Here is a 115343-nt window from a genome sequence, read left to right on the forward strand (position 1 = left end):
CCCAACGTCGCGACCATCATCGCCGCGATGCCGAGACGCTCTTCGCCGTGCATCCGGTAGAGGCGCGTCAGCGGGCTGATCCTGAGTGGTTTGATGATTTTCATTCGATATCCCGATTTTATTCAGGAGTCTCGGTCAATAAACAATTTCGATTCCTTTGATGTTGGTTATCTTGCACTTCTTCGCTGTTGATATCGCGACACCGGTATCAGCGACGCTTACACCAGTCTCCGAGATGCTTGCGCCAGTCGCCGAAATACCGCAGCCCTTCGTGTCGACACTCGTTCCCGTATGACTCGTGCTGAATCCGGTGAGACCGACAGACAAGCCGTTCAACGAAACGCTGTTCGCGTTTTTCGAGAAGCTGATTCCGTTGACTTCCGAGCGTGTGTTTCCACTCGTGATCGCCGTGTTGTTCCCAACGACTACGTTGAGGCCGTCGCCGTACCGCACGGACGTTGCGGTGCCTTGCACGGTGCTGTTGGTCGCCGCCGTCTTGCTCGCGAGTGCAGCCGCGATGCTTTGAAGCACCTGCGCAACATTCGCGGCGAGCACCTGTCCCACGCTTTGTAACTGACGCTGCTGCTTCAACGGCTGATATTGCTGCTGTCGTTGTTGCTGTTGCTGTTGCTGTTGCTGTTGGCGCTGCTGCTGTTGCTGAGCCGGCCCTTGCCCGGGAACGGCAGAAGACGGCACGCTCCCCTGCCGAAACAGCGCAATCAACCGATCCAGCGGCGACCGCGTGGACGACACCGGCGGCAACTCCAGCCCCACCAGCGTCAGATGCTTGCCCCCGACCGCGGTCGTCGCATCCCTTTCCACCGACACGTCGAAATTGCGCTGCGCATGCAGCTTGACCTGCTCTTCACCGGGCTTGTCCTCGAAACGCAGCATGTTCGCCTGCTCGCCGCTGCCGGCGGGCGTGCGGCTCAGCATCCCGCTTTGCGTCGCGTGATCCGGCAGCGGCCACGGCGGCATGTGCAGCGCGTTGAACACCTGCCCGGTCACGATCGGCCGGTCCGGGTCGCCGTTCTCGAAATCGACGATCACCTCCGACCCCACCCGCGGGATATGGATGCCGCCGAAGCTGTTCCCCGCCCACGCATACGACACCCGCACCCAGCACGACGCGTTCTGGTCGCGCACCGGCGAGCGGTCCCAGTGGAACTTCAGCTTCACGCGCCCGTACTGGTCCGTCCAGATGTCCTGCCCCTGCGGCCCGGTCACGACCGCCGTCTGCGGCCCGCGCGTGCGCGGCCGCGGCACCGTGCGCGGCGGCCGGAACACCGTGGTCGCGGGCTGCACGACGAACGACGTGCCGATCCGGAATTCGCCCTGCCCCGTCGCGCCGACCGTTTCCACCGCTTCGAACGACGCGCCGAGCACCAGGTACTCACAGTTCGCGCCGCCATGCGGATAGCCCTCCAGCGTGAACGTCGTGCCGCACACGACGTCGCGCACGTTGCCGCCGCCCGACGCGCGCTCCCCTTGCGCACGCACTTCCTCCATCCGCACCCGCGCGAAATGATCGCCGTGCGCCGGGTCCGCATAGTCGCCCGGCCATTCGTAGCGCTCGAGCCCGTTGTGCGCGGTGTCCTGCGGCAGCGCATTCTCGACGCCGAGCCGCGCGTTCGGCTTCTCGAAATCGAAGTCGTTCGTGGTCCAGCGGCCGGACTGGATGCGCTCCGTCGTGTTGAACGCGTCGACATGCTCCATGTCGATCTTGTGCCCGGGCGGGTAGTACCGCAGCGTGCGGTACGCGGCGCTGTCGACGGGCTTGTGCGCGCCCAGGTGATCGACGAGCACCATCCGGTGCACCTTGTTCGAGTGCTCGAAGAACCAGTAGATGCCGTGCTCCTGCATCAGCCGCTGGATGAACGCGAAATCCGTCTCGCCGTACTGCACCTGGTAGACGAGCTTCGGATACCGGCCGCTCAGCCGCTTGTCATAGGAATACGAATACGCTTTCAGCACCTCGTCGATGATCTCGTCGACGGTCTTGTTCTGGAAGATCCGGTAGTCCGAGCGCTGGTCGGCGAGGTAGATCCACGGCTGCATCGTCAGGCGGTAACGGCACTGGCGGTTCAACTGCCCTTCGAAGCTCGCGCCGGTCACGATGCCGCTGATCTCGCGCTTGCCCTGCCCGATATGGGCAGCACCGGAGATTCCCGGCATCCCGGGCACGAACGAGCCCATGCCGTCGAGCTGCACGGTCACGGTCAGCGCCTTGCCGATCATCGCCTTCAGGTCGAGGTTGGCGGCCTGCTCTTCCGGCATCGTCAGGTCCGGCGGGGTCAGGCAGTCGAGCGTGTACGCGTAGATCTCCGACAACGCTTCGTTGCCGTGGATCGCGCCCAGCTGCAGCGCGGGTTCGCCGACGGGCGTCGTCGGCAGCGCGGGACCGCCGACCATCACGGTGCGTGCGGCAGGAACATTCGGCATGACGGAATCCCTCCAGAAACGGTATCAAGCGGTGAAGCGCGCCGAAATGCGCGCGGCGTATCCCAGTGCTGTCATGGCGCGTCGCCGGCCCATAGCGCGAGCAGTTCCGCGGGGATCGCATGCACCACTTCCGCATAGCGCTTCCCGACCAGATGTTCTGCACGCCTGAGCAGCACCGGAACCGGGCTGCTCGGCTCGTGCTGCTCGAACCACAGGCGCGCGTCGCGGATCAATTTGGCCGCGGCGACACGATCCGGCGGTGTCCCGCGCACGCTGGGACGCACGGCATCCGCAACGCCTTCGGCGGGCGCCGGCCACGTTTCGTCCGGCTGCGCGCCGCCGGCGTCCTGCAGCGGCGGCGCGTCGTCGAGCGCCGCGTCCAACGCCATGTCCGCCGCGCGTGCTTGTCGTCCCGCGACGAGCCGAAGCAGCGCTTCGAGCGCGGACAGGTCGGGCGCATATGCGTCGAGGTGGTCGCGACTCCATGCGTCGATCGCGGCAACGCTCGCGAGCGTATCGTCGAATCCGGCCAGCGCCGCCGGCTGCTGCGCGCGCAGCTCGTCGAGCTGGCGCAGCACCGACTCCGGCGCCAGCGCGTCGGCCGCGCGCGGCTGCGCGAACGCGCGTTCGACGTCGCGCATCTGCAGGCGGATCGCGGTCGACCGGGCGAGCGTGATCTCGCGCACGTCCGCGAGCAGGCCGTCGGGGTCGGTCAGCGCCTGCAGCGCATTCATCCGGATCTCCAGCGCGGCGTCGCGATCGGCGTCGACGCCGGGCTGCGGGTGAATCCCGTCCGCGAACGCGGCCAGCCAGCCGGCCAGCAGGCCCGCGCCTTCCGCGAGGCCCGCCGCGCCGCCGAGCCGGGTGCGGCAGCGGGTGAACAGGATCGCGAGGCGCATGTCCTTGCTGCGCATCATCAGCCGCCGGCAGTCGCGCTCGACGTCGTTCCAGTTCACCGGTTCCGGCGAGCCGACGAAGTCGCCGTACTGGGCTTCCGCGCGCGGCGCGACCTTCGCCGCCAGCACGACGAACTCGGGATCGTATTCAAGGTCCGCGCCGCAAGGCGCGGCGGGATCGACCGGCGCCATCCAGTCGTGCGTGTTCGGCGTGCGCGCGGCGGCGGAGCGGCCGGCGTGGGTTCGGTGGTGGCTCATCGTGTTTGTTCCTGCGCGGTGGAATCAGGCGGGCCGCCGTGTCGGGCGAACTGGTCGACATACCGCTCGGGCTCGAAGCGCATGCCCGTCACGGGCTCGCCGGAAGGCGAGCGCCCCAGCCACCCGGACCAGCCGAGCTGCTGCGGCCCGCCGATCACGGCCGGCGGCGCGCCGTTGGGCCGGATGTGCAACTCCAGTTCCCATTCGAATTCGTAGCCGACGAACGCCCGCACCCATTCGACGAGTTGCGGCAGGTCCTCGCCCTGCGGCGTGAAGCGCAGGTAATCGTCGATGTCGAGCGGCCCGACGACGAGGCGGAACTTGTGCTGACGGTCCGGCACCACCTCGCCGAGCAGCGCGCCTTCCGCCATCGTCGACGCGCTGCCCGGCCGGCCCAGGCGGCTGTGTTCGAGCGGGTCCACCGCGATCCAGTGCAGCACGTTTTCCTCGAGCGCGACCGGCACGCCGAAATACCGTTCGAGCGTCATGCGCAGGCCGTCCGGATTGCGCGCCTCGCGCACCAGGTGCGGCGACGCCGACAGCCGCGCATGCGCGGGCAACGGGCGGCGGCCGATCTCGCCGGTGTCCTGGCCGGTGAGGCACGCGACGTAGAACGAGAACCGTTCATCGTCGGGCCGGTCGAGGCCGGCCGCCGCCTGCGCCGACGCCCACGCGCGGTACAGCAGCGTCAGGTAGCGATGGTGGAAGATGTCGAGGAAGTTGCAGAGCGTCGGATCGCGGCGGCTCTCCTCGCGGTCGCGCGCGATCTCCGTCACATGGATCGGCAGCGGCCCGTTCGGCCCGAGCATGCCGAGGCCGAACAGGCGCACGCGGATGCGCCCGGCCGCGTCGCCGACGCTCGCGATCTCGCGCGGCGAGAACGCCAGGCTCGGCTGCTGGCCGAGCCGGAACGGCTCCGCCTGCGGGCGCTTCGCGGTGCCGACCGGATCGATGCGCGGGTCCGCGCCGACGCGCCGCAGCAGCGACAGGAAGCCGTAGCGCCACGGCTCGGCCTGCAGGTGCGCGCGCAACTGCGGCGACAGCGCGGCTTCGGGCACGGCAGGCACGTCGGTCTCGGGCATCGCGCGCATCGTCATGCCCCTCCCCGCGCGCCCATGCGCACCGGCCAGCGGGCGATGCGGCCGCGCTGCACCGAGTGCAGCTCGGTCTGCGTGAAGACGTTGATCGACACGTGTCGCGCCAGATAGTGTTCGAGCACCACGCCGAACAGGTACGGGCTCACGCCGGAAAACCCCGGCTCGTCGACGGTCAGCGCGCATTCGATCCCGCGCCCGAACACGAGCGGCCCCGCGCCGGGCAGCTTGCGGGTCACCGGCCGCGTCTTCACGCCGATCAGGCTCTCGATCTGCCGGCGGTTGTCGGCCTCGTCGCCGGCCGCGAACAGCCGCAGCAGGTCGCGCAGGCCCTGGCCGCCGGGCCGGTGGTCGAGTTCCTCGAGCGGCAGGTAATTGAAATTGAGCTGGCGGATCAGCCGCCACGCCATCTCGCGCTCCGCGAACGGCGGCTTCGGCACGCTCGGCGCGCGGATCAGCCCGACGCTTTTGAGCGGCGCGGATTCGGCCACCGTCAGGTCGTTCACGCCGTCGCGCGGCACGAGACTCGGCAGGTCGCGGTTCGTCACCAGCGCGTCGACCGACAGGTAGCGGATGTCCTCGCCATAAGGCGCCTCGTTCTGGTCGACGAGCGACACGAACATCTCGGTGCCGACGTAGGGCGTGCGCGTGCCGTAGCGGCGCGCCGAATCGGATGCGAGCCGGCTTTCGCGGCGCGTCGAGAAATAGCGGCCGTGATTGCGCTCGTCATCGTTCAGCGTCTGGTATAGCGGCCGGAACTCCAGCTCGGCCGAGGTCGCCGCGACCTGCCCGTACATCGCCTCGACCGAATACACCTCGTAGTCGAGCGGCGCGAGCCGCGCAGGCACCAGGTGAAATTCGGTCTGCCCGGACGACAGCTCGATGCGGTCCGTGTGGCGCGGAAACAGGTTGATCACCGGCGTGCAGAACAGCGCGAAGCGCGACGCATCGACGACGTTCGCGAGCCGCTCGGGCGACTGGTCGAGCAGCACGACGATCTCGACTTCCTGCCCGGTCACGCGGCGCAGGCCCGCTTCGAGCCCCGCCAGCGCGAAGAAATAGAACCGCGCCGGGCACGCGAAGTACTCGTGCAGCAGGTTGTGCCCGTGAAACTTCGACCACGTGAGCGGCAGCAGGCCCTGGTCGGCGCCGAGCCCCTCATGGACGACCGCATCGGCCGTCACCGCGGCAAGCGGCCGGCCCGGCGTCGCGAATTCGCCCGGCGCGCCGGTGATCGTCGCGATGCCGCCCGCGTGCAGCAGTTCGAACAGGTGCGACGCGACCTGGTCGTCGCCCGCCAGGTACAGCGGCAGGCGGTCGAGTCCCTTCAGGTCGGCGATGCGGACGTTGCCGGTCGTGCGCAGCCGCAGGCGCAGCGCGCCGCGCACCTGCGTGCCGGCCGGCACGTAGCGGTCGAGCGCCGGGATGTCGGGCGGAATCCCGGTCAGCCGCGCGTCGGCGATTTCCAGCGGATAGAGCACCACGTCCTGGCTGCTGCGGAACTGGCAGGCGGTCTTCTCGCCGGCCGGCACGCGCGCGGCGAACGCGGTGCCGCGCGCGATCGGAAAGCCGTCCGCGAGATTGCCTTCGGTGCGGCTCGGATACAGGCGCGCGACCGACATCGACGGCGTGGGCGCCACGTAGTTCGGATACAGCACTTCGAGCAGCCGGCCGGTGAAGCGCGGGAACTCCGCGTCGAGCTTGATCTGCATGCGCGCAGCCATGAAGCAGAACGACTCGATCAGCCGCTCGACATACGGGTCGGCCACGTCGCCCGCCTGCATGCCGAGCCGCCGCGCGATCTTCGGGTGCGCGTGCGCGAACTCGGTCGCGAGCTCGCGCATATAGATCAGTTCCTGGTTGTAGTAGTCGAGCAGTCGCGGATCCACTGGATAGCCCCGTTGGTCGTCTCGTTGATCGGGTCGCGCGTCAACGCGCGCGCATGCCGGTAATGCTCACCTGGCTCGTTTCCAGGTCGAGCGCGCTCTGCACCATGAATTCGATCGGATACGCGTCCATGCGGATCATCCCGCGCACCTCGAACGCCAGCACGTTGGCGAGGTTGCCCGCCTCGGCGTCCCGCGACGGTGCGACGACGAGCGTCTCCGGAATCAGCCGCGGCTCGAAGTCGAGAATCACGCGGCGGATCACCCGCTCGATCTCGGCCCATTTGCGCGACGCCATGAACGCGCCGGCGAGCGGCGGCATCCCGAAGTTGACGGTCGACGCCGCCGCTTCGGGATAGCGCTCCCGGTCGATGTGCGAATCGATGCTCATCGCGTTGAGCAGGAACGCGAGATCGCGCTGGACGATGCCGCGCATCTGCATGCGCGTCACCGCGTACTCGCCGGGGGCCTCGGTCTGGCGCCGCGGCGCGTCGTCGCGCAGGCGGTCGAGCAGCGTCGGGAGCAGGTACGCGTTCGCGCGGCGCGGCGACGCGACGCCGTCGCTGCCCGGGCGCGCAGCGCCGCCGCCGCGCGGTGCGCTCGTGCCGTTCTCGTGTGGGTTCATCGGCTTCTCCATTGCGTGCCGGTCGTCATTGCGCGTCGCAAGCCGGGGCCGGCACGGCTGCCGGCAGCGGGCTGTCGATCGCGAGCGTCTGGTGTTCCTGCCGCGTGAGCGCCGGCGGCAGGCTGGCCGCGCGGCGCGCGGCGCCCGCGTGGAATTCGGCCGGCGCAAACAGCCGCAGGATCTCCGGAACCGGCTCGGTGACGGCCGGATCCGGCCCGTCGCCCGGCGTCAGCGGGCCGAACGCGTCGTCGAGCACGCGCGCGCCCGACAGCAGCCCGGCGATCGAATCCGTTGCGTCGACGCCCTCGCGCGCGTCGCCCCCCAGGTCGGGCAGCGGCCGCCGGGCCGTCGTCATCTGCGCCGCCCAGCCGGCCGACAGCGAGGCCTGCGGATTTTCGAGCGCGCCGCAGTATTGTTCGTACAACGAATGCATCAGGTCGCGCGCCGGCGTCGAATCCGTGCTCGCATCGTCGGCCTGGCGGGACGCGAGCGCATCCGCCGCGATCACCGCGCCGATCAGGTCGAGCACCGCGTCGGCATCGCGCGGCATCGCGTCCGGCGAGCCGGCCAGCGGCACATCCAGCGTCGGCGCGTCGTCGGCGCTGGCGCGATGCGGCCGTGGCTCGGTGTAGTGCCAATCCGGCTCGATGCGGCGAACCGTTTTAAATGCGCGCATGCCTGCCTCCTCATACGCAATCCGTCAACGATGCAACCTGTTCCGGTCTCGATAACCGACCGGCGCGAATTACCTCAATCCAGCGTTTGCATATTTATCGATTCTAATTCATGAAATATGCACCCCGGAAATTCGATCAACCAAAAATCCAAATGCGGCGATTTTCAATATTTAACATTCTGACGCCCCGATTCTCATGCCAACCCGCCAATTCATTTAACAGAGTCTTGCAAATCTTCGTGATGCGAATCCTGTCACTTCATTTCTCGAAACAGTCGAACCGGGCATTGCGTGCCTCGCGTTGTCGCAGCCGGCGGTCCTGTGCGGCGCCTGCCTGCCCTCGCACCGCGCTCAACGCCAAGCCGAGGTTTCTGAAAGCAGATCATATCGATTGAATTTCGGATGCATCGCCAGCCCGAATGAAAATGAGACATACAACCGTGTTGAGCGAGACAAATTGCCCGATCTCCATTTTCATGAAATCGAGCCATATTTCTGAAAAACTCAAATGAGACACGCAGCTGCATCATGCGAGACAAATTGCTTGCCGCCCCTTTTTCAGACGATTGATCTTGCATTCCGTCGCTGGGTAGCATGTGTCAACGGATTCACGCAGCACATCGAATCACCCGCATATTCCGGCGATCAGGAAAATCCGGAATAAATCACCGCAAGGATCTGCTCATGGCGATTTCGCGTCTGGCGTTGTTCGGCAAGCTCGGGGGGACGCTCTTCAAGGGTGTCGAATCGGCGACGGCATTCTGCAAGCTGCGCGGCAACCCGTACGTCGAGCTGGTTCACTGGCTGCACCAGTTGCTGCAGCAGACCGACTCGGACCTGCACCGCATCGTCCGGCACGCCGGCATCGACCGCGACGCGCTGGATCGCGACGTGGCCCGGGCGCTCGCGGCGTTGCCGGCCGGCGCGAGCTCGATCAGCGACCTGTCGCATCACATCGAAGCGGCAATCGAACGCGCGTGGGTGCTGGCGACGCTGCGCTTCGGCGACCGGCGCATCCGCGGCGCGTGGCTCGTCGCGGCGCTCGTGAGCACGCCGGACCTGCGGCGCGTGCTGCTGTCCATTTCGTCGTCATTCGACAGGATTCCTCTGGATCAGATCGACGCGCTGCTGCCCGCGTGGATCGAAGGATCGCCGGAAGCGTCCGACGCGCCGCACGACAACAGCGATTTCGCCGCCGCGGTGCCCGGCGAGGCCTCCCAGGCGATGCCGGCCGCCGCGAAAGGCGCCGCGCTCGAACAGTACTGCACCGACCTGACCGCCCGCGCGCGCGACGGCGAGATCGACCCCGTGATCGGCCGGGAGCTGGAAATCCGCACGATGATCGACGTGCTGCTGCGGCGCCGGCAGAACAACCCGCTGCTCACGGGTGAAGCGGGCGTGGGCAAGACGGCCGTCGTCGAAGGGCTCGCGCTCGCGATCGCGCAACGCAACGTGCCGCCCAGGCTCGCCGACGTGCGGCTGATGAGCCTCGACGTCGGCGCGCTGCTCGCCGGCGCGAGCATGAAAGGCGAATTCGAGGCGCGCCTGAAAGGCACGCTCGAGGCCGCCGCGAAATCCGCCGTGCCCATCATCCTGTTCGTCGACGAGATCCACACGCTGATCGGCGCCGGCGGCCAGGCCGGCACCGGCGACGCGGCGAACCTGCTGAAGCCGGCGCTGGCGCGCGGCACGATCCGCACGATCGGCGCGACCACGTGGTCCGAGTACAAGCGGCACATCGAGAAGGACCCCGCGCTGACCCGCCGCTTTCAGGTGCTGCAGGTGCCGGAGCCGGAGGAGCCCGCCGCGATCCACATGGTGCGCGGCGTCGCGCAGACGTTCTCACGGCATCACGGCGTCGTGGTGCGCGACGAGGCGATCCGCGCGGCGGTGACGCTCTCGCATCGCTATATCCCGTCACGCCAGTTGCCGGACAAGGCGATCAGCCTGCTCGACACCGCCTGCGCGCGCGTCGCGCTGTCGCAGCAGGCCGCGCCGCGCGAGCTGCAGGACGTCCGCCAGCGCCTGCAGGCCGCGCATGCCGAACTCGTGCTGCTCGCGCAGGAAGCGCGCATCGGCCTCGCGGCCGACCAGGCGCTCGCCGCCGCCCGCGAACGCATCGCCGCGCTGTCGGCCGAGGAAGCGGCGGTCGAAACGCGCTGGAACGCGCAGGCCGACGCGGCGCAGGCGCTGCTCGCCGCGCGCGAGGCGGCGCTGTCCGATGCCGAGGCGCCGGACGCCATCTCCGCCGACACGCTGCGCGAACTCGAGCACGTGCTCGCCGAATCGCAGGGCGATGCGCCGCTCGTGTTCCCGGAAGTGAACGAGGCGATCGTCGCGGAGATCGTCGCCGACTGGACCGGCATTCCGGTCGGCCGGATGATGACCGACGAAATCGCGGCGGTGCGCGCGCTGCCCGCCACGCTCGGCGCGCGCGTGATCGGCCAGCCCGACGCGCTGCGCCAGATCGGCGAGCGCGTGCAGACCGCGCGCGCGGGGCTCGCCGATCCGAAGAAGCCACTCGGCGTGTTCCTGCTCGCCGGTCCGTCGGGCGTCGGCAAGACCGAGACGGCGCTCGCGCTCGCCGAGGCGCTGTACGGCGGCGAACAGAACCTGATCACGATCAACATGAGCGAGTATCAGGAAGCGCACACCGTCTCCGGCCTGAAAGGCGCGCCGCCCGGCTACGTCGGCTACGGCGAGGGCGGCGTGCTGACCGAGGCCGTGCGGCGCCGGCCGTACTCGGTGGTGCTGCTCGACGAGATCGAAAAGGCCCACCGCGACGTGCACGAGATGTTCTTCCAGGTGTTCGACAAGGGCTACATGGAAGACGGTGACGGCCGCTACATCGACTTCCGCAACACGACGATCCTGCTGACGAGCAACGTCGGCGCGGAGCTGAGCGCGAGCCTGTGCGCCGGCCCCGCGCGCGCGCCGGACGCCGCGTGCCTGCGCGACGCGCTCGCGCCCGAACTCCTGAAGGTGTTCCCCGCCGCGTTCCTGGGGCGCGTCGCCGTCGTGCCGTACCGGCCGCTCGAACCCGCCGCGCTCGCGCGCATCGTGCGCCTGCACCTGGAGCGCGTCGTGCGGCGCATGGCCGACAGCCACCGGATCGCGCTCGCCTACGAAGACGCGGTGGTCGACTACATCGTCGGGCGCTGCCTGGTGCAGGAAACCGGCGCGCGGCTGCTGATCGGCTTCATCGAGCAGCACGTGCTGCCGCGCCTGTCCGCGCTGTGGCTCGACGCGTACGGCGCGCCGGATGCGCTCGCGCGCATCGACGTCGGCGTCGCGGACCCGGCCGCGCCGGCCCCGGACGCGCTCGCGTTCCGCGCCGGCCTCGCCGGCGACGCGACGTCCGCGGCGGCGCCCGATTTCTGACCGGCAGGTCGACTGATCCTGCCCCCTTCCCTCGTTGATGGAGCCACGCATGTCCACATCCAGCAGCTCTCAGAAGTTCATTGCGCGCAACCGGGCGCCCCGTGTGCAGATCGAGTACGACGTCGAAGTCTACGGCTCGGAAAAGAAGGTCGAACTGCCGTTCGTCATGGGCGTGCTCGCCGACCTCTCCGGCAAGCCCGTGACGCCGCTGCCGGCCGTGGCCGACCGGCGCTTCCTCGATATCGACATCGACAATTTCGACGAACGCATGAAGGCGATCCAGCCGCGCGTCGCGTTCGGCGTCGACAACACGCTGTCCGGCGACGGGAAGCTGATGGTCGACATGACCTTCGAAAGCATCGAGGACTTTTCGCCGGCCGCGATCGCCCGCAAGGTCGAGCCGCTGCGGCAGCTGCTCGAGGCGCGCACCCAGCTCGCGAACCTGCAGACCTACATGGACGGCAAGTCGGGCGCCGAGGCGCTCGTGAACCAGCTGCTGCAGGACCCTGGCCTGCTGCGCTCGCTCGCGGCCGCCCCGAAGCCCCAGGCCGCCAACGAAGCGGATGCGGCCGACGCCGCGGGCCGCGAAGACAACGCCCTCTGAACGGCCGAACGGCGCAATCCGGAGAAACCCATCATGAAAAAACAACACACGCAGGCGGCCGTCGCCGAATACGAATCGCAATCCGACTTCGCGCAGCTGCTCACGCACGAGTTCCGGCCGAAGACCGAGCAGGCTCGCGAGGCCGTCGAGTTCGCAGTCCGCACGCTCGCCGAGCAAGCGCTCGCGCAATCGGCGACGATCAGCGACGACGCGTACAAGAGCATCGCCGCGATCATCGCGCAGATCGATCGCAAGCTGTCGGAGCAGATCAACCTGATCCTCCATCACGAGGATTTCCAGAAGACCGAATCGGCGTGGCGCGGCCTGCATCACATGGTGTCGAACACCGAGACCGACGAGCACCTGAAGATCCGCTTCATGGACATCTCGAAGGAAGAGCTGCGTCGCACGATGCGGCGCTACAAGGGGCAGGCGTGGGACCAGAGCCCGCTCTTCAAGCAGATCTACGAAGAGGAATACGGCCAGCTCGGCGGCGAGCCGTACGGCTGCCTGATGGCCGACTTCTACTTCGACCACACGCCGCCCGACGTCGACCTGCTCGGCTCGATCGCGAAGGTGGCCGCGGCCGCGCATACGCCGTTCATTTCCGGCGCAGCGCCCTCGGTACTGCAGATGGAATCGTGGCAGGAGCTTGCGAACCCGCGCGACCTCACGAAGATCTTCACGCAGAACCTCGAGTACGCGTCGTGGAACTCGCTGCGCAACACCGACGATGCGCGCTACATCGGCCTCGCGATGCCGCGCTTCCTGTCGCGGCTGCCGTACGGCATGCAGACCAATCCGGTCGACGAGTTCGATTTCGAGGAAGACACCAACGGCGCCGATCACCGCCACTACGCGTGGACCAATGCGGCCTATGCGATGGGCGTGAACATCAACCGGTCGTTCCGGCAGTACGGCTGGTGCTCGCTGATCCGCGGCGTCGAGTCGGGCGGCACGGTCGAGAGCCTGCCGTGCCACACGTTCCCGACCGACGACGGCGGCGTCGACATGAAGTGCCCGACCGAGATCGCGATCTCGGACCGGCGCGAAGCGGAGCTGTCGAAGAACGGCTTCATCCCGCTCGTGCACCGCAAGAACACCGACCACGCGACCTTCATCGGCGCGCAGTCGGTGCACAAGCCGGCCGAGTACGACGACATCGATGCGACCGCCAACGCGAACCTGTCCGCACGGCTGCCGTACCTGTTCGCGTGCTCGCGCTTTGCACACTACCTGAAGTGCATCGTGCGCGACAAGGTCGGCGCGTTCAAGGAGCGCGAGGACATGCAGCGCTGGCTGAACGAATGGATCATGAACTACGTCGATGCCGACCCGGCCAACTCGTCGCAGGACACCAAGGCGCGCCGGCCGCTCGCGGCCGCCGAGGTGGTGGTCGAGGAAGCGGAAGGCAACCCCGGCTACTACCAGGCGAAGTTCTTCCTGCGGCCGCACTTCCAGCTCGAAGGGCTGACCGTGTCGCTGCGGCTCGTCGCGAAGCTGCCGTCGATCAAGGAAGCCGCCTGAGCCCATGCAGGCCGGCATCCCCCCGCCGGCCGGGATCATGGCTCAGCCGCATCCGGCACACCGTGAGACCGGCCGTTTTTGATATCCACCTGAGAGAGCAAGCACATGGCACAGGACATTTTTCTGAAGATCGACGGCATCAACGGCGAATCGCTCGACGACCGGCACAAGGACGAAATCGAAGTCCTGAACTGGGACTGGGAGATCGAGCAGCAATCCACGATGCATTCGGGCAGCGGCGGCGGCGCCGGCAAGGCGAGCGTCCGGGACCTGACGTTCGAGCACGTGATCGACCGCGCGAGCCCGAACCTGATGAAGTACGCATTGACCGGCAAGCACGTCGACCAGGCCGTGCTGGTGATGCGCAAGGCCGGCGGCAATCCGCTCGAATACCTGAAGCTCACGATGAGCGACGTGATCGTCACGCGCGTGCGGCCGTCGGGCAGCCGCACCGATGCGGAAGGCAGCCGCGAGACGGTGTCGCTGTCGTTCGCGCGGGTCAAGCAGGAGTACGTCGTGCAGAACGCGCAGGGCGGCAGCGGCGGCGCCGTCACGACCAGCTTCGACATCAAGGGCAACAAGGAAGCCTGAGCGGCGGCCGTGCGACCCCGGCGAGCGTCGACGACGCCCGCCGGGCCGCGCCCGCCTTCGACCGACCTCCCCCGGCACCGTGCACCCGAATGCGCCCGATCACTCCCGTTACCGCCGCTACCGCCGCAACTGCCATTGCCTCCGCGCTGCTGTTCGCCGCCTGCGCGAGCGGCACGCCGAAGCCGAAGGAACCGCTGCTGCTCGACCTGGCCGTGAACGCTGCGCCCACGGTCAACCCGGACGACCGCAACCGCGCGGCGCCGATCGTGGTGCGCGTCTACGAACTGAAGACCGACGGCGCGTTCAACGCCGCCGACTTCTTCACGCTGCAGGACCAGGACAAGACCGTGCTGGCCGACGATCTCGTCACGCGCGAGCAGTTCCAGCTGCGCCCGGGCGAGCACCGCGCGATCAAGCGCAAGGCCGATCCCGCGACGACCGCGCTCGGCGTGGTCGCGGCCTATCGCGACCTGCCGCACGCGGTGTGGCGCGCGGTCTACCCGCTGCCGCCCGCGCACGACGCGGCGTGGTATCGCGTGGGCTCGTCGAAGCTGAAGCTGACCATCGATCTCGACAGCAACGCGGTCAAGATCACCGAAACCGCCAAATGACACGAACGCTGGAACACAACCATGAGCTGGCATAACAAGGTCGTCTGGAGCGAGGGGCTGTTCATGCGCCCGCAGCTGTTCCAGCAGCAGGAGCGCTACCTCGAACACTATGCGCACAAGCGCGCGGCGCCGCTCTCGCCGTTCTTCTTCGGCTTCAGCCACTACAGCCTCGATACCGAGGCGCCCGCGCTCGGCAAGATCGTCGTGAAATCGGCGAGCGGCGTGTTCGCCGACGGCACCCCGTTCGACGCGCCGGGCAGCACGCCGCCGCCCGCGCCGCTCACGATCCGCCCCGAGCACCTGGACCAGCTGATCTACCTGGCCGTGCCGATCCGCGTGCCGAACGGCGAGGAGACCGCGTTCGAGCAGGCCGCGGATTCGCTCGCGCGCTACGCCGTGTTCGACACCGACCTGCGCGACACGAACTCGATCGGCCAGGGGCCGAAGGCGGTCCAGCTGTCGAACCTGCGGCTGCGGCTGCTGCCGGAAAAGGAGCTGACGGACGCGTGGATCGGCCTCGCGCTGACGCGCGTGAAGGCGATCCGCGCCGACGCGAGCATCGAGCTCGACGACACGCTGGTGCCGCCGGTGGTCGGCTACGGCGCGAGCGACCTGCTCGCGAGCTGGCTCGCGAAGATCCACGACCTGACGCGGCTGCGCGCGAACGCGCTCGCCGAACGCCTGACCGGCGCGGACGGCAAGCCCGGCACCACCGCCGAAGTATCCGACTACCTGCTGCTGCAGGCGCTCAACCGCTACGAGCCGCTGCTGCAGCACCTGCAGCGGGTGCCGACCACGTCGCCCGCCGACCTGTACGCCCTGCTGATCGGCATGGCGGGCGAGCTGTCGACCTACGTGCGCACCGACACGCGCCGCCCGCTCGACTCGCATCCGCCGTACCAGCACGTCGCGCCGCACCTGTGCCTGAAGCCCGTGGTCGACGACACGCATCGGCTGCTCAACGCGGTGCTCGTGCGCAGCGCGCAGAGCATCGCGCTCGCCGACCAGGGCCACGGCATGCGCAACGCCGTCGTCGACCCGGCCGATATGCAGGGCTTCAGCGCGGTCGTGCTCGCGGTGCATGCGCAGATGCCGCCCGACCTGCTGCAGCAGCAGTTCGCCGCGCAGGCGAAGGCCGGGCCGTCCGAGCGCCTGCCCGACCTGGTGCGCAGCCATCTGTCCGGCATCGCGCTGCAGGCGCTGCCGGTGCCGCCTCGGCAGATCCCGTTCAACGCGGGCTACGTCTACTACGAGCTCGCGCGCACCGGGCCGCTGTGGGAGGAAGTGTCGCGGCACGGCGGGCTCGCGCTGCACGTCGCCGGCGAGTTTCCGTCGCTGAAGCTGGAGCTGTGGGGCATTCGCGGCTAGCCGCGCACGTCCTGACGAATCGAACGAACCGGGGGAAACCCAGTGACCTCAGAAGCCGTGTACCGTCCGGAGCCGTCCGGTCCGGAAACGCGTGGCCCCACCGCGACGCCGCTCGCGCCGCGCGGCGCCGCGCCCGTGCCGCCGGCGGAGCCGCCCGCCGCCCGCCTCGCCGCGATCCAGGCCGCCCGCAACCCACTGCTGGAAGCGAGCCGGCCGCTGCTGCGGGCGCTCGCCGACATGCCCGACCAGCTCGACCGCGAAGGCATCCGGCAATTGCGGCTGCTGCTCGAACAGGAAGTGCGCCTGTTCCAGCGCTTCTGCGAGCAGGCGAACCTGCGCCGCGATCACGTGCTCGGCGCGCGCTATTGCCTGTGCACCGCGCTCGACGAGGCCGCGATGCAGACCGCGTGGGCGCGCGCCGGCGACAGCAGCCTCGGCGCATGGATCAGCGAAGGGCTCGCGACCACGTTCCACGAGGACCGCCAGGGCGGCGACAAGGTGTACCTGCTGATCGGGCGGCTGATGAACGCGCCGCAGGAGCACCTCGACCTGCTCGAAGTCGTGTACCGGGTGCTGAGCCTCGGCTTCGAGGGCCGCTACCGCTACGAAGCCGACGGCCAGCGCAAGCACGAGGCCGTGCGCCAGCGGCTCCACAACGAGATCGCGGCGCAGCACGGGCCGGTGTCCGTCGCGCTGTCGCCGCACTGGCAATCCGGCGCGCGCGGCAGGCGCCTGTCGATCCACGATTTCCCCGTGTGGATCACGGCCACCGCGCTGTCGGTGCTCCTGCTCGGCGCGTTCGGCTACTTCAAGTACGCGCTGCTGACCCGCGGCGCCGACGTCGAGAAGCAGATCGCCGCGATCGGCCGCATGACGCCGCCGCCCCCGGCCGCGCCCGCGCTGCGTCTTGCCGCGCTGCTCAGGAACGAGATCGCCGCGGGCACGGTCAGCGTCGACGAGGACGCCCGCCACAGCGCGGTGACGTTCCGCGGCGACGCGATGTTCCCGCCGGGCAAGGCGGAGGTGAACGCATCGAGCGGGCCGCTGATCGCGAAGATCGCCGCCGAGATCGCCAGGGTGCCGGGCAAGGTGACGGTGCTCGGCTACACCGACAACGTACCGGTCAGGGGCAGTGCGTTCGCGTCGAACGAAGCGCTGTCCGACGCGCGCGCGACGCAGGTGATGCGGATGCTGCAGGCCGCCGGCGTGCCGGCGAACCGCCTGGCCGCGCTCGGCAAGGGCGCGGCGAACCCGATCGGCGACAACCGGACCGTGCCGGGCCGCGCGCTGAACCGCCGCGTCGAAATCACTGTCGCGCCCTAACTGCAATCGACTACCGACATGAACAAGGTCCTGTCCTTCCTGGCGTCGCGCCAGTTCCTCTCCTTCGCCGCGCTCGTCGTCGTCGCGCTGCTGATCTGGTTCATCGGCCCGTTCGTCGCGTTCGGCGGCCTCAAGCCGCTCGCGGGCGCCGGCATGCGCGTCGTCGTGATCGCGCTGCTGCTGGCCGGCGTGCTGCTCTGGCTCGCGGGCTGGTCGACCGGCGTCGTGTTCGTCGCGCTGCTGTGCCTGCTGATCTGGCACGCGTCGCCGCTGCTCGCGTTCGGCCCCGCCACGCCGTTCGCGCCGGAATCCGCGCGGGTGATCGCGATCGCGGTCGTGCTCGCGGTGTTCGTCGTCTACCTCGCGTTCCTGCTGCTGCGCAAGATGCGCAGCGACCCGGACTTCCTCAAGCATCTCGTCGAGTTCGGCAGCCGCAAGGCGGCGTCGCCCGCCGCCGGCCGGCTGCTTCGCGTGAACGCGGCGGTCGCCGGCGCGCTCGCGCGGCTGAAGGCGATGCGCACCGGCGCCCGCGGGCTCGGCCGTCTGTTCCAGGGCAAGCGCTACCTCTACGAGCTGCCGTGGTACATCACGCTCGGCTCGGCAGCGTCCGGCAAGACCAACGCGCTGCTCAACGCCGGCCTGTCGTTTCCGGTGGCGTCGCAGATGCAGCGCGCGGGGGGCATGCCCGCGCACCATGACGGCGCGGTCGACTGGTGGCTCACAAACGATGCAGTCCTGATCGATACGGCCGGCCATTACACGCGGCACGGCACGTCGCGGCATGCGCTGCCGCCGCGGCCGGCAGACCTGGCGGCCGGCACCGACACCGCTCGTCCGAACGCGCAGGCAGCCGGCAAGGACCGCGCCGCAACCGCCTCGACCAGCACCGGCGTCCCGCAGGAAGACGACCGCGCATGGCGGCAGACCGTCGACGAGGCCGAGTGGCTCGGCTTCCTGCGCGTGCTGCGCAAGCATCGCCCGCGCGCGCCGATCAACGGCGCGCTGCTCACCGTCGACGTCGCCGAACTGGCCGGCGCCGACGAGCATGCGCGCGACGCCGAAGCCGCCGCGTTGCGCGCGCGGCTCGCCGATCTGCGCACGGAGCTCGGCATCCGCTTCCCCGTCTACCTCGTGATCACGAAGATGGACCGGCTGCCCGGCTTCAGCGAGTACTTCAGCTCGCTGACCACGGAAGGCCGCGCGCAGACCTGGGGGTTCACGCTCCCGTACGGCACCGAGACCCTTGCGACCGACGGGTTCCGCGCACGCTGCGCGACCGAGCTGGACGCGCTGGCCGCGCGGCTCGCCGCCGGCGTCAATGCGCGTCTGCTCGAGGAGCACGACACGCTCAGGCGCCGCCGCCTCGCCGCGTTCGCCGAGGAATTCCTCGTGCTGATGCGCTCGCTCGACGCGTTGATCGACCGCGTGTTCGTCGATTCCCGCTACGACGACACGCAGCGCCACGCGACGCTGCGCGGCGTGTACCTCACGAGCGCCGCGCAGACCGGCGACGAGATCGTGGTGGAACGGCGCACCGTGGTGCAGCGTCTCGCGGCCGTCATCGGACGCATCCCGGCCAACGCCGCGCCCGCGCACGAAAGCAACCAGGGCTTCTTCCTGCACGACCTGCTCACGAAGATCGTGTTCCCGGACATGCACCTCGTGTCCCCCAACCTGCGCTGGGAGTACCGCTTCCGCACGCTGCGCCTGACCGGCCACGCGCTCGCGCTGCTGCTGTTCGCGTGGCTGGCGATCGGCCTGCGCGTCAGCATGGGCAACAACAGCGACTATCTCGACGCGATCGCACGCAAGACCGTCGCGCTCGGCGCCCGGGTCGGCCAGCTGTACAAGGCGCCGAAGCCCGAGGCCGTGCCCGACGTGCTGAGCGACGCGCGCTACCTGCCGACCTTCCCCGGGCTCGACCTGTCGGACCCGGCGGGCGGCTGGCGCTTCGGCCTGTACGCGCCTCCGGGCGTCGTCGCGGAAAGCCGCCGCACCTACGATGCGCTGGAAGACAACCTGCTGCTGCCGCAGATCGTCAAGCGCATCGAGGCCGAGCTCGCGCAGGCGATCGCGAACCGCGACCCGAAGGCCGCCTACGACGCGCTGCGCGTCTACCTGATGCTGTACGACAAGGCCCGCTTCAACGCCGCGCAGGTCGAGGCGTGGGTGCTCGACGACTGGGCCCGCACCGACAGCGCGGCGGTGTTCGGCGGCCGCGCGTCGATGGTCGCCCACGTCGAGCAGCTTTTCTCCGGCGAGCGCGTCGTGCAGTCCCCGCTGATCCGCAACGATGCGCTGATCCAGCAGGCGCGCGCGTTTCTCGACGGCAGCAACGCCACCGAGCGGCTCTACGAGCGCGCGAAGGCGGCGATGCAGAAGGAAGCGCCGGACGAGTTCACGCTGCTGCGGGCCGTCGGCCCGCAGGCCGGGCTGGTCTTCTCGCGCGCGAGCGACGCGCCGCTGTCGCGCGGCGTGCCGGGCCTCTTCACGTTCGACGGCTACCGGCGGCTGTTCGACAAGCGGTTGCCCGAGTTCGTGCAGGTCGCGCGCGACGACGACGCGTGGGTGATGGGCCGCGCCTATCTCGGCGAGGCTCAAAAAAAAACGGCGGCGCTCGCGCGTGACGTGACCGGCGCGGACGATCCGCTGACCGAAGCGATCCGCCGCCAGTACCTGATGGAATACGCGCGGCAGTGGGACGACTTTCTCGGCGACATCCGCACCGTGACCGGGACGAGCCTCGGGTTCAACCTGCTGGTGCTGCGCAGCTTCGCCGCGCCGGATTCGCCGCTCGCGCGCCTCGCGCGCGCGGCGGTTCGCGAAACCACCCTCGCGCAGCCGATCGCCGCGGCCGACCATTCGCTCCTGCAGCGGGCGGCCGACCAGCTCGGCCAGAAGGCGGACAAGGCGGAGAAGGTGGACAAGGCGCTCGGCATTCGCGCGGAGGAGCGCGTCGAGCGCGAGCTCGTCGACAGTCATTTCGCGGCGCTGCGCGAAGTGGTGACGGGCAGCGCGGACACGCAGGCGGGCGCGCCGCCCGCCGCCGCGCCTGCGGCCAGGACCGGCCTCGACGGCGTGACGAACCTGCTGAACGACTACTACACCGCGCTGACCGTGGCCGACGACGCGCTGTCCAACAACAGCATGCCGCCCGCCAACGACGCCGCGGCGAAGCTGAAGATGGCCGCGAACACGATGCCCGCGCCGTTTCGCGCGGTGCTGCTCGAACTGTCCGCGCAGGGCTCGCGCGAGGTGAACCGGGGCATCGGCCAGCTGCTGTCGCGGCAGCTCGCGGCCACCGTCGGCGACGCGTGCCGGCTCACGATCGAAGGCAATTACCCGTTCGTCGCCGCGAGCCGGCGCGACGTCGGCATCGACGACTTCACGCGGGTGTTCGCGCACGGCGGCATCATCGACGACTTCTTCACGAAGACGCTGGCGCCGTTCGTCGACACGTCGGCGAAACCGTGGCGCTACAAGACGCTGCCCGGCGCGACCGAGCCCGTGCAGGGCCCGGACCTCGAGCCGTTCCAGCATGCGAAGGCGATCCGCGAGATCTTCTTCGGCGATCCGGGCCGCAAGCAGCTCGCCTGGAAGGCCGACCTCCGGGTGCCCGAGCTGGACCCGTCGATCACGGGCCTGATGATCGACGTCGACGGGCAGACGACGCTCTACCAGCACGGCCCCGTCGCGCCGTTCACGGTCACGTGGCCGGGGCCGCGCGGCGGCGTCCACGCGGAGATCACCGCGCAGCCGCGTATCCGGCCCGACACGTCGACGGTGTCGACCGACGGGCCGTGGGCGCTGCTGCGCCTGCTGCAGAAGGGGCAGGTGATCGAGACGGCGACGCCCGGGCGCACGCGCGTCGCGCTCGATTTCGACGGCCGCAAGGCCGTGCTCGACATCGCGAACGCGGGCAGCGTCGCGAATCCGCTGACCAGCAACGTGCTGCAGAGCTTTCATTGTCCGGGGTCGATGCCGACGTTCAGCCTGACGGACACGGGACCGCCGCCGGGGTTGCCGCCGGGGAGTCCGGGTGGCAGCCCCGGTCAGGACGGCGGGCAGCGGAGGGTTCGGGCGGGGGGCGCCTGATTCGGCTCGAGGCCCTTGCGCAAGCCACGCCACTTGCCGAAAGCGTAGCGACCGTGACCCTGACCGCGCGTCGATCCACACGGCCGACTTGCCAAATCAATCAGATTCCATATACTTTACATGTCAAGTATATGGAATCTAACTTCATGGCGACCGTACACCTCATATTTGGTCCGCTCGGAGCGGGCAAGTCGACCCTGGCGAGCCGGATTACCGAAGAGACGCAGGCCGTATGCTTCTCGATCGACGCGTGGATGCAGCAGCTTTATGCCGCCGATCGCCCCGATCCGCTGAGTCTTGCCTGGGTGGTGCCGAGAGTTCAGCGATGTGAAGCGCTGATCTGGAAAACCTGCGTGCCGGTGCTGCGCGGCGGCATCGACGTCGTTCTGGATCTGGGATTCATGACATTCGAGAACCGTCAACGCTTCAGGGTCCTTGCCGATGAAACCGGGCACCGGGTTGCCAATCACTTCGTCGATGCCGACAGGTCGCTGCGCAAGGAACGGGTCATGCAAAGAAACGACGCAAAGGGCGAGACTTACGCGTTCGAAGTGTCCGCCGCCATGTTCGACGTGATGGACGCCCTGTTCGAGCGACCATCGGCCATCGAGCTGAAGGAGTGCGCCTGTGTCTGATGCCCATGGCAACCACGCGGAAGAACGGCCGGCCGCCGTGGCGCTTTGCGTTCAGCTCTCGCGCACCTATTCGGAAGCCGTGAGACGCATCGACGGCAAGCTGTCCAACGTTCACGGCCTGAGTTTCGGCGACTTCACGATCCTGTATCACCTGAAGCATGCGCACGAATCGCGACTGCGACGCACCGACCTTGCCGAGCTGATTGGCGTGACCGCGTCGGCAGTGACGCGCTCCCTTATCCCGCTCGAAAAAATCGGCGTTGTCGATCGGCAAAGCGACGCCCGCGATGCACGAGTCGGCTACGCCTGCCTCACTGCCGCCGGGCATGAGCTGTTTGCGAGTGCGTGCGTGACGGCCGAGACGGCCTGTCAGGATGCCATCCGGGGCGTGCCTGCGTCGCTCGTGCCGCTGCTCAGTCAAGCGGCCGGCAGGATCGACAACCCCTAGGGTCTGTTTACATACGGAACGCACATGCGAATGCCCGAAATCGCGCGTAGGGCAAGGAGCAAGGAGCGCCGTTTGGCCGAGCCAAACAAGCGACGCGCGACGCCGCCATACGGGCGATTTCGGGCATTCCCCTGGAATGAATTTCAAGTTTGGGGTTGCCACGAGAACGGCCGCTCGCCGCGTTGTACTCCTTGCGAATACGTCCAGTATTCGCGGCGTCGCACGCCTCGCGAGCGGCCGTTCTCGTGGCAACGCATGTGCGTTCCGTATGTAAACAGACCCTAGCCAAGCGCTCGACGAGGACGGCGGCCCAGCCAGGCCCGCGAACGTCGCGAGCCCGGCCGCGCGCCGCTCAGCGCGGCATCGTCCGCAGCGACGACGGGCCGCCCGTCAGCGCGATCCGCTTGCCCGTATCACGCAGCTTGCCGCCGTTGACCGCGTACAGCGCAAGCTGCCGCTCGACGTTGAACTGCACGATCACGTGACGGCTGTCGGCCGTGAACACGACGCCTTGCGCGGCCTCGCCGCCGGTGGCCTCGCCGGCCTTGACGGCCTGACCGTCGCGGATCGCGAACAGCAGCACCTTGCCGAGCTTGTGGCGGCCCGGATTGTCGGGCGTCAGGTTCGAGCCGTCCATCGTCTGCACGGCGATCCACTTGCCGTCCGGCGAGATCGCGACACCCTCCGGCAGCGACGGCACCGTCAGGTACTGGACCGTGCGGAACGGCGTGCGCGACACGTCGATCAGCGCGATCGAATCGGCGTCGCCCGCGAGCTTGCCGGCATAGCCCGGCAGGCCGGCAAGCCCGACGTCGCTGACCACGGCCCAGCGGCCGTCGCTCGAGACGTCGACCGTATACGGCGCGACGCCGCTGCTCAGGCGCGTGCCGCTGTCGGTGACCTTGCCGTCGTCGACGTTCAGCACCGCGACGCCCTGCTCGTCGCGCAGCGCGACGAGCGCATGCGCGCCGTCGTGCGTGAAGCTGACGCCGGCCAGCCGCTTCTTGCCGATCTTCAGGTTGCCGTCGAGCGTCACGCGCGTGCCGTCGATGCGCAGCACCGACACGCCGCCGTCGACGTCCGTGACGAGCGCGAGTCGGCCCGAGCGGTCGATCGCGATGCCCTGCGGATGCGCGCCGAGCTCGATGCGCGTGACGGCGGGCGGCGACGCGTTGAGATCCACGACCTGCAGGAACGTATCGAAGACGAGCCGCTTCTCGGCCTGATCGTAGCGGGTCGGCGCGGCGACGAGCGCGACGCGCGCGTCGGGCGTGACCGCCGCCGCCTGCGGCGGCCCCTGGATGCCGTTCTCGACGTCGACCTGCAACGCCACCTTCGGCGGGAACGCGCTGGCGTCGAGGAGCGTCAGCGTGTCGGACGGCGGCGCCGCCAGATAGGTGTCGCGGCCCTCGACCCGCTGGTACTTGCCGTCGTTGGCCGACACGATCCAGTCGGCGGCGTGCGTGGTCAGCGAGGCGGCCGCGAGCGTGAGCCCGGCGAGCAGGCGGACGTGCCGCACACGTGAATGATTCGATTGCATGTTCTCTCCGTTTTTCGTTGTTTGAATGAGGCCGGCGCGGCGTGGCCACGTCGCGCCGGCAATGGTACCCGGTCGTCGCATTTCCCGAATCGAAGCGCCCGCGGGCGAGCACGCGGCCGCGCGCCCCGCCCCGCCTTGTTCAGGCACTTTTTTGCAGTAAAAAATATCTGTCGCGGAATCGTTTGCGCATCGGTCGCCGGCGTTCAGTTTATTCATCACATGCCGATATCTTGAATGCGTTCCGGATCGAAGCGGCGTCGCCCCGCCGCTGCGATCCGGAACGGCATCAGCCGACGTGACGGATAGGGGAAGGAAGAGTTGTGGCGACAGTTTTCGGGTGCATCGTACATAGGCACAATCTCTGGCTGGTGTTGCTTGCCGCACTGCTGTGCGGGGCCGGCTCGTGGGTCACCGCGCGCCTGTACCAGCGCACGGTGAGCACGACCGGCACGCAGCGGCTCGGCTGGCATGTGCTGACGGCCATCTCGGCCGGCGTCGCGATCTGGTGCACGCACTTCGTCGCGATGCTCGGCTTCGAGGCGGGCGCGCCCGTGCACTTCAACCTGCCGCTCACGCTGCTGTCGCTGCTCATCGCGGTCGGCGGCAGCACGATCGGCTTCGCGCTGACGACCTGCCGCACCGTGCGGGCCGCGCCCGCGCTCGGCGGCGCGATCGTCGGCGTGGCGATCGTGCTGATGCACTACACCGGCATGCTCGCGTGGCGGGTCGAGGGCATCGTGTCGTGGGACGTCGGCTACCTGGTCGCGTCGGTGCTGCTGTCGATGACCCTCGCGGCGCTCGCGCTGCACCTCGCGATGCGGCCGTCGCCGCACGCGGTCAACCAGATGGCCGGCGTGCTGTCGCTCGCGATCCTCGCGCTGCACTTCACGGGCATGTCCGCGCTGCGCATCACGCCGCTCATGCTCGACGGCGCGTGGACCGACGTGAGCGCGCTGCGCCCGCTCGCGCTGGCGGTCGCGGGCATGTCGCTCGTGATCGTCTGCACGGGGCTCGTGAGCTACGTGATCGACAGCAACGTGCGGGCCGAATCGCTCGCGCACCTGCGCCGGATGGCGCTGAGCGACATGCTGACGGGCCTGCCGAACCGGGCCAGCTTCAACGAGCGGCTGGACCTGGAAATCGTGCTCGCGCACGAGCGCGGCACGAAGCTCGCGCTGATCGGCATCGACCTGAACCGCTTCAAGGAAATCAACGACCTGCGCGGCCACCACGCCGGCGACGAGGTGCTGCGCATCCTCGCGCGGCGCATGACGAACCTGCTGCGCGACGGCGAATTCGTCGCCCGCATCGGCGGCGACGAATTCGCCGCGCTCTGCCGGATGGACGACGGCGCGCGCCTGATGGATCTGCTCGGGCGGCTCGAGCCGGCGCTCTACAAGCCGGTCAGGGTGGACGACTACGAAGTCGCGCCGGGCGCGAGCTTCGGCGTCGCCGTCTACCCGGACGACGCAGCCACCAAGGCGGCCCTCATCAACAACGCGGACCTCGCGATGTACCGCGCCAAGGGCAGCATCGCGCAGCCGATCTGCTTCTACGAGCCGGCGATGGACCTGATCGTCCGCGCGCGCCGCAGCCTCGCGGCCGACCTGCGCCGCGCGGTGGCCGACAACCAGCTGAGCATCCACTACCAGGTGCAGACCTCGCTCGCGACCGGCGAGATTCGCGGCTACGAGGCGCTGCTGCGCTGGCACCATGCGACGCTCGGGACCATTCCTCCCGCCGAGTTCATTCCGCTCGCCGAGGAAAACGGCGTCATCCTGGACATCGGCGCGTGGGTGCTGCGCGAAGCGTGCACGCGGGCGGCCACGTGGGAGCCGCCCTATGCCGTCGCGGTGAACGTGTCGGCCATGCAGTTCATGCACGCCGACCTGACGGCGCTCGTGGCGCAGGTGCTCGAGGAAACCCGCCTGCCGGCGTCGCGCCTGCAGCTGGAGCTGACCGAATCGACGATCTTCGCCGGCCGCGAGCGCGCGCTCGACACGCTGCGGCAGATCAAGGCGCTGGGCGTGAGCATCGCGCTCGACGACTTCGGCACCGGGTATTCGTCGCTCGACACGCTGCGCTCGTTCCCGTTCGACCGCATCAAGCTCGACCAGTCGTTCGTCGCGGACGCGGAAGCGAAACCGCAGGATCGCGCGATCATCCGGGCCGTGCTCGCGCTCGGCAAGAGCCTGGGCATTCCGATCCTGGCCGAAGGCATCGAGACGGAGAACCAGCTTTCACTGCTGGCCGAGGAAGGCTGCGACGAAGCGCAGGGCTTCCTGCTCGGCCGGCCCGCACCACTCAACGAGATTGTCGGCAGCGGGCAGATTGCGCTGACCGGCAGCGACAGCGCCCGCGCGCCGGCCCCCGTGCTGGAAATGGCTGCCATTTCCGACATGGAACCGGACCCGTGCGGGTACCCGACGACGCCGGACACGTCAACCTGAACCCGGGTTGCAGCAGGCAGGCTCACATGAAAACCCACTACGCACGGATGGCAAGACTGGCAAGCATCGCGGCACCGGCCCGGAACCCGGACCTGCTCGCGGCGCAATTCCGGGTATTCGCCGGCCAGCTCCCGGTGATGTACCTGATCCTCATCTCGAGCACCTGGAGCCTCGCCGTCACGCACCTGGGCAGCGCGCCGCTGTGGCTGACGGTCGCGATGCCGTGCGCGATGACGCTCGCGTCGCTCGTGCGGCTGCTGCACTGGCGCCACGCCCGGCTCCTGGACCCGACGCCGGAAACCGTGCTGCGCGCGCTCACGTTCACGAACTGGCTGGTGATCCCGATCGCGGTGACGTTCACCACGTGGGCGCTGCTGCTGTTCCCGTACGGCGACGCGTGGCAGAAGGCCCAGGTCGCGTTCTACATGGCGATCACGCTGATCGGCTGCATCTTCAGCCTGATGTACCTGCGCTCGGCCGCGCTCACCGTGGCCGTGATCGTCAACGTCGCGTTCATCGCGTTCTTCCTCTCGACGCGCCAGCCGACGCTCGTCGCGACCGCGGTCAACATGGCCTTCGTGTCGGCGGCGCTGATCGCCGTCATCTCGGTCAACTACCGGGGTTTTCTGGGCACCATCGAAGCCCAGGCCGAATCGCGGATGCGCGAGCAGGCGCAAACGCGGCTGATGCAGATGATCGACGACATGCCGGTGGCCGTGATGACGGCCGACCCGGAGACGTTCCGCATCAACTACCTGAACGCGACGTCGCGGAACCTGCTGCGCTCGATCGAGCACCTGCTGCCGATCCGCGCGAACGACGCGCTCGGCGCGCCGATCGACTTCTTCCACCCGCAGCCGCAGCACCAGCGCCGGCTGCTCGCCGATCCGGCGAACCTGCCGCATCGCGCCCGCGTCCGGCTCGGGCCGGAAGTGCTCGACCTCCAGGTCTCGGCCGTGCGCGACGCCGAGGGGCGCTACGTCGGCCCGATGCTGTCGTGGTCGATCGTCACGCAGCAGGCCGAGGCTGAGGCGCGCATCCACCAGCTCGCCCATCACGATTCGCTCACCGGCCTGCCGAACCGCGCGACGTTCCTCGCCGAATTCGACGCGAGCCTGCGCCGCTCGGACAAGGTGCTCGCGCTGCTGTTCATCGACCTCGACGGCTTCAAGCTCATCAACGACGCGCGCGGGCATTCGGCGGGCGACGAGGTGCTGCGCCAGGTCGCGGAACGCCTGCGCGGGCAGTGCCCCGAACCGGGCATGATGCTCGGGCGCATCGGCGGCGACGAGTTCGCGGTGCTGCTGCGCGACACCGATGCGGACGGCGCGATGGGGACGGCCGCGCGGCTCGTGGACACCCTCGTCGCGCCCTATGCGCCATCGCCCGACCGGCAGTTCCGCATCGGCGCGTCGATCGGCTGCGTGCTGGCGCCGCATCACGGCAACGACGCCGGGGTGCTGCTGTCGCGCGCGGACATGGCGCTCTACGCGGCCAAGAAAGCCGGCAAGGGCACGTACCGGATGTTCTCGCCGGACATGGAAACGAGCGCCCAGGAGCGGATCGCGCTCGAATCGAAGCTGCGGCTCGCGCTGGACGAGAACCATGGGCTGTACGTGTTCTACCAGCCGATCGTCGATGTCCGCACGCGTCGGATCACGACGCGCGAGGCGCTGCTGCGCTGGCATCACCCGCGCTCCGGCTGGATCTCGCCGGGCCGCTTCATTCCGGTGGCCGAGCGCGGCGGCCTGATCGACCGGCTCGGCCGCTTCGTGCTCGACCAGGCGTGCCGACAGGCGGCGCGCTGGCCGGACGGCGCGCGCGTCGCCGTCAACGTATCGGCGGGGCAGCTCGGCCACGGCACGATCGCGCCGGCCGTCGCGGCGGCGCTGGCCGGCGCGGGCCTCACGCCCGACCGGCTGGAAATCGAGGTGACGGAAACCGCGCTGCTGCACGACGAGGGCAAGGCCGTCGCGGACCTGCGCGCGCTGCGCGCGATGGGCGTGCGCGTCGCCCTCGACGACTTCGGCACCGGCTTCTCGTCGCTCGCGCACCTGCGCGCATTCCCGTTCGACAAGATCAAGATCGACGGCAGCTTCGTGCGCGATGCGGTCACGCGCCCGGACTGCGCCGCCGTCGTGTGCGCGGTGGCCGATCTCGGCAAGCGCCTCGGCGTGACGACCGTCGCGGAAGGCGTCGAGACGGAGGAGCAGCTCGCGACCATCACGGAAGCCGGCTGCCGCGAGGTGCAGGGCTTCCTGCTCGGCCATCCCGAACCGGGCGAGCGCGATGCGCCGGCCATCCGGTGGATCGAGCGGGCCGCGCTGGCCGCGAAGAAGCGGGCCTGAGCGGCGGCAGCCGCGCGCCGGCGGCGCACGGCCCCGTCAACCGCTTACTGCACCTGGAACTTCGGCGACGTCTCCAGCAGGCCGGCCATCTTGCAATCCGGCGACAGCTCCGTGAGGTTGAACGACAGTTGCGATTTCGGATCGCTCCACGCCGCCACGACCTTGGCCGGGCCGCAGGTGCCGAACTCCCACACCGTGACCTGCACGTTGTTGATCGTCAGCTGCGTCGCGCTGTCCGCCTGCCCCGTCCATGGCGACGCGCTCGACGCGCTGCCGGTGATGACTCCGCACAGGCCGCCGCCCGTGAACTGCGTCGACGTGATCGTCAGGATGCCGGACGACGTGATCGTGCCGTTGAACCTCGTCGTGCAGTACGTGTTGTTCGACCCCTTGATGAAGACCGTGAGGCCCAAAGCGGAGAACGGTTCGCCGTTGGGATTCATCGGCTGGCCGTCCGCGCGCGTGACGGTGACGGCGAATGCGGGCGCGGCAAGCGCGGATGACAATGCAAGCGCAGCAACTGCAGAGACGACTTTGCGAATCTTCATGGTACTGGCCTCATTTGACGAATGGCGGCAAGCCGCCGAATGTGCGGCGCGCGGGTCTCGCCGGGCGAGCACGACGCGCCGGTCGTCGCAAGGATCGACCGGCGCGAGCGGTCCGCGACGGCGCGCGGCCCCATCGACCGCTTACTGCACGCGGAACTTCGGCGACGTCGTCAGCGTGCCCCTCACCTTGCAATCCGGCGCCAGCAACGCGTTGATGAACGTCAGCGACGAGTTCTGATCGCTCCACTCCGACACGACCTTGCTCGGGCCGCAGGTACCGAGCACCCACACCGAGACCTTCGCGTTGTTGATCGTCAGCTGCGTCGCGCTGTCCGCCTGCCCCGTCCACGGCGACGTGCCCGACGCGCTGCCCGAGACGAGCCCGCACAGGCCGCCGCCCGTGAACTGCGTCGACGTGATCGTCACGATGCCGGACGACGTGATCGTGCCGTTGAACGTCGCCGTGCAGTTCGTGTTGATCGATCCCTTGCTGAGGGCCGTGATGCCCGATGCGGAGAACGGTTCGCCATTGGGGTTCATCGGCTGGCCATCCGCGCGCGTGACGGTGACGGCGAATGCGGGCGCGGCGAGCGCGGACGACAATGCAAGCGCAGCAACGACAGACACGACTTTGCGAATCTTCATGGTACTGGCCTCATTTGACGAATGGCGGCGAGCCGCCGAACGTGCGGCGCGCGGGCCTGGCCGGCCGTTGCGCCGCGGGAATCCGGACCGGATGACGTGAGGTTCAGGGCTTCCTGTTCGACCTGCCCGGGCCGGACGAGCACGATGCGCCGGATCGACCGGCGCGAGCGGGCCGCGGCGGCGCGCGGCCCCGTCAACCGCTTACTGGACGTGGAACTTCGGCGACGTCGTCAACGTGCCGTTCACCTTGCAATCCGGCGTCAGCACCGCGTTGTTGAACGTCAGCGACGAGTTCGGATCGCTCCACGCCAGCACGACCTTGCTCGGGCCGCAGGTGCCGAGCAGCGTCACGTTGACCTTCGCGTTGTTCACCGACAGCTGCGTCGCGCTGTCCGCCTGCCCCGTCCACGGCGACGTGCTCGACGCGCTGCCCGAGATGAGCCCGCACGTGCCGCCGCCCGTGAACTGCGTCGACGTGATCGTCACGATGCCGGACGACGTGATCGTGCCGTTGAACGTCGCGGTGCAGTTCGCGTTGATCCCTCCCTTGCTGAGGCCCGTGATGCCCGATGCGGAGAACGGTTCGCCGTTGGGATTCATCGGCTGGCCGTCCGCGCGCGTGACGGTAACGGCGAACGCGGGCGCGGCGAGCGCGGATGACAATGCAAGCGCAGCAACTGCAGAGACGACTTTGCGAATCTTCATGGTACTGGCCTCACTTGACGAATGGCGGCAAGCCGCCGAACTTGCGGCGCGCGGACCGGGCCGGTCCTTGCGCCGCGGGAATCCGGCACGGCGCCCGGCGGGCGCCGGCCGGATCAGAACTTGTAAGAGATGCCGACGAACGTGATCAGCGGGTCCGCGCTCACCTTCGAGCGCGAAGTCGCGAGTATCGAGCCGTCGGCCGCCTTGATGGTCGTCGTCGCATAGGTCTTGAGCGGCATGTACGACAGCGTCGCGGTCAGCCCCAGGTGCTTGGTGAGCGCGTAGCTCGCGCCGATGTTGTAGATCGGCGTGAACGACGACGACGACTTCGCCTCGACCGAGGTCGGCCCCGGCTTGCCCGCGCCCGCGGCAAGCACGCTGCCGAGGTTCTCGTTCACGTCGCGCACGAAGTTGCCGTTCAGCTGGATGTTCGTGAACCAGCTGTACGAGACGCCGACCCCGACGAACGGCCGGAAGCGTGCGGTCGGCTTGTTGAAGTAGTACTGCAGGATCACGGCCGGGCTCCATTGCCGCGCGTTCTTCACGGCCGGCTGGTTCGCGGCGGCGCCGAGATTGACGTTGCCGAGCGAGCCGCTCGGGCCGAACGGCCGGATCTCGCCGTGCCCCGTCAGCTTGAACTCCGGCGGAACGCCGAGCACCGACGTGACCGCGATGTGGTCGGTGAAGAAATGCGTGAGCGTCAGGCCGACCGTGTCCGCGTTGTTGACGGTGAGGCTCGTGCCCGGCGACGTGAACGCGCTCGGCAGCCGCAGCGGCCCGTTCATCGGCGAATCCACGACGTGGGTGGTCAGCGGGCCGCCCGAGCCTTGCGGCATCACGTGCAGCCAGCCGAGCGTCGCGACGTTGTCGCCCGCCTGCTGCGCAAACGCGAGCAATGGCGCCGTCGCGGCAACGCCGGCGGCAAACAGCTTCTTCATGAGATCTCCTCGCACGTTGCGTCTGCCGGCGTCACTGCACGAATGCGCCGATCGTGAAATACGGGTTGCCCGCGGCGCTCGTGTCGAGGAAGCCGAACACGCCGCCCGTGAACACGAACTTGCCGGTCGGCGGCCCCGACGCCGCATCCGCATGCACCGTCGTGACCACCCCCGGCACCTGCTGCGTGTAGTCGAGATTCAGCGCGCGCGTGAGCGCCGCCTGCGACGCGTTGAACGGATCGAGCAGCGTCGCCTGCGCGCCGACGAGCGCGGTCGCCCGATAGTCGAGCCGGCTGTCGACGCCGGTGTACTCGCCGTTCTGCGAGCCCAGGACGATCGCGCTGCGCGGGCCCAGGATCGAAATGCCCGATTCGTCGTCGGCGGACGGCGCGCCCTGCGTCAGGTCCGCGTTCGCCGCGCCCGTGCGGATCAGGATCGGCACGAGCTGGTTGCGCAGCTTGCCGACGATCAGGTTCGCGCGCCCCGCCTTCGCCGGATCCACGGCGGCCAGCGTCGCCGGAACCTGCGGCAGGTAGTTGGCCGACTGGAAGGCCGGCACGTCCGCGCGCAGCGTGAAGTTCTGGTTGACCGCGGCGGACGACGCGAGCGGCGCGCCGTCGTTCTTCACGCCGAGGTTGTCGGTCTCGACGTAGCTGCCGTCGGCGTGGATCGTCACCGACTGGTCGATCGCGACCTGCGTGAAGTTCTGCGACGGCACCTGGTGATAGCCGAGCTGGTTGTACGTGCCCGCGATCTTCGACAGGTCCGTCTCGACCTGCGCGAAGCTGATGAACGGGTAGGTCGGGAACGTCGTCTTCGGAATCCGGCCGACGCCGATCACGCCGTCGAACTGGATCGTCGCGCCCGGAATCGCGCCGCCCAGCACGCCCTCGCCGAGGAACATGCGCGCCGGCCGCGCGGGATCGAGGCTCGCGTTGTTCAGGCGGAACGTGCACTGGTTCAGCTTCTGCGTCGGCAGCCCGGTCTCGTCGGACAGCGTGCCGGTCATCACGTTGTACGGCGCGACGGCGCGCGTCGGCTGCACGGTGCCCGTCGTCGCCGGCACCGGCGACGCGAGATAGGTGATCTGGTAGGTCATCTTCACCGTGTCGAGCTGCACCTTCACGAGCTCGCCGGAACCGGAGCCGCCGATGAACGCGGTGTTGTAGTCGATCTGCTGCGGGCACAGGCGCACGACCGGCGCCGGCGGCGGGTCGCCGTCGCCGCCGCATGCCGCGAGCACCGGCGCGCATGCGGCGGCCGCCATCCAATGGGAGATTTTCATAGGAATCCTGTTTATGTTGACGAAGGCGGCGGCCTGCGCCGCCTCGCCTGACGAACGATTACTGGACGAACGCGCCGACCGTGAAGAACGGGTTGACCTGGCTGTCGTTCATGACCATCGCGTAGACGTTGCCGATCTTCACCGCCCAGCCGGTATCGCCGTTGCGGATGATCGCGACGTTGCCGTCCGCGTTTCGCGCGTTGAAGTCGCGCGTCGCCGTCACCTTGATCTTGCCCGGCGTCGCCTGCGAATAGTCGAGCGCGAACTGGCCGGTCACCCCGGATGTCTGCGGATTGATGAACGCCGCCGTCGCGCCCTGGAACAGCGTCGACGTGTAGTTCGCGGCGATCGACGAGATGGCGGTGCCGTCCGAGCAGTTGCCGGCGGACGGTTCGAAGAACCCGGCGCTGTAGGCGCCCGGCAGGTTCGGGTGCGGCTGCGAGCTGTCGAATGCGGGGCCGCTCTGCGCGGGTCCGCCCGTCGCGCCGTTGTTGGTGACGACGCCGCATGCGGACGCGCTCGTCGCGCCGATGAAGCCGCCCTGCATCGCGTTCGCCGGCAACGCGGTCGCGGGCGCCAGCACCGAGATGCCGACCTCGGGGTCCGCGACCGAGCCGAACGGATTGCCGGGCGCCGCAAACGCGTAGCCGACGCGGATCACGACCGGCACGCGCACGCCGTTCAGCTTGCCGACGATCATGATGCCCTTCGCCTGCGTCGGCGTGAACGCCACGGTCGGCTGCGTCTGCCCGGCGCCCGGGTACGCGCCCCCCGCCGAGCGGCTGACGAACACGTTGTCGGGCGAGCCGTCCGCATTCGTGCGCAGCGTCCACGGCGTGCCCGTCGTCTGGCACGAGTAGTCGCTGCCGGCCGTGATCGTGCACGAGCCGTCCGCGTTCAGCGTCTGGTTCCAGTTCACGACGTCCGGCTGCCAGCCTTGCGGCTGCGTGCTCTGGAACGTGGTGCCGGACGGCTGCAGGTGGATGCCGAGCTCGTTGTAGTTGCCGGCGACCTTCGAGAAGTCGGTTTCGGTCTCAATGAAGCCGATGAACGGATAGAAGTCGAACGAGCGCGACGGCACGACGCCGATCGTCACGCCCGGGATCAGCTCGATGCCGGCGAACGCGATCGTCGCGCCGGGAATGCCGCCGCCCACGACGCCGTTGCCGACGAACAGCATCGGCGGATCGGTGCGATTGATCGTCACCGCATACGCGCCGTCGCTCGTCGCGCCGCTGTCGAGCACGAACGCGCAGCGGTTCTGCTCGGCCGTCGGCAGGTTGGTCGGACGGTGGAACGCGCCGCTGATCGTGAGGCCCGCGCGCGTCGAGTTGATCTGCCCGGCCGACGTCGGCACCGACGATTCGATGAACTGCATCTGATAGGTCTGCTTGGTCGTGTCGAAGCGCACCTTCACGTATTCGCCGCTGCCCGCGCCGCCGGTGTAGGTCGTCGTGTAGTCGAGCGCGTCCGGACAGAGCTTCGCGACGACGGGCGGCTGCGTCGCGGGCCCGCTCGGCGGGCAGGTGCTGCCCGAGCATTGCGAAACGTTGATCGGCGCCGGATCGTCGCCGCCACCGCAACCGGCGATGAACGGCGCGGCCAGCATCGCGCAGGACAACAAGGCAGACAGCCCAGGCTTGAAACGCATCAGCCCCTCCTAATGATGAATGTGTGTCTCGTCGGCGCGGGCTCGTCGGCCCGTCGCCATTGATGCCGGCCGCCGTCGACCGAGCGACGTGTCGGCGACTGCCGGATGGCGCCCCGGCCGCCAAGGGCCGTGAGCGTGCATGCGCGGCCCTCGCGCGCCGGTCATGCGGCGGCGCGCGAGAGCGGAAATCGTGGCGGTGGAATGCGCCGGCTAGAAACCGGTTGCGCGGGATGGCGGTGCGTTGCGTGCGCGGCCCTGTCGGGCGGTCCGCGCGGAATGGTGTTGCGTCGTCTGCCCCCAGCCTCGGTGTCTCATCTCGGTCTCCGTTGGTTCGCGGCGCTCGTGACGGCGCCGCGTTATTTGCGTGAAACTATGATCCGACGAATGCGGCATGTAAATTGATACCGAATTCCAAACATTGCATCACACGAGAGGCTACCGGCACAAAGGGCGTTCACGATTTTTCAAACAGCATACAGATGTGTATCGAACCGTCGGCAGAGGTGCATTTCCGCTATGAAGGATAATGCGGCGCTCGAACGCGCCCGCCGTTCTCCGTCGCACGACTTTGCATGTGATGGCAATTTCGAACACAGTCCGCCGGACTGTGCACACGAACGGTTTTTCGGTCGAAACCGCGCTGAGCCACGAAAAACCGTTCGATCGCATGGTTTTTTCGAATTTTGAAGCAGATCTCATCAAAACTCGCCGATCGAACAGTTTTGGCTTGATTTTCGCGGCTTGGATGCAATACTGTGTGATCGTACAGTTTCTTATTTTGCCGCGACGAAACGCACCGGCGCCGCGCCAACTGCCCGGCCCGCCGTTTCCATCGCTGGAGTCCGTCGACATGCGTTACACGATCGAACAAGCGTCCGACCTCGGCGGCGTGATCCGCGCCGCCCGGAAAGTGCAGAACCTGCGCCAGGACGATGCCGCCGGCAGCGTCGGCGTCAGCGAGTCGTTCATGGTCAAGGCCGAGCGCGGGGCGGACACCGTCCAGTGGGGCAAGGTGTTCCAGATCCTGCAGGGGCTCGGCGTGCGGGTCGTCGTCGACATTCCCGACGCGAACGACGAACTCCTCCGCAACCAGTCGGCCAAGGCGAGCCATCGCGCGAGCATCAGGGAACGCCGCGCCGCCGAGCAACTGTTGCTGCGCACCGATGCCGCTTCACCGGCCGAATCGGCCGACGCGGCGCGCCTGCTGAAAGCCGCCAGACTGCTCGTCGCCGACGCCGACGCGGAAACGGCGGCGGAATCCGCCGCCACGCCCCCGCGCGCGAGGCGTGGATCGCAACCGTCCGGCCCGAGCGCCGCGTCCCGCGCGCTGGACGTCGCCCGCCGCGTGCTGGCCGACGCGCACGCGCCCCGCCCGCCGCGCGGCAACCCCGCCGAACCAGGAGACGCGGAATGACGGGGCGCACACTCGTCGCGTCGATCGACGGCCAGCGCATCGGCACGCTGCACGAGCACCAGAACCTGTGGGCGTTCGAGTACGCGCGGTCGTGGCTCGACCATCCCGCCCGCTTCGCGCTGAGCCCTCACCTGCCGCTGCAGGCGGACGTGCTGCGCGACGGCGCGACCACGCGCCCGGTGCAGTGGTATTTCGACAACCTGCTGCCCGAGGAAACCGTGCGCGCGCTGCTCGCGAGCGATGCGGGACTGCCCGACATCGCCGACGCATTTGCATTGCTCGCGCACTACGGCCGCGAATCGGCCGGCTCGGTGACGCTGCGCGCGCCCGACGATCGCGCGGACCCTGACACGCGCCTGCGGCCGCTCGGCGACGCGGAACTCGACGCGCGCATCCGCGCGCTGCCGACGGTCCCGCTCACGCATGACGCGCCGAAGAAGATGTCGCTCGCAGGCGCGCAGCACAAGCTCCCGGTCGTGCTGCGCGACGGGCAGCTGTTCGAGCCGAGCGGCCAGGCGGTCTCGACCCACATCCTGAAGCCGAATCACCCGCACGCGCACGACTACCCGCATTCGGTCGTCAACGAATGGTTCGTGATGACGCTCGCGCGCCGCGTCGGCCTCGACGTGCCCGACATCGAGCGCCGCTACGTGCCGGCGCCCGTGTACGTGATCAGCCGCTTCGATCGCGACGTGACGGAAGACGCAGTCGAACGGCGTCACGCGATCGACGGCTGCCAGGTGCTCAACCTGGCCGCGACGATGAAGTACAGCGGCTGGTCGCTCGACGCGCTCGCGGCGCTGGCGAACGCATGCCGCGCGCCCGCACCCGCGCGGCTGCGCATCTTCCGCTGGCTCGTGTTCTGCATCGTGGTCGGCAACGGCGATTCGCACCTGAAGAACCTGAGCTTCCTCGTCGCCGACAGCGGCCTGGCGCTGTCGCCGCACTACGACCTGCTGTGCGACGGCGTGTACGAAACCGCGACCTACAGCCCGAAAAGCCGCTGGCCGGATCTCGCCGAATTCACGCGGCCGGTGGCCGGCGTGCGGCGCTACGCGGACTTCACGCGCGACGTGCTCGAGCAGGCCGGCGCCGCGCTCGGGCTGACGCGCGCGACCGCGCTGCGCCACGTCGATGAATTGCTGCAGCGCATTCCCGCCGAGGCCGATGCGCTGCTGCGCGAAGTCGGCCGGGACAACGACGCGATGATCGCGGCGCGTCCCGAACTGACGGCGACGCTCGGCGGCGAAGTCCACCTGTTGCGCGCGATCCGCCATATCGTCATCCACGAGATGGTCGCGCGGTTGCGGGCCCGCTGACGCACGTCACCGCCCGAACCGACGCACGGACCAATTGGGGCCGTTGACGGCAACGCGACCATACAAACGTGCCGCCGTCGCGCTCAATCGGTTCCGTACCTGATCGATCTCGGACCGTACAGCAGCCCGTTCGGCGGCCCCGCGGACAACAGCCGCTTGCTGGTCAGCCCGGCCACGTCATGCGCCTCGTCCGTCAGCGAATGCGCGACCTGCTTGACGGCCGCCTGCACGAGTGCCCCGACGATCCCGAGTCCGTTGACGCTCATGTTGTTGCCGACCTCCTTGCCGGTCGCCCGGCCCTCTCCCTGCCACAACACGTCACCGGTCTTCAGGTCGACGAGCTTCGCCGACGCCGCCACGATCGTTGTGCTGTCCACCACTTGGTACACGGATCCGTACTGCGTGACCTTCGAATACAGCGCGGCATCCGCGCCGAAGATCTCGCGCAGCTTGACCGGCGACGCACCCTGGATCTCGGCGGCGTTGGCCAGGCCGTTCTGCTTGAACGTCTCGGCCATCACCGCCACCGGCACCACGTAATAGCCGGCCTCGGCGAGCGGCAGCGTCATCTGCGACAGCATCCCGTAGGTCGCCGCGACGTCGTTGGTTTCGTTGACCGGCGGCAGCACGAGGATCGAACGCGGCTGGCTCTTCTTGAACGCCGTGTAGTCGGCGTGCTTCACCGGCTGCGCGCAGGCGCTCAGCAGCGCGACGATCGACAGCACGGACAGCAGCTTGAATGAAATGGTCTTGAACATGGCGTACGCGTCACTGTTGGGTGGTTTTCTGCGGAGCGGATTTCTTTTTCATCAGGAAATCCATGTAAGCGGACGATTCCGGAAACAGCTGCTTCTCCGCCTGCAGTTCCTGTTCGGCCTGCTGTTCGCTGCCGACGCTCGCGTACAGCATCCCGAGATGCGCGTGGAAGCCCGGCGGCGGCGTGTTGCCCTTCGCCCGGATCTGCTGCAGCGCCTTTTCGAGCGCGTCGATCTGCTCCTGCGGCGACGTCTTGCCCTTGAAGTACTCGTACACCTGCGGCTGGTAGCCGTTCCATTGATAGAGCGGCGGCGTGGTCGGCGCCGCGCAGCCCGCGAGCAGCAATGCGGCGGCCGTTGCCGGCAGCCAGATACCCCGTTTCATGGTCATTTCTCTTCTTGTTGATGTGGTGAATCGGTGAAGCCGTGACGCTTACTTCGCCGGCTTCAGCGCGCCGGCGTCGACGTGGTCGACGAGATGGTTGACGGCCTCCTGGATCGCGAGGTCGAGCACCTTGCCGTTGAGCGTCGAGTCGTAGCTCGCGGTGCCGCCGAAGCCGATGATTTCGCGGTTGGACAGGCTGAATTCGCCCGCGCCCTGGCTCGATGCGATCACTTCCGACGTCGTCGTGTCGACGATGTTCAGGTTGACCTTCGCGTACGCGACCTGCGTCTTGCCGTTGCCGAGGATGCCGAACAGCTGGTGATCGCCGACGTCCTTGCGGCCGAATTCGGTCACGTCGCCCGTCACCACGTAGTTCGCGCCCTTCACCGCCTGCGCCTTCTTCATGAAGCCGGCTTCCTGCTTGATCTCCTCGAGGTTCTCGCGATCGAGCACGTTGAAGCGGCGGCTCTGCTGCAGGCGCGTGACGAGGATCGTCTTCGCCTGGCCGCCGAGGCGGTCGATGCCGTCCGAGAAGATGCCGCGCATATAGCTCGAACGGTTGTCGAACTTGCCGACCGCGATCGCGACCGGCTTGCCCGTGTACGGGCGCTGCGCGCTGCTGACGACCGGCACGTCGAGCGTGCGCGACGATTCGGTCGCGCAGCCGCCCAACCCCACCACGGCCGCGGCCATGACAGCCGGGAAATATCGTTTATATCTCCACACTTCAAATCCTCCCTGACAAAAAATCCAAAAAAAGCCTTTGGGGTTTCAACGTCTTCAAACCATCAGAATTGCGCCGTCAACTGAAATCCGACCGTAACGCGCGCGGTCTCGAACTCCGACGGCTTGTAGACCGGCGTGCCGGCGAACATGTCGTACCCGTAAGCGCCGAAACGCGTCGCCATGCTCCCCTTCACGCCGATCACCGCGCCCGCGAGCTGCGTGCCGACCAGCGCGACCGGCTGCGGGCCCCACACGCGGCCGTAGTCCAGCCCCGCATAGATCGCCTGCCTCGTCCGCCCGACCGGCATCTGCAATTCATTGCGCCAGTAGAAGCCGCGCGCGGCCGCCAGCATCGTTTCGCCGTCGAAGCCGCGCACCGTGTAGCGGCTGCCGATCGTCAGGTCGTCGATGTAATACAGCGTGTTGCCCGTGTATTGCCCGTGGAAGGTCGTCACGTAGCGAAACGGTTGCCGTGCGATCGCGAACGGCATCGACAGGTTCGCGTCGAGGACCGCCATCTTGTAGCGATATGTCGGGCCGCCGCCCTGGGCAAGGGAGTCGTCCTGCGCGCCGAACCAGTCGACGCCCTGACGATAGGCGAGCGTGCCGTCGAGTTGCGCGCCGCCGAAGTAGTGGCGATCGGTCAGGCCGATTTCGACGAACGTGTTGTTGCGGCGTTGCTGCGGGATCTCGGTGTCTTCGATGAAGCTCCGGCCGAAGCGGCGCGACAGCCGGAGCTGCATGCCGAACACGTCGTTCTGGCTGCGCGCGAGCACGCGATGCAGCTTCAGGTCGACCGTTTTCGAATTGCCGCTCGCGACGAAGGTCTGGTTCACGCCGGCGATCTGCTGGTAGTAACTGTTCGTGTATGCGGACAGCGTGGCGGTCCAGTAGCCCCACGGGATCGAGTAGAAGCCGTTCCAGCCGTGCGAGCCGAGCCGCTTGTCGCCGAGTTCGAGATCCTGGCTCACGCCGAGGTTGAAGATGTCGTTCAGGCCGAGCGGATTGTCGATGCCGAGCGACAGGTTGCCTTGCAGCTTGCCGGTCGCGCGCGTGCCGGAGTTGTCGATCGACGCGACGACCGTCCACGGTTTCGCACGCTTGACGTCGAGGACGACGTCGCTTTCGCCCGGCACGTCGGCCGGGACGATCTGCATCGACACGTCCTGGCTCGATACGCGCTTCATCTGTTCGAGACCTTGCTCGAGGGCCCGCAGGTTAAGGAGGTCGCCATCGCGAGTCGGGAATGCGGATTTCCAGGTGCCGCGCGGTCTTTCGTCGGCGAAATGTACGCGGCGGATCACGCCGGGGATCAGGGCGAGGTTCAGCGTGCCGGTGGACAGATCCTGCTCGGGAAGCAACACGCGCGTCGTGATATAGCCGCGCGCCAGAATCGCTTGCGACAGCCCCTTGACGAGCACGTCGATCCCTTGCTTGCCCACGCATGCCCCAACGTAGTGTTCAAGCCATTCGCGGGCAAACGCGAAGCGATCCTGCGGCAGCGTCGACGCGCCTTGCGCCTTTACTGCATCGGACACTGCGCCGGGAACGTCGAGAGCAAAGCGATCGATACGGAAGCAAGACGATTCCTCGGGCAACACGGGGTACGCTTCGACGCGCGGCACCTCCGAGCGCAATGACGGAGCGTGTACCACTGCGTTGCGCTGCTGCGCTTCGTGTTGCTGCTGAACCTGTCGGTTTTGTTCAGCGTTGGCGCGGGCTGCCGCGGCTTCCTCGGCTGGGGTTGGCCGCTGCTGCTGCGCGTGGAGCGCGAGTGATACCAAGGCGAGCGGTAGTGCCACCAGCCTGAAAGAGGTCTTCATAATGATTTTTCGTCGCAATCTCTTAGCGGCGCATTCGAATACCAATCCTATTTCCGCGCCGGCCGATTTATTAATTTTCGAGGCACTTATTATCGATCGTTCTTTTCCCGAAGGTATCGCATGAGGCCAAACACGCAAAATACCAATCCCATGATCGAACCACGAAGCATCACAAAACGGATGTCTTCGCGGCTCCACTGGTAATTTCCGTGATAAAAGACCTCAGCCATGAGCACAACTACTATCTTGATAATCGCAACGCAAGCGATCGACACGACTAAGGAAAGCGCAAAGAATGAAAGTAGACGAATCATCTCCTTTGCTCCGTTTGGTTCTTTATCCCATTCGCCGCTGCACCTGCCGCTTCAGTTCCGAAGCTCCCGGCCATTGATGCACCTACGGCAGACCAGTTGTTAGGTCCAAATATATTCAACCCCGATGACCCAGCCCACTGTCCAACACTTGACCATGCCGAATTTCCGTTAAGTGTCGGTCGCGAAAGATTATTGAAGCTCGAACCAATAAACTTGCCCGCCCCATAACCGGCTACCGAAGCGATCGCACCGGCCACTGTACCGAACGCAACACTTTCATTTTTCCCGTTCAGGACATTATTGAGCGCAGTCATCGTCGCTCCGCCAATCGCATTCACGCCCACGTTCCACAGCAATCCCCCATACGAACCCGCTGCGCCCGTACCGAATGCTCCCGCCACGCCGATCGGATCAATACTGCCGTTCTGGATATACTGCGAGCCCGCGTTGATACCGGCCGTGATCGCCCCGGTCCCAACCGGCGACGCCAGCGCCCCCGAACCCAACACCCCGCCCGTACTAAATATCGGCGCTCCCGGCAACGCCGCTATCGGGCCACCTACCGCTATCGTCACCGCACCCGCCGCCGCACCCAACGTCCCCTTCGCATACGCGTCGCGATACGCCTGCTCCCGGCTCACCGAATCCGTGATGGCCTGCCCTCCCGGTACATTCATCCCTACGCCGTTTGGATAGTACTTCGCGTACATCTCCACATTCGCCTTCTGCTCCGGCGTCGCATAGAACATGTACCCCGGGCCGCTATTGCCATCGGCCGTCAGCATGCCGTGAGCCTGACTCAGGAAGTCACTCGCGCGTTGATTCCAGGTACCCGATGAGCCATTCTGCACTTGCAAATTCGCCTGCGTCGTGAGTTCGTTATGCGCCTGCTCGAGTGTCAAACCGTATTTCTTCGCGTACGCCGATTCACTTTCGTTGATCCATTTCTTCTCTTCCGGATGCAACTGCCGATTGAACCGATCGACGTCGTGTCCCGAGAACGCGCCAGCGTTGCCGCCCACGAGGCCACCTGCACCGGTCGCCAGCGCATTCGCCACGATGTTGCCCAGCGCCTGATTCATATTGGCGTTGCCGGTCGGATCACTACCCGCGATCGCACTGCTCAGTTCATTGAGCTTGCCCGCCGCGATCGACACAATCGCCGCGCCAGCCGCACCACCGACCGCATTCCCGCCAGCAAGCCCCGTCACCAGCGCCGCGCCCGCACCCTGCATCAGCGCACGATTCGCACCACCCTCCTTCCACGCGTCGACGCCTGTCTGGTCGCCATTGGCGACAGCCTCCTTCACCATCTTGTCGGCGTAGTCCCCAATCCGCCGCGACACCACCTCACCTGCCGCGCTCGCCGCCGACATCATGTCCGACTGCCTGTCCAGCAGGTTCTGCATGTCCGGCAGCTTCGATACGGTTCCGTTCGTGTTCGTCGTATCCCGGTTCAGGCTCGCCATGTCCTGCTTTTGATTCGCTGAATCCGTAATCTTGACCGTGCCCACGCTCACGCCGCTCTTCGTTGTCGCGCTATCGCTGCCGCTCTCGTGCTGCCCCAGCATCGGCGACGCACCGCCTGTGTTCTTGCCCGACGCGCTGCCATGCGTGCTGTAGTTCATCCCGCCGTCGCCGGTCGTCGCACCTGCGCTGAAGCCGCTCGAGCTCGCATCGTAGTGCGACTGATTCTGGATGTCCGAGAAGGAGAGTGAGCCCGTCGCCAGCGTGTTCTTCGACGCATCCGCATCGCTCGCGATCACCGCCCCCTTCAGATCGGTATTGCCCGTGACGTTGATGTTGAACCCGCCGTCTCCCGCCTGAATCCCCGCTTGCTCGTTCACGCCCGCATAGCTGCCCGTCGCGTTGCCCTTGCTCTGGCTGAAACTCCCGCTAGCGCCGCCTTGGCTGACGCTGACTCCGACGCCCGAACTCGACTGATGCGCGGCGCTCGTCAACGTATCCTGCACGCTGGCGATGTTCAGGTTCCCGCCCACATCGGCATTCACCTGATTCCCGCTGACGTTCGACCCGATGATGTTCGTGTCGCCGCCCGACAGGATCGTCACGCTGTTCGCGGCGTTCACATGGCTGTTGTTCTGCGTCGCGAGATCGCTGTTGCCGTCGCCGTTGGCCTTCGACATCGCCGCCGATACGCCGAAGCCACCCGTGCCGACCGACACGCCCACGCTCGCGCTCTTCGATTCGTTCGTGCTGCGTGTCGAATCGGTATCGGTCGTATTGATGATGTTGACCTGATGCTTCGCCGCCAGAATCACGTCGTTCGCGCTTACGTTCGAACCCGCGATCGTCACGTTGCCGCTGGCCAGCTGGCCGTTCCCGGTCGCCACGTACGCGGCCGTACCGCCCGCGCTCACGTTCGAGCCTCGGTTCGTCACGCTGCTCTCGGTGAACGCGCTTTTGCTGTGACTGCTGCCGAGACTGACCTCGACCTTGAATTGGGGCGTCTTGCCCATCGCCAGATCGTTGACAAGGCCGCCTGCGGCAAGGTTCGCATCCCATGCGGCGCTGGCCGCCGCCATTCCATGCAATGCCGAGGCCCGGCCGTCCTGACTCTTGCTCGCCGCGCGCGACTGGTCGACCGCATTCGACACCGCGTCGATCACCGGCGCCTTCAACGCCAGCGTCAGGCCGCTCTTCGAGATTTCCTGCGTCTGGCCGCGATGACTCACGTTCTGCGCCGCATCGATCGTCACGTTCGCGCCCGTGCCGCTGATGTTCTGCGCGGCGATCAGGTCGCTGCCGGTCACGTGCAGGTCGTTGCCCGCGTTGATGCTCAGGTTGCCGTTCAGCGAGCCGATCGTGCTGCCATTGTTCGTGATCTCATTCGACTGGCTGGTCGTCTTCAGCGAACTGCGGCCAACCGACACCGACAGCCCGCCGCCCGACATCAACCCCGATTCCTTCTTCTCGTAGTAGCTGGACGATTGCAGCGTATCCTGCGTCGTCGTGATCGTCGCGTTGCGCGCCGCGTTCAGCGTCACGTCGTTCGTCCCGACCACCGTGCTGCCCTGGATTTCGAGATCCTTGCCGCTCGCGATCGTCACGCCGTCGGCTGACACCAGGCTGCCCCGGCTCAGCGTCATCGTCTGGTCAATCCCGCTTGCAACCTTCGATCCGCTCACCACGCCGCTGCGACTATGCGTCTCGTGTGCGTTCAGTTCGTGCGTCTCGGTCGCCGCGCCGATATTCACGTCGCCGGCCGCCGCGAGCGTCGCGTTGCCTTTCTCCAGACTGATCGTGCTGCCGATCACGTTCAGATCCTTGCCCGCCACGATTGCGACGCTGTCACCACCGGTCAGCATCGTGCCCGTCAGCTTTTGATCCGACGTGTGGTAGGTCTCCGTATAGCTGCGGCTCCCCTCGTTGCCGGCGCTGCTGCTGTTCACCGTCGACGTTGCGCTCGCGGCCCCAAGCGTCACGGTGCCGCCTGCCGCGATCGCGCCGCCACCACCAAGATCGATCTGCGCGCCGTGTGCCGTCAGATCACTGCCGACCGCGATCGCCGACGCGCCGCCGACCTTCACACTGCTGCCCACCGCACTGCGGATGTCGGTATCCGACACACCGTTCGAACGCTGGACCACTTTCTTCTCGCCTACTTCCAGCGCGCCGAGCGTCCAGTCGCCGCTGATTTGCATCCCCAAGTTGCCGCCTACCGACAACGCACCGGCGTTCTGCCGGAAGTCGCCGCCTGTCCCGATTGCCGCGTCGCCCGCGACGTCGATGTGGGCTGTCGACCCGAGCGTCGTCGTCACGCGCGTGGCGCCATCAGCATTGACTTGTTTCTGCGTCTGCGTAGCAGTATCGAGAAGCAGATTGCCGCCAGTCTGTAATTGCAGGCTGCCCGCCTTCACGTTCGCCGACGTCAGATCGACGTCGCCCCGTGTCGTCAGCGCCATGTGGCCGCCGCTTTGCAGCATGCCGTGGCGGTTGTCGATCTGCTTGCCGTCGATCGACATGTTGCCCGAAGCCCTGATCGTGCCGCTGTTCGTGAACGACTGCACGTCCTTCAGGTCGATGTTGCCGGCCGAGATCAGCGGCCCGTTGCTCATGTCCTGCTGATCGGCCTTCGCCAGATAGACGACGGGCACGAGCACCGACTGCCCATCGACGACGCGCGTTTCCATCAGCACCACGTTGCCCGTCAGTTGCGACACCTGTTCGACGGACAATCCAATCCCGAGCGGCAAGTCGAGCGATTTCGCCAGTGCCGCGCCGGCTCCGAGCAGCGATTCATACAGCGCCTGCACGTCCGTGTACGGCCCGAGCACCGCCTTGCCTGTCAGCGCCGTGATCTGGTTGCGCACGAGCCACTGTTCGTAGAAGCCGTCGCCGAGCCGCCGTTCCGTTTGGTCCGGATTCAGTCCGAGCTGTTGCAGGTAGTAGTCGCTCGACATGAAACGCCGCTGGCTCGTGAACGCAGGATTCGTCTCGATCACGTAGCGAGCGTTCGGCGCCGGATTCGGATGGAACAACCCGCCCTGCGGAATCGTCAGGTGCTTCAGCACGTCAACTGCCGTTGCGCTCGCGATGACCTTGTCGATGCCGCCGCCCACCGCGCCAATGTCGACGCCCGGCGGCAACCCGATCGGTGGAATGGTCGCGTTCCCGGCCGGATTGTGGATGCTCACGCCCGGACCGCTCAGCGTGCCGTTCGATACGAAGCGCGATGCGTAGTCCGGCAGTCCATGGCGTTTCAGGTCCGCCGGCCCGTTGCATCCCGCATCGTTGCAGAACGAATAGCTCCAGAACTTGCTCCCGTCGTAATTGCGGTACCAGTAGCGTCCCGTGTAGGTCACCTCGACGCGCGGGGCGTCCTGGCCCCTCCAACTGTCGTTGTCGAGCGTGCCGGGCATCGCGATGTCGCCGGCCGCCGCCACCGCGCTCCAGTAGTTCTGCAGCGTGCCGACCGACGACGCGTCCAGCGTCCCGCCGGAAACGATCTGCGCCTGCGGGCTGAACCGCGCGATCACATTGGCCCGCGCCTTCCCCGTATAGGTCGTGTACTGGTACGTGCTGTTGTACTCGCCACCGTGCGGCGGTTCGATGTACACGCCGCCGATGCTGTCCGGGTCCTTCACCCCGACCTGTCCGGTCCGGCCGCTCAGGCTGATGCCCAGGCTTTCGAGCAGCGCCGGATCGACCTGATCGGTCCACGCCGTCTTCATCTCGCGCCGGGTGTTCGTCACGAGGTCCGCGTGCAGCGCCATGTCGCCGTCCGACTGGATCAGCCCCGACCGGTTGAAGATGCGCGCCGCGTTCGTGTAATGACCGCTCGCGTCCTTGCCGCCCGCCAGCACCATGCGGCCGAGGCCGTAAATTGCGGTCAGCGCGGGGGTATCGGTCGCCGTCGTGTCGTCGCGGTTCTCGATGTTCTGCGACAGCAATTCGAGCAGGCCGTTGCTGTCCGACGCGCCGATCAGCGCAGTCGGGCCGACATTCTCCAGCTTCGAAGCGGCTGCGAGCGACACGCTGCCGCCCACCAACGTGCCGGTGTTCGCGAGCGTGTTCGAGTTCGTGCGCAACAGGCCACCCGCCGCCATCGCGCCTTGGTTGACGATGCCCCGCGCGTCGACGCTCAGATTGTTCCCGCTCATCAACCCGCCGGTGTTGCTGAACGTGCCGGGCAGCGTGAATGCGAGGTCGTGCCCTGCGTCGAACCGGTAGTCGGGCGTATTCGCAAAGTCGCCTTGCAGGTGCATCGTCAGGTTGCTTGCCGCGCTATATGCGCCGCCTCCGGACAGCGTGCCGGCCGTTACCGAAAGATTGCGCGTGGCGCCAATCTGACCGTCTGCATTGGAGATCGCACCCGTCGTCGCGATGTCGACGTCGCCGCCAGTGCCGGCGATGCTGGCGACCCGGCCGCCATCGTTGTTGACGCCACCCGCACGAATCCGGACATTCGCTCCGCTCAGCCTGCCGTCTTGTGTGTTGGTCAGCGTGCCCGCGTCGAGCGTCATGTCTCCGTTGGCCGTCAACGTGCCCCGCGTGTTGTTCAGTTCACCTGCGATCCGAGCTGAAACCGAGCCCAGCGCCTCAAGCGTGCCGCCCGCATTGTCGAGCGCGTCGGCCGACAACGCGATCCCGCCGCGGCTTGCGATCGTCCCGCCCACGTTCGTCAGCGTGCCGGCTGCCAGCGCAAGCTTGAGCGTGCCGGTTCCGGCATGGACGATCTTGCCGCCTGCGTTGTTCAGCATCGAGGGCACCAACGTCAGGTCCACGCCGTTCGTCTGGATCGTGCCGCCGTTCGAGTTGTCCAGCGTGCCGCTCACGTCGAGCGCGGTGGCCTGATCGCCGTACTGGGTCAGCTTACCGTGCGCATTTTGCAGATTCGCGGCCTTCACGTTCAGCCGGTCGGCTGCGATCGCGCCTTCACGGTTGTCAAGCAACGCAGTCGCGACCTGCAACGTCTGCATCGCCGTCACGCTCCCGCGATTGACGACTGAGCCGGCTTGCACCGATACGTCGCCGTTGCCGCCGATCACGCCGCCTTGCGCGCCCGTCGCAGTTGTGCGGCCTGCATTCGTCAGTTGGCCGGTTGTCGTGAGCGACAGCCCGTCGCTGTTCAGTGACACGATGCGACCCGCGGTGTTGTCGAGCGATGTGCCTGATATCGACAGGGCACCGTCGCTCTGGATCGTGCCCTCGTTGTTCATGACGTCGCCCGCGGTCAATTCCAGTGCGCCGTTGGTCACGAGCATGCCGCCCTGATTCGCGACCTGCCCCGACGTGTCGATCGTCAGCGGCCCGCCGGCGGAAATCCGGCCGCGCCGATTCAACAGGCTGCCAGCGCGCATCGTCGTGCCGGCCTGACTCGACAGCGTGCCATGGTCGTTGCGCAGCGTACCGGATGCATCGGCATGAATCTCGCCTTGCGCGCTCGTTGTCGCGTCGCTGAGATCGACGTCGCCCGCTTCGGCGCGCAGTGTCACGCTTGCCATCGCGGCCGTTTTAGCGCCGGACAGATCGATGCTGCCGCCGGTCAACGCAACGTCGCCGCCGGCGACGTTCTGGCCCGTCGCCAGCAGTCGGCCGGAAGCACTGACACGCAGGTCGCCACGGCCACTGACCGCGCCATCCTGATTCACGCCGGCACCGAGCGAACCGCTCGATGCAACCGTTCCGGCCGACAGGCTCAGATTTCGCTGCGCGGTCAGCGCGCCGCTGTTCGACAACGTGCCGCCGGTCGTGACCGATACGTTCTGCTGACCGTAGGTCTTGCCGCTGTTCCGGATGCCGTCCTGCGCGGACAGGCTCAGATTGCCGCTCGCATTCGTCCTGCCCGTCAGCACGAGCTGGCCGTTCGCGTGCAGCGTCAGATCGCCTGCTTGCGCCGCGAGCACGCCGGCATTGCTCACGCCGACGCCGTGTTCCGTGCCGACCAAGTGGATTCTGTCCGCATACATCCCGCCCAGTTGGCTGACGTCGATCGATACGCCCGGCGCGGGACCATCGCCCTGAATCGCGGTCGCGTCGAGCGTGCGATGATCGACCCGATTCGCGCCGGTCAAGACGTTCAGGGTCGTGGCGTACATCGCAGCGTTCACCTGAACGGCGCGTGAGATCAAATCGACCTGATCGACGTTCGACGCGTTGAGACCGGCACCCTGAACCGCAATCAGGCCGCGGTTGACGTGGTAGCCCGCGAGCGAACCATCCGCGCCGTAGTACGGCAGGCCGGTCGTCAGGGTCGCGCGGCTCGTGTTGATGAAGCCCCCGCCGTCCACGACGATGCCGGCAGGGTTCGCCAGCACGACTTCGGCCCGGTTGCCGGCAATCTCGACATGGCCGCGCAACCGGGATGCCGCCGTGCTGTTAACCTGGTTGACGATGATCCGTGCCGCCTGCCCTGGCCCGAAGTTAGGATTGCCATTGATCATCCCGCCTTGCTGCGTCTGGACCATCGTCGGCGAGTTGTTCAGGATCGCGCCGGGTTTCTGGACATCGAACTGGTTATACGTATTGACCGAAACGCCCGCTCCGCTCGGCGCGGCAATGTTGACTTGCGGGAGACCGTTTGGCGTCTGGATCACGTGCGTCGGCGTACCGGGCGTCGGCGCGATTTGCGCGGGCGCGATCCCCGGCGCCGCGCCAAGCAGCGTCGCAGCCGCCGCCGCAATGCCGCGCAACCTGCCACGCCGACGTGCGCGCGTTGCGCCGCCGGCCGACTTCCCCGCAGCGATTGCCGTCTCCGCAACCGCCACCGCCATTCCCCGGAGTCCGGAGTACACCAGACGGTAGGTCTCTCTGTTCATCGCTCTTGTACTGCTGCTTGATCGAGCTGTGAACCGTAACCCCGGACACCGAACGGAATGCGCTATGAATTGAAGGGTGTTTCGTAAACTACACGGAAAAAGCAAAATCTAACTTGTCTGATTGACGATCCTCCAATACCAGGCGATGCATGAAGGCGAATGTGATGACCGACTTGTTTGCGCGGATTCTACGAGGATCAAAACCAGGCACTCGCAGAAAGTATGCACGGCGGAATCTAATTCGAACTTCAAGGCACGCGTTGACGAAATTGCTTTGTTGAAGTCGCCAATAAAGTTGTCACCGCCGCGGCGCCGCGCAGGTGTCAAATGAAGATCGCGCGCAATCGCCAGCTGAGCGAACGGCAGGGCGCGGCGCTCGCACGGATGGCGGCGAGTCCCGTCGAGGCGCCGCAGCCCGAGCACGCGCTCGATGGCCAAGTCGTACCCCAACTCGTTGCGCGGCTCGCGGCCACCGACGTCGCGACGTTTGCCGACCTGCTCGCGCTGCTCCGCGAGCGGCGTCGGCGCTGGTATCGCACGGTGCTGGGATATGAGCAAGGTAAGCGCAAATTCCTGTCATAAGCTTTGAAGTTGTGAAATCTCTCGCGCTTATGCTTCAAATGCCGTTAGCCGGCGACCTACTACTCAAAATCCAGTGAGCTAAACACCTGATCGAACTGCCGAGCTCGCTGCACCTCGTCGCTATGCAGATAGGTCGACGTCGTCGAGATCGATAAATGGCGCAGATTGTCGCGCACCATGATCAATTCGGCGCCCCGGGGCCAGCGCACGTGACGCGTGGGCGCGCAGCGCCGCCTTGGATACCGCCGCGCCAAACACGCACGGCGGCAACCGACCGCTCCCGGCACCCTGGCGGGGGAAAGCGCCGCCAGGGTGGCTCGCACGCACGCTCATGCGGTCTTCGTCGCCTCCGCCCCGCTATCGCCGCGCAGTTCCTTGCGATACCGGTCGAGATTGGCGATCTTGTTCCTTGCCGCTACTTCATACTCCTCAGCAATTACCCGCAACCTTGCAGCGGCGGTTTCGAGATAAGACCTGAGTTCGTCGCCCGTGATGTATCTCCCGGTCAATTTGTTCAGCTTCGTCCAGCCGGAGCTGAAACACGCGTTGAATTTCTCCGACACGACGTAGGTGGCGTGCCATTCACCGGCCTGCTTCAGGAAGAACGCATCCGTGAACTCGATCAAATTGGCGAGGCTGCTCGCGCCAATCTTTTTCTTCTCTGCCGCCGTTCCCAGCAATTCGATGCCCAGGTCAGCCTCCCTCGAGATCTGGTCCATGAAGTCCGCGAACGACTTGAAGAAGAAAGCGATCTCGACGACGATCTCCTTGGTACGCTTCAGCGCGCTCAGGCTGATGTTCAGCGACCTGATCGCAAGCTGGATGGTTTCCTCCTCCGTGCGCTTGCCCGTCAACAACGCATTGATCTTGACGAGTTCCGCCGCCTGCGTGCGTCGCTCCTTCTCATAAGACTCGGCTTTATCGAGCATCTTCATCTGGATCTCTCGCAGGCTGGCCGCACTGTCCTTCTGTTCCTGCGAGAGTTCACCCAGGCCCTGCGACAAGGCATCCAGCGATGCCTGCAGCGCAGCCAGGCTGGCGGCCAGCTTGTCGGACTTCGCCTGATTCTTCTCCAACTCGCTTTTCGCCTTCTTCAGCCGGCCCTTGATTTCCCTGACGGCCCCACTGTCACTTTCTTTGTCGACATCCTCTCCGGGTTGTGCTTCGTCCAGGTCGGTGTCACCGCTCTCGGCAACGCCCTCCGCCTCACGCAGCGATTTGCGCACGGCGACGATCTGAGTCTGCGCCTCCTTGACCTTCGCGTCGGCTTTCTCGCGATCCGCCTTTGCCCTGGATATGTCTTCCCGGGTCTTGATGGCTTCCTTCGTGTTATCCGCGACCTTGGGTCCAGTCGTCTCGCCAGACGTAATGCGCGCAGCGCTCCCGAGAGCCGATCCCATGGAACCGCCGGAGAAGGCCATCGCAACGGCCGGAATGACCGAGGAAACCATCTGAGCCCCGACTTTGACGATCTGCATGATGAATGCGCGTTCCTCCGCCGTATTGGCTCGCGCCTCGTAGTCCCGTGCCAGTTTGTCGAATCGAATGACATCCTCCTGCAGGTCTTTGACGAGGGAGTCCAGACGTTCCCGCTCCGCATTCGTCTCGCGAATCTCCTTTTCGATCTTGTCCTTATTCTTCAAGCGTCGACCGAGCACCACCTCGCTGTTCGACGTCGCTTCGGTCGTTTGGAGAATGATGTCGTCGTAGTCCTTCGCGATCAGATTGAGTTTCGCGTTGAGATCCAAGGCCTTCCCGCGGACCTTCTTGACCACGTCGAGCAAATCGCTGCCGGCAAATGCCTTCACCGCGGCGGCCACGTCACTGTCGTCCTTGGCGTCGCCCCAGTCCGGCAAGGTGTTCTTCAACAACAACAGAACGTGATCGGCCGTCCGCATCGCCTCGTCCATCGTGCGCTGGCTCTTCTGCTGTGCCTGGATCAGATTGTCCATGATTCCGCTGATCTTGACGCGGATGTCCCCCTCTTCCTGAGGCGTGGTGTTGTACGCGATATAGAGAAGATCAATCGCGTTGTCGGTGTCTCTTTTCGCGCGTTCGACGTCATACGCACCTTCTATCTTGTTGACGTAACACGAGACTATTCGAGCGTCGCGTGCCGGAAATTGCCAGGTGCCCGCCGCGCGAATAGCAGCAACCTCGTCTTCGATCGCCCTGTTGATCTGCTCGGCCCGGTTTGTGAAATTAGTCGGATTTGCCACAACGTTCTCCTTTCGAATTGACTGCAATGATTAACATCGTCTTCAATGTACGGCACAGCGATTCACTACATTCAATGGCAAGTCTGATTTAGCACCTGCAACGATTGCATTCAGCGTCGCATACGATGCATAAAATTTCCTCTCGATATCGTCTGCCATTCTTGCACTTCGAGCACGGCCATCACCCACATCGACTTCCATCGCCTCCTTGAGTTGATCTTTAAATTCATCAGCCATTTTCATCAGCTGCTGACTGACTTCGTTGAGGCGATAAATCATCTCCGCCACTCTGGAGATCCCGCGTTCGACTTCCTTCTTGGAAGCCAACGCAACCTCCTGCTTTTTCTGCTCCAGGTCCAGGGTCACCCTGCTCTGATCCATTCTTTGCCGGGCCGCATTCAGGTTCACTTCGGCAGCGCTGACTCTTTTTTCCGCCGCGGCAATATTGCCGCTTAATTTATTGTCTTCACCTATCTTATAAATCGCGCAACCCAGCCCCCCGCCACCCAACGTTGCCGCCAAACTCACACATGCCGAATATTTTTTTTGCGGCCTCCAGCCTATCGCGCTCTGCCTTATTCAATGCAGCCCTGGCATCGCCCAGCGCCGCGGATGCAGAATTATGTTCACCGACATAGCCGTCATATTCCGCCTTGTATCTTGCAATATCCGATTCCAAGGCCGATATTTTCCTAATGCTTTCGCCAAGATCAGCCTGCCACCCATCCCTGTCCTTGATCAAATCCATCTTGTAGCTCGACAGGCATGCCGCTTGGCTATCCACTTTCAAATGCGTGGCTTTTGCGCGGTCTATCATGACCTGGTAAGCAGCCACTTCGTTCTGCGTTGACGAATGGTTCGGTGCTGGCTCCACAGCCACGGATGACGTTGTAAAAAACCAAATCGCATAGCAAATCAATTTCGAAACGCGCTCGATCGACATGATGCCTCCAGCCATTTTAGATTCCCCATATCCCACCACAGGATTACGTAATCTCCATACGGAGATCGCGCGCCTCGGATCAGCATCACCCATGTCAAATTCAGGCAAAAGTGGTGCTCATCCACGAATCCGCGTCAGGTTCGTATCGTTGAAATTCAGCGAATTGGCCTAAGGGCGGCCACCCTCGTAAGGATTATCCGGCACTTTGGCACCACAGGATAAAATCGCCCTCTTCAATTGATTGATCAAATTTTTATGCGCATCGTTCGTCTTATCAAAGCAGTGTGACGTATATCGACGAGCATCAAGACAGCTCAGATTCATTTTTGCAAATTTTTGACGATCCACATTTCCTGTCTTTCCGGAACAATTGATCGGCACCAAGTTGTCCGAACACTCAATTACCTGTTTGGTATGCCTGTTATTGCACTCATCCACAGTACATCGACCAGTCACGGCCTTACTGCATTGCGCGTTCGCGCCTTCCACGCCAAGGAAAATTGCACCCACGAAAATAAAAACCGATATCGTCCTTATTTTTTTCATCACGATCTCCGATTTGATAAATCCATGACCATCAACACTTCGCATTTTTGTATCCAATGCCCAATAAATCGAGAGGAATAAGTCATTTTCTCGGCCTATAACGTTGGCACAATCCATCTCATGCATTTTTATTTTCAATAGGAAAATTGGTCACCGAAACCGAAACAATGCGCGGATGGTAGGGCAGGCACCTGAAACGCCGGGCAGGAAGTGATGGAAGTGTCGACGGGCCCGGAGCGTCGCCGACATTGGACATCGGATCAAAAGCTGGCGATGGTTCGCGAGAGTTTCGAACCGGGGAAATCCGTATCGATGGTCGCGCGCCAGCACGGCGTGAATCCGCATCAGTTCAACCTACCCCCAACGACTACGAAGTGCAGCGAGCCCGGCAATTCGTTCAGGCGTTTGCTACACGCGACCGCGAGCGGTAGCTCGCTTATGTCGATTCACGAACAAGTGCACGCATTCCCATAACTTCAGAGCTTATGACTGGAATTTGCGCGTACCTTATTCATGCCCCGTGCCGCACTTCTGCCCACCCGGCACGCACCCGGCAAACCACAGTCCGTGACGGCGCGACGAGGATGGAGTGGGATTAAATCCAATTGGAAGAGGAGGGTCGCCATGCGCACCACCCAGCAAATGAGCATCACGCTCCCGAACGAGATGGCCGACGGCGTGCGGCAGCGGGTCGCCAGCGGTGCCTATGCGACCGAGTCGGAAGTGATCCGCGACGCGTTGCGCGCGCTCGCTGCACGCGACCGGGCAGTCGATGCGTGGCTGCGCGAGACCGGCGTGCCGGCGGCCGACGCGCTCGACGCGGATCCGTCGCGCGCGCTGTTGGTGGCCGACGTCCGCGCGCCGCTCGCCAAACGGCGCGCGTCGTCGCGTTGAGCGCCCCGAGCTACCGCGTCGTCTTCTCCCCGGAGGCGCACGACCAACTGGCCGCGCTCGAGGACGCGATCGCCGCCGGCGCGCCGCGCACCCCGGCCGAGTACGTCGACGCGATTGTCACTTTCTGCGAGCAGCTCGCGCGCTTCCCCGCCCACGGCGTGCCGCGCGATGACCTGCTCAATGGCCTGCGCGTCACGCATTACCGCAGTCGCACCGTGATCGCGTATCGGATCAGCGGCGACCAGGTCGCGATCCTCGGCGTCTACTATGGCGGCCAGGATTACGTCGCGGATTTCCGCGCCAGTTTCGACGATTGATCCGCCGGCGCAAGCTCGCGAAGTACCTTACGCGGCTCGTGGGAGAAAAGTGAACTGCTTACGGTGATTGGTGGACCCGGTAAGACATCGACGGCTTCTTGCCAGCCGCGCCACTCCGTTCTCGCCCCCGGCCGATCGTCCACCTGGACTTTGCAAGTGCAAAGGTGACGGCGTTGGTCACACACGCAATGCGGACCTGTCAATCACGACGCGCCGGCGCGCGAGACTTCCTCAGCGGTCGACTCAATACAAATCCGACACCAGCAAAATTGCGCCAGATACAATTATGCGAAATTTAGGTCGCAAGCTCGTACGCGTTTGCACAGTGCCCGTGTCCGCATTTTGCGGAATTTTAATCCCAAGCCCTCGGCGGAAATCGTTGGTCGCGCGTGCTCCGCGACCCCTAGCTACGATCTACGACAGATACTCCCCAGAACCCTGTCGCGTGCCAATCCTCCGCGATCAGCCCTGATGCGCGCGTGACCTCGCGCATACACGGGCGCGATACGACAGGACTGCGACGGCCTCGCCGTCAATCAAACGCCAAAGAATGCCAACCCCGCCATCACGATGCCAATCGCGGCCACGCCGATCGACAGGCCCTGCATCCATGACCGCCGCGTGAGAATCGTGATCGCCGCAAGTGCGATCGAGATCTGGATGACGGTCGTCGCCTGCGACCATCGATGGTGCCGGTGCATCCGCTCCTCGCTCGCCGCGTTGTTCTTTTCGACTTCCTTTTCGAGCGCCTCGGCACGTGCCCGGATCGGTTCCTTGTCGGTGCGGTATCGCGCGGCGTCCGCCTCGAACCGCTTCCGCTGCGGCGACGTCTCCGGGCTCAACGCCGCACCGAGTTCGGCGAGGTTCTGCTTATTGCCCTTCGCCTGATAGTAGGCCCATTGGTTCGCAGCCTCGGTTTTCCGGATCGCAGCGTCATTCTTGTACAGCAGCGCGAGGCTCTCGTCGGCACCGCTCTGATAGGCAGATATCGCGCCGAAACAGGCAAGCACGGCCGTCAGCACCGCGATGCGCGACGTACCTTGATCGCCACCGTGAGCCGCGTGATGTTCCACCGCATGGTCGTGAGGGCCATGAACTTCGTATTCGTCAGACATCCGGGGTATCCGCGTGATACGCGTTTTGTCGGGATAATGCGGCGATTATCCGGCACTAGGGCGAATTCGAGCAACGCCCGAGCCCACTATCCGCTCGACATTCGATGCCCCAGGCACCGAACAAGCGTGCGTCACAGCGGTGCCCCCAATTTGCGCGCCACTCAGATAAAAGAAAACTCACTTGCCAAATTGGCTACAAGAAACGTCTTGTATGTTTAAACCAGATCAGCGCGATATCACCGGCCTCGGGCATGCCCGGCTCGAACCCGGATTGCATCGTCGTCGGGATCGCATCGCTTGACACCACCTTCAAATCCGCGTCGGCGCCCGAGCCGTCGAGACGGCCCGCCAGCGTCGAACGCATGCACTCGGCCGTCAGGATCAACGCCGGGTGGCAATCCGTCATCACGCCGGGCATCGGTGCGAAGCGCTTCGCGTTTTTTCCCGGTGGGTAGTTCGGGACCGCGATCATGCCCGCCCGCAAGCACGCATGAAAAGACGCAATGAATTCTAGCCCCGGCTGGAACACCAGCAGCACGCGGCTGCCACGACGGGCGATCGCCGCCCATCTGGCGGCGATCGCATCGACGCGGGAAGCCGGCTCGGCGAACGAAACCGTCGCTTCCTCGTTGTCGTTCACGAAACTGAACACTGGCCGATGCAGGGATCGGGATCAATGCAAATCGAGGCAGTCGATGATGGTCGATTGCAAGCCGACCCGGGGAATTTTCCCGTCCGCCGGATTCATATGCGACATGGCCTCGCTCGTTCGGTTGATGATTAATTTCGCAAACTTGATTAATTTCGGCGATCATGCTGCCCGTCGCCATTGACGTGCGCCGTCAGCGCGCACGGCCGCGCACCCCGTCCGCCAGATGGGCCGCGAGGCCTGCGATCGTCGGATAGTCCCAGACGATCGTCGCGTCGACGTCGATCCCGAGCCAGTCCTCCAGCTCCGCGCTCAGGCCGACCGCCATCACGGACGTCAGCCCATAGGCTTCCATCACCCTGTCCGGCTCGATCGCCGCGGCTTCGCAGCCCGTCGCCGCCGCGATCCGTGCGATCAGCCACCGTTCGATCGCGTCCGCCGCGGGAACGGGCGGCATGGTGGTCGTGCTCATGGTTCCTCCCGGCGGTCGCGTCCCGCCTCGATCGATACCGGCGCGCGCCGCAGCGCATCGGGCAGCGCGAGCATGCGCGCGCGCAGCTCGCCATAGCGCGTTTTCCCGCTCGTCGTCTTGACGATCGCACCCGGCAGGCTCAGCCGCACGTGGTCGATCGGCAACTCGCACGCCTGCGCGGCGAGCACCCGCGCGCTGCGGGCGATCGAGTGGAGCTCGGCGTCGGCGGCCACGCTTGGCCGCAGGATCAGCCGGCGCTGCGCGGTCGCGAGTTCGAGGATCGCGACGGTGCGCTCGCGCTCGCCCGGCTCGGCCAGCGCGAACACGGCGGCGTCGCGGATCTCGGCGAGCCCGCCGCGCAGCGTGTCCTCGACGTCGTGCGGATACAGGTTGCGTCCGTTGACGATCATCATCTCCTTCAGCCGGCCGGTGACGAACAGGCCGCCGTCCAGCAGAAAACCGAGGTCGCCCGTGCGCAGCCACGGGCCCGCGTCCGGCCCGGGGCCGGCGATCGCGGCGCCGAAGGTCGCGGCGGTCGCGTCGGGTGCGTCGTGGTAGCCGTCGGCGACGTGCGGGCCGGCGATCCAGATTTCGCCGACGATGCCGTCGGGACACCGCTGCCGCGTGGCCGGATCGACGACGGCGAGCCGCGCGCCGACGGGCGGCGCGCCGCAGCACACGGCCGCCGCGCTCGCCTCGCCCGGCCCCGGCGGCTCGGCGCGGCCGGCCGCCAGCCCGGCGGACGAGATCTGCCGGACTTGCGCGCCCCGGCCGGACTCGGCGCCCGCCGCGAGCAGCGTCGCTTCGGCCATCCCGTAGCACGGATAGGACGCGCGCGCGCGAAAGCCGGCGGGACCGAAGCGGTCGGCGAACGCGGCGAGCGTCGCGGCGCGCACGGGCTCAGCGCCGCTGAACGCGACGCGCCAGCTCGACAGATCGAGCCCCGCCATGTGTTCCGGCGCGATCCGCTCGACACACAGCCGGTAGGCGAAGTCCGGCCCGCCCGCCGACACGCCGCGCCATTGCGCGATCGCCCGCAGCCAGCGCAGCGGCCGCTTCAGAAACGTCGTCGGCGCCATCGCGACGCAGTCCGCGCCGTTGTGGAGCGGCTGCAGCATGCCGCCGATCAGCCCCATGTCGTGGTAGTGCGGCATCCAGGTCACGTTCGTCGACGCGCCGTCCAGCGACATCGCCTGCGCAATCATGCGCTCGTTCGCGAGCAGGTTCCGGTGACGCACGACGACGCCCTTCGGCCGGTTCGTCGAGCCCGACGTGTATTGCAGAAACGCGATGTCGTGCGCATCGGGCCGCGGCGGCGCGCCACGGCCGGCGCCGTCGGCCTGCGTGTCGTCGGCGAACAGCACGTCGAGCCGCGCGAGCCATGCGGATTCCGCAAGCACCTGGCCGATCGGCTCGGCCTGCGCCCGATCGGCGAGCACCAGCCCGACGCCCGCGTTCTGCGCGATGGCCTCGAGCGTCGCGGCCGAACGCCCTGGGCGCGGCAACGGCGCCGGAATCGCGATCACGCGCGCGGCCAGGCAGCCCAGGAACGCCGCGAGAAAATCCGGCCCCGGCGGAAACAGCAGCAGCGCCATCCTCGGCGCATGGCGCTCGCGCGCGAAGCGCCGGTCGAGGCCGGCCGCGATCGCGTCGGCGCGGTGGACGAGGCCCGCGTAGTCGAGCTGCACGGCGGGCGCGCCCTCCTGCTCCGGCAGGTAGGTAAAGGCGTTGCGGCACGGCTGCCGGTCCGCATGCCCGCGCACGACGTCGACCATCGTTTCCGCGCGGGGCGCCCCGACATGGATGCGGGCGGACGTCGTCATGCGCGCACCGCTTCGGCGGGCTGGCGGATCAGCGCCGCCATCGCCTCCACGGCGTCGACGCGGCGCGCGTGGTCATGCCACAGATGCAGCAGGATGACCTCGTCCGCGTGAAAGCGCTCGGCGAGCGCGCTTACCTGCTCGCGGCATGCGTCGTGGGTGCCGGACAGCACGACGCGCACGTCGTCCTTCAGCCAGCCTTCGACCAGACGGCGCTGGGCCGCGGCGGCGGCGGCCGTGTCCGCGCTGATGCAGCTCACAGCCACCGCGACGCGGCCGTCGGGCCGCCGCTCGCGATACGCGGCCGGCACCGCGGGATCCTGCCGGCTGCCCTTGTGGAACAGCGAATACGCGTAATGCGCGCCGCGGGCGGCGGCCGTCGCCGCGCTTCCCGGGCCGGAGCCCATGACCCATACGGGCGGCGCGTCGACGAACGGCGGCGTCGCGCCGCACGCGAATCGGTGCCCGTCGGGAAAACGGCCGTGCAGATAGTCGAGCAGCGCGCCGAGGCGCGCGTCGAAGCTCGCCATCAACGCGCCGACATCCGGGTCCGCCCGTTCGGCGAGCGCGGCCAGCGCGACGGGATCGAGCGGCACCGCCGCGCACACACCGAGATCGACGCGGCCGGGCGTCAGCGCCGCGAGCGCGCGAAAGCTCTCCGCGAGCAGCAGCGGATTGCGCACGGGGAGCAGCACGGCCGCCGTGCCCACGCGCAGCGCGCGCGTGCGCTGCGCAAGAGCCGCGACCATCACTTCCGGCGCGGCCCAGCAGAAATGGGCTTCGTGATGCTCGGACAGCCAGAGCCGATGGTAGCCGAGCCGGTCGAGCCGGTCCGCGAGATCGAGGCTGTCGGCCAGCACGGCAGGGCCGACGCGGCCGGGGGCCACGATCCCGAAATCGAGGACCGACTGAGCCGGCCGGGAAGGAACGAAGGTCGGCATCGTCAATTCGGCGTCTCCCACGGTGCGGTTGTGGTTGCGGCATGAGGAAAGGGCATCCCGTCGTCGAATTCGTCCGTGTCGGCGACCTCCCGCGACGGGTCGGGGTCGATCGCGCTGTAGGTGTTCCAGAACAGCACCCGCCGTCGCTGCAGGCCCCCGCCCGCGAGCAGCGCGAGCGTCTTCGCCGTGTAGGTCGCCTCGGTGCGGAACGCGCCGAGTTGCGCGACGTCGGCGCGCGCGCGTTCCGCAACGACGCCGGCCCGTCCGTAGCCCGGCGCCGCATGCGCGTTCACCCACAGCAGCTCGCCCCAGCGCGCGGGCGCCGACAGGCCATGGCGGCGCAGCAGCCGCTCGGTCTGCCTCGCCATGCGCAGCAGCTTCGCCGGGCCGGTGACGATCATCGGCACCATCCGCACGGCGACGACCCGCACCGCGATGCCGCCGAGCGCGAAGCCGAGATAGACGCCCGCCGCCGTCGCGCAGGTGCCGGTGGGCACGACCACGTCGTCCGGGGCCGGCATGCTGCCCGCCCGGATCGCCTGCACGACTTCGAGCGCGCCCTCGACTGCGCTCATCACGCCGAGCGGATGATTCGCGCCGGGCGGAATCCAGAACGGGCGGCCCGCGCCGAGCCGCGTGAGCCGCGCGCGCAGCAGCGTCGCCGGCACCGCGGCGAAGCTGCCGCAGCGCATCACTTCCATCCCGAACGCCGGCAGCAGCCGGCGGTTCAGCTCGACTTCGGGCACGTCGGGCTGCGGCGTCATGACGCCGCGCGTGAGAAAGCCCGTCTGCCGGCCGAACACGGCGGTCGCGAGCATCTGATGGCTGCCGTACGGCCCCATCGTGACGACGCCGTCCGCGCCCTCCATGCGCGCCTTGCCGAGCAGGAACTCGAGCGCGCGGACCTTGCTGCCGCCGTACAGCGGATTCGTGAGATCGTCGCGCTTGATCCACAGGCCGGCCTGCCCCCAGCGGCGCGCGAGCGCCGGCTCCTCGGTCACGGGCGTCGGCTGCATCAGCAGATCCAGCGGTCTCACCAGCGCGTCGAGCTCGGGGACCAGTTCGGGCAGCAGGCGCACGCGGCTCATCGATGTCCTCCCGACGCGTCGGCGCCAAGGACGAGCCGCGTCAATTCGTTCACGAGCGCGTCGGCGGCAGGCCGCGCGCCCAGGATGCCGGCGATCCGCGGATCGGCCCCGCCGAGCCGCTGCACGCGCGCGGCGAGGTCCGGCAGCAGCCGGTTGAGCACCATGACCATCGCGAGCGACGGATTCCGGTATTCCGCCTCGACGTCCGGCGTGTCGCCGAGCAGGAACTGCCGGCAGGTCTTCGCGAGATCCGCGATCGCCGCAAGCAGCGTCTCCAGGAGTCGCCGGTCGTCGGCGACGTCGGCCGCGCGGCACACCGAGCCCAGATCCACGAGCCCGCCGTCGATCACCGCGTTCTTCATCTCGAGGCAATGGCCGACGCCGATGCTCTCGACGCTCCCGGGCAGGAAGCCGAGCACGAGCATCCTCGCGAGCAGCTCGAGCCAGCCGTCGATCGCGGCGGCCGGATCGGTCAGCGCGGACAGCCGCGCGATCCAGCCGGCCTCCGTCCGGGCGGCGATCAGCTGCGGCAAATGGGCGACGCGATGCGGGACGCCCGGGTAGTGGTAGACGACCGCGCCCAGGCCGTCGGCGGCGACGCGCTCGACCGTGCGCTGCGCGCGCGCCGTCAGCAGCGGCAGCAGGCGCGCGAGATGCGCGTGCGCCGCCGCGTCGGGCCAGCGGATCGCGACGAGCGGCAACGGCACGCGCGCGATGCCGCCGAAGCGCGCGAGGTGCGCGCATTGCACGGCGGCGGCGGCCTGCACGTCTTCCAGTGCCTCGTCGACCGACATCGCGAGCGGAATCTTCTGCTCGTTCAACGGAAAATGCTCGAGCGCGGAGAACAGCGAGCGGCCGCGCCCAGGGAACTCGACCCGGTGCGCGCTCAGCATCTGCAAATGCGCGGCGGCGTCGGCCGCGAGAATCTCGCTGCCCTTGATCGCCAGCACGCCGTCGGCGCGGCGCAGGTAGAACGCGCGCAAATGCCGGTACGGGCGCACGGCGGCGGCGTCGTCGAACGGCGCGATCCGGTCGGCCACGGGCACGCCGGCGCGCAGCCCGGCGAGCGCGTCGGCGAGCGCAGGACGCCCGGCGAGCAGCGCCGGCGCGGCGTCGGCGGCATTCCAGAGGATCGCCGCCGGCGCATGGCGCGTCACGATCGCGGTGACGTCACTCATGGGCCGCTCCCCTCGCGCGCCCCAGTTGGCGCAAGCGCTCGAGCCCCGCGCGGCGCAGGCTCTGGCGCCCCACTTCCGCGCGCTGCGCCTCCCCCGCGTTCAGCAGCCGCGCGAGATCGGCGGCGCCGACGGCGGGATCCTGCGCGACGAGATCGAGCACGGCCTGCAGGTCGGCGGCGATGCCCGTCGCCGTCGCGGCGTCGAACAGGTCGGTCGCGTATTCGAGCGTGCCCGCGAGCCCGTCGGGCCGCTCGGCCAACGTCGCGAGCAGGTCGTACTTCGCGGTGCCCGTGTCGATCTCGAGCGGCTCGACGCGCAAGTGGCGACTCGACAGCGCCACGAACGGCGTGTTCTGCAGAACGAACTTCACCTGGAACAGCGGCATTCGCCCGGGCTCGCGCGGCGGGTTCAACGTGCGCACCAGCGTGTCGAACGGCACGTCCTGGTGGAAGAAGCCGTCGAGCACGCGCCGGCGCACCGCGCGCAGCACGTCGCGGAAACTGTCGCAGCCGGCCAGGTCGATTCGCAGCACGAGCTGATTCACGAAGAAGCCGATCAGCCGCTCCGCCGCCGGATGCGTGCGTCCCGCGAGATCGGTGCCGACCGCTAGGTCGTCCTGCCCGCTGCGGTGCCGCAGCACCGCAAGGAAGGCGGCGAGCCCGACCATGAACAACGTGCAGCTCTCGCGGCGCGCCAGATCCGCGAGCGCCAGCGAAGCCGCGGCCGGCATCCTGAAGCGCACCACCGCGCCGGCGAAGCGCTGCCGCGGCGAGCGCGGTCGGTCGGTCGGCAGGTTCAGGTGCGGCAGTCCGGCGAGGGTCGCGCGCCAGTAGTCCAGCTGCCGTTCGAGTTCGCCGCCCGCGAGCCGCGCCGCCTGCCACGCGCTCAGGTCCGCGTACTGCGCCTCCAGCGGCGGCAGCGCCGGCTCGGCGCCTTCGACGAGCGCGTCGTATGCGCCGAGCAGCTCCTGCGCGAAGATGCCGACCGACCAGCCGTCGGCCGCCGCGTGATCCATCAGGATCAGCGCCAGCGCGCAGTCCGCGCGCGTCTGCGCGAGCAGCACCCGGAACGGCAGCTCGCGCGCCAGATCGAACGGCTGCAGCGTCGCGGCGCGCGCCAGTGCGACCGCGTCGGCTTCCGGGTCGACGGAGCCGGTCAGGTCGGCGACCCGGATCGGCAACGGCAGCCCGGCGCCGACGGGCGCCTGCGCGGGCCGTCCGTCGACTTCGACGATGTGGCTGCGCAGGATCTCGTGGCGCTCGACCACTGTCGCGACGGCCCGCTCGAGCGCCGCGCGGTCGACGCGCCCGTTCAGCCAGGCCGCGAGCACGATCGTATAGAAGGGGCTGTCGGGCTCCAGCCGATGGAGAAACCACAGCCGCTCCTGCGCGGGCGACAGCGGCAGCGGGCCGTCGCGCGACAGCAACGGCAGCGCCGCGTCGCCGTCTCGTGCATCGTGCCGGCCGTCCGTGCGCGGGTCGCGCCCGACGATCGCCGCGCTCAGCTCGCGCACGGTCGGATGCCTGTACAGCAGCGCGAGCGGCACGTCCCGGTGCAGCGCCACGCGCAGCCGCGCGATGACCGACGTCGCGCGCAACGAATGCCCGCCGAGCGCGAAGAAGTCCTGATCGACCGGCACCGTGGTCAGGCCGAGCACGTCGGCCCAGATGCCGGCCACCAGCGCCTCGAGCTGGTGCGCCGCCGCGCCGGCCTGCGCGCGCGCGGCGGGCGGCGCGGGCAGCGCGCGCCGGTCGACCTTGCCGTTCGCGCTGACGGGCAGCGCGTCCAGCACCATCAGGTGCGCAGGCACCATCGGCGGCGGCAGCAAGCCGCGCAGATGCGCGATCAGGTCCGCGGGCTGCGCGCGCGCACCCGGCCGCGGCACCGCGTACGCGACGAGCGCCCGATCCTCGGGGCCGTCCGCCGGCCCGCCGCCACCGTCCGCGCGCAGCACGGCCACCGCGTCCAGCACGTCCGGATGGCGGGCCAGCGCCGCCTCGATCTCGCCCAGTTCGACGCGGAAGCCGCGAATCTTCACCTGATGATCGTCGCGGCCCAGGAATTCCATGGTGCCGTCGTCCCAGAAGCGCGCGCGGTCGCCGGTGCGGTACATGCGCGCGCCCGGGCGGTCGCAGTGCGGATCCGCGATGAAGCGCTCGGCCGTCAGCGCCGGCTGTCCGGCGTAGCCGTCGCACAGGCATTCGCCGCCGATGTACAGATCGCCCGGCATGCCGGGGGGCACGGGGCGCAGCCGCCGGTCGAGGATGTAGTAGCGCGCGTTCTGGATCGGCCGGCCGTACGGAATGCTTCGCCAGCCCGGCTCGACGCGGCCCACGACGTGATAGTTCGACCAGATCGTCGCCTCCGTCGCGCCGCCGAGCGCGACGACGGTCGCGCCGCGAAAGCTGCGGCGCATGCTGTCCGGCAGCGACAGCGGGATCCAGTCGCCGCTGCAAAACACGAGCCGCAGGCGGCTGCCCCGGACGCGCTCCGGCAGCAGCGGATGGAGCTGCCAGAGCGCCGCCGGCGCGCTGTCCCAGAAGGTCACGGGCTCGTCAACGAGGATCCGGGCGAGCCGCTCCGGGTCCTGCACATCGTCGTCGTCGGCCATTCGGATCGATCCGCCCGCCGCGAGCATGCCGAAGATGTCGTAGACGGAAAGATCGAACGCGGGCGACGTGACGAACAGCATCCGGTCCGACGGGCCGACCGCGAACGTGCGATTGACCCAGTCGATCAGGTTGACGGCCGGCCGGTGCCGGACCATCACGCCCTTCGGCTTGCCCGTCGATCCCGACGTGAAGATCACGTAGGCGAGATCGTCGGCGGCGCCGCGATCCTCGCGCGGCCCGTCCGCACCCGCGGTGCGGACGACGTCCTCCGCGACGAGCACCGCCGCCCGGCGTCCGTCCAGGTGATCCGCGGTCTCCCCGCTGATCGACGAAGACGTCACGATATGGCCGATCGACAGCGTATCCAGCATGTCGCCCACCCTGGCCGGCGGTAGATTGCGGGGCAGCGGCACGTATGCGCGGCCGGAGCGCAGGACGCCGAGCAGCGCCGCGACGAGGTGCCGGTCGCGCAGCATGCGCACCGCGACGGGCGCGCCCGAGGGGGCGCCCGCCGCATCCAGCGCGTCGGCGACGGCCCGGCTGAGCCGGTCCAGCTCGCGGTAGGAGACCGTGCCCGCGCGGTCCGTTAGCGCGGGCGCATCCGGCGCTTGCGCCGCCCGGCGCGCGAACAGCCCATGCAGCGTGGCCGTCCGGTCGTATGGCACGTCGGTCGCGTTCCAGTCGTGCAGGATGTGCCGCTGCGCATCGGCCGTCAGCAGCGCGAGACCCGCGAGATCCGCCCGCTCGTCGGCGCGCGCGATGCCGTCGAGCACGACCCGCAGCTGATCCAGCATGCGCCGGCCCTCTTCAATCGCGATCCGCGTGCGATCGACGATGAGCCGCAACGCCAGCCCGTCGGACCGCGGCTCCGCGATCAGCGTCAGCGGATAGTTCGCCCGCTCCTCGACGCGCGCGTGCACGAGTCGCAGCGGCGCGTCGGCGGGCGCGGGCGCGACCGGATAGTTCTCGTAGACGACGAGGCTGTCGAACAGCGGCACGCCGGCGGGCAGGCCCGACGCGCGCTGGATCTCGGAGAGGGACGCGTGCTCGTGCGGCTGCGTGCGCGCGAGCCGCTCCTGCACGTCGCGCAACCAGCCGCCGAGGTCGCCCTGCGCCGGCACGGGCACGCGCAGCGGGACCGTGTTGATGCAGAGCCCGACGAGCCGATCCGCGTCGTCGACGGTCGCCGAACGCCCGGCCACCGTGATCCCGTAGACGACTTCCGGCACGTCGGCGCGGCGCGCGAGCAGCCACGCCCACGCGGCGAACACCGGCGTGGCGGGCGACACGCGATGCCGCCGCGCCGCGTTGTCGAGCGCGCGGCGCGCGTGTGCGTCCAGCCGCAGGTCGCACGGCGCGTAGTCGCCGCTCGTCGCGGCGTCGCGCCGGACGTCGCCGACCAGCGGCGTCGGCTGCTCGAACCCGGCGAGCGTCGCGCGCCAGAACGCGTCGTCGCGCGGCCGGTCCGCGCGAGCCAGGCGCTCGACGAACGCCGCATAGCGCGGCGCGGCGGGCAGCGCCGCCGTTCGCCGCTGCACGCGCGCCGTGTAGAGCGCCAGCAATTCGTCCATCAGGACGCCCGTCGACCATCCGTCGAGAATCAGATGATGGTGGCTCACGATCATCAGATGGCGCGCCGCCGCCCGGCGCACGAGCGTCACGCGCAGGAGCGGCGCCTTCGCGAGGTCGAAGCGCCGCTCGCGGTCCGCGCGCAGATGAGCGTCCAGGCGCGCGTCGCAGGCCGCGTCGTCCAGCGCGGACCAGTCGAGCCATTCGAGCGGAACCTGCGCGCCGCGCAGCACGACCTGCCGCGGCGCGTCATGGCGCTCCCAGAGGAACGCGGTGCGCAGGCTCTGGTGCCGCTCGCCCAGGCCCGCCCACGCGGCGGCGAACGCGTCCGCGTCGAGCGTCCCGTCGAACCCGGCGACGAGCTGCTGGAAAAACACGGCCGACGCCGGGTCGAGCAGGCTGTGAAACAGCATGCCGTGCTGCATCGGCGTGAGCGGCAGCACGGCTTCGATCGCGGGCGCGGCGGATCGCGCGTCGGCCGCGGACGGCAAGAGGTGCGGCGAAGAAGCGCTCGTCGTCATCGTTCGGTTCGCCTCCATCAATGTCCCAGCAAGGTGAAGAAAACCTGCTCGCCGATCGCCTCGATGCGATCGGCCGCCTGCAGCGCGTGACGGATCTCCGCGCCGACGAGCGCCGCGGCCGGCTCGCCGACGATCGACAGGTGATGCGCGGGGATGTCGCGACAGCTGACGGCCGCGACGCGCGCCCAGCCCAGATCGGGCGAATCGCTGCGCTGCCGTGCGGCGGCGTCACGGACGGCCTCGGGCAGCGGCTGCGTCGCGCGCAGCAGCAGCACGCGGCGCGGATAGGGGCCGGGGCGATAGCGGCGCACGGCGGCGGTGTTGCGGCGGAACACGTCGAACAGCCGCCGGATCCGCTCGGGCGGCGCGTCGGGCGGCAGCGAGCCGGCCGCGACGGCCAGCTCGCGCAGCCGCTCCAGCGCGGCCGCCGTATCGAGGCTCGCCAGATCCGGCGTGTCGGCCCCCGCGGTGAACGCGAGCAGCCGGGCGATCGACTGGATCAGCGCGGCGTCGGTGCGCGGGCCGGTGTCGGCGTCCGTCGCCGCAATGCTGTCGATCAGCGCGAGCAGGCCGACCTCCTCCCGCTGCGCGAGCAGTTGCCGCGCCATCTCGAACGCGACGACGCCGCCCGACGACCAGCCCGCCAGGTAGTAAGGGCCGTCTCCCGCGAGCGGGCGGATGTGCGCGATATGGAGCGCGGCCAGTTCCTCGACGCTGTCGTAGTCCGCGACGCCTTCGAGGCCCGGGTCCTGCAGCGCGTAGACCGGCCGCGCCGGGCCAAGCCGCCGCGCGAGGTCGCGGTAGCAGAGCACGTTGCCGCCCGTCGGATGCACGAGAAACACCGGCCGCTCGCCTTCGATCCCGCGATTGACGCGCACGACCACCGGGTCCGACGGCGCGCGCTGCCGCACGAGCGCCGCCTGGGCCGCCACGGTCGGCGCCTCGAACAGCGACGCGAGCGGCAGGTCGCAGCCGAACTCGCGCTTGATTTCCGCCATCAGCCGCACGGCCAGCAGCGAATGGCCGCCGAGATCGAAGAACGTGCGATCGACGCCGATCGGCTGAACGTCGAGCACCCCTTCCCACACGCGTTCGAGCCTGAGCTCGACCGGATCGCGCGGCGCGCCTCCTTCGGGCGACGCGTCGGCGCATCCGGCCAGCGCCGCGCGGTCGATCTTGCCGCTGGCGTTCAGCGGCAGCGCATCGAGCCGCCGGCACTGGCCGGGAATCATGTAGTCCGGCAGCTGCGTGGCGAGCCAGTCGCGCAATTGCGCCGGCGCCACGTTGCGGCCCGCGCGGCAGTCGTACGCGCAGACCAGCCGGGCGATGCCGTTCGCATCCAGGTCGATGCGCGCCGCCGCATTTGCGACGTCCGGATGCCGCGCGATCGTCACTTCCACTTCGCCGAGCTCGACCCGGTAGCCGCGCAGTTTCACCTGGTCGTCCGCACGGCCGAAAAACTCGAGTCGTCCGTCCGGACGCCACGCGCCCTGGTCGCCGCTCCGGTAGACGCGCGGCGCGAGCGGATCGACAGGATCGGCGACGAAGCGCTCGGCGCTCAGCTCGGGGCGGTGCAGATAGCCGCGCGCGGGCGCGGCGCCGCCGATAAGAATCTCGCCGCGCATGCCGACGGGCACCGGACGTCCGCGCGGATCGACGACGTACAGCCGGACGTTGTCGATCGGGCGTCCGACCGGCACGGGGTCGTCGGCCGGATCGACCCGTTCCGCGCAGATCTGGATCGTCGTCTCGGTCGGGCCGTACAGGTTGACGAGCGCCGCGCGATGCACGGCGGCGAAGCGCCGCGCCAGCTCCGGCGTCAACGCTTCGCCGCCGCAGAACACGCGACGCAGGCCACCGCAGGCGGCGAAGCCCGGCTGGTCGACGAGCACGCGCAACAGGCTCGGAACCAGCTGCAGCACGGTGATGCGCGCCCGCGCGAGCGTTTCGACGAGCGCGGGCACGTCGCGCTCGAGGCCGGGCGGCGCCATCACGAGCCGCGCGCCTCGCATCAGCGGCAGGAAGAATTCCCAGACCGACGCGTCGAATCCGGCCGCGGTCTTTTGCAGCACCGCATCGTCCGCATCCAGCGGGAACGCGCGCGTCATCCACGCCATGTGGTTCGCGAGCGATCCGTGCGTCACCACCACGCCTTTCGGCCGCCCGGTCGACCCGGACGTGTACAGGATGTACGCGGCCTGCTTCGGGCCGGGGATCGGCAGTGCGCCGGCGGCGGCATCCGCATCGGCTCCGTCGGGCGCGTCCGGATCGATGCACTCGAGCGCGAGATCCTTCGGCAGACCATCCGCCGCGTCCGGCCGCGTCAGCACGATCCGCGCGCGGCTGTCTTCGAGCATGTAGCGCCGGCGCTCGGCGGGCAACTCGGGCGGCATCGGCAGGTACGCGCCGCCGGCGCGCAACACGGCGAGCATCGCTGTCACGAGCGCGAGGCCGCGCGGCAGATGGAGCACGACGGGCGTCTCCGCCGCGACGCCTGCCGCCGCCAGGCGCGCCGCCAGCGCGCGGACCGAGCGCTCGAGCGCCGCGGCCGTGACGCGCACGCGGCCGTCCTGCACGGCGAGCCGATCCGGCAGCGCGGCGGCCGTGGCCGCCACGGCCAGATGCACCGGCGTCCAGCGGCCGTGCTCCACCCGCGCGCCCTGGAAATCCGCCGTGACGAGGCGCCGCTCCGCCGCGCCCAGCAGATCCGGCTCGTCGTATCGCGCGTCCGGGTTCGCGAGCACCGCGCCGAGCAGCGTCGCGAACTGTTCCGCCAGCCGCGTCATTGCGCCGTCGTCGCGCACCGCGTCGGCATGGTGGTCGAGATCCGCGCGCAATGCGCCGTCCCGCGCGACGAGCACCGTCAGCTTGAGCAGCGCGGGCTCGCCCGCCGTCGTCACGTCGACGACGCGCAGCGGCGCGTCGTCCGGCATCCCGGCCGTCAGCACCTCGATCTGGAACGGTGCGAAATGAGCGTCGTCCGGCGGGGCGAGATGATGGCGCAGGTCGGCCGCCTTCAGCCGGGCGTCGGCGGCAGCCTTCGCGAGCGTCGCGAACGTGCCGTCGTGCGCGGACAACGCCGCGGACAGCGCGAGCGGCACCGGCGCCGCGAGCGGGCCGAGCGCCGTGGCGAGCTCGTCGAACGGACGCCCGTCGGCGACGATCGCGACCGGCTGCGCGTCGCCGCCCGACAGGCGGCGCAGCAATACCGCCCAGACGGCGGTCAACAGGTCGGCCGGCATCACGCCGACGCGCGCGCAGATCGTCCTGACGCGCGCCCCCGTGTCCGCCGGAAGCGGGCAGGCGTGCCGCGCGTGGCGATACGGGGCCGCGCCGCCGCCGCGCAGCGCCGGCAGCGCCGGCCATGGCCCGTCGACGGACTGCAGCGTCCCCGCCGGCCAGCGCCACGCGCCATCTTCCGCGAGCAGATCGTGCTGCCATTGCGCGAGATCGAAGAACTGCAGCGGCGCGTCGCCGTCCGCGTCGACGCCGTCCAGCAACGCGGCGAGCAAGGCGCCGAGGCGCAGCATCGTCGGGCCGTCGGCGCATAGCGCCGGCAGCGACAGCGTCAGGCCTTGCGCGTCCATCGACGCCTGCAGCGGCGACGCGCCGGCATCCGGCGCGGCGCCGGCGTCCAGGCGCAGGCGCGCGTCGCCCGACGCGGTCTGCAGCGGCAAGCGCATCTCGGGCAAGCGCGGGAAGCACGCACGCAGGATCTCGTGGCGGCCGATCAGCGCGTTCAGCGCCGCGTCGACCGCCTCGCGCCGCGGCGGCGCGGCGGTCCACACGAAACGGGCGGTCACCCGCTGCGCCGCCGGCGCCCGCCCGGCGTCCACCAGCATGCAGTGGCGCTGCTGCGCGGGCGACAGCCGGAAGCCGTTCAGCGCGGTCTCGCTCGTCGTGCTCATGCGAGGCGCTCCTTCAGCGCCGCCATCGCGGCCGCGTCCAGCTCCACCGCGTCGCCCATCGCGGCCAGCACCCGGCGCTCGCCGGTGAACGGCGCGCGGCCGTGCGCGACCAGCATGTTGTCCGCGATCAGAAAATCGCCCTGCTGCCACGGGAACGCGACCGTCTCGCGCGCATACGCGTCGCGCAGGTGGGCGGCAACGTCGTCGGGGATCGTCGCGCCGTCGCCGTAACAGGTGTTGTACGGCAGGCTGTCGATCCCGAAATCGGCCTCGAAGCGGCTGCGCACCGGCTCGTGCAGGCTCGAGCTGTGCCAGAACGCGACGTGGTTGAACCACAGTGCGTCGCCCGTGAGCGGATGCGCGTGGATCGCCGGCCGGACCTGCCGCGTGCGCAGCCAGCCATTCGGCAGCCACTGCCACGACACGTCCATCGCGCGCAGGTAGCGCTCGAGCGCGTCGACCGTCCCGACCGCGTACGCGTGCTCCCAGCTCGGCCCCATCCCGGAGCCGAAACAGCGCGCGAGCTGCCAGCCGCGGCGGCGGAATTCGTCGCGCACCGCGGGGTCGATGCGGGCGAGCACGCGCCGCACGTCGGCGAGCGGCGTCTCGCCGCCCGTCGCCGACGGCGTCATGCAGCCGAAGAAGATCCGCCCGGGCCAGGTCTTCACGTACGACAGCTCGTTGTGCAGCGCGATCGCGTATTCCTGCGGAAAGTAGGTCGACGTGTAGATGCCCTGCCCGAGATGCTCGCGCGGCGTCGCCTTTTCGATGTAGCTCATCAGGCTCACGCCGGTCGCCGCGACCGTGCGCCGGAACGCCGCTTCGTCGGCGATGCCGAAGCCGCGGAACAGGATCGCGCCGTGCCGCGGCAGCCAGCCCGCGAGCGTGTCGCCGTGTCGCTCGAGCCACGCGGCGGCATCCACGCCCGCCAGCGCCGGCTCGACCAGCAGCGGCAGCGCGCCGTCCGCGAACAGCGGGCGGGTCAGGACCATGCTGTCCGCCGTCACGTTGATCGTCTGGCGCCGGGCCAGCTTCAGGGGCGTCGATGGAGAGGAAGGTGACATGTCGGTCGTTCTCGTGGGCGTGTGCTCATCGGTGGGCAGCCAGCGCGGCAAGGTCGTCGGCGTCCAGCTGGCCGGACGGATCGGGTGCCGGCACGGGCGCCGCCGCATCGGCGGGCCGGCGCGCGAGACGCACCAGCCAGGCCGCGAACCCGGCGGCCAGCGCGTCGATCGCCGCGGCGTCGAAGCGTGCGTCGTCGTAGATGAATTCCAGCCGCAGCCGGCCGTCGATCAGCATCGCCTCGACGGCGAGCGCGTGCGGCTGCGGCAGGCCGGGGGCGCGCTCCGCCCCGCGCAGCGGGCAGCCCGGCCGCCACGAGACCAGCCGGAACGGCGCGTCCACGATGCCCGTCAGCTGGCCGAGCCAGTTCAGGCTGACCTCGGGCCGGTGGCCGGCCGCCAGCGCGTTGCGCGCATCGTCGGGGCCGAGATGGCGCAGCGCGCCGTAGTCCGCGCCGCGGTTCGGGATCGCCAGTCGCTGCGCGCGCACCGCCGCGAGCGCGCCCGCTTCCGGCACGCCGGTCAGGTCGAACCAGGCCGGATGGCGCGCCGTGAACCAGCCGACCGTGCGCGCGGGCTCGGGCTCGCCTTCCGGCGGCGTGCGCCCGTGACCCTCCAGCTCGACGTACAGCAACGGCTCGCCGGTGCGGCCACCGAGCGCGAGCGTCAGCGCGGCGAGCAGCAGGTCCTCGACCCCCGCGCCGGCGTGCGCGGCCGGGCTGGCCACGACGTCGCGCGTGTCGTCGTCGGACAGCGTCAGCCCAGTGGACGCCGGCGCGCCGGTTCCGCCGCTGCCCGTCTGCAACGGCAGCGCCGGCGGCGGCAGGCCCGTGCTCAGCGCCCAGTACTCGACCTGCGCGAGCGCGTCCGGCGATGCGGCGCGCGCGGCGAGCGTGTGCGCCCATTGCCGCAGCGACGGCGTCTTCGGGCCGAGCGGCGCGTCGGGATCGCGCAGCAGACGGGCGAGATCGTCGAGCAGGATCGCGCAGGACACCGCGTCCGCTATCCAGTGGTGCATGACGATCAGCAGCCGCGGCAACGCGCCGGGCGCCCCGTCCAGCCAGCCGAGCACGAGCGGCGACGCGGCCGGATCGGCAAGCGCCTGCAGGCCGGTCAGTGCGTCGCGGGTCGCGTGGCCGGCCGGAAGGCGGTGCAGCGGCGGCGGCTCGACCGCGCCGTAAACCTGCACGGCCTCGCCCGCGTCGATGCCCGCGCGGATGCGCAGCCCGTCGTGCTGACGAAGCAGGCGAACCCATGCGTCGACCACCCGCTCCGGCGTCACTGCGGCGTCCAGCTCGAGCAGCAGCGACAGATTCGCGTGCGGGCGCAGGCCCGCGCCGAGCGCCAGCCAGCGGTGCTGCGCGGGCAGCAGCGGCACGGGCCCGGCCAGCACGCCCTGCTCGGCTTCCGTGTCGACAGCACGGACCCACGGCGCCAGCGCCGCGATCGTCGGGTGACGATAGAGGTCGCTCGCCTGCAGGCGCAAGCCGTCCCGATGCAGCCGCGCCACCATCCGGATGCCGAGGATGCTGTCGCCGCCGAGTGCGAAGAATTCGTCGTGCACGCCGATGTCGGTCCGGCCGAACAGCTCCCGCCAGACCGCGACGAGCGCCGCCTCGATGCGGCCGGTCGCGCCTGCGCCCGCTTGCGGCCCGGGCCCGGCTTCGCCCGCATGCCAGTCTGGCGCGGGCAGCGCGTGGCGGTCGAGCTTGCCGTTCGCAGTCAGCGGCAGGCGGCTGCAGCGCACGATCTGCGCGGGCCGCATGGGGTCGGGCAGGCGATCGCGCAGCGCGCGTGCGAGCGACGCCGGATCGGCGTGCGCGCCGTCGCCGGCCACGTACGCGACGAGCACCTTGCCGCGCACCGGATGATCGGCGGCGACGACCGCGGCCGACGCGACGCCCGGCAGCGCTTCGAGCGCCGCCGCCACCTCGCCCGGCTCGACCCGGTATCCGCGAATCTTCACCTGGTCGTCGGTCCGGCCGAGGATCGTCAGCGTGCCGTCGGCGTTCACGCGCGCGAGGTCGCCCGTCGCATAGAGCGGCCCGTCGATGCCGCTTGACGGCTGCGGCCGGAAGCGCGCGGCGGTGTCGTCCGGACAGCCCGGATAGCCGAGCGCGACTTGCGGCCCGCCGACGTGCAGCTGCGCGGGCACGCCCGCCGGCGCCGGCCGGCCGGCATCGTCCAGAAGGACGATCCCCGCGCCGGCGAGTGGCGCGTCGAGGCGCCACGCGTGCGCGTCGCGCGCCCACTCGCCCATCGCGACGCCGACGGTTGCCTCGGTTGGCCCGTAGTGGTTCATCACGCGCAGCGTCGGCGGCGCGATTTCCAGGAGCCGGCTCAGCAAGCCGGGCCGCGCCGGTTCGCCGCCCAGCACGAGCAGCCGGCCGGGCAGCAGCGACGGATCGGGCGAGCCGGCCAGCAGCGCCTCCAGATGCGACGGCACGATCTTCAGCAGATCGACCGGGCGCCTGCGGTGGGCGGCGGCAAGCAGCAGCGGATCGCGCGCCGCCGCGTCGGACTGGATGCACAGGCAGCCGCCGTCGAACAGCGCGGGCAGCGTCGCCGTCAGGCCGAGATCGGCCGCGACGGTCGAAACCAGCCCGCATGACAGGCCGGACGCCTCCCCGATCCTCGCGAGCAGGCCCTGCAGATACCATTCGACCGCCCGGTGCGGAACGGCGACCGGCTTCGGCTGCCCGGTGGAGCCGGACGTGAAGAGCACATAGGCGACGTCGTCCGGATTCGGCACCGGCCAGGCGCGCGGCGCATCGCCACGATCCGCTTGTGGCAGTGACGGGCATGCGAGCGTCGCGCAGCCATGCACGGCCGCGTCGACGGGCGCGGCCGCATCGTGCAGCACGAGCGCGCAACCGGCACCGCGCAGCATGTCCGCGACGCGCCCGGCGGGCGTCGCGGGCTCGATCGGCACCCATGCGCGGGCCGCCTTCCAGCACGCGAGCATCGCGACGGGCAGCGCCTCCGTCCGCGACAGCAGCAGTGCGACGGGGCCAGGCGCCACGCGGGCCCCGTCGATCGCGCCGGCGACGGCGTCGGACCAGCGGTCGAGCGCGGCGCGGGTCAAGCGCGTATCGCCGTCGACCGCCACCACCGCCGCCTCGGGCGCGCGTTCGAGATGGCGGCGCCAACGTGCCGCGAGCGGCTCGGCGCGCCGGCCGCCCGCGGCGACCGTCGCCCAGCGGGCGACGTGTCCGGCGCCGTCGTGCAACGGCCGATCGGCGCCGTCAGCGAGGCTGCCGAGCAGCGCCAGGTATTCGTCGGCGAGCCGTTGCGCGCGATCGCCGTCGAACAGGGCTTCGTCGTAGTCGAGCTCGACCGTCAGCCCGTCGCCGCCGTCGACCACGTTGCAGGCGAGATCGAAGCGGCCCGCGCCGACCGTCAACGGGCGCAGGCGCGCGCCGACGGCCGCGCCGAAGTCGACCCGCGGCGGCACGCGGTCGAGGTTGAACGTCACCGGCACGAGCAGCGGCCGCGCCGGGTCCCGCGTCAACGCGAGATCGTCGACGATGTGCGCGAATGGATAGTCGGCGTGCTCGAGCGCATTCATCAACGCGGAGCGGGTGCGTGCGAGCAGCGCCGCGGTACCGTCGGCGGCGTCGGCATGCAGCCGGATCGGCAGCAGGTGCGTGCAGTAGCCGACGAGGCGCTCCGCGCCCTCTCCCGCCGCCGCGCGTCCGGCGAACGGTACGCCGATCACCATGTCGGCCGCGCCGTGCCGCGTCAGCAGCCACGCGAAGCCCGTCAGCAGGACGGCGAGCAGCGACGCCCGCTCGGCCGTCGCGCGTTCCCGCAGCGCGCGGGTGGACGCCGCATCGACGCGCCGCACCGCACGCCCTCCGTGGAACGCGCGCAACGGCGGGCGCGGCGCGGCGATGTCGATATCGAGACCGGCGGGCGCGTCGGCGAGCCGTGCGCGCCACCAGTCGCGCGCAGCCGCCCAGCGGCCATCGCGCCCGGCCTCCCGATGCGCGTCCAGCAAGCGGCGCAGCGACGCCGCGCGCGGCAGCGGCGCGCCGCCATGGCACGCCGCGATATCGGCCGCCAGCACCTGCAGCGAGAAGCCGTCGACCGCCGCGTGATGGCCGAGCAGCAGCAGCGCGTACGCACCGTTCTCGAGCGCGAACAGCGTCGCCCGCAGCAACGGCGGCGCCGCCAGATCGAACGGCACGGCCATCCGCCGCCGCACCTCGGCGTCGAGTTGCGCCGCATCGATCGCGCAGGTCGCCAGCTGCAGCCGTCCCGGCGCAGTCAGGCGCAGCGTGCCGGACACGGGATCCATCGCCGCCCACAACCCGTCGTGCCGGGCGGCCGCCTCCTCGACCGCCCGGCGCAGCCGATCCGCGTCGAGCGGCCCGTCCAGATCCAGCAGCAGCGGCAACGCGTACGCGACGGCGCCCGCCGGGTCCATTTCCGCGAGCGCCGCCAGCTGGCGTTGCGCGCGAATCATCGGCAGCGCGTCGCGCTCGCCGCGGGCCGCCGTCCCGGACGCGTCCGGCACGGGTTCGTCGCGGCCTTCGTCCAGGATGCCGCCGTCGCGCAGCGCGGCGACGGTGTCGGCGACCGCCGCCGCCAGGCGGTCGCAGTCCGCGTCCGTATGCGCGGCGGACAGGAAGCAGGTCCGCCCCTCCCACACGTAGATGCCGCGCAGCAGCAGGTGATAAAAGAACAGATCGAGATTGCGCGCGAACACGAACCGGAACACGGAGCCGAAGCGCGCGACCCCGATCGGCGTGCCCGCGAGCGCCTGCTCGAGCCGCGCGTGCAGGCGTGCCGCCCGGTCGTTCAGCCCGACGTACAGCGCGTCCCCCCGTCGCTCGATCTCCGTCAGCACGGCGATGCACGCGTCGATCGACAGCGGATTCTTGTTGAAGGTCCCGGCGAACAGCGTTGTCTCGGCGGCGGGCGCGCTGTCGTCGCCGTAGCGCCACGCGCCGCCGTCCACCGCCGCCATCACGTCCGCGCGGCCGGCGAGCGCACCGATCGGCAATCCGCCGCCGAGGATCTTGCCGTACGCGACCAGGTCCGCCTTCACGCCGAAGTACGCCTGCGCGCCGCCCGCCGCGATCCGGAAGCCGGTGATCAGTTCGTCGAAGATCAGCAATACGCCCGCCTGCTCCGTCAGCGCGCGCAGGCGATGCAGGAACGCCGCCGGCTGCAGGTCCGGCCGCCGGCTCTGCACGGGCTCGACCAGCACCGCCGCCACCTGCCCGAGCTGCGCGGCGAGCGTGTCAAGGCTCGCTTCGTCGCCGTATTCGAGCACCAGCGTGTCGGCGACCGCGCCCGGCGCCACGCCGGGCACGGCGGGCACACTGCCTGCCGCGGGATCGGCCGGATCGGCCGCCTCGGCGAGGACGCCATCGAAATGGCCGTGATATGCGCCGCGAAAGATCACGACCCGCTCCCGCCCGGTGACCGTGCGGGCCAGCCGCAACGCGACCATCACCGCCTCGGTGCCCGAGTTGACGAAGGCGACCCGGTCCTGCCCGGACAGCCGCGCGATGATGGCGGCCGCCTCGCCCGCGCGATCCGACTGCGGACCGAGACGCAGCCCGCGCGACAGGCTCTCACGCAGCGCGGCCGCGACGAAATCCGGCGCATGCCCGAACAGCTGCACGCCGAAGCCCATCGAGATGTCGAGGTAGCGGTTGCCGTCGACGTCCTCGAACGTCGCACCCGCCGCCGAGCGGCAGACGATCGGATACAGCATCTCCTTGATCGACGGACGAAAGCCGGCGCTTGCGCGGCTGTCGGCCATCACGTCGCGATAACGCTCGGCGAGTGCGCGGGAGCCCGCCGTGCGATGCGTGTAGTCGCGGATCAGCTTGTCGAGGTGGGCGCGCCGGCGCGGCGACAGCGCCTCGCGAGCCGTGTCGGCGCGACGCGTGGGGCCGGCCGCGCGGGCCGCAACGTCGGCTCCGGCCAGGTCGGCTGCATCGGCCGTTCCCGTGGCGGGCGGCTTCGTGCGGACGTCCTCGGCCTGTCGGCCCTCGATCAGCGCCAGTTGCCGGCGCATCAGGTCCAGCTGCTCGCGCACCACCTGCGCGACGAAATCGGCCGGCGCCGACGCGGCCGGCGCCGGTTCGCGCGGCGCTTCCGCCGGTGGCGGCGCCAACGCGGCGAGATGCGCGGCCAGTGCATCCATCGTCGACAGTTCGTCGAAGAACGCGCGCACCGGAATGCGCACGCCGAAGGCGGCTTCGATCTTCTTCGCGGCCGTGAGCAGGACGAGGCTGTCCGCGCCCATCTCGACGAAGGGCGCCGCCGGATCGATGCGGTCCGGCGACGTTTCGAGCACCTCCGCGAGCGTGCTGCGCAGCCGCGCGCCGATATCGGCCGTGCGATCGTGCGACGCCGCGTGTTGCGCGGCTGTGGCCACGGCGAGCGATGACGGCAGCGGCGGCGCGTGCGCGTCGCTCGCCGCGATCGCGCCGGACGACGCCGTCATCCCCGCGACGACGGTGCCGTCCGCGAGCAGCGGGAACGACGCGTCGTCGAACGGATAGAGCGGCAGATCGGCGTGCGTGCGGCCGGGCCCGTCGATCGCGCGCCAGTTCGGCGTCACGCCGCCGACCCACAGCGCGCCCAGCGCGCCGAGCAGCGCCTCGCGATCGCACGTCCCGCGCGTCAGCGACGGCACGACCTTCAGCGCCGGCGCGGACAACGGCGCGAGCCTGCTCAGCAGCGCCGACGGCCCGATCTCGAGCCCGAGCGCGACGCCCTGCCCGGATACCGCCCGAACGCCGTCCGCGAAGCGCACGGGCTCGCGCAGATGGCGCACCCAGAATTCGGCATCCAGCACCGTCCCGGCCGGCAACACTGCGCCCGTCCGGTTGCAGATCATCGGCAAGCGCAGCGCTTGCAGCGGCACTTGCGCGAGCGCCGCGCGAAACGCGTCGAGCACCGGGTCCATCGCGGGCGAATGGAACGCGGCCGACACCGGCAGCGGCCGCGCGGCGATTCCTGCCGCCGCCAGTCGCCGCACCGTTTCCGCGAGCGCGTCCGCGTCGCCTGCTACCGACAGCTGCTCGGGCCCGTTGTCGACCGCGATGACCGCGCCGGGCGCGAGATGCGGCGTCACCGCGGCGGGCGCGGCGGCAACCGCGACCATGCCGCCCGGCCGCGCCAGGGTTGCCGTCAGCCGCCCGCGCAGCGCGACGAGACGCATCGCCGCATCGAACGGCAGCGCGCCGGCCGCGACCGCCGCCGCGAAGTCGCCCAGGCTGTGGCCGATCACGATGTCGGGCTCAACGCCCCAGGCCGCCCAGTGCCGGGTCAGGCCGACCTGCAGCGCGACCATCAGCGGCTGGGTCGCCTCGGTCCGGCCGATCTCGTCGCCGCCGCGTTCGAGCCAGTGCACGATCGGCAGGCCGGTGATCGACGATGCTTGCTCGAGCGTGCTGCGTAGCGCGCTGTCGCCGTCGAGCAGCCCCGCGGCCATGCCCGGAAACTGCGCGCCCTGGCCCGCATAGAAGAACGCGAGCGGCGGGCGGCGCCGGGGCGCCGCTCCGCGCGCAACCGCGCCGTCCTGGGCGCCCGTGGCCGCACGCTCCAGCGCGGCGGCCAGGGCGTCCGCATCCGAAGCGACCACGGCGAAGCGCTGCTTCAGCGGGCTGCGCGCGACGTGCGACGCAACGGCGAGACGGGCCGCGCCGGCCCGATCGCCGCGCACGCGCTCGGCGCTCGCGGCGGCGAGCCGGTTCAGCGCGGCGTCGCTCGCCGCCGACAGCACGAGCACGTGCGGCCATCGCGTCCCGGCGTGCGCGTCGCGCCGCTCGGCAAGCTCGGACGGCGGAGCGGCGGCGATCAGATGGCAATTCGCGCCGCCGAAGCCGAACGAGCTGACCGCGCCGGTCGCCGGCCGCCCGCGGTCGGGCAGCGGCGCGAGCGCGGTGGGCACCGCAAGATTCAGCGCCTGGAAATCGATGTGCGGATTAGGCGCGTCGAAGCCGAGGCTCGCGGGAATCTCGCGATGCCGCAGGCTGAGCGCCAGCTTGATGAGCCCCGCGACGCCCGCCGCCGCCTCCAGATGCCCGATGTTGCTCTTGACCGAGCCGACGGGAAGCGGCTCCGCGCGCCCGTCGATCGCGCCCAGCACGCGGCCGAGCGCCCGTGCCTCGATCGGATCGCCGAGCAGCGTGCCCGTGCCGTGCGCTTCGACGACGTCGACCTGTTCCGGCGCGATGCCGGCCGCGTCGATCGCCTGCCGGATCAGCGCCTCCTGCGCCCGCGCGCTCGGCGCCGTGATGCCGTTCGACTGGCCGTTGTGATTGACGGCGGAACCGAGCACGAGCGCGACGATCCGGTCGCCGTCGCGGCACGCGTCCGACAGACGCTTCAGCACGACGGCGCCCGCGCCCTCGCCGCGCCCATAGCCGTCGGCGGACGCGGCGAAGGGCTTGCAGCGCCCGTCGGCGGCGAGCATGCGCGCGCGCGAAAAGGCGACCGACGCATCGGGACGCAGCATCAGCGACACGCCGCCCGCGATCGCGAGCTCGCATTCGCGCGAGCGCAGCGCCGCGCAGGCCAGATGGACCGCGATCAGCGAGGACGAGCACGCGGTGTCGACGACGAGGCTCGGCCCCATGAATCCGAGCAGATACGACAGGCGATTGGCGAGCACACTCGTCGCGTGCCCCGTCGCGGTCGACGCGCCGATGGCCGCGAGGTTCGCATGCGAGCCGCCGAATTCGCCGTTGCTGGCGCCGAGAAAGACGCCGACGGATTGCCCGCTCAATCCCCAGCCGGGCATGCCGGCGTCCTCGAGCGCCCACCATGCGGTCTTCAGCATCAGCCGCTGGCGCGGGTCCATTTCGCGCGCATCGCGTTGCGACAGCCCGAAGAACTCGGGATCGAACCGGTCCGCCTCGTCGATCGTCGCGGCGCGGCGCGTCAGGATGCGGCCGCGCGCGTCCGCGTCCGGATCGTGCAGCGCGGCCGCGTCCCAGCGCTCGGGCGGCACGTCGCGCACCGCGACGCGGCCCGCGCGCAGCAGGTCGAGAAAGGCCGCGATCCCGACGGCGCCCGGGAAGACGCAGCCCATCCCGACAATCGCGATCGGTTCAGCCCGAGACTGGTTGTCCGTGTTCATCGGCGGCCTCGGCTTCAGCGCTGGTCGTGAACGTCGTGACCGATCTGGCGGAGGATCGAGGTCTCGGTCTCCTGAAGCGTGTCGTGAATGCCGGCCCAGATCCGTTCGCCGTCGTCGGCGTGCGATCCGGAAGCGATGCGGCTCTGCAGGCGGCCGATCAGTTCGAGATCGGCCATGCGCTCGCCGAGCGCGAAGCCGTGCACGCGGGTTGCGCCGGCGAACGTGCCGTAAAGCGCGAACGGGCCGTTCGTCATCACGGCGGCGGCCTCTCGCGCGCGCTCGAGGAACCGGCCCGCGCGCGCGGGATCGACCTTGATGTTCAGGTAATACAGATATTCGGCCGGTGCGTCGCGCGGCGGCACGGGCGACAGGCCCAGATCGATCCGGTTGAGGACCGACGTGCTCATGTCCAGCACGCAGTTCTGGAATTCGCCCAGCCTGATCGCGCCTTCGTCGCCGTAGACGTCGGCCATGACCTTGTCGAGCGAGACCATCTCGTCCATCGCGCCGAGCGAATCGAGCGGAACGATGATGTACACCGCGAGCGACGGGCCCGCGACGGTTGCGTAGGCGCTCCACTCGAGCCTCGCCGGATGCTGGCGATACGCGAAGGCAACGTGGCGGGCCAGTTCCTTGAACGCCTCGTATTTTTCGCGCCGGATGGTCGCACGAACGAACAGGCAAAGCGGGGCTGGAAACGTCCAGATCAAGGGCGGACTCGCATGGGCTCGTGAGTGGAATGCGAAGGACGCGGCGCCGTTGCGACGCGCCCTTCGCGCGCGATCACTGCTGTTGCTGCGAATGCTGCGGGAACCTTACTTCTCGATCTTCAGCAGGACCGCGCCGCTCCAGTCAGCGCCGCCGTTCGCGACGTGGACGTTCAGGCAGTTGGTCGACTCGACCCACTCGAGCGTGGTGACCGAACTTCCAAGATCGGCGCCGTCGGCCCGCAACGTGCCGTTCGGATCGGCCAGGAGTTTGGAGCGATAACCGGGATCTTTAACAGCTCTGCCCAATGCGGAAACGATGTCGTCGTATAGCATGTCAACCACCTCACTGTGTGAATGGGAAAAACCTCGACTTCGGAATGACTCCGGCGAGAATTCATCATGCAAACGCGAGAAAATTCCCGCCGAACCTGACACCCGCACATCCAGACGCGATCAACTTCACAATTAAAATGAATCAACCGCTTATTGACATTTCGCTCAACAATGGGCCGCCTGCTTGAATTTCTCATTATCGGAGCAGGCGAAATACCACTGCCAGCGCAGCGAGATTAGCACAACAGTAGACGCTCCCGAAAATCCAGCAGGAACATTTTTTCGTTAATTCCGATTTTCTTAATGTTCGAGGCCATCGCATCGATAATCGCTTCATTGTTCCGAATCGATTGATGCGCCAGTTGAAAATGCCGACCACCATTTCGGCGTTCGTCATCTTAATTAAATGCCTAAATTATTGAAAATCCTTCTTTCAACCGTCGGCGGCTCATTCGTGATCGTCGGGATCGCTTGCGTTTCAGACCTGAAACGTTTCTTACGTTTTGCAGACGTCCCGCTGACATCTCCAGGAGAAAACGTCCGGCGCATCAACGATTTGAAAGCGTTGGCACGCTAATAGCTATATACGCCGTACAAGTCGAGCGTCGCGCTGTCGCGCTCGCGTCGCAGCGTGCCGCTCCCCCCTTCGCGGCCTGCGTTGCGGCGCCGCCGCAGCGCGGCGCGCCGGCTTGTGCAGGCGCACCATGCGTCATTCCGAAAATCCGGAGCGCGTCGACCGCCTTCAGGTTCGTTTATTTACATACGATCGAGCGACAAAGCGCAAACATGATCGGCGGGCGGACAGTATTCGGCGAGCCGTTTCCGGGCGCTGTCGTAGTCGTTTTGTTGTTCGGGTGTCAAATTCCCGATCCCTTTTCTTTCGTAAGCCTGCGTCAAGCCGAAATACGCCCAGCCGTTGCCTTTGAAATTCGTGTACAGGTCACGATTCGGGTCGTCGCCGCCGAGTGACGCGTGGAGCGCGTCGATCGCGTTGTCGTATCGGCCGAGGTCGATCAGAAGCGCGGCGAGGGTCTGTCTGACCGGCACCATCCAGTATGGCGGCTCGTCATAGTTCATCGCGTCCTGCTGCCTGACCGAGCGTTCGAGAACGCGTACGCCGCTTTGCGCGTCGCCTTTCATCTGGTCGATCCGCGCGTGCGCGACCGATTGCATGATCTGCGCTGCCTGGTGACCCATCACTTCTTCGCGCCGCTCGTTCCTGAAAGCGATCACGTCCTTCTCGAGCTGCGCATACGCACTTCGTGCGCCGCGTTCATCACGTTTGCGGACGTATGCAAGCACTTGTGCGTAGTCCCAGGAAATGCGTACATAGCGCCAGTCCTTTTCCTTCCCGTCAGGCGGCGGCTGCTGGATGATCTCGTCCGGCGACATGAAATACGGCAGCGATTGGTAATAGACGCCACGATAACGGTCGGTCCGGAACGTCACGCCCTTGCCTTCCGAACTCCGGAGGCGATCGGCGGCCCAGTTCATGTCCTCGACGTTGCCGGTCATGATCGCCGAAGCAAGCGCGAAATGGATGTTGTGCCGGTAGTAGCCCCAGCGGTAACGGTCGCCGTCCGGGTGATCGATGCCGCCCGTGAGCCTGGCGTCGACCTTGCTGAAATAGGCTTCGTCACTCGCCGTTGCATTCCGGTTCGCTTCGAACGATTTGAGGTGGTCGCCGGTGCGGTAATAGATGTGCGACGGCATATGGACCAGGTGGCCCGCACCGGGCGCGAGGTCGGCCAGCTTGTTCGCATAAGGCGTCACGGCGTTCGGCTCCGTCGACCCCTCGCGAATATGAATGTACCAATGGACGAGTCCCATGTGATCGGCGTGGTCCTTCAGCCCGCCTTCGACCGCATCGACTGCCGGCGGAATGGCCGGGTAAGCCGCGTTCCCCTGATGGTCCCAGTATTCCCAGGGCTTGAGGTTCATCACGGCATCCGCATACTGGGTCTGGATGTCGGGATCATCCGGGTAGCGGTGGGCCAGCGCGGTCATCGCGTCGGCATAGTCCTTGTTGCGCCGGGTCTGGCGCTCATGCTCGCCGGGAATCTGCTGATGCGCTTCATAGCGTGGCAGCGCCGCCTCGACAAGCGCGCGCTCCTTCCGATCCGCATCACGGATACGCAGCGCGTCCTTGAGCATCTGTTGCGCGATCCGGCGGTCCTGTTCCGGCTGATCGAGCTGATTGATGTTCACGCCCAGCGACATCGCGATCCCCCATCGGCACATGACGCAGTCGGGGTCTCGCTTGAGCGCGGCCCTGTACGCGCGGTACGCCTCGCGAAAGTTGAACGCACAGTAGAAGCGCAAGCCTTGATCGAAAAAAGCTTGCGTCTCCGGGTTTGCCGTCTTGATTGGTTTCGTCAGCGTCCCGATTTGGAAATCCGTCGGCGGCTCGGGATCGTTGGCCGCGATGTCCGACAGCGAGACCGAGGCCTTGCTGCCGGGCAGCGCGCTCATCATGTGCTCGCTTTCCATGCCCTGCATGCTGTGAACCGCCGCGCCATGCACGGCGCCGCTGGATGCGGACATCGCGCAAGGCGCGCTCAGCAGCGCCACCAGGCCGATCGCCCCGGACAGGCAGGCTTGCCTCAAGCCGCTTCGATGATTGCCGTCGCCGCAGGAACGCGAGCGATTGTCGGTTGCTCCCATTGCATGCTCTCCCCGCGCGCCATGGGAGGCGCGTCGCGTGTTCAGAACACCGCTTTCAAGCGTTGATATGTTCGACGCATATGCATAGTCGACCGATGTGAATCGCGACGCCGCCGGGAAGCGCATGTCGAGGACGTATCGACACGCAGAAAAACTCTTCCACGGGCACGGTCGCGTTCTGCAGCAGCGCGGCGTGCGACGTGATGTCGAGGGAGTAGAGCAGCCCCTCGCTCGAATCGTCCGAGCTTGCCCGCCTGAGTCCGAACAAGCCGACGCTGGCCAGATAGGTGTCCTGGGGGTGGCCGGCATGGGCTGAGCTTTGGGTCCGCAGAAATGCTTGCAACACGGTCGCGTCGTGCGTGCCGCGGACGTGCTCCAGCATCAGGTAGAAACGGAACAGGGATGCGTCGCCGGCGTGGGCGGCCTGCTCGGATGCCAGTGCGACGACGGCCGGGCTGTCGATGCGTAGCTGGACCACCACGCCGTCGCCTTGCACGAGGATTGGCGCGTCGCTCGATGCAATCACACGCAGCGAGCGAAGCGAGCCTGTCACGTTGGTTGGGTCGGTCATACGAGTCCATGTTCCCGAGCTTGGCGTTCAGGGCGTTGCCCCCGTTGACGCAGCACGCGCAACTTGACGTGCACGATTTCGCGGCGCAGCCAAAGGCCGGCCGTGGGAAGCCCCCTGAGCCGCCATGCGGGCATCCTCGGTGGGTCCAGCCGCTCGCAAAACGCCAGCGCCGAAACGACGGCCATCGCCGCCAGTTGCCATCCAGGCAGCAGGACCGTCGCCAACATCAGCGCCCAGCAAGTGCCGACGCACCACAGCCCGTGCCGCAGCCCGAGCCGAAGGGCATCGACATCGGCCTTCAGCCCGAAAGGCGACAGCGGACGGTGCGCGTGACAGCGATTGAGGCACCGCTGCTTGAACGGCGAGACGTGCCAAACGCAAGCGACTAGCGCTGCCAACGCGGCCGGACCGTACGAATTCGCCATCGCGTCTCTCACGGCCGTTTCAAGCGCCGTCATCGCCAGGCCCGCCATTACCCAGACGGCCATGAAGCCCAGCAAGAACAGTGAAACGGCACGCCAGCGTCGGCTGGCAAAGGTGCTGACACGAATGTGCACGATGGCAGGCAGCGTCATCGGGCCCATCATGGCCACGATCATCAACAGCCAACCGCGGCTGGCCGACAGCATCCAGCCTGCGGTCAGCCACGTGGCTCGTTGCGTCGAACTGCACAACGCGTCCGACAGCCCCCCTTGCCCAAACCCGAGCGACGACGCGGCAATGGCGATCCAGGCAGCAGCGCTTGCTCCAAGAACACCGAACTGCACGTGGGCAAGCTCACGCCGATTGAGGATCACGACGCGCCCCGCTCAATCGGGCTGCCGATAGACGCTCACCCGGCCTACCTCGATCGTGCCTTTCGGAGGCAGCGCGCGTCGCGCCAGCAGGGTAACGGTGATGTTTCCGCTCGGCAGCTGGTCTTCCAGATACAGTTGGTCCAGCAAGCGAGAGATGTCCAGGACGTAGGTCAAGCCGTCCCCGCCATGCGCACCATCCGCCGTGCTTGCGCGCCGCAGGCCGAACAGCGCGATCGCGCCGGCCTGATGCGCGCGCAGAAGCGCCGGACTGCTGGCATCGGCGGGCAGGTTGACATAGACGCCCAGCACGGTCGAATCCAGCGTGCCGCGCACGTTCTCCAGCTGGAGGTACACCCGATCGGGCGGCGCCGAGAGCGACGCTTGCGCGAGACTCTTGATCACGCGCGCCTGGACATCCGCGTCCAATCGCACACTGATGGGCCCGGTGCCGGCTCCCGAGATCTGAACGGCGCCGACGCTGGCGCCCAGCAGCTCGGCAGGCGCTTGCGTCGCCCTCGGGCTGGGCGCGCGGTGCGCTACCGTGGCCGGGAGGCCGGCGACGCCCAACTTCTGCAGTCTCAGCAGCAGCGGCGCCGTCGCGGCCTGGACGGCCGTGGCAAGGTCCTGGTAGGTGTAGTCCAATGTGGCAAGGCTGGTCACGTCCCGGGGGACGAACTGCCAGCTTTCGCCGCCCGGCATCGGGACCACGAACAACTTCACGGGGCCTTTGAGCCAGTCCGTGTCCTCGGGGTTGGCGTTGCCCGCCGCGTTCCACGAAGCCCACATACGGTCGATGTTGCAGTGATGAAGGTAGAAGATCGGGTCCAGTCCCGCCGTGCCGGGGTCGGCCATCAAGCCGAAATCGGTGTCGCTGATCTCGCCCCCCGTGTACACATGGACCAGGTCGTGCGGATTGTGTTCCATGTTTCCGTGGTGGCGGCCCGAATGGGAAAACTTGGTAACCGGACCACCGAATCCCGGCAGCGGGGTTGACTGATCCGACCCGGTGTAGAGGTCGTTGGTCATGCAGGCTTGCGTCACGTCCTCGTTGGGCATGCCGGAACCCTGCTCGTTCGCCGGCCCCCGCGTGTCCGTGGGGATGTAGATGTCGCCGTTTCCATCCGGCCCATACCGCATCGCCACATACAGAGGATTGGGCGTGGTTCCGTCGGGCATCGTCTGCTGGGCGAAAGCCGGCGGCATCTGCGCGTCGGCGCCGTGCGCTCCGCCAAAGTAGTTCCAGTAAGGGAGCGCCCAGGTTGCGGGGCCGCCCAGGCTCACGATGTCGGCGCGCAACTGAGCCTCGAGCGCCAGCAGATATCCGCGGTGCCATGGCAGGAAGTACCAGGTGCCATGCTGGCACTGATTCCAGTACCGCTCCCGGGTCGCCAGGTCCGGCACCGGCGTGGTCGGCACGCTCGGCGGGCTTTTGATCTGGCTCCATCTCGGATAGGTGTCCGGAGGAATCTTCCTGGTCGTATCGGGCGTGATGTACTCGCCATGAATGGCGGCGAAGAACCACCAGCTGGCCGGGTCGTCCAGCGCTCGCTCCATCATCTTCCCGACGCCCCTCGCGTACCAGAGGAGATCCTCATTGTTGAAATCACCGCCCGCATTCCAGGCGTCCTTGCGAACAAAGCTGGCCATTTAAAGGTCTCCTTAATAATTTGCACTCGATCCGCGAGCTTGAAACGTCGACGCAGGTTTCGTCCGGTTGCTTTCTCTTTATCGACGAAATCGCCGTCCGGCGCGCATGAACGGCTTCGCGATGCGCGGAGGGATTCCGTAAGTGAAATCCCTTGCGGACGGAACTCGAGTCTAGGATAAGCGTCGACGGCTTTTATTCAGACAAATACGCATTGAAATTCGCGTTGCTTTTGCTATAAAGCTAGCCCGGGTTCTGCGATCGCAGATTGGATTGCGCGAGAGCGGAGAAATGCGAGACTCGCCTCGAATCGATAAGCGGTCGGCATATTCCATCTCCCCGATACATCCCCCCGCATCGGTCGGCTCCGGCTCGCAGCGCGCACGCTGCCGGCGTACGCCTGCGCGGCGCTGGCCGCGTTCTCTGCACTGAATGAGCTTCACCGTGACTTTCACGATACCGAGCACGGAGGTCGAGAGCGATGCGCGCTATGGGGCAAGCGCTCGTTGCATAAACTGCTTGATCATTGCCTCCACAACAGTTTGATCTGCTATTGAAAACAAGGGATCATGGATTCTGCTTGTCGTGCAAAGCAACTTATATATTCTTGCCCCGCTCTCTGGAGAAACCTTCACCACCACGGCCTCGTCCGAATCCGGGTTTATCGTGGCAACGGGCTGCTTGTTCTCGTCAAGTAGCATGCCATAGCCAACCTCTGCCCGGGCCGCCCCCTTGCCGCAGGCTACTTTCGCAAGCGCCATCGATTGCTGAAAGGTGAGCCCCTCGAGCGTGATCGGCTGTTGGAAGATCGTGCGCACCCAAAGTGAATGTCCGCCGAGCCTCGTCTGGAGCAGACGATGAAGTCGGATTTATGCAGTCCGTCACGGGAAAACCCGATTTTTTTCCAAAATTCCTAGTATCTGGATCGGACATATTCGTCGGGTCGTTCCCGACGTAAGCGCCCCCGTTCAGGTCATCCTTGTACTCGATCGGATCGGTCTGGAAGAAACGTCCGAACCGCGGCGCCGGCGTACCATTCGTCTCGCCAAACAACCCATATACCTGACCGCTCGTCATCGCACCGCTTCCGGGAACGGCAGCGCCTACCGCGCGCTCTGCTGCCGCTGGATTTCCTTCGCCTTCATCTGCAAGTAGTCCTGCCGGTCCATCTCGTGGAGCTGCCGCGCGTACTGCTCGGTCGCATCGAACCAGCGCGCGAGACGCTGGTCGAGCGGCTTGTCGAGCGTCCCGAGGTACGCGTCGATCGCGAGGTAATAGCGCATCGTGTTGCGCTCCAGCAGCCCGCGCACGCCGCCGATGTACGCGGGCGGCGATGCGGCGGGCGCGCCGGCGACGGTGAAGCCGACCTTGTCGCGTCCGATGGTGCCCAGATAGGCCTTCATCGCCATGCGGCCCATCGTGCCGAAGCCATACGCGTACGTCAGATGCAGGAACGTGCGGGTATCGCCGACCGGGATCGCTTCCAGCGCGATGCGATAGTCCTTCGTGCTCATCGGCCCGCTGTCGGCATCGAGATTGACCTGGAAATAGCCCGGGGTCGCGGGCGACGCACGGTAACGGAACGTCAGGCGATAGGTGTCGTCCAGCTTCTGCTCGACCTTCCTGCCGAGGTTGACGTCGAGCGTCGCGCCGTCGCTGTTCGACGATGCGCGGCAATACTTGACGTTGAGGTGCAGGATCAGGACGTCGCACCAGTTGGCCGGCCCCCGAACGGGGTCGTTGAGCCTGCCGTCGACCACGCCGAACGGATAGTCGACGACGGCGTAGATGTCGCCCCGCAGCGCCGACTTCCCCTCCGACGATTCGAGGGTCAGCGGACGACGGAACGGGTTGTGCTTCAGTTGCTCCGACAGGTCGTGATAGCGGTCGAGCAGCGTCGCGGCGGCGTCCGCGCCGAACGACAGCGCGCTCCAGCACAGACACCATGCGGCGAGGATGGCGTGGCATCCCGGCCGGAACAGTCGGAACGGCCCGTTTACTTCGGTATTTTCAGCGGTCGACATGTGCGTGCTCCGACCGGCGGCGCCGGTCATGAACAAGCTTACCCCTTTTGCATCAGCGCTTGCGCGGCTTCGGCGGCGGCAGCTGCGCGGCCGTGATCTGGATCAGCCGGGACAACCATTCGTGCTCATCCCAGCGCTCGCCCGAAATGACGAAACACGGCTTCGCGCCCGGATACGGCGGGCCTTCGTCGCATTCACCGAGAAAGGCCTTGCCGTCGGGCGTCGGCTTGACGAACAGCTGATCGTCGCAGACGAGCGCCACCATCTTTCCGTCGCAATAGATGCCGTATTCGCCGAACATCTTCCGCGCCGACACGGCGCCGGCCGCCGCGATCTGTTCGACGATGAAATCCACGGTGCTTTGGCTCGATGCCATGCGTTTCCTCGAAACAAGTCAGGTTGATGCGACGCACGATGCGCTTGCGCCCCCGTCACTTTTCCGCCGAGAACGCGTCCGACAGCTGACGCGCCCGTTTCACGTCGTCGCCGTGCAGGTAGATCGACGTGGTCGAGATCGACGCGTGACGCAGATTATCGCGCACGGTCGTCAGCTCGGCGCCGCGCGCGAGCGCGTGGGTCGCGTGCGTGTGGCGCATCCAGTGCGGGCTGGCTTGCCGCAGCTTCGCGGCGAGCGCCGGGTTGTCCGCGTCGACGAGGCCGGCCGTCTGCCCGAAGAAGCGCTGCAGCACTTTCCAAAGCCGCACGCTGGTGATCGCGGCGTCGCCGTCCTCGGTCAGGCTCGGGATCAGCGGCGTATCGGGCCGCCAGCGGCTCGGCGTGACCGGCAGGCGGCGCGCGACCAGATGGCGGTCGAGCGCCGCCCGGGCCAGCGGCGGCAACGCGACCCTGGCCGCCTTGCGCCCCTTCCCGACGACCTTGATCCACGGATCGCCGTGCGCATCGGTCTCGATGTCGCCGAGCGTCGCGCCGACCAGCTCGCTCGCGCGCAACCCCGTCGCATAGCCGAAGTCCAGGATGAAACGCAGCCGCTGCGCCGCCGCCGGCTCCCAGCCGTACGACCATTCGAGCCCGTCGGCAATCGTCCTGACGAGCAGCCACTCCCCTTCGGTAAACGCATGCGACGTGTCGAGCACAATCGACCGGCGCGTATCGCGCACCTTGACGCCGGCGAACGGATTCGCGAGCAGATAGCGCTGCTCGATCAGCCAGCGGAACAGCGCGCCCAGCACGGACAGCGTGTACGCGGCCGAGCGCGCCGACAGGCCGCCGGAGAACGGGCGCCAGTCGGCCGCGCCGCGCGGCCGGACCGGCCCGATCCAGCGTTCGGCCGGCGTCGGGCGGCGCAGGAACGCGCGGTACGCGACCGCGTCCTCGGTGGTCAGCGACGACAGTGCGCGGCCGCGCTCGACGATCGCCCACAGGATCAGCCGCTCCGCTTCCTTCCGGTACGCGCGCCGGGTCGCCGTCGATTCGTGCAGCGACAGCCACGCCTGCACCGCCTGGTAGTCGTTGTCCGCGTCGAGCGTGCAGGTGGCGCGCGGCGCGCGGAAGGTCCCGGCCGACCCGTCGACTTCGTGCGGCAACCGGAGCTGTTCCCACGGGACGATGCCGCTCGGCGGCGACACCGCGACGAGCGCCCGCGCGCGCGCCGTCAGTTCCGGATGCGCGGCGAAGAATGCCTCGATGCGGCGTGCGCTGGTCAGGCCGAGCCCGGGAACCGCCTTCCACCACTGGCGACGGCGCGGAATCCGCACGGTGAGATCGGCCAGCGTCGCAATGCCATGCGCCCGCAGCGCAGCGACCGCCCGGGCGGGCAGCCAGTCGTCGACCGCATCGCCGATGTGCGGCGACGGCGCGCGCGCATGCCGCAGGATCTCGATCGCTTCGGCGACCGCTTTTGCTTCCCGTAAACGCTCACCTTCGGGGTGCGCCAGCACGTCCGCGAGATCGGGCCGGCGCGCTGATTGCGCGGCGCGCACGAGGCGGCGGCGAATGCCGCCGAGCACACCGCGCGCCGAGCGCCGTGCGCCCAGCCGGTCCGGCAGGTAGCGTTCCACCGCGTGACGGACGGTCATCCCGGCATACCACGCGCGCAGCGCGGCAAGCTCGTCGGCATCGGGAAAGCCGGCGGGAGCGGGTTCGGTCGGGCGTGGCGGGAACGGGAGCGGGTTCATTCCGTCAGTGTGGCATAAAAATGATCGCATTAAGATAACTTTCATTATCTTGATGAATCGATTTTCATCCAAAACATACCCACACGAAAATACGCGTCACATCGGCGCTGTCGCGCGATCCGGTTCCTGCCGGCATTTTCGATCCGGATGCCCGGATTTCCGGGCTCAAGGCATCGGATACCGACTGCCGGATGCGTCAGAATGAATCACCCGCGCAAAGCAGGCGCGTCACGAATCAACCGACCGCCAAGGCAGGCGACACATGAAACCGGGCGCTTCGATCGGAATCCTCTGGGCAGCGTTGTGCGCCGCCATCGGCTCGACATGGGTGGAACTGCTGTTGTGGTGGCTCCACGGCGACGACGCCATTCGGAACCTGTATCGCGACGCGCGCCTCACGGCCGCCATCGTCATGGGCCGACGCGTGCTTGGGCCGCCCGCCGGCTTCGAGCCGCTCGTCATGGGCATGGCGACGCTCGTGCATTTTTCTCTCTCGCTCGCCTACACCGCCGTGCTGGCGGTGGCGATTCGCCGTCTGTCGCTTCGGCCTGCGCTGCTCGTGGGGGCCGTGTTCGGGCTTCTTCTCTACGTAATCAACCTGTACGGTTTCACCGGAATCTTCCCGTGGTTCATTCCGGTTCGCGGCGCCATCACGCTGGCGGCCCATCTGACATTCGGGATCATGGCGGCGGCAACCTACCGGCTTGCCGGATGGTCGACACGGCGTCGGTTGTGACGGGGCCCCGGACGAGGACCGAATGGTCCTGCGCCGGGCGCGTTTGTTACCTTGTTACCACTGGTACGAGACACCTCCGCCGTATGTGCTGCCCTGCCCGCTCATGCCGACGCCGAGCTTCGCCTTCAGGTTGTCGGAGAATCGGACGGACACACCGATTGCCGATGCCGAATAGCCTTGATAGCTGCCTGCCCCGATCCCGACCGCAATCGTCTTGCCGGGATCGACTTCCGGGATCATCGTCAATGCGGTGGCGGCCGCCACGCCCGAATAGGCACGGCGAGCAGCTTGATTGACGCTCGATTGCACGTCCCTGAGCTGATTCATGTTCGCCGCGTCGGTGCCGTCAATCCCCGGTGCGACGTTCGTGAGCCGACGTTCATGGCCCGGCGAACCGAATGACACCGTGTTCGGCTCGGACGCTACCGAGTTCGCGCCGATCGCCACCGCATTCGGCGCCGATGCCGTCGAATGGGCGCCCAGCGCGGTCGCGTTCGTACCGGACGCGATCGCCCCCTGGCCGAATGCCGACGACCCGTCTCCCGGCGCGCTCGCGCCCTGCCCCACCGCCGTGGAACCCCTTCCGGACGCACTCGACGCCTGCCCCAGCGCCGTCGAGTTATCGCCCGATGCATTCGACGCCTGACCGAGCGCGGTTGCGTTGGCTCCCGATGCCGACGCCGCGCCACCCACCGCCGTGCTGTTGGCACCCGACGCGTTCGCCGCCGGCCCCACCGATACACCACCCAAGCTGTTGGCGTGGATTCCGCCGCCGGATATCGCGGTCGACAGCGACGCGAGACTGTCGTTCGTCGTGCTCAACCCGGTTGAAAGCGACGCGATCCCGCTCTGCGACGTGCTCAAACCGGTCGAAAGCGACGAAATGTTGCTGCTCGTCGTGCTCAGCCCGGTCGACAGGGAACTCACGCTGCTCCGCGTCGAACTCAGCCCGGTCGACAAGGAACTCAGGCCGCTTTGCGTCGTCGACAGTGCACTTGCCGTCGAAGTTGACAGCGATGCCAGCGCCTGGGTGACGGCGTTCATCTGCGACCCGTTCACCGCGTCGGTCGACGTCGCGGAAATCCGCCCCGCCGCGACGTTGATGATCTGGCGTTCGGCCCCCGGTGCGCCGACGCTCACCACGCTTGTCGGCAGACCACCCGCGAACGAATACGTCTGACCGGCAATGGGGGCGCTGCCGACCGGACTTGCAATCGCGGTAACGCTGCCCGAGCCCAGCGCGACATCATTTGCATTGCTTGCGATTGCATTGGCGCCCAACGCGATCGCGCCCCCTGCTGCCGCCGTGGAGGTATTGCCGAGGGCCAGCGAGCCCGTTCCCGTCGCAACGTTCGCGTTGCCGAGCGCCACGGCGCCCTGGCCGTTCGCCGAGTTGTTCGCGCCCAATGCGACCGCGCCGGTGCCCGTTGCGACGTTCGGATCGCCGATCGCCACCGCTCCGTCCCCGCTCGCCGTATTTGCAACGCCGATCGACACCGATTGCCCGCCTGTCGCGACCGCGGTTCGGCCGATCGCCACCGCGCCGCCTGTCGACGCGTTCGCGTTATCGCCCATGGCAATGCTGCTCGCGCCCGAGGCTGTGGCCGCCGGGCCGACGGCGATCGCGTTCGTCCCGAGCGCCTGGCTGTCAGGCTGCGTCGAGTTGGTGTGGAAGTACTTCGTTCCGCCGCCGTTGACTGCGGTCGACAGCGAACTCAACCCGGTGGACAGCGAAGAGATGTTGCTGCTTGCGGTGCTCAGGCCCGTCGAGGTCGAGGTCGACAGTGATGCGACTGAGCTGGTCGTTGACGAGAGACCCGTCGACAGCGAATTGATGCCGGTCGACGTGGAAGTCGACAGTGATGCGATCGAGCTGGTTGCTGAGCTGATGCCCGTCGAGGTCGAGGTGGACAGCGACACCACCGCGCTGTTGGTCGACGACAAGCCAGTGGACAGCGAATTGACACCGCTTTGCGCCGTGCTGATGCCGGTCGATGTCGAAGTCGACAGCGATGTGATCGAACTGTTCGCCGAACTGATGCCCGTCGAGGCCGACGTGGACAGCGACGCGACCGAGCTGTTGGTCGACGACAAGCCAGTGGACAGCGAATTGACACCGCTTTGCGCCGTGCTGATTCCGGTCGAGGCCGACGTAGACAGCGATGCAACCGAGCTGTTGGTTGACGACAGACCCGTCGACAACGAACCGATGCCGGTCGACGTCGAGGTCGACAACGACGCGATCGAACTGTTCGCCGAACTGATGCCTGTCGAAGCCGACGTGGACAGCGATGCAACCGCGCTATTGGTTGACGACAGGCCGGTGGACAGCGAATTGACGCCGCTTTGTGCGGTGCTGATGCCGGTCGACGTGGACGTCGACAATGACCCGATCGAACTGTTCGCCGAACTGATGCCTGTCGAAGCCGACGTGGACAGCGAAGCGACCGAGCTGTTGGTCGACGACAAGCCAGTGGACAGCGAGTTGACGCCACTTTGCGCCGTGCTGATGCCTGTCGACGTGGACGTCGACAACGACGAGATTGAGCTGTTCGCCGAGCTGATGCCCGTCGAGGCCGACGTGGACAACGATGCAACCGAACTGTTGGTCGACGAGAGACCGGTGGACAGCGAGTTGACGCCACTTTGCGCCGTGCTGATACCGGTCGACGTGGACGTCGACAACGACGAGATCGAGCTGTTCGCCGAACTGATGCCCGTCGAGGCCGACGTGGACAACGATGCAACCGAACTGTTGGTCGACGAGAGACCGGTGGACAGCGAGTTGACGCCACTTTGCGCCGTGCTGATACCGGTCGACGTGGACGTCGACAACGACGAGATCGAGCTGTTCGCCGAACTGATGCCCGTCGAGGCCGACGTGGACAACGATGCAACCGAACTATTGGTCGACGAGAGACCGGTGGACAGCGAATTGACACCGCTTTGCGCCGTGCTGATGCCGGTCGACGTGGACGTCGACAACGACGAGATCGAGCTGTTCGCCGAGCTGATGCCCGTCGAGGCCGACGTGGACAGCGATGCAACCGAACTGTTGGTCGACGAGAGACCGGTGGACAGCGAGTTGACGCCACTTTGCGCCGTGCTGATGCCGGTCGAGGTGGAAGTCGACAGCGACGCAACCGCGCTATTGGTCGACGACAGACCTGTCGACAGCGACGATATCGAAGTCGTAGCCGAGTCGAGCTTCGACGCAACCGCGTACAGCTGGCTGCCGTTGATCGCTTCGGTACTGGCAGCCGTGACCTGACCGGCTGCGACGTTGGTGATCTGGCGTTCCGCACCCGGCGTGCCGACGCTCACGACCCCCACGGGCGCGCTGCCGGCGAATGCGCCGAATGTAGTCGCGCCGACCACCGCGCTGCTAGTCGGGTTGGCCACGGCCGTTGCCGAGTTCGCGCCGAGCGCGACCGAGTCGTTGGTCGAGGCGGCCGCGCCCTTGCCGATCGCAACGGCGTCGGCGCCCGTCGCGACGCTGTCCGCGCCCGTCGAATTCGCGTGGACGTACTTGATGCCGTTCGCGTTGATGTTGTCGATCGCCGAGCCGACGCTATTGTTTGTCGTCGTCGTGCCGTTCGCGTTGTACGTCGTGTACGACGGCGCGGAGATCGCGCCCGTCGCCGGGTTGTACGCCGCGCCGCCGCCGAGCGCCGCAGCAGTGCTGCTGCCGAGGTTGTTGGTCGTGGTCGTGATCGTCGACAGGCCCGTCGACAGCGAGCTGATGCCGGTCGACGTAGAAGTCGACAACGAGGCGATCGAGCTATTGGCCGAACTGATACCGGTCGAGGCCGAGGTGGACAACGACGCTACTGAACTGTTGGTCGACGACAGGCCGGTCGACAGCGAGTTGACACCGCTTTGTGCCGTGCTGATGCCGGTCGACGTGGACGACGACAACGATGTGATCGAGCTGTTCGCCGAGCTGATGCCCGTCGAGGCCGAGGTGGACAGCGATGCAACCGAGCTGTTGGTCGATGACAGACCGGTGGACAGCGAATTGACGCCGCTTTGTGCCGTACTGATGCCGGTCGATGTGGAAGTCGACAGCGAAGCAGCCGTGCTATTGGTCGACGACAAGCCGGTCGACAGCGAATTGACACCACTTTGTGCCGTACTGATGCCGGTTGACGTGGAAGACGACAACGAGGCGATCGAGCTGTTCGCCGAGCTGATGCCCGTCGAGGCCGAGGTGGACAGCGATGCGACCGAGCTGTTGGTCGATGACAGACCGGTCGACAGCGAATTGACACCGCTTTGTGCCGTGCTGATTCCGGTCGAGGTGGAAGTCGACAGCGAAGCAACCGTGCTATTGGTCGACGACAAGCCGGTCGACAGCGAATTGACACCACTTTGTGCCGTGCTGATGCCGGTCGACGTGGAAGTCGACAACGACGCGATCGAGCCATTCGCCGAACTGATGCCTGTCGAAGCCGAGGTGGACAACGACGTAACTGAACTGTTGGTCGACGACAAGCCAGTGGACAGCGAATTGACACCGCTTTGCACAGTACTGATGCCCGTCGACGTGGATGATGACAGCGATGTGATCGAGCTGTTTGTAGAGCTGATGCCCGTCGACGTCGAAGTCGACAGCGAAGCAACCGAACTATTGGTCGACGACAGGCCGGTGGACAGCGAATTGACACCGCTTTGCGCCGTACTGATGCCGGTCGACGTGGAAGATGACAGCGACGTGATCGAGCTGTTGGCCGAACTGATGCCTGTCGAAGCCGACGTGGACAACGAAGCGACCGAGCTATTGGTCGACGACAGGCCGGTGGACAGCGAGTTGACACCGCTTTGTGCCGTACTGATGCCCGTCGACGTCGAAGTCGACAGTGACGCAATCGAGCTGTTCGCCGAACTGATGCCCGTCGAAGCCGACGTGGACAGCGATGCAACGGAACTATTGGTCGACGACAAACCGGTCGACGTAGAAGTCGAAAGCGTATTGATCGCCTGAACGGTTGCAAAAAGCTGCGAGCCGTTCACTGCGTCGGTGCTCGACGCCGTCAGGCTTCCGGCCGCAACGTTCGTGATCTGCCGCTCGGCTCCCGCGGCGCCGACGCTCACGACGCTGGCCGGCGCAGTGCCGGCGAACGTATAGGACGCTCCACCGATCGTTGCGCCCGGCGTCGCATTGGGCGCCGCGGTCACGGAGCTCGAACCCAGCGACACGTCATTCGCGTTATACGCCACTGCGCCGGCGCCGAGCGCCACACCGCCGTTGGCCACCGCGGTCGACGCATTGCCAAGCGCAATCGCGCCCGTGCCGGTTGCCATGTTCGAATTGCCGAGCGCGACCGCGCCCTGCCCGTTCGCCACGTTGTTGGCGCCGATCGCAACCGCCCCGGTCCCGGTTGCCGTGTTGGGATCGCCGATCGCAACCGCACCGTTGCCGCTCGCCGTCTGCTGGCTGCCGATCGCGACCGCGCCCGTGCCGCTACTGGCGCTCGACTGGTAGCCGATCGCGGTCGCCCCCGTACCGGCGGACGCAGCAACCACGTTCGAATCGCCGATCGCGACCGAAGACGACGCGCCGGCGGATGCACCCGATCCCAGCGCGACCGCCTTGGCGGCCGAGCTCGCCGCGCCGCCGATCGCGATCGAGCCGGTGCCGTTCGCGACCGCCGCATTGCCGACCGACACGGTGTTCTGGCCGCTCGCCGTCGCGGCATGCCCGAACGCCACGGCCGATTGCTCGGACGTTCCGGATGTGATGCCCGAATTGGCCGCCGATTGCGCGCCGATTGCAATGTCGCCCTGCCCGCTGGCTTTCGCAAGCGCGCCCACTGCGAAGGTGTCCATCGCCGACGCGACCGCGCCGATCCCGAACGCGACCGCACCTTGACCCGACGCGGTCGCATACACGCCAACCGCGACCGCCCCGGCTCCACTCGCATTCGCGCCCCAGCCGAATGCCTGCGACGCCCAGCCGTTCGCATGCGCGTCGCAGCCCATCGCTGTCGTTTGCAGTCCGTATGCAGTCGTGCCTGCGATTCCGTTGGCGCTCTGCTGGACATTGCCGGTCACGCTGTTGTTCGCGGTGTAGCCTTGCATTCCGGTCGTTTGTCCGGCGCCTGCGTTCGTCGGCGTGTCGTAGCTCGTTGCGGAGTTCTGAACGCCGAAGCCGTAGATGCCGCCGGTGAAATTCGCCCCCGTACCGTAAACGCCGGCTACGGTGAATGGCCCTGACGTCAATCTGTTGCAATCCCCGTCGCCCACCATCGCGATCGAGTTTGCCGACGCCGTCGCGCCAAGCCCTCCGGCACTTCCCCCCGCATGCGCGGTACCGGCACTGTTAGTCGAGACGCCGTTATCCGACACCGTAATCGCCGCGTAGGCACTGGACGACAGCACCAACGTCGCAAGCAGCGACACCGTGCTCCCGACGGCCGCCACCAGGCCGGTTCCCCGCGACGCGCTGCCAGGCGAATTTCCGGATGACCGTTCGGAAACGACCACAATCTGGCCCCTCGACCTGTTCCAGACTTTTCTATATATCTTGTTCATAATCAGTCACCCATCAAAGCAACGATACGCAGTCCAAATTAAACGGCAAACGACATTTCTTCCGATTTATATATTTTGGTGGAACCAGATTCCCTGAACATCAACAACGGACCCGGCGCACGCCATCCGCAGGTTTCCTCGAACGAAGAACGCCGCGAATCGGATGCCAAATGAGTCAGATCAATCTCATCGTATTTTTCTGGATAGAGACTGATCGAGAATCGCCATGACAAGAAAAATCAGCGATCGACCGCCACACATCGCCAACCGGTTCACACAGCTTATATTCGATTCCAAAAAAGTGACACGACTCGACACCACAGCATTGTTAATTTTATATAAATCGATATCGCCAGATAAAACACGGCACATATTTTTTATTCAATAAAACAAGCCCAGAAATTCATATGACCATCTGTATTGGCAAATAAAACATCTCGCCCTGCGAAACCGAATGATTGAAATGCGGACGTCTTTCCTGAAGTGTTTTCGCAGGATCGTGTCGGCCGCCCAATTGCCGGCATCCACGTCGAGGTTTCCGGCCTCACCCGGCACGCGTGCGCGCGTCCGCTACTGCTCGTCGTCCTGGCTCGGAATCAGAAATTGACGCAGATCCTGGCCAACCAGCCACTTGGGCACACGCCCCCGTCCCGACCACGTCGCGCCCGTGTGCGGATTCCAGTATTTCGGTGAAACTTTCCGCCCGCGCGGCGGCGACTTCGCCATTTCACGAACGTCCACACCGCTTTCGGCCAACAGTTCAAGCACTCGCCGGGCGATGCGTTGAGCCTCGTGCTCCCTCGCAATTTCGATCTCTTTCTTCAGTAGATCGAATTGCATCATGAGTTCGCTATACGTCTTCATCACGTCCCCTGCTCATCGAATCGAAGCCCATTACGTCACGGCGCGCGTCGAGACCCGGCCGAGTTCGACGGAGATCGCGTTGCTGCAGGCCTGCAGCCGCGCGAGATAGTCGTGAACGTCGGCGCGGCTGATCCGTACCTCCGGCCCCGTCACGCTGAGGGACGCGATCGCCGTGCCCGCCCGGTCGCAAACCGGCACCGCAATCGCGACGACACCCGCCGTCACTTCGCCGACGCTCACCGCGTAGCCTTTGCGCGCGACCGCGTCGAGTTCCTCGGCAAGCTTGAACGGATCGCCCTGCCCCGTTCTTCGCACTTTCGCGAAATAGGTGTCGCGCACCTCGCCGGGCGCGAACGCGAGCAGCACCTTGCCCGACGCGCCGAGGCTGACCGGCCGCCGATTGCCGACGGCGCCGATCGTCCGGATCTCGCGGGACGTCTCGCAGCGCATGATGCAGACCGTTTCGAGCCCGTCTCGCACGCGCAGCACGACGGTCTCGTTGATCGCCTGGCTGAGCGCAAGCATGTGGCACTGTGCGGCGTGCACGAGCGCGGTCTGCCGCAACGCGGCGGCACCGATCACAAACGCCTGCGTTCCAAGCGCATAAGTCGACGTGCGCTCGTCCTGCACGACGAAGCGATGGATCTCGAGCGTGCAAAGCATGCGGTACGCGCGCGATTTGTTGATGCCGAGCTTCAACGCAAGCCGGGTCACGCCGAGATGTGGATGCTCGGCCACGCAGTTCAAAAGCTTCAGCGCGCTGTCAACCGCTTCGACGATGTAGTTCATTACAGGCCCCCCCACCCTGGGCAACGCAGATAATCTCGAATGCGTGGCTGGCTGCCTCGCACCGCACTCATGCGCTCAGCACGAGCCCCTCAAGTCCGCGCCGTGTTTAATGCCGATATGGCGCAGACTTTCCAGCTGATCGCTTGTCCATTTTGAATTCCCAACCGGACAGAGCGGCGACATCGACGATATTTCCACCAAGTCGTAATAGCTCAACGCGACAGACGATCCATAAATATTCTTCGCCTGCACATCCCCGGGTGTGATTTCATTGGATGCGCAGCGCTCGATGATCGTGTTGCCACGCAGCACGCACCGCTGCGCCCAGACGACGGAGGGAAGATATTGATCGATCGGAAGCGGGCAATTTGCAAGCAGCCACAGACATAACCGTGGCGTCCGCCAACGTTCCGGCAGCCAACGCAGAATGCTCACCATCATCCCCGATCCCCGAATCGATGCCGACAATACCGTTATCCCCTGACGTCCTGCGAATATGTTATTTCGGCGCGAGACATATACTTCCATCACACAAATTCGCAGCCTTGTTTTATTAGGCGACACACGGACGGTATCACTTATCATCACACAATTAATCGCCGGCACATCATTATTGCGGGACGCAGTCTAACTCGACTCCTTATTTGTTTACCAATGAAAATGACACGAATTTGTTAAATTTGGACAAGCTGTTTTACCTGTCGAAAATCTCTTCGTTTTGTTTTTCCTGTTGAAACACAAACATGGATTTCCGTCGGTCATGTATCGGCAGGCAAAACATTTCACCGGGAGGACCGGTCAACCCGCTTCCCGCCTTGCAATTCGTCCGACGAGACGATTGCGTTCGACCCTTCGCGCGCCGCGTGTTGAATTTGGCCTCGGCCTGCACTAGCTTTTTTAAATGCCCGAACGATGCTGCGATGCCTCGCCAGCCGCGAATCGACGATCGTCGCGGCGCAATCCGATGGAGCACCTGCGATGCGCTGCCGCGCAGCATCCCTTCTGATCCCGCTGATCTGCGCCGCCGGATTGGCGGCGCAGAGCATCGCCGAGGAGCACGCCATGACCTTGACCCTGACTTCGCCGGCCTTTCGCGAAGGGGGCGAGATTCCCCGCCGCCATACCTGCATGGGCGCGGACGTGTCGCCGCCGCTCGCGTGGTCCGGGGTGCCCGCCAACGCAAAGAGCCTCGCGCTGATCGTCGACGACCCTGACGCGCCGGACCCGGCCGCGCCACAGATGACATGGGTCCACTGGGTGCTGTACAACATCCCGCCCACGGCACCCGGGCTGCAGGAGGCGCTCGCCGGAAGCGCGCTGCCACCGGGCACGCTCGAAGGCACCAACGACTTCCGGCGTGTCGCGTATGGCGGCCCCTGCCCGCCTGTCGGCCGCCACCGCTATTTCCACAAGCTGTACGCGCTCGATACGGTGCTGCCCGATCTCCACAAGCCGACCAAGGCCGCGCTGGAGAAGGCGATGCAGGGGCATGTGGTTGCGCACGCGGAACTGCTCGGCACGTTTCGGAAGTAAAGGAACATGACAGGCCGACGAACCCGGCCGCGATGAAAATAGTCGCGCGCCCGGGTCGCGCCGGCCTCGCCTTGCGCCCCGAGCGCGCGCGCAGCTTCACGCAAGCGTCACGTCGACGCGAAACCGCTCCGACTCGACCATGTCGAACTCGCCGATATGCCCGGCGTCGCGCAGATCGCCTTGCGCCTGCCGCAGCAGCGCGAGGCGCCCCGCCGCGTCGCCGACCGTCACGATCGAAGCGGTGGCCTTCATCGACACCTTCGCCTCCGACTTTGCGCGGCGAATCTCACGCAGCACATCGGAAACGACGACACTCATCGCGCTGTCCGTATCCGCTCCTGCGAGCATTCGCAGCGATGCGGCGTCGGGCCACGCCGAGCGATGGATCGACTCCGTTTGCCACCATGACCAGCACTCTTCCGCCGCGAACGGCAGAAATGGCGCGAACAAGCGCTGCAACACGGACAGGGAAGCGGCCAGCGCGCGGTGCGCGGAGACGGCGCGCGCATCGACACCCCGCGCGCGGCCTTTCACCAATTCCACATAGTCGTCGCAATACCACCAGAAAAACGCCTCGATATGCTCGATCGCCTTGCTGTAGTCGAGCGCCTCGAATGCCGTGGTCGCCAGCGTCACGACTTCCGCGAGACGCGCGACCATCGCGCGATCGAGCGCCTCGCAGAGCGGCGCATCGGGCGCCTCCGCAAAGCCGAGCGCAAGCTTCGAGACGTTCAGCAGTTTCAGCGCGAGACGACGGCCGTTGCGCATCTGCGTTTCGTCGAAGGCCGTGTCCATGCCCGGGCGTCCCAGCGCCGCCCAATAGCGCACGCCGTCCGAGCCGTGCGTGTCCAGCAATGCGGCGGGCGTCACGACGTTGCCTTTCGATTTGGACATCTTCTTGCGGTCCGGATCGAGAATCCAGCCGGACAGCATCGTGTGCGTCCACGGCAAACACGCGCTCTCCAGATGCGAACGCGCGACCGTCGAGAACAGCCACGTGCGGATGATGTCGTGCCCCTGAGGACGCAGGTCCATCGGGAACACGCGCCCGCAGCATTCGTCCGGCTCACCCCATGCGGCGGCGATTTGCGGCGTCAGCGAACTGGTCGCCCAGGTATCCATGATGTCGCTTTCGCCGATGAAGCCGCCGGGCTTGCCGCGTTGCGCCTCGCAATAGCCGGGCGGAACGTCGATTTGCGGATCGACGGGCAGCGTCGCATCGCCGGGCTGGATCGGCGCGCGGTAATCGGGCTGCCCAACCGCGTCGAGCGGATACCACAGAGGAAGCGGCACACCGAAAATCCGCTGACGGCTGATCAGCCAGTCGCCGTTCAGGCCGCCCACCCAGTTCGCATACCGGCTGCCCATGAACGGCGGATGCCAATGGAGCTCGGCGCCGCGCGTCAGCAATTCGTCGCGCAGCGATGGATCGCGCCCGCCGTTACGCAAATACCACTGGCGCGTCGCGACGATTTCCAGCGGCCGCTCGCCCTTTTCGAAGAACTTGACGGCGTGACGGATCGGTCGTGGTGCGCCCATCAACGCGCCCGCAGATGCGAGTTGAGCCACGACCTCGCGGCGCGCATCGGATAGCGGCCTTCCTGCAATGCGCGCATAAGCGGTTCTGCTTTCATCCGACAGGAGCCATTCGGGCATCTCGTCGCGCAAGCGGCCGTCCTTGCCGACGATCGCGCGCGTCGGCAGTTCGAGTTCGCGCCACCAGATCACGTCGGTCAGATCGCCGAACGTGCAGATCATCGCGATGCCCGTCCCCTTGCCGGGATCGGCAAGCGCATGCGTCATCACAGGAATGTCGACGTCGTACAGCGGGCAACGCACGCGCGTGCCTGCGAGTGCGCGAAAGCGCGCATCGTCGGGATGGACGACGAGCGCCACGCAGGCGGCAAGCAGCTCCGGCCTCGTCGTGGACACGACGACGTCGTTTCCCGCCGCATCCAGGAAGCGGAGATCGTGCCATGCGCCGTCGATCTCGCGGTCTTCGAGTTCGGCCTGGGCGACCGCGGTCTGGAACGTGATGTCCCACAGGCAAGGCGCTTCCTGCTGGTAGAGTTCGCCGCGCTGCAGGTTGCGGAGCAACGCCCGTTGGCTGATGCGCTGCGCGCGTGCGCCGATGGTCGCGTAGTTGAGGTCCCAGTCGACCGAGATACCGAGCCGCACGAACAACGCGCGAAACGCGGTTTCGTCGATGGCGGTCAACCGATGGCACAACTCGATGAAATTGCGGCGGCTGATCCGCTTGAACGATGCGCGCTGCGTCGGCACCACGTCCGGCGCGCGAAAGTCGGGATCGTATGGCGCGTGGGGATCGCAGACGACGCCATGGAAATTCTCGACGCGACGCTCGGTCGGCAGGCCGTTGTCGTCCCAGCCCATCGGATAGAAGACCGTCTTTCCGGTCATGCGCTGATAGCGGGCGATGATGTCCGTGTGCGTGTAGCTGAACACGTGGCCGACATGCAGCGAGCCGGAGACGGTCGGCGGCGGCGTGTCGATCGAGTACACCGCATCGCGTGCGGCGGCGCGGTCAAAAGCGTAGATACGCTGCGTTTCCCATCGTGTGCTCCACTTCGCTTCGATTCCTTCGAGACCCGGTTTTTCCGGGGTGGTGCGGTTGATGGGTTGTGTCGTTTGTTGAGACATGGTGGCGCTTCCCTGTCGTCGGCATGACGTGAAAACCGGATGGCGCGGAATGGGCGCGAGCGCGGTCCGTCCGCGGGCCATGCGGATGCTTGATAAGAATCGCCGCGTTCAACGGCGATGGTGGCGGCTGGATGAGGTGTCGCGGCGGCTGCCCGACGGGCGCGCGAGACGAAGCCGGTCTCCTCGCAGGTCGTCCGGGTCTGGCGGCGTGGGGACGCGCCATCCGAGCGGACGGACTACATCAAGGCCGGGAATGCGTTCGGGGGAAGCGTGACGAGGGTGCGCGCAATGGCGCAAGCGCTTGAGGCGGGATACAGCGATTGAACGGATTGCCGTCGCGGCGATCAGCGCGGCATTACGTTTAACGGTGACATAGCATCCTCCACAGGTAAGGGGAATGGAATTCCAGGCTCGTAGCCCGAACGGCAATTTATAGACGAATATCGGAGCGGTCGCAATACCTGCCTGGAGGTTCGAGCGAGAGCCGGCACGTCGGATCGCAAACTGCCGGTCGTGCAATGGAAACACGCATGGCTCGCCTGGCGCCGATGGCGTATTTTGAGTGTGGATGCGACCCTGCTGGCGGGTCACTTTCCGTTGATCCGACGAGTATCGGCGACACCGTGGTTACGGTATCGACACATCGTGCAACTTGATGATTCAAGGAGAGTGTGATGCGAACTCATCTCATTGCCTGCGGCCTGGTGATTTCCGGCTTGATACCCGGCGGCGTGGCGAAGGCTCAGCAACCGGCAGCCGACACCCGCACGTCAATCGAATACATCCGTCCGGGCGGACAGTTCGTCAACCCCGTGCCGTACTCGCCGGCCGTCAAAGCTGGCCATCTTTTGTTCGTCGCAGGCACCCCAGCCCTGGACAAGGATGGGAAGGTCGCCGTCAACGACTTCACCGCCCAGATGAATCAGGTCATGGAAAACATCGGTGGCGTGCTGAAGGCTGCGGGCGTGGGCTGGGATCGTGTCGTCAAGGTGACCGTATTGCTCGTGCGGCGTCAGGATTTCAAGGAGATGAACCGCATCTATGCAACGCATTTCGCGCCGGGGAAATATCCGGCCCGCACCACTGCGATCGTGAGTTCGTTGCCGAATCCGGACTTCCTGCTGGAAATCGATTGCGAAGCAGTCGTTGAATAGCCTGGAAGTCGACGTCGTTGCGGCGTGCGCCAGCACGCCCAACCGCGCGACCGTCCGGTTCTCGGACGCAAGCGGCCGTCGGCCGTCCGCTCATGGCAGCGAATCCATCTGCCTACGGCTTTGGCATCGTGTGACGGACGCGATCCGTCATGCCGCAGCACGCGCCCCCGCGACACGCCGCAGCACCGCCATAGGACCGAGCGTTCTGATCACCTGCATCTGCGCGGCGTCGCGCACGAAGAGCGATCCGGCAAAACCCAATGCGTTGATCGAAATGCCGTCGACGCACTCCACGGATCTTGGAACGAGCAGCATGCCTTGCGGCATGACGAGCAGGTTATAGGCCGAGGATTGACGCGCTTCGCCGGCGACATCGATCGCATGCAGCCCCGTGGCATCCAGCAGATCGCGATAAATACCGAACGCGCACTGCGCGCAGTCGATCGGCGGCGTGCCCGGTGACAACGCCAGCCTTGCGAACGCGTGAGGAAATGCGAGACCCGCGACGGCGCAGACCGAACCGTCGTCGCGCGCGGAAGCCAGCAGCGGCGCGATCGGCGGCACGGGTTCGCCTTGCGCAAACGGCAGCGGAACGATCTGCAGATGTTTGTGCGGCTGGCTCGCACCGGCTACCGCCCCGCCGTTGTAGAAACCGAGGCCCTGAAATCCGGCCATGCAGGTGAACAACGCGGTGAAGTCCGCGACGTTCAACAGCGCTTCCTGCGATTCGAAACGACGCGTGACGACCAACAGATGACGATCGATCACGTTGAACTTGTTGAGCAACGCGAGATGGGTGTCCGTAATGTCGGCAACGAAGAGATCCGGATCGCACGGCAGAAACGGATCGATCGACGCGCGTTTCGCGGGCTGCCCGGCTTCCCGCTTCCACCCCTCTTCGTCCTTGCGCGCAAGGCTCGATACCTGGCGCACGAGAAAGCGTACGCCGCCGTCTTCGATCGTAGTCTGGGTGGTTTCGACCGGGCGCAGCGCGCCACAGGCCAATGCGTGTTCAATCCGGCGCAGGACGGCGGGCCAGAGCATGCCGGGCTGTGGACGCACGGAGTCGCACATGGGAAAGCCTCGCCACTTGATCGGCCTGGAAAATGTTCACGGTGCTCACCGCCACATACTAGTCCCTTCGGCAAGCATTCGTCGTACTCCCGCTTCATCGAGCTTCACCGCTACTTCGGTCGGTCGAGTCCGTCATGCAACCGTGCGGTCAATCCATCGAGTCATTCGAGCCGGCCGCAGCTGGAATTTTTGAGGACTGCGGGAATATTCGATGTGACGCGAACGTTTAGCTTCCTCGGGCGCTCACGCATGGAGCGATTTCTCACCAGTCAGACTGAGGAGGACACCATGTCCCAGGTCTCGTGGGGTCTCAAGGCGGCGGCCGTCATTGCCCTCGCCGCCGGATTCACCATTGCGCATGCCGCTGACGATGATGCTTACGTCGTCACGCCACTCGTATCCAATCTGGCAGGCGCGGCCCCGAAGGTCGACCCCGTGCTGCAGAACGCGTGGGGGGTTGCCTTCAGTCCGGCAGGAAGTCCATTCTGGGTCAACGACAATGCCACCGGCTGCGCCACGCTGTACGACGGCCAGGGAACCAAGGTGCCGCTGCAGGTTTCCATCCCGCTGCCAGGCAATGTGATACCGGCCAGCGCCTGTCATCCCGTCTCTTCCATCAATCCACCGAATCCCGCGCCCGCGGCGCCGACCGGCATCGTGTGGAATCCGTCGTCGGCATTTCTCGTGCCCGGTACCAAGATTCAGGCTGCATTCATCTTCGCGACCGAGGACGGCACGCTATCCGCTTGGGCCGGTGGCTTGAATCCGGCGGACCACGCCGTGCTCGCAGCCGATAACTCGTCCACGCCCTCCGCGGCCAGCGGGGCCGTCTACAAGGGTCTCGCCTTTGGCGTGAACGCGAAGGGCCCTCTCCTGTTCGCAACGAACTTCCGCGCGGGGCGGATCGATGTATTCGGGCCTAACGGTGCAAGCGGCATGTTCACGCCCGCGACGACAGACGGCGGCTTCATCGACCGGCGCATCCCGGCCGGCTACGCACCGTTTGGTATCGCGAACATCGACGGCGATCTTTTCGTCACCTATGCGCAACAAGACGATCAGAAACATGACGACGTGGCAGGCAACGGTCACGGATTCGTCGACGTATTCGATACGGACGGCCACCTGCTGCGCCGCTTCGCCAGCCAGGGCACGCTCGACTCGCCATGGGGAATCACGCGCGCATCGTTTGCATTCGGCCGCTTCAGCGGCAAGATCCTGATCGGCAACTTCGGCGATGGCCGGATCGGTGTCTTCGACGATAACGGCAGGTTTGTCGAGCAGTTGGAGAACGCGTCCGGCAATCCGCTGGCGATTGACGGCCTGTGGACGCTGACGCTCGGTGGCGGCCGCAACTCGAGCCCGGACACGGTGTACTTCACCGCAGGTCCCAACAAGGAGACCAACGGCCTGTTCGGCACCATCGCTCCGTTGAATGGCGCCAAGGGACGAAGGTCCGATCAGAACGGGCAATAACCGGCAGTCGCGCGTGGCCAGCGGCGTGTTCCGCTGGCCCGCCCTCAACGATCCACGCGCTGCTGCAGGTGGGCCGGATAACGTTCCCCCACGATCCTGATCTGCGTCAGCGCGGCCTCGATCGCCGCGAGATCATCGGCCGTCAGCTCGAGCGCGGCCGCGCCCACGTTTTCATCGAGCCGATGCAGCTTCGTCGTGCCCGGGATCGGCACGATCCACGGCTTGCGGGCAAGCAGCCACGCCAGCGCCACCTGCGCGCGCGTCGCGCCCTTGCTGTCGGCGATCCGTCCGAGCAATTCGACGAGGCCCGCATTGGCCTTCCGGTTCTCCTCCGAGAAGCGCGGCACGACGTTGCGGAAATCGCTCTTGTCGAACGTCGTGCGCACGTCGATCGCGCCCGTCAGGAAGCCCTTGCCGAGCGGGCTGAACGGCACAAAGCCGATGCCGAGCTCGTCGAGCACGGGCAGGATCGTCTCCTCCGGCTCTCGCCACCACAGCGAGTATTCGCTCTGCAACGCGGCCACCGGCTGGACCGCATGCGCACGACGGATCGATCGCTCGCCGGCCTCGGACAGGCCGAAGTGCAGCACCTTGCCCTCGCGGATCAGTTCCTTGACCGTGCCGGCCACGTCTTCGATCGGCACGTCCGGATCGACGCGATGCTGATAGAACAGATCGATGCGATCGGTCTTCAGCCGCTTGAGCGCGGCTTCCGCGACCGCGCGAATGCGCTCGGGCCGGCTGTCGAGCGGCTGCGTCGCGTCGCCGTCCCGGAAGCCGAACTTGGTGGCGATCACGACCTGATCCCGGAACGGCATCACGGCCTCGCCGACCAGCGCTTCGTTGACGAACGGCCCATAGGCCTCGGCCGTATCGAAGAACGTGACGCCGCGCTCGAACGCAGCGCGAATCAGCGCGATGCCGCTCGCGTTGTCGGTCGCGGGGCCGTATCCGTAGCTCAATCCCATGCAGCCGAAGCCGATCTCCGACACTTCGGGTCCGCTCTTGCCGAGTTTGCGTGTTTGCATGGCACTCTCCTTTCGCTCGTTCATCGCCGGCGGGGCCGACATCGATGGAAAGGAGTTTAGGTTGCTGTCATCGGCTCAACAATCGGCGTACGATTGCATGCGGTATTGAGGAAAATTCACCAATGTCGCGTGCAGGCCTGACCGAACTGACGACCTTCATCACGATCGCGGAGCAGCGCAGCTTCAGCGGCGCGGCGCGCATCATGGGCGTATCGCCGTCCGCGCTCAGTCACGCGATGCGCAATCTCGAGGCGCGGCTCGGCGTGCGACTGTTCAACCGCACGACGCGCTCGGTGGCGCTGACCGAGGCCGGCGAGCAACTGTTGCGCCGCGTCCGGCCGGCAGTCGCCGACCTGGAGGACGCGGTCAACGAGGTCACGTCGAGCCGCAACCGTCCTTCGGGGACGATACGGATCAGCGCATCCGAGAGTGCGGCAAAGCCGCTGGTGCGCCACGTGCTGCCCGCGTTTCTCGCGCAGTATCCGGACATTCACGTCGAATTCGTCACGGATTCGCGGCTCGTCGACATCGTCGCGGAGGGGTTCGATGCCGGCATTCGCGTGCTCGACGACGTTCCGCGCGACATGATCGCCGTCCGCTTCGGGCCCGACATGCGGTTCGTCGCGGTCGCTTCCCCGGCCTATCTGGAACGGCATGACGCGCCGCAAACGCCGCACGATCTCGCGAAGCACCGGTGCATCCGCTTTCGCTTCGACAGCGGCACCCTGTTTCGCTGGGAACTGACACGCAGGGGCAAGAGCGTGAGCCTCGACGTCGCGGGCCCGCTGACGCTCGGCAATCTGAACCTGATGGTCGACGCGGCATTGGCCGGCATCGGCATCGCGTGGGTGCCGGACACGCATGCCGCCGAGCATGTCGCCGCGAAACGGCTGATTCCGTTGCTGCAGGCGTGGAGTCCGACGTATCCGGGGCTGTGCCTCTATTACCCCGCGAACCGGCATCCGCCGACAGCGCTCAGGCTCTTTGCCACGGCCGTGCGGGAATGGGCCGAGCGGGATGCGGGCCGGTCGGTCGCGGCGAGTGACCCCCAAGACGGCGAGCGGCCGGTTGCGCGGTCAAGGCGTTCGACGAAGAAGGCGGTGCAGCGCTGATCGTCCGGCGCATGGGCATCTGCAGGCCGTCTGTAGTTCTTTAAGGCGGACCGCGTTTGCGATCAGGCAATCGTGGGGAAAATCAGATAGGCTAGCGTGCAAATTGAGACAATGCCTACCGTGGACTAGGAACGCGATGAACGAAGATGATCGAACAGTGACGAGCGACGCCATTCACCAATGAAAATCGATCTATGCGCTTCATTTTATTTACCAGCCCGCCCACTGGATCTTTGCTTCCAATTAAAATAATTTTGCACTAACATTTAAAACAAAATGGCACTTAACAGACCAATCAATAACCAAATGACCAGGTATATTCCGCTCAATCGTCCAGAAAGCGCATCACACAAAAATCCTGAAACTTTGCTCGCCACCGGAATCTACAAGAAACTTGAGGAATTCATTCAGGCGGCGACTAGTACCGCGGAGGACGGAACGGATGGCGAGAGACTTCACTCGAACCGAAGACATAACACCGTCTTAATCCATGGCGCACGAGGCATGGGAAAAAGCTCCGTTCTGGTTAACCTTGAGACCGCACTCAAGGGAAACGACTCCTTGCTCAGAAAGATTCACATTCTAAAGCCAGTAGACCCGACATTATTGGAAGCGGATGACGATCTGTTTCTCAACGTGATAGTCGCCGCCGTACTCTCGGACACGAAAGTAATTGAGGCACAGGAGCGAAAATCTCAACATCGGCAGGAGCTACAACGAACTCTGCAGAACTTGGGGCACAAGCTTGAGAGCATGCAATCTCAACGCAGCGAACGCGGTCTTGATAAAATACGATCCTTTATCGGAAATCATCAACTGATTGAAGAGGTGCATCGCTTCTTTGAGGCAGTTCTTAAATTACTCGATAAGAAGCTGCTGGTTTTGACAATTGACGATGTCGACACATCATTAAATCGGGCATTTGAAAATCTAGAGGTGGTTCGCCGCTATTTGACAACGCCCTATGTACTTCCGATTCTGAGTGGTGATTTAGACCTTTATCACGAGGTAACGTGGCGTGATTTTCACGGCCGACTGATGAGGGAGACAACGTACCAGAAACGCGAAGCGTTTGACCGCGCACACACCCTGGCAGTAGAGTATCAGCGAAAGGTACTACCGTTTCAGTATCGGCTTTCAATGCCGTCGGTGGTGGATTACCTCGCAAATCCCAACATCGAATTGGGTGAACCCGAGGGGGAAAGCAATCTTGCATTACCGCATTTTCATGCATGGTTGGAGGGATTGCTAAACGGGCCGGTGAATGGACTCGAGAACAGCTACATGGCTGTGCCCTTGCCTAGTCTGAGAGCCTTGGCGCAACTTGCCTTCCGATTGAAGCATCGAATTCCCAAGCTTGCCAAGGGGTTGAATAGGGACTGGAGCAGGCTGCAAGTTCGACGGGCAATGCTGATGCCCACGTCCTCGTTTTCCGCCCTGGATGATTTTCAGCAAGCGTATCGTCAAGGCGAATCCAATACTCGCGCCTACTCACATTTTTACACTTCAGTCAATGAACAAAGGCAAGACACTCATGACAATTTTCCGCCCCTGCGTGAAATGGCTAACGCTTGGCATGAGGATCTGATCGATCACTTCCGTACCGAAAGAGACGCAGGCGCAGCCTATATGGTGATGCTTACACATCAGCATTGGAGAAATTCGTCTGTGGACAACGAAGCCTGGCGAAGCATATTCGATACGCCGTTGTTTCAGCCGTTGCGACACGACGCCCCTGGATTTCCGAGATTTGACCGCGAAGCTGATCTGAGCGATTGGCGTGAGAAACTGAAAGGCCGTGCTCCAGAGACCTGGCTGATGCGACTGCCCGAACGCGCGATTATTCCTTATCCGGTACCCGAAGCGGGCCGGGTGACAACCGTCAATATGGAGAGTTCCATCGACGACGATCGAGAGGGTGAAGTCCGTTTGCTCCTCGATTTAGTGTTGCACCGAAATTTCTATTCAGCCTCGCAACGTGGCAGCTTAGCATGCACTGGCCGGGTAATTGAACTTGTAGTCACCAGTCTGATTCGTGACGTGGACGAACGCGACATCGCGATCATCATGCAGCGGCCACCGTTCTACTCATTTAGTCAGTTCGCACAAACGAAGACGCTTTCAGAATTGCACGCAGATGAATCGGATGATAATAATCCGATAGATGATAACGAACCACTATCACATGGCGCAACTTCAGCAATCGAAAAACTTGCAAACGACATTAATTTGTGGCGGAATAGAAATTCACTCACAAAATGGCAAATGTCTCCATGGCTAATTTATAACGTAATAAATAAGGTCATCAATCAGGCATGGATTTTCAATCGACCACTCGGCAACAACCAGCAGCCCACGCCACTTCCCGTGACGAGTGTACTTTGGATAGCCAGACAAACGTTCTACAGTCTGTGGGCCGCGTTCGGGAGTTTCGAAAAAGGGCCAATTTTCGGCTTTCCTGAGATCGTCGCGAATGTGAACATTGGCGACGGTCAGCTTTTCGAAAATAGTTTGCTACATCAACAGAATATTGCGCCATTCTACGGCCCAGGACGCGCCGGCAGAAAACGCTATGGCACGTATGTTCATGCGTTTACAGCAGTATTTGAAGATCATCCGTTACGTTTTCTTCTCGACACTTACTCAGCGCCGCCATCGTCCGCCGATGGTGATGCGCGAAGCTGGATCAAGCAAAAACTCAAGCTAAGACACATTGCTCAAAACGAAGTCAGATCATTCACCACGGCAATGAAGCGGTTTCCGGGTGATGCGTCGGAGATCGACGAACTGCTACAAGCATTCGACCACCAGTTCGAAAATGAGCACGCATTGTCCAAATCGCTTCTTACGGCATTCCGGAATGCTTTCCCAGATTACAACGAGCGATAACACATGCTGACACACTCCCTCCATGAACGAGCGATCGAAGGCCTGTTTGGCAGCTCCGATATAGGATCAGAGTTGCTGAACTACCTGCTTGATCCAAGCTACGACAGCGATGCACTGGCTATCCGGTGTATCGATGCACTTGAACGGACGCTCGAACGAGACCATCGTCGAGAATTTCGTCGCAACGATATTCAGCGAGTCGTGTCAGGAGTCGGCACGTTTCTCTCATCGCCGACGCTGCCAGTACTGGACGAACTTTTCGATCGCCTCATGATACGAAACGGCGATCTGCTTCAATATCGCGATAGCTGCGTTCAGGACTTCGTTCGTCTAGCTGCTGGTGTCGACCCGACGCTGCTCGTGGGATGGCATCTCGCCGGCTGGCTCGATCAGGCCGTGCGCCCGTCGACGAGCGACGTGCGCCGTGTCGTCGAAGCCCAACTCCCGATGTTCACGCCACCATCGCCCGCAAACCGCGCATATGCAGAGGGCCACGTTCACCTCGGCGGTATCACATTCGACGGATTGGTTTTGGCTGACCATTTGCTTTCTGATCACAAGATACGGGACGAAAAGGAGCGCACGACGGTCAGACGTTTGCAACAAGTACTTCGTGTGCTGGTGGAGAACACTATTCAGCGCGCGGCGACCGAAGACCAGAATGGCAACACGCCAGAATTGCGCGCACGATTGCAGCGAGCCGTGGAGGCAAGCTCCATCCACGGCGAAGACGATCTCCATATCCAGCTCGATTGGCCAACCGTTGCCAACACATGCATCCTGACCAATCGTGTTGATGCGCAATGGCTCGTATTCCAACTCGCAAGCACTATTAACTCAAACCGGATCTCCCTAGCCTGGTTGTGGCTTGTAATATATCTCTGGGCGACCTTTCGTGCGCCGGACGCTCTGCTCTGTGAGCGTGCAGCCATTTGCTATCTGATCAACGGCCTTATGGGATTGCGCCGCAAGATCATCATGGATGGCCAAGGTTTGACACGATTTTCCGCCGATTACTACGCAGCTCCACTGCGAAGACATGGTAACGGCCACGCCGATGCCATAGACCGCGTCAACCGTCTGCTCCCCGGGCAATCTGATGTTGCGGAAATTAAGATCATGACCGACGCGTTTGGCCCGACCATCGCGAGTCAAGTTGCGAATGCCTTGGTCGCCAGTGCGGATATACGGCTCCCATATTTGCCAACTGTGCGCACCGCTGATTTCGATTTGACCAGAGATCCGTTCACCAGCAACTACGTTGCTCATCTGAATCGCTGGCACTTTTGCGCGCACATGTCACGCTCGAACTCGAAGAACCTGACTCGTAGCCAACATCAGCGCGATCAGTGGCTAAAGGCGAAAAGCTTTCGAAAGTCGCTTGAACGCCAAGCCGGATGGCGAGCAGATGTTTTTTTGCATGGTAGCTTGAATGCGGACGTAGCACTGCACCCGAGCCGCTGGCTACGCGGTCTCGATGTG

74 protein-coding genes and 3 pseudogenes (2 of these 77 only partly in view) are annotated in these 115343 nt (G+C 66.7%); 25 read left to right on the plus strand and 52 right to left on the minus strand.

Annotated features, from left to right (window positions below; translation table 11 throughout):
• The 7 genes from B7P44_RS34545 to B7P44_RS34575 all read right to left on the minus strand — a co-directional run.
• On the minus strand, positions 1 to 104 hold the 5' end (the start) of the coding sequence (locus B7P44_RS34545) for a DUF2169 family type VI secretion system accessory protein (protein WP_084910519.1). 2359 nt of this gene lie to the left of the window's left edge; only the first 104 of its 2463 coding nucleotides appear in the window; its start codon is at positions 102 to 104; the stop codon falls past the left edge of the window.
• Between the two features lie 31 nt (positions 105 to 135).
• Entirely contained in the window at positions 136 to 2442 is a 2307-nt protein-coding gene (locus B7P44_RS34550; protein ID WP_084910521.1) for a type VI secretion system Vgr family protein, read from the minus strand.
• Between the two features lie 71 nt (positions 2443 to 2513).
• Positions 2514 to 3530: a type VI secretion system protein TssA gene (locus B7P44_RS34555; RefSeq protein WP_162296945.1), complete on the minus strand. Its 1017-nt coding sequence runs from the start codon at positions 3528 to 3530 to the stop codon at positions 2514 to 2516.
• Between the two features lie 62 nt (positions 3531 to 3592).
• Positions 3593 to 4678, minus strand: coding sequence for a type VI secretion system baseplate subunit TssG (gene tssG / locus B7P44_RS34560; protein WP_084910715.1), 1086 nt, complete (start codon positions 4676 to 4678; stop codon positions 3593 to 3595).
• Between the two features lie 11 nt (positions 4679 to 4689).
• A complete protein-coding gene (gene tssF / locus B7P44_RS34565) occupies positions 4690 to 6579 on the minus strand; it encodes a type VI secretion system baseplate subunit TssF (protein ID WP_084910525.1) in 1890 nt (629 codons plus the stop codon).
• Positions 6580 to 6619: 40 nt separating this feature from the next.
• Positions 6620 to 7201, minus strand: coding sequence for a type VI secretion system baseplate subunit TssE (tssE, locus tag B7P44_RS34570; RefSeq protein WP_084910717.1), 582 nt, complete (start codon positions 7199 to 7201; stop codon positions 6620 to 6622).
• A 25-nt stretch (positions 7202 to 7226) separates the two neighbouring features.
• Entirely contained in the window at positions 7227 to 7877 is a 651-nt protein-coding gene (locus tag B7P44_RS34575; protein ID WP_088511601.1) for a TagK domain-containing protein, read from the minus strand.
• 684 nt (positions 7878 to 8561) lie between these two features.
• On the opposite strand from B7P44_RS34575, the gene tssH reads away from it, so the two are divergent.
• From tssH to B7P44_RS34625, 10 genes are all read left to right on the plus strand, one after another.
• On the plus strand, positions 8562 to 11258 hold the full coding sequence (tssH, locus tag B7P44_RS34580; RefSeq protein ID WP_084910527.1) for a type VI secretion system ATPase TssH: 2697 nt from the start codon (positions 8562 to 8564) through the stop codon (positions 11256 to 11258).
• A 49-nt stretch (positions 11259 to 11307) separates the two neighbouring features.
• Positions 11308 to 11862 (plus strand): type VI secretion system contractile sheath small subunit, encoded by a 555-nt coding sequence (tssB, locus tag B7P44_RS34585; protein ID WP_084910529.1) that lies wholly within the window; start codon positions 11308 to 11310, stop codon positions 11860 to 11862.
• 33 nt (positions 11863 to 11895) lie between these two features.
• Entirely contained in the window at positions 11896 to 13389 is a 1494-nt protein-coding gene (gene tssC, locus B7P44_RS34590; RefSeq protein ID WP_084910531.1) for a type VI secretion system contractile sheath large subunit, read from the plus strand.
• 105 nt (positions 13390 to 13494) lie between these two features.
• A complete protein-coding gene (locus tag B7P44_RS34595) occupies positions 13495 to 13980 on the plus strand; it encodes an Hcp family type VI secretion system effector (RefSeq protein ID WP_084910533.1) in 486 nt (161 codons plus the stop codon).
• Between the two features lie 89 nt (positions 13981 to 14069).
• The gene (tssJ, locus tag B7P44_RS34600; protein ID WP_084910535.1) at positions 14070 to 14591 is read left to right on the plus strand and encodes a type VI secretion system lipoprotein TssJ; all 522 of its coding nucleotides are present in this window, start codon (positions 14070 to 14072) and stop codon (positions 14589 to 14591) included.
• Between the two features lie 21 nt (positions 14592 to 14612).
• Positions 14613 to 15959, plus strand: a complete 1347-nt coding sequence (gene tssK / locus B7P44_RS34605) for a type VI secretion system baseplate subunit TssK (RefSeq protein WP_084910537.1) — start codon at positions 14613 to 14615, stop codon at positions 15957 to 15959.
• 42 nt (positions 15960 to 16001) lie between these two features.
• The gene (tssL, locus tag B7P44_RS34610) at positions 16002 to 17282 is read left to right on the plus strand and encodes a type VI secretion system protein TssL, long form (protein ID WP_088511602.1); all 1281 of its coding nucleotides are present in this window, start codon (positions 16002 to 16004) and stop codon (positions 17280 to 17282) included.
• An 18-nt stretch (positions 17283 to 17300) separates the two neighbouring features.
• Complete coding sequence (gene tssM / locus B7P44_RS34615) at positions 17301 to 21377, plus strand: type VI secretion system membrane subunit TssM (RefSeq protein ID WP_084910541.1); 4077 nt, start codon at positions 17301 to 17303, stop codon at positions 21375 to 21377.
• 146 nt (positions 21378 to 21523) lie between these two features.
• Complete coding sequence (locus B7P44_RS34620; RefSeq protein WP_084910720.1) at positions 21524 to 22012, plus strand: P-loop nucleotide/nucleoside kinase family protein; 489 nt, start codon at positions 21524 to 21526, stop codon at positions 22010 to 22012.
• Complete coding sequence (locus tag B7P44_RS34625) at positions 22005 to 22460, plus strand: MarR family winged helix-turn-helix transcriptional regulator (RefSeq protein WP_084910543.1); 456 nt, start codon at positions 22005 to 22007, stop codon at positions 22458 to 22460. The genes B7P44_RS34620 and B7P44_RS34625 overlap by 8 nt, the downstream gene beginning before the upstream one ends.
• 352 nt (positions 22461 to 22812) lie before the next feature.
• Here B7P44_RS34625 and B7P44_RS34635 read toward each other — a convergent pair whose 3' ends face one another.
• Positions 22813 to 24000 carry a YncE family protein gene (locus B7P44_RS34635; protein ID WP_084910544.1) on the minus strand — a complete coding sequence of 396 codons (1188 nt, stop codon included), beginning with the start codon at positions 23998 to 24000 and terminating at the stop codon, positions 22813 to 22815.
• Positions 24001 to 24368: 368 nt separating this feature from the next.
• Here B7P44_RS34635 and B7P44_RS34640 point away from each other — a divergent pair, with 368 nt between their 5' ends.
• Both B7P44_RS34640 and B7P44_RS34645 read left to right on the plus strand, forming a co-directional pair.
• Positions 24369 to 26450, plus strand: a complete 2082-nt coding sequence (locus B7P44_RS34640) for a putative bifunctional diguanylate cyclase/phosphodiesterase (RefSeq protein WP_231716861.1) — start codon at positions 24369 to 24371, stop codon at positions 26448 to 26450.
• A gap of 26 nt (positions 26451 to 26476) precedes the next feature.
• Positions 26477 to 28798, plus strand: coding sequence for a putative bifunctional diguanylate cyclase/phosphodiesterase (locus tag B7P44_RS34645; RefSeq protein WP_084910548.1), 2322 nt, complete (start codon positions 26477 to 26479; stop codon positions 28796 to 28798).
• A 44-nt stretch (positions 28799 to 28842) separates the two neighbouring features.
• On the opposite strand, the gene B7P44_RS34650 is transcribed toward B7P44_RS34645, so the two are convergent.
• From B7P44_RS34650 to B7P44_RS34675, 6 genes are all read right to left on the minus strand, one after another.
• Positions 28843 to 29346 (minus strand): PraA/PraB family alkane oxidation protein activator, encoded by a 504-nt coding sequence (locus B7P44_RS34650; protein WP_084910550.1) that lies wholly within the window; start codon positions 29344 to 29346, stop codon positions 28843 to 28845.
• A gap of 141 nt (positions 29347 to 29487) precedes the next feature.
• Positions 29488 to 29991, minus strand: a complete 504-nt coding sequence (locus tag B7P44_RS34655) for a PraA/PraB family alkane oxidation protein activator (protein ID WP_084910551.1) — start codon at positions 29989 to 29991, stop codon at positions 29488 to 29490.
• A gap of 201 nt (positions 29992 to 30192) precedes the next feature.
• Positions 30193 to 30696, minus strand: a complete 504-nt coding sequence (locus B7P44_RS34660; protein WP_084910553.1) for a PraA/PraB family alkane oxidation protein activator — start codon at positions 30694 to 30696, stop codon at positions 30193 to 30195.
• A 113-nt stretch (positions 30697 to 30809) separates the two neighbouring features.
• The gene (locus B7P44_RS34665; RefSeq protein WP_084910555.1) at positions 30810 to 31634 is read right to left on the minus strand and encodes an OmpW/AlkL family protein; all 825 of its coding nucleotides are present in this window, start codon (positions 31632 to 31634) and stop codon (positions 30810 to 30812) included.
• A gap of 31 nt (positions 31635 to 31665) precedes the next feature.
• A complete protein-coding gene (locus B7P44_RS34670) occupies positions 31666 to 32919 on the minus strand; it encodes a DUF2957 domain-containing protein (RefSeq protein WP_084910557.1) in 1254 nt (417 codons plus the stop codon).
• Between the two features lie 58 nt (positions 32920 to 32977).
• On the minus strand, positions 32978 to 34570 hold the full coding sequence (locus B7P44_RS34675; RefSeq protein WP_084910559.1) for a DUF2957 domain-containing protein: 1593 nt from the start codon (positions 34568 to 34570) through the stop codon (positions 32978 to 32980).
• Between the two features lie 850 nt (positions 34571 to 35420).
• On the opposite strand from B7P44_RS34675, the pseudogene B7P44_RS37850 reads away from it, so the two are divergent.
• Positions 35421 to 35708 (plus strand): annotated as a pseudogene (locus B7P44_RS37850) (helix-turn-helix domain-containing protein); the annotation flags it as partial.
• Positions 35709 to 35980: 272 nt separating this feature from the next.
• The gene (locus B7P44_RS34685; protein ID WP_084910562.1) at positions 35981 to 37303 is read left to right on the plus strand and encodes a HipA domain-containing protein; all 1323 of its coding nucleotides are present in this window, start codon (positions 35981 to 35983) and stop codon (positions 37301 to 37303) included.
• 83 nt (positions 37304 to 37386) lie between these two features.
• On the opposite strand, the gene B7P44_RS34690 is transcribed toward B7P44_RS34685, so the two are convergent.
• The 5 genes from B7P44_RS34690 to B7P44_RS34715 form a co-directional block, all read right to left on the minus strand.
• Positions 37387 to 38061 (minus strand): DUF799 domain-containing protein, encoded by a 675-nt coding sequence (locus B7P44_RS34690; protein WP_084910565.1) that lies wholly within the window; start codon positions 38059 to 38061, stop codon positions 37387 to 37389.
• A 10-nt stretch (positions 38062 to 38071) separates the two neighbouring features.
• Positions 38072 to 38443, minus strand: a complete 372-nt coding sequence (locus B7P44_RS34695) for a DUF4810 domain-containing protein (RefSeq protein WP_084910722.1) — start codon at positions 38441 to 38443, stop codon at positions 38072 to 38074.
• Positions 38444 to 38491: 48 nt separating this feature from the next.
• Positions 38492 to 39136 (minus strand): CsgG/HfaB family protein, encoded by a 645-nt coding sequence (locus tag B7P44_RS34700; protein WP_084910567.1) that lies wholly within the window; start codon positions 39134 to 39136, stop codon positions 38492 to 38494.
• Positions 39137 to 39231: 95 nt separating this feature from the next.
• Positions 39232 to 40992: a ShlB/FhaC/HecB family hemolysin secretion/activation protein gene (locus tag B7P44_RS34705; RefSeq protein WP_084910569.1), complete on the minus strand. Its 1761-nt coding sequence runs from the start codon at positions 40990 to 40992 to the stop codon at positions 39232 to 39234.
• 310 nt (positions 40993 to 41302) lie between these two features.
• Complete coding sequence (locus B7P44_RS34715) at positions 41303 to 49588, minus strand: two-partner secretion domain-containing protein (protein WP_084910573.1); 8286 nt, start codon at positions 49586 to 49588, stop codon at positions 41303 to 41305.
• A 327-nt stretch (positions 49589 to 49915) separates the two neighbouring features.
• Here B7P44_RS34715 and B7P44_RS34720 point away from each other — a divergent pair, with 327 nt between their 5' ends.
• Entirely contained in the window at positions 49916 to 50170 is a 255-nt protein-coding gene (locus B7P44_RS34720) for a phage integrase family protein (protein WP_084910575.1), read from the plus strand.
• 329 nt (positions 50171 to 50499) lie between these two features.
• On the opposite strand, the gene B7P44_RS34730 is transcribed toward B7P44_RS34720, so the two are convergent.
• The 4 genes from B7P44_RS34730 to B7P44_RS36990 all read right to left on the minus strand — a co-directional run bounded on the left by B7P44_RS34730 (position 50500) and on the right by B7P44_RS36990 (position 54004).
• Positions 50500 to 52389, minus strand: coding sequence for a coiled-coil domain-containing protein (locus tag B7P44_RS34730; protein WP_084910577.1), 1890 nt, complete (start codon positions 52387 to 52389; stop codon positions 50500 to 50502).
• Positions 52390 to 52431: 42 nt separating this feature from the next.
• Positions 52432 to 52899, minus strand: a complete 468-nt coding sequence (locus B7P44_RS36980; RefSeq protein ID WP_133117998.1) for a hypothetical protein — start codon at positions 52897 to 52899, stop codon at positions 52432 to 52434.
• Positions 52865 to 53332 (minus strand): hypothetical protein, encoded by a 468-nt coding sequence (locus B7P44_RS36985; protein WP_167389843.1) that lies wholly within the window; start codon positions 53330 to 53332, stop codon positions 52865 to 52867. The genes B7P44_RS36980 and B7P44_RS36985 overlap by 35 nt, the downstream gene beginning before the upstream one ends.
• Positions 53333 to 53500: 168 nt before the next feature.
• Positions 53501 to 54004: a hypothetical protein gene (locus B7P44_RS36990; protein WP_133117996.1), complete on the minus strand. Its 504-nt coding sequence runs from the start codon at positions 54002 to 54004 to the stop codon at positions 53501 to 53503.
• Between the two features lie 87 nt (positions 54005 to 54091).
• Here B7P44_RS36990 and B7P44_RS34745 point away from each other — a divergent pair.
• The 3 genes and pseudogenes from B7P44_RS34745 to B7P44_RS34755 all read left to right on the plus strand — a co-directional run.
• Positions 54092 to 54226, plus strand: a pseudogene (locus B7P44_RS34745) (transposase); the annotation flags it as partial.
• Positions 54227 to 54502: 276 nt separating this feature from the next.
• Entirely contained in the window at positions 54503 to 54772 is a 270-nt protein-coding gene (locus B7P44_RS34750) for a ribbon-helix-helix domain-containing protein (RefSeq protein WP_084910583.1), read from the plus strand.
• The gene (locus B7P44_RS34755; RefSeq protein WP_084910585.1) at positions 54769 to 55089 is read left to right on the plus strand and encodes a type II toxin-antitoxin system RelE/ParE family toxin; all 321 of its coding nucleotides are present in this window, start codon (positions 54769 to 54771) and stop codon (positions 55087 to 55089) included. Before B7P44_RS34750 ends, B7P44_RS34755 begins: the two co-directional genes overlap by 4 nt.
• 536 nt (positions 55090 to 55625) lie before the next feature.
• On the opposite strand, the gene B7P44_RS34760 is transcribed toward B7P44_RS34755, so the two are convergent.
• The 21 genes and pseudogenes from B7P44_RS34760 to B7P44_RS34860 form a co-directional block, all read right to left on the minus strand.
• Positions 55626 to 56204: a DUF4337 domain-containing protein gene (locus B7P44_RS34760; RefSeq protein WP_084910587.1), complete on the minus strand. Its 579-nt coding sequence runs from the start codon at positions 56202 to 56204 to the stop codon at positions 55626 to 55628.
• A gap of 193 nt (positions 56205 to 56397) precedes the next feature.
• Positions 56398 to 56844: an AMP-binding protein gene (locus B7P44_RS34765; protein WP_157721144.1), complete on the minus strand. Its 447-nt coding sequence runs from the start codon at positions 56842 to 56844 to the stop codon at positions 56398 to 56400.
• 202 nt (positions 56845 to 57046) lie between these two features.
• Complete coding sequence (locus B7P44_RS34770) at positions 57047 to 57325, minus strand: acyl carrier protein (RefSeq protein ID WP_084910591.1); 279 nt, start codon at positions 57323 to 57325, stop codon at positions 57047 to 57049.
• The gene (locus B7P44_RS34775; RefSeq protein ID WP_084910593.1) at positions 57322 to 59148 is read right to left on the minus strand and encodes a fatty acyl-AMP ligase; all 1827 of its coding nucleotides are present in this window, start codon (positions 59146 to 59148) and stop codon (positions 57322 to 57324) included. The genes B7P44_RS34770 and B7P44_RS34775 overlap by 4 nt, the downstream gene beginning before the upstream one ends.
• Entirely contained in the window at positions 59145 to 60092 is a 948-nt protein-coding gene (locus tag B7P44_RS34780) for an MsnO8 family LLM class oxidoreductase (RefSeq protein ID WP_084910724.1), read from the minus strand. The genes B7P44_RS34775 and B7P44_RS34780 overlap by 4 nt, the downstream gene beginning before the upstream one ends.
• Positions 60089 to 61174, minus strand: coding sequence for a 1-aminocyclopropane-1-carboxylate deaminase/D-cysteine desulfhydrase (locus tag B7P44_RS34785; RefSeq protein ID WP_084910595.1), 1086 nt, complete (start codon positions 61172 to 61174; stop codon positions 60089 to 60091). Before B7P44_RS34785 ends, B7P44_RS34780 begins: the two co-directional genes overlap by 4 nt.
• A pseudogene (locus B7P44_RS34790) lies at positions 61171 to 62346 on the minus strand (hypothetical protein); the annotation flags it as partial. The pseudogene B7P44_RS34790 and the gene B7P44_RS34785, both read right to left, overlap by 4 nt.
• A complete protein-coding gene (locus B7P44_RS34795) occupies positions 62345 to 67054 on the minus strand; it encodes a non-ribosomal peptide synthetase (RefSeq protein WP_084910726.1) in 4710 nt (1569 codons plus the stop codon). The pseudogene B7P44_RS34790 and the gene B7P44_RS34795, both read right to left, overlap by 2 nt.
• A gap of 17 nt (positions 67055 to 67071) precedes the next feature.
• On the minus strand, positions 67072 to 70962 hold the full coding sequence (locus B7P44_RS34800) for a non-ribosomal peptide synthetase (RefSeq protein WP_084910597.1): 3891 nt from the start codon (positions 70960 to 70962) through the stop codon (positions 67072 to 67074).
• Positions 70959 to 71954, minus strand: a complete 996-nt coding sequence (locus B7P44_RS34805; protein ID WP_084910599.1) for a TauD/TfdA family dioxygenase — start codon at positions 71952 to 71954, stop codon at positions 70959 to 70961. Before B7P44_RS34805 ends, B7P44_RS34800 begins: the two co-directional genes overlap by 4 nt.
• A gap of 97 nt (positions 71955 to 72051) precedes the next feature.
• The gene (locus tag B7P44_RS34810) at positions 72052 to 81132 is read right to left on the minus strand and encodes a hybrid non-ribosomal peptide synthetase/type I polyketide synthase (protein WP_084910601.1); all 9081 of its coding nucleotides are present in this window, start codon (positions 81130 to 81132) and stop codon (positions 72052 to 72054) included.
• Positions 81133 to 81146: 14 nt separating this feature from the next.
• On the minus strand, positions 81147 to 81842 hold the full coding sequence (locus tag B7P44_RS34815; RefSeq protein ID WP_084910603.1) for a hypothetical protein: 696 nt from the start codon (positions 81840 to 81842) through the stop codon (positions 81147 to 81149).
• Positions 81843 to 81947: 105 nt separating this feature from the next.
• On the minus strand, positions 81948 to 82175 hold the full coding sequence (locus B7P44_RS34820) for a hypothetical protein (RefSeq protein ID WP_084910605.1): 228 nt from the start codon (positions 82173 to 82175) through the stop codon (positions 81948 to 81950).
• Between the two features lie 756 nt (positions 82176 to 82931).
• Complete coding sequence (locus B7P44_RS34825) at positions 82932 to 84839, minus strand: tetratricopeptide repeat protein (protein ID WP_193834339.1); 1908 nt, start codon at positions 84837 to 84839, stop codon at positions 82932 to 82934.
• 55 nt (positions 84840 to 84894) lie between these two features.
• On the minus strand, positions 84895 to 85410 hold the full coding sequence (locus B7P44_RS34830; RefSeq protein ID WP_133117994.1) for a DUF7868 domain-containing protein: 516 nt from the start codon (positions 85408 to 85410) through the stop codon (positions 84895 to 84897).
• A complete protein-coding gene (locus B7P44_RS34835; protein ID WP_084910609.1) occupies positions 85407 to 86207 on the minus strand; it encodes a DUF2182 domain-containing protein in 801 nt (266 codons plus the stop codon). The genes B7P44_RS34830 and B7P44_RS34835 overlap by 4 nt, the downstream gene beginning before the upstream one ends.
• Before the next feature lie 12 nt (positions 86208 to 86219).
• Positions 86220 to 87854, minus strand: coding sequence for a tyrosinase family protein (locus B7P44_RS34840; protein WP_084910611.1), 1635 nt, complete (start codon positions 87852 to 87854; stop codon positions 86220 to 86222).
• 486 nt (positions 87855 to 88340) lie between these two features.
• The gene (locus B7P44_RS34845) at positions 88341 to 88670 is read right to left on the minus strand and encodes a hypothetical protein (RefSeq protein WP_084910613.1); all 330 of its coding nucleotides are present in this window, start codon (positions 88668 to 88670) and stop codon (positions 88341 to 88343) included.
• A 285-nt stretch (positions 88671 to 88955) separates the two neighbouring features.
• The gene (locus B7P44_RS34850) at positions 88956 to 89876 is read right to left on the minus strand and encodes a hypothetical protein (protein ID WP_193834338.1); all 921 of its coding nucleotides are present in this window, start codon (positions 89874 to 89876) and stop codon (positions 88956 to 88958) included.
• Between the two features lie 52 nt (positions 89877 to 89928).
• Positions 89929 to 90252 (minus strand): TfoX/Sxy family protein, encoded by a 324-nt coding sequence (locus B7P44_RS34855; RefSeq protein ID WP_084910615.1) that lies wholly within the window; start codon positions 90250 to 90252, stop codon positions 89929 to 89931.
• Positions 90253 to 90307: 55 nt separating this feature from the next.
• Complete coding sequence (locus tag B7P44_RS34860; RefSeq protein ID WP_084910617.1) at positions 90308 to 92011, minus strand: site-specific integrase; 1704 nt, start codon at positions 92009 to 92011, stop codon at positions 90308 to 90310.
• Between the two features lie 262 nt (positions 92012 to 92273).
• Here B7P44_RS34860 and B7P44_RS34865 point away from each other — a divergent pair, with 262 nt between their 5' ends.
• Entirely contained in the window at positions 92274 to 92747 is a 474-nt protein-coding gene (locus B7P44_RS34865) for a sodium:proline symporter (protein ID WP_084910619.1), read from the plus strand.
• A gap of 54 nt (positions 92748 to 92801) precedes the next feature.
• On the opposite strand, the gene B7P44_RS38015 is transcribed toward B7P44_RS34865, so the two are convergent.
• The 5 genes from B7P44_RS38015 to B7P44_RS37000 form a co-directional block, all read right to left on the minus strand.
• Entirely contained in the window at positions 92802 to 99281 is a 6480-nt protein-coding gene (locus B7P44_RS38015) for an ESPR-type extended signal peptide-containing protein (RefSeq protein WP_157721148.1), read from the minus strand.
• 570 nt (positions 99282 to 99851) lie between these two features.
• Entirely contained in the window at positions 99852 to 100145 is a 294-nt protein-coding gene (locus B7P44_RS34910) for an H-NS histone family protein (RefSeq protein ID WP_084910627.1), read from the minus strand.
• 30 nt (positions 100146 to 100175) lie between these two features.
• Positions 100176 to 100934: an IclR family transcriptional regulator gene (locus tag B7P44_RS34915; RefSeq protein ID WP_084910629.1), complete on the minus strand. Its 759-nt coding sequence runs from the start codon at positions 100932 to 100934 to the stop codon at positions 100176 to 100178.
• 75 nt (positions 100935 to 101009) lie between these two features.
• The gene (locus tag B7P44_RS34920; protein WP_230461536.1) at positions 101010 to 101375 is read right to left on the minus strand and encodes a hypothetical protein; all 366 of its coding nucleotides are present in this window, start codon (positions 101373 to 101375) and stop codon (positions 101010 to 101012) included.
• Positions 101376 to 101628: 253 nt separating this feature from the next.
• Positions 101629 to 101931, minus strand: coding sequence for a hypothetical protein (locus B7P44_RS37000; protein WP_133117993.1), 303 nt, complete (start codon positions 101929 to 101931; stop codon positions 101629 to 101631).
• Positions 101932 to 101996: 65 nt separating this feature from the next.
• Here B7P44_RS37000 and B7P44_RS34925 point away from each other — a divergent pair, with 65 nt between their 5' ends.
• Complete coding sequence (locus B7P44_RS34925) at positions 101997 to 102467, plus strand: YbhB/YbcL family Raf kinase inhibitor-like protein (RefSeq protein WP_084910732.1); 471 nt, start codon at positions 101997 to 101999, stop codon at positions 102465 to 102467.
• A 96-nt stretch (positions 102468 to 102563) separates the two neighbouring features.
• Here B7P44_RS34925 and valS read toward each other — a convergent pair whose 3' ends face one another.
• Positions 102564 to 105128, minus strand: a complete 2565-nt coding sequence (valS, locus tag B7P44_RS34930) for a valine--tRNA ligase (protein WP_084910631.1) — start codon at positions 105126 to 105128, stop codon at positions 102564 to 102566.
• A gap of 674 nt (positions 105129 to 105802) precedes the next feature.
• Between valS and B7P44_RS34935 the strand changes: the two genes are divergently transcribed.
• Positions 105803 to 106282 (plus strand): RidA family protein, encoded by a 480-nt coding sequence (locus B7P44_RS34935; RefSeq protein WP_084910632.1) that lies wholly within the window; start codon positions 105803 to 105805, stop codon positions 106280 to 106282.
• Positions 106283 to 106429: 147 nt separating this feature from the next.
• Here the strand turns inward: B7P44_RS34935 and B7P44_RS34940 are convergent, their stop codons facing one another.
• On the minus strand, positions 106430 to 107356 hold the full coding sequence (locus tag B7P44_RS34940) for an ATP adenylyltransferase family protein (protein ID WP_084910634.1): 927 nt from the start codon (positions 107354 to 107356) through the stop codon (positions 106430 to 106432).
• A 288-nt stretch (positions 107357 to 107644) separates the two neighbouring features.
• On the opposite strand from B7P44_RS34940, the gene B7P44_RS34945 reads away from it, so the two are divergent.
• A complete protein-coding gene (locus tag B7P44_RS34945) occupies positions 107645 to 108832 on the plus strand; it encodes a TIGR03118 family protein (RefSeq protein ID WP_084910637.1) in 1188 nt (395 codons plus the stop codon).
• A 44-nt stretch (positions 108833 to 108876) separates the two neighbouring features.
• On the opposite strand, the gene B7P44_RS34950 is transcribed toward B7P44_RS34945, so the two are convergent.
• Positions 108877 to 109860, minus strand: a complete 984-nt coding sequence (locus B7P44_RS34950) for an aldo/keto reductase (RefSeq protein WP_084910734.1) — start codon at positions 109858 to 109860, stop codon at positions 108877 to 108879.
• Positions 109861 to 109982: 122 nt separating this feature from the next.
• Here B7P44_RS34950 and B7P44_RS34955 point away from each other — a divergent pair, with 122 nt between their 5' ends.
• The 3 genes from B7P44_RS34955 to rdrB all read left to right on the plus strand — a co-directional run.
• Positions 109983 to 110972, plus strand: coding sequence for a LysR family transcriptional regulator (locus B7P44_RS34955; protein ID WP_084910639.1), 990 nt, complete (start codon positions 109983 to 109985; stop codon positions 110970 to 110972).
• A gap of 306 nt (positions 110973 to 111278) precedes the next feature.
• Positions 111279 to 113861, plus strand: coding sequence for an antiviral RADAR system adenosine triphosphatase RdrA (gene rdrA, locus B7P44_RS37005; RefSeq protein ID WP_157721146.1), 2583 nt, complete (start codon positions 111279 to 111281; stop codon positions 113859 to 113861).
• A gap of 3 nt (positions 113862 to 113864) precedes the next feature.
• A protein-coding gene (gene rdrB / locus B7P44_RS37010) for an antiviral RADAR system adenosine deaminase RdrB (RefSeq protein WP_133117991.1) crosses the window boundary here: on the plus strand, positions 113865 to 115343 show its 5' portion. Its footprint extends 1272 nt past the window's final position; only the first 1479 of its 2751 coding nucleotides appear in the window; it begins with the start codon at positions 113865 to 113867; its stop codon lies beyond the right edge, outside the window.

This window comes from Burkholderia ubonensis subsp. mesacidophila (assembly GCF_002097715.1).
Classification (GTDB): Bacteria; Pseudomonadota; Gammaproteobacteria; order Burkholderiales; family Burkholderiaceae; genus Burkholderia; species Burkholderia mesacidophila.

Coding starts and splice junctions, on each gene's coding strand:
- B7P44_RS34550 (WP_084910521.1), bottom strand. CDS start 2,442: ATGCCGAATGTTCCTGCCGCACGCACCGTGATGGTCGGCGGTCCCGCG.
- B7P44_RS34555 (WP_162296945.1), bottom strand. CDS start 3,530: ATGGCGCCGGTCGATCCCGCCGCGCCTTGCGGCGCGGACCTTGAATAC.
- tssG (WP_084910715.1), bottom strand. CDS start 4,678: ATGCCCGAGACCGACGTGCCTGCCGTGCCCGAAGCCGCGCTGTCGCCG.
- tssE (WP_084910717.1), bottom strand. CDS start 7,201: ATGAACCCACACGAGAACGGCACGAGCGCACCGCGCGGCGGCGGCGCT.
- B7P44_RS34575 (WP_088511601.1), bottom strand. CDS start 7,877: ATGCGCGCATTTAAAACGGTTCGCCGCATCGAGCCGGATTGGCACTAC.
- tssH (WP_084910527.1), top strand. CDS start 8,562: ATGGCGATTTCGCGTCTGGCGTTGTTCGGCAAGCTCGGGGGGACGCTC.
- tssB (WP_084910529.1), top strand. CDS start 11,308: ATGTCCACATCCAGCAGCTCTCAGAAGTTCATTGCGCGCAACCGGGCG.
- tssC (WP_084910531.1), top strand. CDS start 11,896: ATGAAAAAACAACACACGCAGGCGGCCGTCGCCGAATACGAATCGCAA.
- B7P44_RS34595 (WP_084910533.1), top strand. CDS start 13,495: ATGGCACAGGACATTTTTCTGAAGATCGACGGCATCAACGGCGAATCG.
- tssJ (WP_084910535.1), top strand. CDS start 14,070: ATGCGCCCGATCACTCCCGTTACCGCCGCTACCGCCGCAACTGCCATT.
- tssK (WP_084910537.1), top strand. CDS start 14,613: ATGAGCTGGCATAACAAGGTCGTCTGGAGCGAGGGGCTGTTCATGCGC.
- tssM (WP_084910541.1), top strand. CDS start 17,301: ATGAACAAGGTCCTGTCCTTCCTGGCGTCGCGCCAGTTCCTCTCCTTC.
- B7P44_RS34620 (WP_084910720.1), top strand. CDS start 21,524: ATGGCGACCGTACACCTCATATTTGGTCCGCTCGGAGCGGGCAAGTCG.
- B7P44_RS34635 (WP_084910544.1), bottom strand. CDS start 24,000: ATGCAATCGAATCATTCACGTGTGCGGCACGTCCGCCTGCTCGCCGGG.
- B7P44_RS34645 (WP_084910548.1), top strand. CDS start 26,477: ATGAAAACCCACTACGCACGGATGGCAAGACTGGCAAGCATCGCGGCA.
- B7P44_RS34650 (WP_084910550.1), bottom strand. CDS start 29,346: ATGAAGATTCGCAAAGTCGTCTCTGCAGTTGCTGCGCTTGCATTGTCA.
- B7P44_RS34655 (WP_084910551.1), bottom strand. CDS start 29,991: ATGAAGATTCGCAAAGTCGTGTCTGTCGTTGCTGCGCTTGCATTGTCG.
- B7P44_RS34660 (WP_084910553.1), bottom strand. CDS start 30,696: ATGAAGATTCGCAAAGTCGTCTCTGCAGTTGCTGCGCTTGCATTGTCA.
- B7P44_RS34665 (WP_084910555.1), bottom strand. CDS start 31,634: ATGAAGAAGCTGTTTGCCGCCGGCGTTGCCGCGACGGCGCCATTGCTC.
- B7P44_RS34670 (WP_084910557.1), bottom strand. CDS start 32,919: ATGAAAATCTCCCATTGGATGGCGGCCGCCGCATGCGCGCCGGTGCTC.
- B7P44_RS34675 (WP_084910559.1), bottom strand. CDS start 34,570: ATGCGTTTCAAGCCTGGGCTGTCTGCCTTGTTGTCCTGCGCGATGCTG.
- B7P44_RS34685 (WP_084910562.1), top strand. CDS start 35,981: ATGACGGGGCGCACACTCGTCGCGTCGATCGACGGCCAGCGCATCGGC.
- B7P44_RS34690 (WP_084910565.1), bottom strand. CDS start 38,061: ATGTTCAAGACCATTTCATTCAAGCTGCTGTCCGTGCTGTCGATCGTC.
- B7P44_RS34695 (WP_084910722.1), bottom strand. CDS start 38,443: ATGAAACGGGGTATCTGGCTGCCGGCAACGGCCGCCGCATTGCTGCTC.
- B7P44_RS34700 (WP_084910567.1), bottom strand. CDS start 39,136: ATGGCCGCGGCCGTGGTGGGGTTGGGCGGCTGCGCGACCGAATCGTCG.
- B7P44_RS34705 (WP_084910569.1), bottom strand. CDS start 40,992: ATGAAGACCTCTTTCAGGCTGGTGGCACTACCGCTCGCCTTGGTATCA.
- B7P44_RS34715 (WP_084910573.1), bottom strand. CDS start 49,588: ATGAACAGAGAGACCTACCGTCTGGTGTACTCCGGACTCCGGGGAATG.
- B7P44_RS34720 (WP_084910575.1), top strand. CDS start 49,916: ATGAAGATCGCGCGCAATCGCCAGCTGAGCGAACGGCAGGGCGCGGCG.
- B7P44_RS36985 (WP_167389843.1), bottom strand. CDS start 53,332: ATGTCGATCGAGCGCGTTTCGAAATTGATTTGCTATGCGATTTGGTTT.
- B7P44_RS36990 (WP_133117996.1), bottom strand. CDS start 54,004: ATGCATGAGATGGATTGTGCCAACGTTATAGGCCGAGAAAATGACTTA.
- B7P44_RS34750 (WP_084910583.1), top strand. CDS start 54,503: ATGCGCACCACCCAGCAAATGAGCATCACGCTCCCGAACGAGATGGCC.
- B7P44_RS34760 (WP_084910587.1), bottom strand. CDS start 56,204: ATGTCTGACGAATACGAAGTTCATGGCCCTCACGACCATGCGGTGGAA.
- B7P44_RS34770 (WP_084910591.1), bottom strand. CDS start 57,325: ATGAGCACGACCACCATGCCGCCCGTTCCCGCGGCGGACGCGATCGAA.
- B7P44_RS34775 (WP_084910593.1), bottom strand. CDS start 59,148: ATGACGACGTCCGCCCGCATCCATGTCGGGGCGCCCCGCGCGGAAACG.
- B7P44_RS34785 (WP_084910595.1), bottom strand. CDS start 61,174: ATGAGCCGCGTGCGCCTGCTGCCCGAACTGGTCCCCGAGCTCGACGCG.
- B7P44_RS34795 (WP_084910726.1), bottom strand. CDS start 67,054: ATGACGACGAGCGCTTCTTCGCCGCACCTCTTGCCGTCCGCGGCCGAC.
- B7P44_RS34800 (WP_084910597.1), bottom strand. CDS start 70,962: ATGAGCACGACGAGCGAGACCGCGCTGAACGGCTTCCGGCTGTCGCCC.
- B7P44_RS34805 (WP_084910599.1), bottom strand. CDS start 71,954: ATGGTCCTGACCCGCCCGCTGTTCGCGGACGGCGCGCTGCCGCTGCTG.
- B7P44_RS34810 (WP_084910601.1), bottom strand. CDS start 81,132: ATGAACACGGACAACCAGTCTCGGGCTGAACCGATCGCGATTGTCGGG.
- B7P44_RS34820 (WP_084910605.1), bottom strand. CDS start 82,175: ATGCTATACGACGACATCGTTTCCGCATTGGGCAGAGCTGTTAAAGAT.
- B7P44_RS34825 (WP_193834339.1), bottom strand. CDS start 84,839: ATGGGAGCAACCGACAATCGCTCGCGTTCCTGCGGCGACGGCAATCAT.
- B7P44_RS34830 (WP_133117994.1), bottom strand. CDS start 85,410: ATGACCGACCCAACCAACGTGACAGGCTCGCTTCGCTCGCTGCGTGTG.
- B7P44_RS34840 (WP_084910611.1), bottom strand. CDS start 87,854: ATGGCCAGCTTTGTTCGCAAGGACGCCTGGAATGCGGGCGGTGATTTC.
- B7P44_RS34850 (WP_193834338.1), bottom strand. CDS start 89,876: ATGTCGACCGCTGAAAATACCGAAGTAAACGGGCCGTTCCGACTGTTC.
- B7P44_RS34855 (WP_084910615.1), bottom strand. CDS start 90,252: ATGGCATCGAGCCAAAGCACCGTGGATTTCATCGTCGAACAGATCGCG.
- B7P44_RS34860 (WP_084910617.1), bottom strand. CDS start 92,011: ATGAACCCGCTCCCGTTCCCGCCACGCCCGACCGAACCCGCTCCCGCC.
- B7P44_RS34865 (WP_084910619.1), top strand. CDS start 92,274: ATGAAACCGGGCGCTTCGATCGGAATCCTCTGGGCAGCGTTGTGCGCC.
- B7P44_RS38015 (WP_157721148.1), bottom strand. CDS start 99,281: ATGAACAAGATATATAGAAAAGTCTGGAACAGGTCGAGGGGCCAGATT.
- B7P44_RS34910 (WP_084910627.1), bottom strand. CDS start 100,145: ATGAAGACGTATAGCGAACTCATGATGCAATTCGATCTACTGAAGAAA.
- B7P44_RS34915 (WP_084910629.1), bottom strand. CDS start 100,934: ATGAACTACATCGTCGAAGCGGTTGACAGCGCGCTGAAGCTTTTGAAC.
- B7P44_RS34920 (WP_230461536.1), bottom strand. CDS start 101,375: ATGATGGTGAGCATTCTGCGTTGGCTGCCGGAACGTTGGCGGACGCCA.
- B7P44_RS37000 (WP_133117993.1), bottom strand. CDS start 101,931: ATGCTGCGCGGCAGCGCATCGCAGGTGCTCCATCGGATTGCGCCGCGA.
- B7P44_RS34925 (WP_084910732.1), top strand. CDS start 101,997: ATGACCTTGACCCTGACTTCGCCGGCCTTTCGCGAAGGGGGCGAGATT.
- valS (WP_084910631.1), bottom strand. CDS start 105,128: ATGTCTCAACAAACGACACAACCCATCAACCGCACCACCCCGGAAAAA.
- B7P44_RS34935 (WP_084910632.1), top strand. CDS start 105,803: ATGCGAACTCATCTCATTGCCTGCGGCCTGGTGATTTCCGGCTTGATA.
- B7P44_RS34940 (WP_084910634.1), bottom strand. CDS start 107,356: ATGTGCGACTCCGTGCGTCCACAGCCCGGCATGCTCTGGCCCGCCGTC.
- B7P44_RS34945 (WP_084910637.1), top strand. CDS start 107,645: ATGTCCCAGGTCTCGTGGGGTCTCAAGGCGGCGGCCGTCATTGCCCTC.
- B7P44_RS34950 (WP_084910734.1), bottom strand. CDS start 109,860: ATGCAAACACGCAAACTCGGCAAGAGCGGACCCGAAGTGTCGGAGATC.
- B7P44_RS34955 (WP_084910639.1), top strand. CDS start 109,983: ATGTCGCGTGCAGGCCTGACCGAACTGACGACCTTCATCACGATCGCG.
- rdrA (WP_157721146.1), top strand. CDS start 111,279: ATGACCAGGTATATTCCGCTCAATCGTCCAGAAAGCGCATCACACAAA.